Source organism: Rhodococcus sp. 06-221-2, from assembly GCF_002258365.1.
In the GTDB taxonomy this organism is placed as follows: domain Bacteria; phylum Actinomycetota; class Actinomycetes; order Mycobacteriales; family Mycobacteriaceae; genus Rhodococcoides; species Rhodococcoides fascians.
In genome coordinates, this window is the sequence record NZ_NOYJ01000025.1 from 173,014 (window position 1) to 288,356 (window position 115,343).

The 115,343-nt window shown below is 65.5% G+C and carries 101 protein-coding genes and 1 tRNA gene (2 of these 102 only partly in view); 59 read left to right on the forward strand and 43 right to left on the reverse strand.

Annotated elements, in window-relative coordinates; all coding sequences use genetic code 11:
• The 5 genes in view from sufD to CH281_RS13450 are tightly spaced (at most 39 nt apart) and all read left to right on the forward strand, a layout consistent with a single transcriptional unit that may run on beyond the window.
• Nucleotides 1-630, forward strand: partial view of a Fe-S cluster assembly protein SufD gene (sufD, locus tag CH281_RS13430; protein WP_094694594.1) — the 3' portion only. The gene continues 561 nt to the left of window position 1, outside the view; 630 of the gene's 1,191 nt are visible here — the last part of the coding sequence; its start codon lies beyond the left edge, outside the window; it ends in the stop codon at nt 628-630.
• Between the two features lie 39 nt (nt 631-669).
• On the forward strand, nt 670-1,446 hold the full coding sequence (gene sufC / locus CH281_RS13435; RefSeq protein WP_027497023.1) for a Fe-S cluster assembly ATPase SufC: 777 nt from the start codon (nt 670-672) through the stop codon (nt 1,444-1,446).
• 2 nt (nt 1,447-1,448) lie between these two features.
• On the forward strand, nt 1,449-2,741 hold the full coding sequence (locus CH281_RS13440) for a cysteine desulfurase (protein WP_032372457.1): 1,293 nt from the start codon (nt 1,449-1,451) through the stop codon (nt 2,739-2,741).
• Nucleotides 2,741-3,238, forward strand: coding sequence for a Fe-S cluster assembly sulfur transfer protein SufU (gene sufU / locus CH281_RS13445; RefSeq protein WP_032372456.1), 498 nt, complete (start codon nt 2,741-2,743; stop codon nt 3,236-3,238). The genes CH281_RS13440 and sufU overlap by 1 nt, the downstream gene beginning before the upstream one ends.
• Nucleotides 3,235-3,615, forward strand: a complete 381-nt coding sequence (locus CH281_RS13450) for a metal-sulfur cluster assembly factor (RefSeq protein WP_027497026.1) — start codon at nt 3,235-3,237, stop codon at nt 3,613-3,615. The genes sufU and CH281_RS13450 overlap by 4 nt, the downstream gene beginning before the upstream one ends.
• A gap of 21 nt (nt 3,616-3,636) precedes the next feature.
• Here the strand turns inward: CH281_RS13450 and ku are convergent, their stop codons facing one another.
• From ku to CH281_RS13465, 3 genes are read right to left on the reverse strand one after another with little or no spacing between them, the layout of a single operon-like run.
• Nucleotides 3,637-4,608 carry a non-homologous end joining protein Ku gene (gene ku, locus CH281_RS13455; protein ID WP_032365768.1) on the reverse strand — a complete coding sequence of 324 codons (972 nt, stop codon included), beginning with the start codon at nt 4,606-4,608 and terminating at the stop codon, nt 3,637-3,639.
• Between the two features lie 51 nt (nt 4,609-4,659).
• A complete protein-coding gene (locus tag CH281_RS13460) occupies nt 4,660-5,802 on the reverse strand; it encodes a lycopene cyclase family protein (RefSeq protein WP_032372455.1) in 1,143 nt (380 codons plus the stop codon).
• The gene (locus CH281_RS13465; protein ID WP_045841762.1) at nt 5,799-6,587 is read right to left on the reverse strand and encodes an SDR family oxidoreductase; all 789 of its coding nucleotides are present in this window, start codon (nt 6,585-6,587) and stop codon (nt 5,799-5,801) included. Before CH281_RS13465 ends, CH281_RS13460 begins: the two co-directional genes overlap by 4 nt.
• 156 nt (nt 6,588-6,743) lie before the next feature.
• Between CH281_RS13465 and CH281_RS13470 the strand changes: the two genes are divergently transcribed.
• Nucleotides 6,744-8,375, forward strand: a complete 1,632-nt coding sequence (locus CH281_RS13470; protein WP_027497030.1) for an ABC-F family ATP-binding cassette domain-containing protein — start codon at nt 6,744-6,746, stop codon at nt 8,373-8,375.
• On the opposite strand, the gene CH281_RS13475 is transcribed toward CH281_RS13470, so the two are convergent.
• Both CH281_RS13475 and CH281_RS13480 read right to left on the reverse strand, forming a co-directional pair.
• Nucleotides 8,363-8,944 carry a TetR/AcrR family transcriptional regulator gene (locus tag CH281_RS13475; protein ID WP_027497031.1) on the reverse strand — a complete coding sequence of 194 codons (582 nt, stop codon included), beginning with the start codon at nt 8,942-8,944 and terminating at the stop codon, nt 8,363-8,365. The two genes, CH281_RS13470 and CH281_RS13475, sit on opposite strands and share 13 nt — an antisense overlap.
• A 117-nt stretch (nt 8,945-9,061) precedes the next feature.
• Entirely contained in the window at nt 9,062-11,872 is a 2,811-nt protein-coding gene (locus CH281_RS13480; RefSeq protein ID WP_027497032.1) for an aconitate hydratase, read from the reverse strand.
• 347 nt (nt 11,873-12,219) lie between these two features.
• Here CH281_RS13480 and CH281_RS13485 point away from each other — a divergent pair, with 347 nt between their 5' ends.
• The 8 genes from CH281_RS13485 to CH281_RS13520 all read left to right on the forward strand — a co-directional run bounded on the left by CH281_RS13485 (nt 12,220) and on the right by CH281_RS13520 (nt 21,082).
• Nucleotides 12,220-12,762 (forward strand): Rv1476 family membrane protein, encoded by a 543-nt coding sequence (locus tag CH281_RS13485; protein WP_032372454.1) that lies wholly within the window; start codon nt 12,220-12,222, stop codon nt 12,760-12,762.
• Nucleotides 12,763-13,165: 403 nt separating this feature from the next.
• A complete protein-coding gene (locus CH281_RS13490) occupies nt 13,166-14,716 on the forward strand; it encodes an NlpC/P60 family protein (RefSeq protein WP_371129002.1) in 1,551 nt (516 codons plus the stop codon).
• A 221-nt stretch (nt 14,717-14,937) separates the two neighbouring features.
• A complete protein-coding gene (locus CH281_RS13495) occupies nt 14,938-16,248 on the forward strand; it encodes an AAA family ATPase (RefSeq protein ID WP_045841910.1) in 1,311 nt (436 codons plus the stop codon).
• A complete protein-coding gene (locus CH281_RS13500; RefSeq protein ID WP_032365771.1) occupies nt 16,245-17,231 on the forward strand; it encodes a DUF58 domain-containing protein in 987 nt (328 codons plus the stop codon). Before CH281_RS13495 ends, CH281_RS13500 begins: the two co-directional genes overlap by 4 nt.
• The gene (locus CH281_RS13505) at nt 17,228-18,226 is read left to right on the forward strand and encodes a VWA domain-containing protein (protein ID WP_032372452.1); all 999 of its coding nucleotides are present in this window, start codon (nt 17,228-17,230) and stop codon (nt 18,224-18,226) included. The genes CH281_RS13500 and CH281_RS13505 overlap by 4 nt, the downstream gene beginning before the upstream one ends.
• A 66-nt stretch (nt 18,227-18,292) precedes the next feature.
• Nucleotides 18,293-19,015 carry a 3-oxoacyl-ACP reductase FabG1 gene (fabG1, locus tag CH281_RS13510; protein ID WP_032372451.1) on the forward strand — a complete coding sequence of 241 codons (723 nt, stop codon included), beginning with the start codon at nt 18,293-18,295 and terminating at the stop codon, nt 19,013-19,015.
• A gap of 60 nt (nt 19,016-19,075) precedes the next feature.
• The gene (gene inhA / locus CH281_RS13515) at nt 19,076-19,900 is read left to right on the forward strand and encodes an NADH-dependent enoyl-ACP reductase InhA (protein ID WP_027497037.1); all 825 of its coding nucleotides are present in this window, start codon (nt 19,076-19,078) and stop codon (nt 19,898-19,900) included.
• A gap of 102 nt (nt 19,901-20,002) precedes the next feature.
• The gene (locus tag CH281_RS13520; protein ID WP_032372450.1) at nt 20,003-21,082 is read left to right on the forward strand and encodes a ferrochelatase; all 1,080 of its coding nucleotides are present in this window, start codon (nt 20,003-20,005) and stop codon (nt 21,080-21,082) included.
• 83 nt (nt 21,083-21,165) lie between these two features.
• Here the strand turns inward: CH281_RS13520 and CH281_RS13525 are convergent, their stop codons facing one another.
• On the reverse strand, nt 21,166-21,999 hold the full coding sequence (locus tag CH281_RS13525; protein ID WP_027497039.1) for a hypothetical protein: 834 nt from the start codon (nt 21,997-21,999) through the stop codon (nt 21,166-21,168).
• Nucleotides 22,000-22,075: 76 nt separating this feature from the next.
• Between CH281_RS13525 and CH281_RS13530 the strand changes: the two genes are divergently transcribed.
• From CH281_RS13530 to CH281_RS13540, 3 genes are read left to right on the forward strand one after another with little or no spacing between them, the layout of a single operon-like run.
• Entirely contained in the window at nt 22,076-22,882 is an 807-nt protein-coding gene (locus CH281_RS13530; RefSeq protein WP_032365846.1) for a DUF3097 domain-containing protein, read from the forward strand.
• Between the two features lie 56 nt (nt 22,883-22,938).
• Entirely contained in the window at nt 22,939-23,370 is a 432-nt protein-coding gene (locus CH281_RS13535) for an NfeD family protein (protein ID WP_027497041.1), read from the forward strand.
• A gap of 5 nt (nt 23,371-23,375) precedes the next feature.
• Complete coding sequence (locus CH281_RS13540; RefSeq protein WP_027497042.1) at nt 23,376-24,560, forward strand: SPFH domain-containing protein; 1,185 nt, start codon at nt 23,376-23,378, stop codon at nt 24,558-24,560.
• On the opposite strand, the gene CH281_RS13545 is transcribed toward CH281_RS13540, so the two are convergent.
• From CH281_RS13545 to CH281_RS13555, 3 genes are read right to left on the reverse strand one after another with little or no spacing between them, the layout of a single operon-like run.
• Complete coding sequence (locus CH281_RS13545; protein WP_027497043.1) at nt 24,561-25,070, reverse strand: hypothetical protein; 510 nt, start codon at nt 25,068-25,070, stop codon at nt 24,561-24,563.
• Complete coding sequence (locus tag CH281_RS13550) at nt 25,067-25,666, reverse strand: hypothetical protein (protein ID WP_027497044.1); 600 nt, start codon at nt 25,664-25,666, stop codon at nt 25,067-25,069. The genes CH281_RS13545 and CH281_RS13550 overlap by 4 nt, the downstream gene beginning before the upstream one ends.
• 31 nt (nt 25,667-25,697) lie before the next feature.
• The gene (locus CH281_RS13555) at nt 25,698-26,414 is read right to left on the reverse strand and encodes a TVP38/TMEM64 family protein (RefSeq protein ID WP_027497045.1); all 717 of its coding nucleotides are present in this window, start codon (nt 26,412-26,414) and stop codon (nt 25,698-25,700) included.
• A 299-nt stretch (nt 26,415-26,713) separates the two neighbouring features.
• Here CH281_RS13555 and mutA point away from each other — a divergent pair, with 299 nt between their 5' ends.
• From mutA to meaB, 3 genes are read left to right on the forward strand one after another with little or no spacing between them, the layout of a single operon-like run.
• Nucleotides 26,714-28,594 (forward strand): methylmalonyl-CoA mutase small subunit, encoded by a 1,881-nt coding sequence (gene mutA, locus CH281_RS13560; RefSeq protein WP_032408272.1) that lies wholly within the window; start codon nt 26,714-26,716, stop codon nt 28,592-28,594.
• The gene (scpA, locus tag CH281_RS13565; RefSeq protein ID WP_032365779.1) at nt 28,591-30,861 is read left to right on the forward strand and encodes a methylmalonyl-CoA mutase; all 2,271 of its coding nucleotides are present in this window, start codon (nt 28,591-28,593) and stop codon (nt 30,859-30,861) included. Before mutA ends, scpA begins: the two co-directional genes overlap by 4 nt.
• Nucleotides 30,862-30,863: 2 nt before the next feature.
• Nucleotides 30,864-31,862 carry a methylmalonyl Co-A mutase-associated GTPase MeaB gene (gene meaB, locus CH281_RS13570; RefSeq protein ID WP_027497048.1) on the forward strand — a complete coding sequence of 333 codons (999 nt, stop codon included), beginning with the start codon at nt 30,864-30,866 and terminating at the stop codon, nt 31,860-31,862.
• Here meaB and CH281_RS13575 read toward each other — a convergent pair.
• Together CH281_RS13575 and CH281_RS13580 are read right to left on the reverse strand one after the other, a co-directional pair.
• Nucleotides 31,839-32,912, reverse strand: coding sequence for a nucleoside hydrolase (locus CH281_RS13575; RefSeq protein WP_094694479.1), 1,074 nt, complete (start codon nt 32,910-32,912; stop codon nt 31,839-31,841). The two genes, meaB and CH281_RS13575, sit on opposite strands and share 24 nt — an antisense overlap.
• Nucleotides 32,909-33,379, reverse strand: coding sequence for an OsmC family protein (locus tag CH281_RS13580; RefSeq protein ID WP_032370519.1), 471 nt, complete (start codon nt 33,377-33,379; stop codon nt 32,909-32,911). The genes CH281_RS13575 and CH281_RS13580 overlap by 4 nt, the downstream gene beginning before the upstream one ends.
• 306 nt (nt 33,380-33,685) lie before the next feature.
• Here CH281_RS13580 and proP point away from each other — a divergent pair, with 306 nt between their 5' ends.
• On the forward strand, nt 33,686-35,116 hold the full coding sequence (proP, locus tag CH281_RS13585; RefSeq protein ID WP_370878783.1) for a glycine betaine/L-proline transporter ProP: 1,431 nt from the start codon (nt 33,686-33,688) through the stop codon (nt 35,114-35,116).
• Here proP and CH281_RS13590 read toward each other — a convergent pair.
• From CH281_RS13590 to CH281_RS13610, 5 genes are all read right to left on the reverse strand, one after another.
• On the reverse strand, nt 35,105-36,433 hold the full coding sequence (locus CH281_RS13590; RefSeq protein WP_238325181.1) for a CoA transferase: 1,329 nt from the start codon (nt 36,431-36,433) through the stop codon (nt 35,105-35,107). The genes proP and CH281_RS13590 overlap by 12 nt on opposite strands.
• 5 nt (nt 36,434-36,438) lie before the next feature.
• The gene (locus CH281_RS13595; protein WP_032408270.1) at nt 36,439-37,704 is read right to left on the reverse strand and encodes a saccharopine dehydrogenase family protein; all 1,266 of its coding nucleotides are present in this window, start codon (nt 37,702-37,704) and stop codon (nt 36,439-36,441) included.
• Between the two features lie 38 nt (nt 37,705-37,742).
• Entirely contained in the window at nt 37,743-39,239 is a 1,497-nt protein-coding gene (locus CH281_RS13600; protein ID WP_032370522.1) for a glutamate-cysteine ligase family protein, read from the reverse strand.
• Between the two features lie 134 nt (nt 39,240-39,373).
• Nucleotides 39,374-40,837, reverse strand: a complete 1,464-nt coding sequence (locus CH281_RS13605) for an SDR family NAD(P)-dependent oxidoreductase (RefSeq protein WP_032382054.1) — start codon at nt 40,835-40,837, stop codon at nt 39,374-39,376.
• A 142-nt stretch (nt 40,838-40,979) separates the two neighbouring features.
• Nucleotides 40,980-41,065, reverse strand: a tRNA-Leu gene (locus tag CH281_RS13610).
• A gap of 193 nt (nt 41,066-41,258) precedes the next feature.
• On the opposite strand from CH281_RS13610, the gene CH281_RS13615 reads away from it, so the two are divergent.
• Both CH281_RS13615 and CH281_RS13620 read left to right on the forward strand, forming a co-directional pair.
• Entirely contained in the window at nt 41,259-42,617 is a 1,359-nt protein-coding gene (locus tag CH281_RS13615) for a M20/M25/M40 family metallo-hydrolase (protein WP_072692091.1), read from the forward strand.
• A 16-nt stretch (nt 42,618-42,633) separates the two neighbouring features.
• Complete coding sequence (locus tag CH281_RS13620) at nt 42,634-43,161, forward strand: YbhB/YbcL family Raf kinase inhibitor-like protein (protein ID WP_027497057.1); 528 nt, start codon at nt 42,634-42,636, stop codon at nt 43,159-43,161.
• Nucleotides 43,162-43,224: 63 nt separating this feature from the next.
• Here the strand turns inward: CH281_RS13620 and CH281_RS13625 are convergent, their stop codons facing one another.
• The 3 genes from CH281_RS13625 to CH281_RS13635 all read right to left on the reverse strand — a co-directional run bounded on the left by CH281_RS13625 (nt 43,225) and on the right by CH281_RS13635 (nt 45,734).
• Nucleotides 43,225-44,295: a quinone-dependent dihydroorotate dehydrogenase gene (locus CH281_RS13625; RefSeq protein ID WP_032408488.1), complete on the reverse strand. Its 1,071-nt coding sequence runs from the start codon at nt 44,293-44,295 to the stop codon at nt 43,225-43,227.
• Between the two features lie 92 nt (nt 44,296-44,387).
• The gene (locus tag CH281_RS13630; protein ID WP_027497059.1) at nt 44,388-44,627 is read right to left on the reverse strand and encodes a DUF5703 family protein; all 240 of its coding nucleotides are present in this window, start codon (nt 44,625-44,627) and stop codon (nt 44,388-44,390) included.
• Nucleotides 44,628-44,708: 81 nt separating this feature from the next.
• A complete protein-coding gene (locus CH281_RS13635) occupies nt 44,709-45,734 on the reverse strand; it encodes a YncE family protein (protein ID WP_027497060.1) in 1,026 nt (341 codons plus the stop codon).
• Here CH281_RS13635 and CH281_RS13640 point away from each other — a divergent pair.
• A complete protein-coding gene (locus CH281_RS13640; protein ID WP_228139215.1) occupies nt 45,733-46,266 on the forward strand; it encodes a hypothetical protein in 534 nt (177 codons plus the stop codon). The two genes, CH281_RS13635 and CH281_RS13640, sit on opposite strands and share 2 nt — an antisense overlap.
• 21 nt (nt 46,267-46,287) lie before the next feature.
• Here CH281_RS13640 and CH281_RS13645 read toward each other — a convergent pair whose 3' ends face one another.
• From CH281_RS13645 to CH281_RS13660, 4 genes are all read right to left on the reverse strand, one after another.
• The gene (locus tag CH281_RS13645) at nt 46,288-47,121 is read right to left on the reverse strand and encodes a heme ABC transporter ATP-binding protein (protein ID WP_032408268.1); all 834 of its coding nucleotides are present in this window, start codon (nt 47,119-47,121) and stop codon (nt 46,288-46,290) included.
• Nucleotides 47,118-48,185, reverse strand: coding sequence for a FecCD family ABC transporter permease (locus tag CH281_RS13650; RefSeq protein WP_032365790.1), 1,068 nt, complete (start codon nt 48,183-48,185; stop codon nt 47,118-47,120). Before CH281_RS13650 ends, CH281_RS13645 begins: the two co-directional genes overlap by 4 nt.
• Nucleotides 48,182-49,186, reverse strand: a complete 1,005-nt coding sequence (locus CH281_RS13655) for a heme/hemin ABC transporter substrate-binding protein (RefSeq protein ID WP_063216911.1) — start codon at nt 49,184-49,186, stop codon at nt 48,182-48,184. Before CH281_RS13655 ends, CH281_RS13650 begins: the two co-directional genes overlap by 4 nt.
• A gap of 64 nt (nt 49,187-49,250) precedes the next feature.
• Nucleotides 49,251-50,183, reverse strand: a complete 933-nt coding sequence (locus CH281_RS13660; RefSeq protein WP_032365792.1) for an aldo/keto reductase — start codon at nt 50,181-50,183, stop codon at nt 49,251-49,253.
• Between the two features lie 211 nt (nt 50,184-50,394).
• Here CH281_RS13660 and CH281_RS13665 point away from each other — a divergent pair, with 211 nt between their 5' ends.
• The 5 genes from CH281_RS13665 (at nt 50,395) to mshC (ending at nt 54,771) form a co-directional block, all read left to right on the forward strand.
• A complete protein-coding gene (locus tag CH281_RS13665; protein WP_169879437.1) occupies nt 50,395-51,225 on the forward strand; it encodes an undecaprenyl-diphosphate phosphatase in 831 nt (276 codons plus the stop codon).
• Nucleotides 51,226-51,250: 25 nt separating this feature from the next.
• Complete coding sequence (locus CH281_RS13670; protein WP_032408266.1) at nt 51,251-51,970, forward strand: histidine phosphatase family protein; 720 nt, start codon at nt 51,251-51,253, stop codon at nt 51,968-51,970.
• Between the two features lie 135 nt (nt 51,971-52,105).
• Nucleotides 52,106-52,696 (forward strand): DUF3090 domain-containing protein, encoded by a 591-nt coding sequence (locus tag CH281_RS13675; protein ID WP_027497067.1) that lies wholly within the window; start codon nt 52,106-52,108, stop codon nt 52,694-52,696.
• 35 nt (nt 52,697-52,731) lie between these two features.
• Nucleotides 52,732-53,505 (forward strand): SCO1664 family protein, encoded by a 774-nt coding sequence (locus CH281_RS13680; RefSeq protein ID WP_169879440.1) that lies wholly within the window; start codon nt 52,732-52,734, stop codon nt 53,503-53,505.
• 24 nt (nt 53,506-53,529) lie between these two features.
• A complete protein-coding gene (gene mshC, locus CH281_RS13685) occupies nt 53,530-54,771 on the forward strand; it encodes a cysteine--1-D-myo-inosityl 2-amino-2-deoxy-alpha-D-glucopyranoside ligase (protein ID WP_032365793.1) in 1,242 nt (413 codons plus the stop codon).
• On the opposite strand, the gene CH281_RS13690 is transcribed toward mshC, so the two are convergent.
• From CH281_RS13690 to CH281_RS13725, 8 genes are all read right to left on the reverse strand, one after another.
• Nucleotides 54,768-56,006 (reverse strand): DUF2399 domain-containing protein, encoded by a 1,239-nt coding sequence (locus CH281_RS13690; RefSeq protein WP_230593496.1) that lies wholly within the window; start codon nt 56,004-56,006, stop codon nt 54,768-54,770. The two genes, mshC and CH281_RS13690, sit on opposite strands and share 4 nt — an antisense overlap.
• The gene (locus tag CH281_RS13695; protein ID WP_032408265.1) at nt 55,996-60,180 is read right to left on the reverse strand and encodes a TIGR02680 family protein; all 4,185 of its coding nucleotides are present in this window, start codon (nt 60,178-60,180) and stop codon (nt 55,996-55,998) included. The genes CH281_RS13690 and CH281_RS13695 overlap by 11 nt, the downstream gene beginning before the upstream one ends.
• A gap of 4 nt (nt 60,181-60,184) precedes the next feature.
• On the reverse strand, nt 60,185-61,600 hold the full coding sequence (locus CH281_RS13700) for a DUF2398 family protein (protein ID WP_032408264.1): 1,416 nt from the start codon (nt 61,598-61,600) through the stop codon (nt 60,185-60,187).
• Nucleotides 61,597-63,072 carry a TIGR02677 family protein gene (locus tag CH281_RS13705; RefSeq protein ID WP_306427554.1) on the reverse strand — a complete coding sequence of 492 codons (1,476 nt, stop codon included), beginning with the start codon at nt 63,070-63,072 and terminating at the stop codon, nt 61,597-61,599. Before CH281_RS13705 ends, CH281_RS13700 begins: the two co-directional genes overlap by 4 nt.
• A gap of 222 nt (nt 63,073-63,294) precedes the next feature.
• The gene (locus CH281_RS13710) at nt 63,295-63,594 is read right to left on the reverse strand and encodes a Rieske (2Fe-2S) protein (RefSeq protein WP_032365798.1); all 300 of its coding nucleotides are present in this window, start codon (nt 63,592-63,594) and stop codon (nt 63,295-63,297) included.
• Nucleotides 63,591-66,080, reverse strand: coding sequence for a nitrite reductase large subunit NirB (gene nirB, locus CH281_RS13715; protein WP_032408262.1), 2,490 nt, complete (start codon nt 66,078-66,080; stop codon nt 63,591-63,593). The genes CH281_RS13710 and nirB overlap by 4 nt, the downstream gene beginning before the upstream one ends.
• On the reverse strand, nt 66,080-66,427 hold the full coding sequence (locus tag CH281_RS13720) for a hypothetical protein (protein WP_032365800.1): 348 nt from the start codon (nt 66,425-66,427) through the stop codon (nt 66,080-66,082). Before CH281_RS13720 ends, nirB begins: the two co-directional genes overlap by 1 nt.
• A 101-nt stretch (nt 66,428-66,528) precedes the next feature.
• Nucleotides 66,529-67,509, reverse strand: a complete 981-nt coding sequence (locus CH281_RS13725; protein WP_238325198.1) for a PAC2 family protein — start codon at nt 67,507-67,509, stop codon at nt 66,529-66,531.
• 104 nt (nt 67,510-67,613) lie between these two features.
• On the opposite strand from CH281_RS13725, the gene metH reads away from it, so the two are divergent.
• Genes metH through hisG form a run of 4 tightly spaced genes read left to right on the forward strand, consistent with a single transcriptional unit; the run spans nt 67,614 to nt 73,067 of the window.
• Nucleotides 67,614-71,183 (forward strand): methionine synthase, encoded by a 3,570-nt coding sequence (metH, locus tag CH281_RS13730; protein WP_032408260.1) that lies wholly within the window; start codon nt 67,614-67,616, stop codon nt 71,181-71,183.
• Nucleotides 71,176-71,844, forward strand: a complete 669-nt coding sequence (locus CH281_RS13735) for an HAD family hydrolase (RefSeq protein ID WP_032408259.1) — start codon at nt 71,176-71,178, stop codon at nt 71,842-71,844. Before metH ends, CH281_RS13735 begins: the two co-directional genes overlap by 8 nt.
• A 59-nt stretch (nt 71,845-71,903) precedes the next feature.
• Nucleotides 71,904-72,167, forward strand: a complete 264-nt coding sequence (locus tag CH281_RS13740; protein ID WP_027497080.1) for a phosphoribosyl-ATP diphosphatase — start codon at nt 71,904-71,906, stop codon at nt 72,165-72,167.
• Nucleotides 72,168-72,215: 48 nt separating this feature from the next.
• Nucleotides 72,216-73,067 (forward strand): ATP phosphoribosyltransferase, encoded by an 852-nt coding sequence (hisG, locus tag CH281_RS13745; RefSeq protein WP_032372777.1) that lies wholly within the window; start codon nt 72,216-72,218, stop codon nt 73,065-73,067.
• Between the two features lie 33 nt (nt 73,068-73,100).
• Here the strand turns inward: hisG and CH281_RS13750 are convergent, their stop codons facing one another.
• On the reverse strand, nt 73,101-73,913 hold the full coding sequence (locus tag CH281_RS13750; protein ID WP_032365804.1) for a thioesterase family protein: 813 nt from the start codon (nt 73,911-73,913) through the stop codon (nt 73,101-73,103).
• Entirely contained in the window at nt 73,910-74,716 is an 807-nt protein-coding gene (locus CH281_RS13755) for a RecB family exonuclease (RefSeq protein WP_045841904.1), read from the reverse strand. The genes CH281_RS13750 and CH281_RS13755 overlap by 4 nt, the downstream gene beginning before the upstream one ends.
• Nucleotides 74,717-75,175: 459 nt before the next feature.
• Here CH281_RS13755 and CH281_RS13760 point away from each other — a divergent pair, with 459 nt between their 5' ends.
• Entirely contained in the window at nt 75,176-75,991 is an 816-nt protein-coding gene (locus CH281_RS13760; RefSeq protein WP_048318521.1) for a tRNA (adenine-N1)-methyltransferase, read from the forward strand.
• A 22-nt stretch (nt 75,992-76,013) separates the two neighbouring features.
• Here CH281_RS13760 and CH281_RS13765 read toward each other — a convergent pair whose 3' ends face one another.
• Nucleotides 76,014-76,499: a hypothetical protein gene (locus tag CH281_RS13765; RefSeq protein WP_255032336.1), complete on the reverse strand. Its 486-nt coding sequence runs from the start codon at nt 76,497-76,499 to the stop codon at nt 76,014-76,016.
• 184 nt (nt 76,500-76,683) lie between these two features.
• Here CH281_RS13765 and arc point away from each other — a divergent pair, with 184 nt between their 5' ends.
• From arc to prcA, 5 genes are all read left to right on the forward strand, one after another.
• Entirely contained in the window at nt 76,684-78,447 is a 1,764-nt protein-coding gene (arc, locus tag CH281_RS13770; protein WP_032365854.1) for a proteasome ATPase, read from the forward strand.
• A gap of 81 nt (nt 78,448-78,528) precedes the next feature.
• Nucleotides 78,529-80,028 (forward strand): depupylase/deamidase Dop, encoded by a 1,500-nt coding sequence (gene dop, locus CH281_RS13775; protein WP_027497085.1) that lies wholly within the window; start codon nt 78,529-78,531, stop codon nt 80,026-80,028.
• Nucleotides 80,029-80,223: 195 nt separating this feature from the next.
• Complete coding sequence (locus CH281_RS13780) at nt 80,224-80,418, forward strand: ubiquitin-like protein Pup (protein WP_027497086.1); 195 nt, start codon at nt 80,224-80,226, stop codon at nt 80,416-80,418.
• On the forward strand, nt 80,415-81,356 hold the full coding sequence (prcB, locus tag CH281_RS13785) for a proteasome subunit beta (protein WP_027497087.1): 942 nt from the start codon (nt 80,415-80,417) through the stop codon (nt 81,354-81,356). The genes CH281_RS13780 and prcB overlap by 4 nt, the downstream gene beginning before the upstream one ends.
• On the forward strand, nt 81,353-82,126 hold the full coding sequence (gene prcA / locus CH281_RS13790; RefSeq protein WP_027497088.1) for a proteasome subunit alpha: 774 nt from the start codon (nt 81,353-81,355) through the stop codon (nt 82,124-82,126). Before prcB ends, prcA begins: the two co-directional genes overlap by 4 nt.
• 37 nt (nt 82,127-82,163) lie before the next feature.
• On the opposite strand, the gene CH281_RS13795 is transcribed toward prcA, so the two are convergent.
• Nucleotides 82,164-83,633, reverse strand: coding sequence for a bifunctional phosphatase PAP2/diacylglycerol kinase family protein (locus CH281_RS13795; RefSeq protein WP_032391417.1), 1,470 nt, complete (start codon nt 83,631-83,633; stop codon nt 82,164-82,166).
• Nucleotides 83,634-83,709: 76 nt separating this feature from the next.
• Between CH281_RS13795 and pafA the strand changes: the two genes are divergently transcribed.
• The 7 genes from pafA to CH281_RS13830 all read left to right on the forward strand — a co-directional run bounded on the left by pafA (nt 83,710) and on the right by CH281_RS13830 (nt 92,508).
• Nucleotides 83,710-85,068 (forward strand): Pup--protein ligase, encoded by a 1,359-nt coding sequence (gene pafA / locus CH281_RS13800; RefSeq protein WP_174557245.1) that lies wholly within the window; start codon nt 83,710-83,712, stop codon nt 85,066-85,068.
• Nucleotides 85,069-85,161: 93 nt separating this feature from the next.
• Complete coding sequence (locus tag CH281_RS13805) at nt 85,162-86,154, forward strand: helix-turn-helix transcriptional regulator (RefSeq protein ID WP_027497091.1); 993 nt, start codon at nt 85,162-85,164, stop codon at nt 86,152-86,154.
• Nucleotides 86,151-87,146: a helix-turn-helix transcriptional regulator gene (locus tag CH281_RS13810; protein WP_027497092.1), complete on the forward strand. Its 996-nt coding sequence runs from the start codon at nt 86,151-86,153 to the stop codon at nt 87,144-87,146. The genes CH281_RS13805 and CH281_RS13810 overlap by 4 nt, the downstream gene beginning before the upstream one ends.
• Before the next feature lie 85 nt (nt 87,147-87,231).
• On the forward strand, nt 87,232-87,498 hold the full coding sequence (gene tatA, locus CH281_RS13815; RefSeq protein ID WP_027497093.1) for a Sec-independent protein translocase subunit TatA: 267 nt from the start codon (nt 87,232-87,234) through the stop codon (nt 87,496-87,498).
• Between the two features lie 109 nt (nt 87,499-87,607).
• Complete coding sequence (gene tatC / locus CH281_RS13820) at nt 87,608-88,579, forward strand: twin-arginine translocase subunit TatC (protein WP_027497094.1); 972 nt, start codon at nt 87,608-87,610, stop codon at nt 88,577-88,579.
• A gap of 27 nt (nt 88,580-88,606) precedes the next feature.
• On the forward strand, nt 88,607-91,381 hold the full coding sequence (locus tag CH281_RS13825; protein WP_051365148.1) for a DEAD/DEAH box helicase: 2,775 nt from the start codon (nt 88,607-88,609) through the stop codon (nt 91,379-91,381).
• Between the two features lie 122 nt (nt 91,382-91,503).
• The gene (locus CH281_RS13830; RefSeq protein ID WP_057474721.1) at nt 91,504-92,508 is read left to right on the forward strand and encodes a DUF4333 domain-containing protein; all 1,005 of its coding nucleotides are present in this window, start codon (nt 91,504-91,506) and stop codon (nt 92,506-92,508) included.
• 6 nt (nt 92,509-92,514) lie between these two features.
• Here CH281_RS13830 and CH281_RS13835 read toward each other — a convergent pair whose 3' ends face one another.
• Nucleotides 92,515-93,492, reverse strand: coding sequence for a 5'-3' exonuclease (locus CH281_RS13835; RefSeq protein ID WP_027497097.1), 978 nt, complete (start codon nt 93,490-93,492; stop codon nt 92,515-92,517).
• Between the two features lie 27 nt (nt 93,493-93,519).
• On the opposite strand from CH281_RS13835, the gene CH281_RS13840 reads away from it, so the two are divergent.
• Entirely contained in the window at nt 93,520-94,650 is a 1,131-nt protein-coding gene (locus CH281_RS13840; RefSeq protein WP_057474722.1) for a M24 family metallopeptidase, read from the forward strand.
• Entirely contained in the window at nt 94,647-95,234 is a 588-nt protein-coding gene (locus CH281_RS13845; protein ID WP_057474723.1) for a nucleotidyltransferase family protein, read from the forward strand. Before CH281_RS13840 ends, CH281_RS13845 begins: the two co-directional genes overlap by 4 nt.
• On the opposite strand, the gene CH281_RS13850 is transcribed toward CH281_RS13845, so the two are convergent.
• Nucleotides 95,231-95,644, reverse strand: a complete 414-nt coding sequence (locus CH281_RS13850) for a TIGR03618 family F420-dependent PPOX class oxidoreductase (protein WP_032365855.1) — start codon at nt 95,642-95,644, stop codon at nt 95,231-95,233. The two genes, CH281_RS13845 and CH281_RS13850, sit on opposite strands and share 4 nt — an antisense overlap.
• A 64-nt stretch (nt 95,645-95,708) precedes the next feature.
• Here CH281_RS13850 and CH281_RS13855 point away from each other — a divergent pair, with 64 nt between their 5' ends.
• The 3 genes from CH281_RS13855 to CH281_RS13865 are packed head-to-tail and all read left to right on the forward strand — an operon-like array spanning nt 95,709 to nt 98,475.
• Entirely contained in the window at nt 95,709-96,467 is a 759-nt protein-coding gene (locus tag CH281_RS13855) for an SDR family NAD(P)-dependent oxidoreductase (protein ID WP_057474724.1), read from the forward strand.
• Nucleotides 96,440-97,732, forward strand: a complete 1,293-nt coding sequence (gene cbiE / locus CH281_RS13860; protein ID WP_241257591.1) for a precorrin-6y C5,15-methyltransferase (decarboxylating) subunit CbiE — start codon at nt 96,440-96,442, stop codon at nt 97,730-97,732. Before CH281_RS13855 ends, cbiE begins: the two co-directional genes overlap by 28 nt.
• Complete coding sequence (locus CH281_RS13865; protein WP_094694485.1) at nt 97,729-98,475, forward strand: cobalt-precorrin-6A reductase; 747 nt, start codon at nt 97,729-97,731, stop codon at nt 98,473-98,475. The genes cbiE and CH281_RS13865 overlap by 4 nt, the downstream gene beginning before the upstream one ends.
• On the opposite strand, the gene CH281_RS13870 is transcribed toward CH281_RS13865, so the two are convergent.
• Genes CH281_RS13870 through cobG form a run of 3 tightly spaced genes read right to left on the reverse strand, consistent with a single transcriptional unit; the run spans nt 98,458 to nt 101,759 of the window.
• A complete protein-coding gene (locus CH281_RS13870; protein ID WP_094622162.1) occupies nt 98,458-99,951 on the reverse strand; it encodes a precorrin-2 C(20)-methyltransferase in 1,494 nt (497 codons plus the stop codon). The two genes, CH281_RS13865 and CH281_RS13870, sit on opposite strands and share 18 nt — an antisense overlap.
• On the reverse strand, nt 99,948-100,574 hold the full coding sequence (locus CH281_RS13875) for a precorrin-8X methylmutase (RefSeq protein WP_027497104.1): 627 nt from the start codon (nt 100,572-100,574) through the stop codon (nt 99,948-99,950). The genes CH281_RS13870 and CH281_RS13875 overlap by 4 nt, the downstream gene beginning before the upstream one ends.
• Nucleotides 100,575-100,628: 54 nt before the next feature.
• Nucleotides 100,629-101,759: a precorrin-3B synthase gene (cobG, locus tag CH281_RS13880; protein WP_045841901.1), complete on the reverse strand. Its 1,131-nt coding sequence runs from the start codon at nt 101,757-101,759 to the stop codon at nt 100,629-100,631.
• Nucleotides 101,760-102,040: 281 nt separating this feature from the next.
• On the opposite strand from cobG, the gene cobN reads away from it, so the two are divergent.
• The 3 genes from cobN to CH281_RS13895 all read left to right on the forward strand — a co-directional run bounded on the left by cobN (nt 102,041) and on the right by CH281_RS13895 (nt 106,559).
• Nucleotides 102,041-105,646, forward strand: a complete 3,606-nt coding sequence (cobN, locus tag CH281_RS13885) for a cobaltochelatase subunit CobN (protein ID WP_094694487.1) — start codon at nt 102,041-102,043, stop codon at nt 105,644-105,646.
• 18 nt (nt 105,647-105,664) lie between these two features.
• Nucleotides 105,665-106,045 carry a PPOX class F420-dependent oxidoreductase gene (locus CH281_RS13890; RefSeq protein WP_027497107.1) on the forward strand — a complete coding sequence of 127 codons (381 nt, stop codon included), beginning with the start codon at nt 105,665-105,667 and terminating at the stop codon, nt 106,043-106,045.
• An 88-nt stretch (nt 106,046-106,133) separates the two neighbouring features.
• Nucleotides 106,134-106,559 (forward strand): VOC family protein, encoded by a 426-nt coding sequence (locus CH281_RS13895; protein WP_032365857.1) that lies wholly within the window; start codon nt 106,134-106,136, stop codon nt 106,557-106,559.
• Between the two features lie 39 nt (nt 106,560-106,598).
• On the opposite strand, the gene CH281_RS13900 is transcribed toward CH281_RS13895, so the two are convergent.
• Genes CH281_RS13900 through CH281_RS13910 form a run of 3 tightly spaced genes read right to left on the reverse strand, consistent with a single transcriptional unit; the run spans nt 106,599 to nt 110,261 of the window.
• Complete coding sequence (locus CH281_RS13900) at nt 106,599-107,960, reverse strand: metallopeptidase TldD-related protein (protein ID WP_094694489.1); 1,362 nt, start codon at nt 107,958-107,960, stop codon at nt 106,599-106,601.
• Nucleotides 107,957-109,483: a TldD/PmbA family protein gene (locus tag CH281_RS13905; protein ID WP_094694491.1), complete on the reverse strand. Its 1,527-nt coding sequence runs from the start codon at nt 109,481-109,483 to the stop codon at nt 107,957-107,959. The genes CH281_RS13900 and CH281_RS13905 overlap by 4 nt, the downstream gene beginning before the upstream one ends.
• Nucleotides 109,484-109,493: 10 nt before the next feature.
• Nucleotides 109,494-110,261 carry a TSUP family transporter gene (locus CH281_RS13910; RefSeq protein WP_032370548.1) on the reverse strand — a complete coding sequence of 256 codons (768 nt, stop codon included), beginning with the start codon at nt 110,259-110,261 and terminating at the stop codon, nt 109,494-109,496.
• A 17-nt stretch (nt 110,262-110,278) separates the two neighbouring features.
• Between CH281_RS13910 and CH281_RS13915 the strand changes: the two genes are divergently transcribed.
• The 5 genes from CH281_RS13915 to lnt all read left to right on the forward strand — a co-directional run.
• On the forward strand, nt 110,279-111,439 hold the full coding sequence (locus CH281_RS13915; RefSeq protein WP_032365820.1) for a sensor histidine kinase: 1,161 nt from the start codon (nt 110,279-110,281) through the stop codon (nt 111,437-111,439).
• Nucleotides 111,440-111,455: 16 nt separating this feature from the next.
• Nucleotides 111,456-112,112, forward strand: coding sequence for a response regulator (locus tag CH281_RS13920; RefSeq protein ID WP_094694598.1), 657 nt, complete (start codon nt 111,456-111,458; stop codon nt 112,110-112,112).
• Nucleotides 112,113-112,193: 81 nt separating this feature from the next.
• Complete coding sequence (locus tag CH281_RS13925; protein ID WP_032372414.1) at nt 112,194-112,730, forward strand: FxsA family protein; 537 nt, start codon at nt 112,194-112,196, stop codon at nt 112,728-112,730.
• A gap of 17 nt (nt 112,731-112,747) precedes the next feature.
• Nucleotides 112,748-114,343, forward strand: coding sequence for an amidohydrolase (locus CH281_RS13930; RefSeq protein WP_027497114.1), 1,596 nt, complete (start codon nt 112,748-112,750; stop codon nt 114,341-114,343).
• Nucleotides 114,333-115,343: the 5' portion of an apolipoprotein N-acyltransferase gene (gene lnt / locus CH281_RS13935; protein WP_094694493.1), read on the forward strand. It continues 567 nt past the right edge of the window; the window shows 1,011 of its 1,578 coding nt (coding positions 1-1,011); its start codon is at nt 114,333-114,335; the stop codon falls past the right edge of the window. Before CH281_RS13930 ends, lnt begins: the two co-directional genes overlap by 11 nt.

Genomic DNA, 115,343 nt, shown 5'->3' on the forward strand with positions numbered 1-115,343 from the left:
TCGGACGCGGTGCACGTGGCCGCCCACCACGCCCTGCTCGGACGTGACTCGGTGTTGCGCCACTACAACGTCAGCCTCGGCGGCGACTTGGTGCGCATCAGCCCGACCGTGCGCTACAGCGCGCCCGGCGGTGACGCGAACATGCTCGGTGTGTACTTCGCCGACGCCGGTCAGCACCTCGAGCAGCGACTGCTCGTCGACCATTCGGCTCCGCATTGCAAGTCGAACGTGATGTACAAGGGCGCGCTCCAGGGTGAAACCGGACCCGGCACCGTCGACGCACACACCGTATGGATCGGCGACGTTCTCATTCGCGCCGAGGCCGAGGGCACCGAGACGTACGAACTGAACCGAAATCTCGTGCTCACCGACGGCGCTCGCGCCGATTCGGTACCGAACCTGGAAATCGAAACCGGCGAGATCGTCGGAGCAGGGCACGCCAGTGCTACCGGCCGATTCGACGACGAGCAGCTGTTCTACCTGCGTGCTCGCGGCATCTCGGAGGAGGTGGCCCGTCGACTGGTGGTCCGCGGCTTCTTCCACGAAATCATCGACAAGATTCCGGTCCCCGCCGTACGCGAGCGTCTCGATGCTGCCATCGAGACCGAGCTCGCCGTCGTCGGCGCGTAGGCCCAACCGAACCTTTCTCGACTGCACAAAGGAACTTTGATGTCCACACTCGAAATCCGCGATCTGCACGTCAGCGTCGCCAACACCGACTCGTCCGCCGAGCCGATCGACATCCTCAAAGGTGTCGATCTGACCGTGAAGTCCGGCGAGACGCACGCGATCATGGGGCCCAACGGCTCCGGCAAGTCCACCTTGTCGTACGCCATTGCCGGCCACCCGAAGTACACCGTCACCTCCGGCACCATCACCCTCGACGGTGAAGACGTTCTCGAGATGAGCGTCGACGAGCGCGCCCGCGCAGGTCTGTTCCTGGCGATGCAGTACCCGGTGGAGGTGCCCGGAGTGTCGATGTCGAACTTCCTGCGCACCGCCGCCACCGCCGTGCGCGGCGAAGCCCCCAAGCTGCGGCACTGGGTCAAGGAAGCCAAGACCGCCATGAGCGAGCTCGAAATCGAGGCGAACTTCCTCGAGCGCAACGTCAACGAGGGTTTCTCCGGCGGCGAGAAGAAGCGTCACGAGATCCTGCAGCTGGGACTACTCAAGCCGAAGATCGCCATCCTCGACGAGACCGATTCCGGCCTCGACGTCGACGCTTTGCGCGTGGTGTCCGAGGGCGTGAACAAGTACAAGGAGCGTGAAGACGGGGGAGTGCTGCTGATCACGCACTACACCCGCATTCTTCGCTACATCAAGCCCGACTTCGTGCACGTCTTCGTCAACGGTGAGATCGTCAAGTCCGGCGGCGCCGAGCTGGCCGACGAGCTCGAGGCCAACGGCTACGCCGGCTACACGCAGGCCGCGACCACCGGAGCATGAGTATGGCTGCACCGGCAGCTGTGGCGGTAGCGACATCGTTCGATGTCGCTACCGTTCGCCGCGATTTTCCTATCCTCTCGCGCACCGTCCGCGACGGAAAGCCGTTGGTGTATCTGGATTCCGGCGCAACCTCGCAGCGGCCGGTGCAGGTGCTCGACGCCGAACGCGAGTTCCTCACCACCTGTAACGCGGCGGTGCACCGCGGGGCGCACCAGCTGGCCGAGGAAGCCACCGACGCGTACGAGGGAGCCAGGGCGGATATCGCCGCGTTCGTCGGTGCAGACGTCGACGAGATCGTCTTCACCAAGAACGCAACCGAGTCGCTCAACCTCGTGACGTACGTGTTGGCCGATCAGCGCTTCGATCGTCATCTCGGACCCGGTGACGAGATCGTCGTCACCGAACTCGAACACCACGCCAATCTCGTTCCGTGGCAAGAGCTTGCGGCCCGTACCGGCGCAACTCTGCGGTGGTACGGAGTGACCGACGACGGTCGAATCGACCTCGACTCGCTGGAATTGTCGTCCGCGGTGAAGGTCGTCGCGTTCACCCACCAGTCGAACGTGACCGGTGCCGTCGCTCCCGTCGAGGAGTTGGTGCGTCGCGCCCGAGCTGTCGGCGCGCTCGTCGTTCTCGACGCGTGCCAATCCGTGCCCCATATGAAGGTCGATTTCCACGACCTCGATGTCGACTACGCAGCGTTCTCCGGCCACAAGATGCTGGGACCCTCGGGTGTCGGAGTGTTGTACGGCAAGGCCGCGCTGCTCGATGCGATGCCGCCGTTCATCACCGGCGGATCGATGATCGAAACGGTCACGATGGAGAAGACGACGTTCGCTCCTCCGCCGCAACGCTTCGAGGCCGGTGTGCCCATGACGTCGCAGGTCATCGGGCTCGGTGCCGCCGTGCGGTACCTCGACAACATCGGTATCGACGCCGTGGCAGCTCACGAAAAGACCTTGGTCGCAGCGACTCTCGCCGAGTTCGCAAAGATCGACGGCGTTAGAGTCATCGGTCCGACGGAGAACGTCGATCGAGGTTCGGCAGTGTCGTTCGTCGTCGACGGTATCCACGCACACGACCTGGGGCAGATTCTCGACGACGAAGGCGTCGCCATTCGCGTCGGTCATCATTGCGCGTGGCCACTGCATCGGCGCTTCGGAGTGGCAGCGACCGCGCGGGCGTCCTTCGCGTTGTACAACACGGTCGAGGAAGTGCAGGTGCTCGCGAACGCGATTCGTCGCGCGCAATCGTTCTTCGGCACCGACCGCAACGGTGAGGAGGGACACGCCTGATGCGAATGGAACAGATGTACCAGGAAGTGATCCTCGATCACTACAAGCATCCGCACGGTCGTGGACTGCGCGAGCCGTTCGGTGCGGAGGTGCACCACGTCAATCCCACCTGCGGCGACGAGGTGACTCTGCGGGTTCACGTCGACAACGGCACCGTTGCGGACGTCTCGTACGACGGCCAGGGTTGCTCGATCAGCCAAGCCTCCACGTCGGTGCTGACCGATCAGGTGGTCGGCTTGTCAGTTCAGGACGCCCTGAAGACCGTGGATTCGTTCAGCGAGATGGTCGGCAGCAGAGGTACCGTCGAGGGAGACGAAGACGTCATCGGCGACGGCATTGCGTTCGCCGGTGTGGCCAAGTATCCGGCTCGCGTGAAATGCGCCTTGCTGGGTTGGATGGCTTTCAAGGATGCGGTTGTTCAAGTAGTGGACGCAGATACGACAGCTACGACGGGCGGGACCGCCCAGTCGGCACTTTCCGGAGGACAGCAATCATGACCGACGCAACAGAGACCACACCGGCTGTGACGACGACGCCGGTGGAACTCACCGCCGACGAGATCAAGGTACTCGAGGACCTCGAAGAAGCGATGCGCGACGTCGTCGACCCCGAGCTGGGAATCAACGTCGTCGATCTCGGTTTGGTCTACGACATCAAGATCGACGCCGAGGACATCGTCACCGTCGACATGACACTGACATCGGCGGCCTGCCCGTTGACGGACGTCATCGAGGATCAGGCCCGTGGTGCGCTCGTGCGCAGTGGGCTCGCCGCCGACCTCAAGATCAACTGGGTCTGGATGCCGCCGTGGGGACCGGACAAGATCACCGACGACGGACGCGAGCAGCTTCGGGCCCTCGGCTTCACCGTCTGACGGTCCGGTCCGGCTGCCCCGTCACGCACCCTTCGCTTCGTCGGTCGACGGGGCAGCCTTCTTTGCTGCGGCCTTCTTGGCCGGAGCCTTTTTTGCCGGGGTCTTCCGCGCAGTGGTCTTCTTGGCAGCGGTCTTCTTGGCCGGTGTCTTCGACGACGAAGATTTCGACGATGATGATGTCGACGAATCGGACCCCGACTTCGCGTTCTTTCCCGCGGCCTCGACGCTGCGCTGGAGGGCGGCGACCAGATCCACGACCTCCGCGTCCTCGCCGTCGTCCTGTGACTCGGCCTCGGTGTGGATGACCTTCTCGCCACCGTTCGCCAGTGTCTCGTCGATCAGTTTGCGCAGTTCGATCTGGTAGTCGTCGGTGTACTCCGTCGGATCGAATTCCGAGGACATGCTCTCGACGAGCGACGTCGCCATCTTCACTTCTTGCGGGCGCGCCGACGGGGCGTCGTCGAGCGACGGAAATTCTGCGGCTCGTACCTCGTCCGGCCACAGCAGAGTCTGGATGACCAGCACGTTGTCACGGACCCGCAAGGCGGCCAGCCGCGTCTTCTGTCGCAGCGTGAAATGGACCAGCGCGGTGCGTTCGGTTTCTTCCAGCGTCTCTCGCAGCAGTACGTACGCCTTGGGCGACGACGAGTCGGGCTCCAGGAAGTAACTCTTGTCGTAGAGGATCGGATCGATCTGCTCGGTCGGAACGAATTCGAGAACGGGGATCTCGTGCTTCTCGGCAGCGGGGAGTTTGTCGAAGTCGTCGTCGGTGAGGATCACGCGCTCGCCGTCGGGCGAGTCGTACGCCTTGTCGATGTCGGCGAACTGGACCGATTTTCCGCATTCCTGGCAGATGCGGTCGTACTTGATTCGTCCGCCGTCCTTTGCGTGCACTTGATGAAACCGGATGTCGTGTTGCTCGGTGGCCGAGTAGACCTTCACCGGAACGTTGACGAGTCCGAAGGCGATCGAGCCTTTCCAAATGCTGCGCATGTGTTCATGATCGCCGACCGGGCGCCTGTGTGTCGACCGTTGCCGAGAAACTCAGCCGCGTCTCGGAGCGTGGACGACGGTGCGCGCGATAGCGAGCCTGGCCGAGACCGGAAGTGTAGGGAACATTCTCAGCATTGCGGTCATGGTCCCCATGGCGTCGTCGTGGCCGGACAGGTAGGAGCGTTGCAGTTCGACCGGCAGCGAGAAGAAGCTGGCGAAGAACTGCGGAACCATCTCCGGCTCGAGGCTCAACGCAGTGCGCAGACCGAGATTGCGTAGCTTCTGCACCGTCCAGGTGTGGAGTGCACGTCGGCTCCCCGGCTTGCCGGTGCGAAGTCCGTCGACCAGGTGATCGGCAGACGCCAACGACGCGGCGACGCTGTATCCCGTCGCCGGATGCATCAGATTCGACCGCGACCCGAACAAGACGGGACCGCTTCGTGGGGTGTGCAGCCGTGAGCGCGGCGGAGGTTCGACCGAAAAGCGCACCCGCTCGACGTCCTCGGTCCCGGTCGGCACGAGATCGCGTCGGGCGAGACGATGATGCAGACGAGTCCGGAGTACATCGAGGTGGAGGGCAGGCCTGCCGACCAGGCACGTTTCTTCGAGCAGAACGCGGTGGTCGTCGAGTGCGACGGCATAGAGAAAACTCGGAGCGTCACCGGGTCGTACGCCGTTGTCGGTACGCCAATCCATGAACCAGGCGTCGGAGCCTTCCAGAATGGGCTCGGCGCGTTCCCGCTCGACGACGATTCCGTATGCGGTCTGTTGCGCCAGATCACGCGAGTCGAGCGTTCCTCGCGCATCGACGACGTGGCGAGCCGTGACGACCGTCCCGTCGACGGTGGTGACGCGGGTGCCGGTGACGTCGACTGCGGTGCCCGCGTGCACTCGTACGAGGTCGAGAGACAGCGAGGCTTGCAGGGCATGGGTGTCGAGCACGCAGTACGTCCGGTCGATGACGCGATGCCGATCGGTCCACACTGCGGGCCTGCGTGCAGTCGAGGCGATTGCGGACTCCGAGAGCCATGACGGCAATTCGTCCGCCCATGCCGAGTAGGTCGGCGTCCAGGTTCTGGACGGGTGCGGATCGAGTGCGAGAACGTCCATACCCGCGGCCGCGCAGCGGTGGGCGATCGCGCGACCCGCCGGTCCCAGCCCGATCACGGCGACGTCGGCCGACAGGTCGCTCACATTCCGCCGGTGGCGAGCAGGCCACCGTCGACGCGCACCGTCTCGCCGGTGATCCACGAGGACGCGTCCGAGACCAGGAACGCGACGAGCGATGCCACGTCCTCGGGGGTACCGAGTCGCTTCATCGGGTAGCCGGCCGCTGCTGCTTCTTCGCCGCCGGCGAACAACGCCTCGGCGAACTTGGTCTTCACCACGCCCGGCGCCACCGCGTTGACGCGGATCTTCGGACCGAGCTGCCATGCCAGCTCCTCGGTGAGCCGAATCAACGCAGCTTTGGATGCGCCGTACGCGGCAATGACTCCGGTGGAGCGGATGCCTGCGACGCTGGCGATGTTGACGACCGCACCGCCGTGTTCTCCCATCCACGCATGGAACGCGTTCTGCACGAAGCCGAGCGTGCCGACGACGTTGGTGTCGAAGATCTTGCTGACACCGACGAGGTCGGCATCCATCAGCGAGCCGTAGACGGGGTTGATACCGGTGTTGTTGACCAGGATGTCCAGCGAACCGAAGGTCTCGACGGTGCGGTCCACTGCGGTGCGCCGATGTTCCGGGTCGCCCGCGTTACCGTCCAGCGCGAGTACGGAGTCGCCGAGTTCCGCCGCGACGGCCAGCAACGGTTCCCGCTTACGCGCAGTGATGGCCACGTTGGCACCGCGCGCGAGCAGTTCTGCGGCGATCGCGCGGCCGATGCCTCGACTACCCCCGGTGACCAGTGCGGTCCGTCCGGTGAGGTCGAGGGGCAGGGCTGGGCGGGCAGTGGCCGTTTCGGTGACGTCGGTCATCGCTCAGACGTTACCGGGGTCACCTGCGTTCCTGGGTGGAGGCACGTGAATGCTGAGCTAAAATGGGGGTTTGCTGTGCCGACCTACGGCGCTTTCATTGCTCGCTCGTCGGTCGACGAGCACTCATCTTGTTCGGCAATCGCTAGGAGCTCACGCGTGATCACCGCCACCGACCTCGAAGTTCGTGCCGGTGTGCGGACCCTTCTGTCCACCGAGGGGCCCGCGCTCCGCGTGCAGGCAGGTGACCGCATCGGGCTGGTCGGCCGCAACGGTGCCGGAAAAACCACCACGCTGCGCATCCTGGCGGGCGAGGGCGAACCGTATGCCGGCGAGGTCGTACGCACCGGAGATCTCGGCTACCTCCCGCAAGATCCCAAAGAGGGCGACCTGGACGTGCTGGCCAAGGACCGGGTGCTGTCGGCCCGCGGGCTGGACACCCTCCTGCACAGTATGGAGAAGCAGCAGGCTCTGATGGCCGAGGTTGCCGACGAGACATTGCTCGACAAAGCCGTCCGTAAGTACGGCGAGCTGGAAGAGCGGTTCGCGTCCCTCGGCGGCTACGAAGCCGAAAGCGAAGCGGCTCGCATCTGCAACAGCCTCGGCTTGGCCGACCGCATTCTCGGTCAACCGCTGCGAACCCTGTCCGGTGGTCAACGTCGACGCGTCGAACTCGCTCGCATTCTGTTCGCCGCGTCCGACGGCAGTGGCGGACGCTCGAACACCACATTGCTGCTCGACGAGCCCACCAACCACCTCGACGCCGATTCCATCACCTGGTTGCGCAGTTTCCTGCAGAACCACGAGGGCGGACTCATCGTGATCAGTCACGATGTCGAACTGCTCGGTGATGTCGTGAACAGGGTGTGGTTCCTCGATGCAGTGCGCGGTGAGGCCGACATCTACAACATGAACTGGAAGAAGTACCTCGACGCACGCGCCACGGACGAGCAACGGCGCCGTCGCGAACGCGCGAACGCGGAGAAGAAGGCGGGTGCGCTGCGCGTCCAGGCCGCCAAGATGGGTGCCAAGGCAACCAAAGCCGTTGCGGCACAGAACATGGCCAAACGAGCAGACAAGCTGATGGCCAACCTCGATGCGGAGCGCGTATCCGACAAGGTTGCGCACATTCGCTTCCCTGAGCCTGCTCCCTGCGGCAAGACTCCGTTGATGGCCAAGAACCTGACCAAGATGTACGGGTCGCTGGAGATCTTCGCCGGCGTCGATCTGGCGATCGACAGAGGAAGTCGAGTGGTGGTGCTCGGGCTCAACGGTGCGGGCAAGACGACGCTGCTTCGGATCCTCGCGGGAACCGAGAAGGCCGACACCGGCGAGATCGAACCCGGCCACGGCATGCGCGTGGGTTACTTCGCCCAGGAGCACGACACCCTCGACGACATGGCGTCGGTGTGGGAGAACATCCGGCATGCGGCACCCGACACCGGCGAGCAGGAGCTCAGATCGCTACTCGGCGCCTTCATGTTCACCGGACCCCAGCTCGAACAGCCCGCAGGAACGCTGTCCGGCGGCGAGAAGACGCGTCTGGCGCTGGCCGGACTGGTGTCTTCGGCTGCGAACGTGCTGCTGCTCGACGAACCGACCAACAACCTCGATCCGATCTCACGCGAGCAGGTTCTCGACGCACTGCGCAGTTACAAGGGTGCTGTCGTTCTGGTGACTCACGATCCGGGTGCCGCCGAGGCGCTCTCACCAGAACGAGTCATCCTCCTTCCCGACGGCACCGAGGACCACTGGTCGCAGGACTACCTGGAACTGATTCAGCTGGCCTGACCCGGGTCGCGCCTGCGCACCGATTCTTCGACCAGATCCAGAATGGCCGACAGGTTCGACCCGCCGTTGCCCGACGCGATTCTGGCGACCAGACCGTCGAGAACCAGGTCCAGGTAGTCGGCCAGAACGTCGTTGGGAACGTCGTCCCGCAGTTTTCCTGCCGTTTTCTGGCGTTCGAGTCGGCCGAGTGTCGCGTCGGTCAGCTCGGCCGAACGCTCGGCCCAGCTGGTTCGGAAGTCGGCGTCGGTTCGTAGTCGTCGGGTGATCTCGAGCCGCGTTCCGAGCCACTCGAACTGCTCCGGCTGGGCCAGCATGTCTCGCATCACCTGAACCAGACCCTGCGTCGCCGCGACTTCGGCCATACGCCGGGCGTCCTCCTGCGCCAACGCGAGGAAGAGACCGTCCTTGTCCTTGAAGTGGTGGAAGATGGCTCCGCGGGAGAGGCCTGTCGCCTCCTCGAGGCGTCGCACGGTGGCACCCTCGTAGCCGAACTCTCCGAAGCATTTACGCGCACCGTCGAGAATTTCGCTGCGGCGGGCCGCCAGGTGGTCTTCACTGACCTTGGGCACGTGTGAAACTCCTACTTTCCGATGAAGGGGCCCGTACCGATACGGCGATGGGCCCGAAACACGTATCGAGTTCCGGGCCCATCGCTGTGCGTGGCGTTTGTCTACAGCGCCGTGTGACTAGCCTCTGATCATGTTGCGCAGGACGTACTGCAGGATTCCGCCGTTGCGGTAGTAGTCCGCTTCACCGGGGGTATCGATACGGACCACGGCGTCGAACTCGACCTTGGTTCCGTCTTCCTTGGTCGCGGTCACCGCCATCGTCTTCGGGGTGGTGCCCTCGTTCAGCTTCTCGACGCCGATGATGTCGAACGTCTCGGTGCCGTCGAGCTTGAGCGACGCGGCGCTCTCGCCTGCCGGGAACTGCAGCGGAACGACGCCCATGCCGATGAGGTTGGAGCGGTGGATGCGCTCGAACGACTCGGTGATGACCGCCTTGACGCCCAGGAGCGAGGTGCCCTTGGCCGCCCAGTCACGGGAGCTTCCGGAGCCGTACTCCTTGCCGCCCAGCACGACCAGCGGGATGCCGGCCTTCTGGTAGTTCTGCGACGCATCGTAGATGAACGATTGCGGGCCACCGTCCTGGGTGAAGTCGCGGGTGTAGCCACCCGAGACGTCGTCGAGCAGCTGGTTCTTCAGACGGATGTTCGCGAACGTTCCGCGAATCATGACCTCGTGGTTGCCACGACGCGATCCGAGCGAGTTGTAATCCTTGCGCTCCACGCCGTGCGAATCGAGGTACTGAGCGGCAGGCGTACCGGCCTTGATGGGTCCTGCCGGGCTGATGTGGTCGGTGGTGACCGAATCGCCGAGCAGGGCCAGCACGCGGGCACCCTTGATGTCCTCGACCGGAGCCGGGTCCATCGTCATACCGTCGAAGTACGGAGGCTTCCGCACGTACGTCGAGTTGGGATCCCACTCGAACGTGTCGCCCTCGGGGGTCGACAGGTTCTGCCAGCGGCTGTCACCGGCGAAGATCGTCTCGTAGGACTTGCTGAACATGTCCCGGCTGATCGAGGACTTGATCGTGTCCTCGATCTCCTGCGACGACGGCCAGATGTCCTTGAGGTACACCGGGTTGCCCTCGTGGTCGTTACCGAGCGCGTCGGTCTCGAAGTCGAAGTCCATCGTGCCCGCGAGGCCGTAAGCGATGACCAGCGGCGGCGACGCCAGGTAGTTCATCTTGACGTCGGGGGAGATGCGACCCTCGAAGTTGCGGTTGCCCGACAGCACGGCGGTCACCGAAAGATCGTTGTCGTTGATCGCCTTCGAGATCGGCTCGAGCAACGGGCCCGTGTTACCGATGCACGTGGTGCAGCCGTAGCCGCCCAGGAAGTAGCCGAGCTTCTCGAGGTACGGCCACAGGCCGGCCTTCTCGTAGTAGTCGGTCACGACCTGCGAACCGGGTGCCATGTTGGTCTTGACCCACGGCTTGGTGGACAGGCCCTTTTCGACGGCGTTCCGAGCGAGCAGTGCTGCGCCCAGCATGACCGACGGGTTGGAGGTGTTGGTGCAGGAGGTGATACCTGCCACCACGACGGCGCCATGGTCGAGAACGAACTCGCCTGCTTCGTCGGTGATGACACGAACCGGCTTGCTCGGGCGACCTTCGGAGCCGTATGCGGCCGACCGCACATCGACTGCATCGTCTTCCGCGAAGCTCAGCGACGCGGGATCGCTGGCCGGGAACGACTCGTTGAGGGCCTCGTCCAGCTTGCTGTCACCCTCGTGCGCCGGGTGGTTCTCCTCCACGTAGTTGTGGATGTCCTTGCGGAACGCAACCTTGGACTCGGACAACAGGATTCGGTCCTGCGGGCGCTTCGGGCCTGCGATGGACGGGACGACCGTGTTGAGGTCGAGCTCGATGTACTCGGAGTACACGGCTTCGTTCTTCGGGTCGTGCCACATGCCCTGTTCCTTGGCGTACGCCTCGACGAGAGCGAGCTGCTCGTCGCTGCGGCCGGTGAGGCGCAGGTAGTTGATCGTCTCTTCGTCGATCGGGAAAATGGCTGCGGTGGAGCCGAATTCGGGGCTCATGTTGCCGAGGGTGGCGCGGTTGGCGAGGGGAACCTCGGCCACACCTTCGCCGTAGAACTCGACGAACTTTCCGACGACGCCGTGCTTGCGCAGCATCTCGGTGGCGGTCAGAACGACGTCGGTGGCCGTGACTCCCGGCTGGATCTCGCCCGAGAGCTTGAAGCCGACTACACGCGGGATCAGCATCGACACGGGCTGGCCGAGCATGGCAGCTTCGGCTTCGATTCCGCCGACGCCCCAGCCGAGCACGCCGAGGCCGTTGACCATCGTCGTGTGCGAGTCGGTTCCGACGCAGGTGTCGGGGTACGCCTGACCCTTGCGGGTCATGACGGTCGGTGCGAGGTACTCGATGTTGACCTGGTGCACGATGCCCATGCCGGGCGGGACGACCTTGAAGTCGTCGAAGGCGCCCTGGCCCCAACGCAGGAACTGGTAACGCTCGCCGTTGCGCTCGTACTCGAGGTCGACGTTGCGCTCGAGTGCATCGGCGCGGCCGAACACGTCGAGGATGACCGAGTGGTCGATGACCATGTCGGCGGGGGAGAGGGGGTTGACCTTGTTGGGGTCGCCGCCGAGGGTGGTCACGGCCTCACGCATGGTGGCGAGGTCCACGACACACGGAACGCCGGTGAAGTCCTGCATGATGACTCGCGCAGGGGTGAACTGGATTTCGATACTCGGGTCGGCCGAGGGATCCCACGACGCGATCGAGCGAATATGGTCGGCGGTGATGTTGGCACCGTCCTCGGTGCGAAGGAGGTTCTCCGCGAGGACCTTCAGTGCATAGGGCAGTTTCTCGGCACCGGGCAAGGCCGACAGCCGAAAGATCTCGTACGAGTTCTCTCCGACTTCGAGGGTGCCCTTTGCACCGAATGAATTGTTACTTGCGGTCACTTCAGCTCCACTCGTCTATGAGGCACACCGCCGACGGGGCTGTGTCGACGGTTGAAGCGAGGCGCTGACCGTGTGTCTCGGCATGGCATCCGGCGTGCGGATTGCTTGCGGACCCTCGGGCAGTGTCTCGATGGAAGTCTAACAGTACGCTTGTCCTGTGAAAACGTGCGGGTCCGTTTCGCGGTGGACACCGCGAGAACGACCCACGTCACAATCCTCACGTAGTGCTTCGTGCGACGCAATGAAGGGCGGCCTCAGTTGCCGCGTCGGGCATACCTGCCTCCCGAGAATCGACGGCACCGTGACGTAGGGTTCCACGCGACTGGTTCCTACCGACTGGACGAGAGATGACTGAGCCGATCCACGCTGTTTCCCCACTTGCCACCGATATCCCGGCAGGTCTGGACGTCGACAGCATCGTCGCCACGGTCCGCGAGTCAGGAGTCAGTGCTCCTGCGGCAGAGCAGGACGGACTGACTGCCGCCGTGAACCGAGCCGAGGACCACGGAATCGATCTGAGCATCGTGATCGTCCCCGACGAACCGCGCCACGATTCGCAGCTACGCGACCTCGCCACTGCGGTCGGTGCCCGCGAGGGCGGAACGGTGTTGGTGCTGAGCCCGGGGCAGGTCGGAACGTTCAGCGACTCGATCAGCCGAGTGACACTCGAAGCCGGTCAGGATCGCACGTACACCGGAAATCACGTCGTCGCCGCCGACAACTTCGTCGACACACTCGTCGAGGACCAGACTCCGTGGGGCTTGCTGACGGGTGGGTTGGTGGTGATCGTCGCCGCGGTGGCCGCGTTGACAGCCGCTGTGAAGGTCCGGCGATACCGCGCGCGGTCGGCCACTGCCGACCCGCACGAAGCGCAGCCCGTCGAGCGCTGACGTAGCGCGCACATTCGTCATTCGACCGACCGACATCGACGCGCGATTACTCCACCGGACGTCGGTCCGGAAAAAGTCCGAAAAATTGTTTCGGGCAAACACCGAGTTCACGGCATTGTGCCTGGTGGAATTACAAATGTGTCATTTGTGACTGGAGTTTCTTTAGTGTGCGAAGTGTCGTACGGTGCCATTGGCACTGCTGGGGAAGGAGTGTCGCAGAAGGCAGGTGTCATCCGTGGGGAACTCGGGAGGCCACTGCTTCGGGTGTGACTGACGTGGTTCGCACCTGTCGTGTCGCTGCGCGCCACTTTCCCGCCCGGCGAACATGTTCACCGTCACCTGCGATCGGGGTGGGAACGGGGAACGCCTCGACGGCACGACGGTCCTCTCGGGACCCGAGTGAATGCCGGACCCGAGGGAGACATTTGTGAGCCGACGTCCAGTTCGCGGCACGCGCCGCAGAGCGCTCGTCCGTACCCGATTCGTACTGGCAGGTGCCGGTCTGGTTCTCGCGCTGACCGCGACCATGCCCGGAGTCGCCGCCGCGGTACCGCCGCCCCCGCCCAACCCGTCCGATACCGACATCGCCGCGGCCGGCAGCGCCGTCGACTCACGCCTGGGGCAGGTCGGACAGCTGATCGACGCGATCGCATCCGCCAACCAACAACTCGCACAGCTCGACGACGAGGTCGCCGTGAAGCGAGAAGGCGTCAACAAAGCACTGGTCGACCTGCAGAACGCACGGGACGCCGCCGACGTGGCCGCAGCAGTCGTAGGAGCAGCGCAGCAGGCGCTCGCCGATGCAGGCACACAGATTCAGGCAGCCCAGCGCAAGTTCGACGAATTCGCCAAATCGAGCTACACCCAGGGCTCGGGCGTCGCCTCGATGGCGTCGTTCCTCGGTTCGAGCGGACCGGACGACGTTCTCGACCGCGCCCAGGTCCTGAAGGTGCTGTCCAACAGCCAGAATGCCGTGCTCGACAGCCTCCAGCGGGCCCGAACCGAGCAGGCGAACCGGGACTCGGCCGCCCGCGAATCCAAGCAGCAGGCGGACGCGGCAGCGTCCGAAGCCGAATCCAAGAAGGCCGAGGCCGAGCAGGCCATCGCTGCAGCGCAGGCGGCGTTGCAAGCCGAGGCCGATCAGAAAGCCGCTATCGAGTCCCAGCGAGACGCCGCTCAGACCGAGCTCGACGCAGCCCGAAGCAATGTGGCCGGCCTCCAGGGTCAACGAGCCGCATACAGCGACTGGGAGGCGCAGAAGGCAGCAGAGGACGCAGCAATAGCAGCAGCCGCAGCTGCCGCTCGTGAGGCCGCGGTTCAGGCGGCGGCCCGGGTCTCGGCCAACCTGGCCGCACAACAGCGAGCCGCTGCGATCGCCGAGGGCCAACGCTCGCACGTCGATGTCGACGACGACTCGAGTTCGTCCACCGACTCCGACAGTTCGAGCGGAACCACGACTCCGACCCAGCCCACACCCAGCAAGCCCACTCCCAGCAAGCCCAAGCCCTCGACCACACCGTCGGTCACGGGCAGTGCTGCCGTGGAATTGGCGATCGACCGCGGGATGAGCCAGCTCGGTGTTCCGTATTCCTGGGGCGGCGGCGACGAGAACGGGCCGACCAAGGGAATCCGAGACGGCGGAGTCGCAGACAGTTACGGCGACTACAACAAGGTCGGCTTCGACTGCTCCGGCCTCATGATCTACGCATTCGCAGGTCTGGGTATCTCTCTGCCCCACTACACCGGCTACCAGTACACGGCAGGCAAGCAGGTTCCGTCGTCGCAGATGAAGCGTGGCGACATGATCTTCTACGGACCGAACGCCAGTCAGCACGTCGCGCTCTACCTCGGCGACGGGAAGATGCTCGAGGCTCCGCAATCCGGATCGGTGGTCAAGGTCTCCGACGTCAGATACAGCGGTATGACGCCGTACGCCGTGCGCATGGTGTCCTGAGCTCGCTGTCGCTCCCGAGGTCGCTGTTCGGTACTTCTGCGTCGTTCCGCAGGCTCCACTCCGGCGCGCGGGTCAGGGGTGGGTTTCGGCGCGCGCGAGCATCACCTGGAATAGTTGATCTCGGCGGTATGGAACGTGCCCGACGATGATCGACTGAAAGCGGTGAATTCTTGGTGACATCACGTGACGGCCGGATTTCGAACGACGAGGAGCCGACACAGATCGGGTCTTCGAGTCCGAATCCTCGGGGTGGGGAGCCGGAGCGGGTGGACAGTCCCGATCTCGCCGAGGACGTTCGGCTTCTCGAGAAGGCCGTGTACGAGGTCAAAAGGGTGATCGTCGGTCAGGATCGTCTGGTCGAGCGCATTCTAGTCGGCTTGTTGGCCCGTGGGCATGTGCTGCTGGAAGGCGTTCCCGGCGTGGCGAAGACCCTCGCAGTGGAGACGTTCGCCCGCGTGGTCGGTGGCTCGTTCTCCCGCGTCCAGTTCACCCCGGACCTGGTGCCCACCGACCTGGTCGGAACCCGCATCTACCGTCAGGGCCGCGAAGAGTTCGACACCGAACTCGGCCCGGTCGTCGCGAACTTCGTCCTTGCCGACGAGATCAACCGAGCACCGGCGAAGGTCCAGTCGGCGCTGCTCGAAGTCATGGCCGAGCGGCACGTGACCATCGGTGGCAGGACGTTCCCCATGCCCGATCCTTTCCTGGTGATGGCGACGCAGAACCCCATCGAGAACGAAGGCGTGTACCCGCTCCCGGAAGCCCAGCGCGACCGCTTCCTGTTCAAGATCGTCGTCGACTACCCGACGGTGGAGGAAGAACGCGAGATCGTCTACCGCATGGGGATCAAGGCCCCCGAGCCCAAGCAGATACTCGACCCTGTCGAGTTGGTCCGTCTGCAGAACCTGGCCAGTTCGGTGTTCGTGCACCACGCGCTCGTCGACTACGTGGTTCGGGTCATCGCCGCCACCCGCACGCCCGAACAGTTCGGGTTGGACGATGTCGGCAGCTGGATCGCATACGGGGCCTCCCCGCGTGCGACCCTCGGCATCATCGCTGCGTCCCGCGCCCTCGCCCTGCTGCGAGGCCGCGACTACGTCGTTCCTCAGGACGTGCTCGAGGTGATTCCCGACGTGCTCCGGCATCGGCTGGTGCTCTCCTACGATGCCCTCGCCGACGAAGTGACGCCCGAGACCGTGATCTCCCGCATTTTGCAGACCGTCGGACTACCGCAGGTGTCGCCGCAGGCGGTTCCGATGTCGCAGGACAACGGCACCGCACCCGGTCAGCCCTTCGGTGGCCAACAGGGCACACCGCAGTTTCCGGGAGCGGGGCCGCAGTATCCGGCTCAGGTACCGCATCCGGCCCAGGGGCAGTACCCGGGTCAGCCGCAGTTCCCCGGGCAAGGGCCCGGCTCGGCACCCCAGCCCGGACCCGAGCAGCGCCCACCGGGCGGTCCGGCCGGCGAACCCGCTCCGTCGCTGCACAAGCCGTCGGGTGATGCATCGTCGACCGGTTCGCCGGGTCAGTGAGCGCAGCCGACAGAGCCGGCCGAGGTGCGGTCTCACGGCCGCCGTCGTTTCGGTCCGGCGAACTGCGTGATCCGAAGCTGGCCGCTGCGCTGCGCACGCTCGAGATAACGGTACGTAGGCGTCTCGACGGCGTTCTGCACGGCGACCACCTCGGCCTGATACCCGGCCCGGGATCCGAACCGGGGGACGCGCGCGAGTATCAGCCCGGTGACGACGTTCGGCAGATGGACTGGTCGGTCACTGCCCGGACGACACACCCACACGTGCGGCAGTCGGTGGCCGATCGCGAACTGGAAACGTGGCTTGTCGTCGATCTGTCGGCCAGCCTCGACTTCGGAACCGCGGGGTGTGAGAAGCGCGATCTCGCGGTCGCGGCCTCGGCCGCCATCACCCACCTGACCGGCGGCGGTGGTAATCGCATCGGAGCTGTCGTGGCCACCGGCGCGACGACGACGCGAATCCCGGCGCGCGGGGGCCGGGTGCACAGCCAGTCGATGCTGCGGACGATCGCTACGACACCGTCCGCCGCGGACGGCGTCCGAGGAGATCTTCGCGATGCCGTCGAGGCGCTGCGGCGTCCCGAACGCCGTCGCGGTCTGGCCGTGGTGATCAGCGACTTCCTCGGCCCGATCGACTGGGAGCGATCGCTGCGGGCGATCTCTGCCAGACACGACGTACTGGCCGTCGAGGTACTCGATCCGCGAGACCTCGAACTTCCGGATGTGGGAGACGTGGTTCTGCACGACCCGGAGTCCGGCCGCACTCGGGAGTTCGCCGCGACGCCCCGGCTCCGCGCCGACTTCGCGCGAGCAGCCGCAGCACACCGCGACGACGTGGAGAAAGCGTTGCGCCGATGCGGGGCACCGCGTTTGACTCTGCGCACCGACGGTGACTGGATCGCCGATGTCGTCCGCTTCGTCACTGCTCGCAGGCACACCATCGGCTCCGGTTTCACCAATACCGCGAGGGCAGGTTCGCGATGAGCCTCACCGATTTCTCTGCGCCGTGGTGGCTCGCGTTTCTGGTCGTCGTCATCGCCTTGACGGCGGGGTACGTCTGGATTCAACGCCGCAAGCAGAAGCACGTGCTGCGTTTCTCCAACATGGAGTTGCTCGAGTCGATCGCGCCGAACCGGCCCAGTCGTCTGCGTCATCTCCCGACCGCACTGGTACTGGTCGGGCTGATGTTCCTGACCGTCGCGTTGGCCGGCCCCACTGCCGATCAACGTGTTCCACGCAACCGCGCGACGGTCATGCTCGTCATCGATGTGTCGCTGTCCATGGAAGCGACGGACGTCGAACCCACTCGGCTGGCTGCGGCCCAAGAAGCAGCGAAGTCGTTCGCCGATGGCCTAACGCCCGGCATCAACCTCGGTCTCGTCGCGTTCGCCGGCACTGCCTCGGTATTGGTCTCACCCACGGCCAACCGCGACGCCACCAAGTCGGCAATCGACAAACTGCAGCTCAGCGAGCGGACGGCCACCGGTGAAGCAATCTTCACCTCGCTGCAGTCGATCGACACTCTCGGCGCGATCCTCGGGGGTGGCGACGCGGCACCGCCGGCCCGCATCGTGCTGCTCTCGGACGGTAAGCAAACCGTTCCCCAGAACCTCGACGATCCACGGGGCGGCTACACCGCAGCGCGCGCAGCCAAGGACAAGGGAGTGCCGATCTCGACGATCTCGTTCGGCACCAGCTACGGGTCGGTCGAGATCGAAGACGAAGGTGGAGGCGGGGTCGAGCGCGTCCCCGTTCCGGTCGACGACCCGTCGTTGCGCGAGATCGCGACTCTGTCCGGAGGGAGTTTCTTCACGGCCTCCTCGCTCGAGGGCCTCCGAGACGTCTACGACACCCTGGAGGAGCAGATCGGTTTCGAGATCACCCGCGGGGACGCATCGCGACCCTGGTTGATCCTCGGTGTCCTGTGCATCTCCGCCGGGCTCGGTTCGGCGTTGGTGATGCGGCAACGATTGCCGTGATCGCTGTTATTACTCACCAGTAAGTTTCGCTTTGTCATTCCAGGACGAACAGATAGGTTGCTAGGCATGTCCACACCTGACTTCATCGCGCGATCGGTACTCGTCACCGGAGGTAACCGGGGTATCGGTCTGGCCATCGCCCAACGGCTCAGTGACGACGGACACAAGGTGGCCGTCACCCACCGCGGATCCGGGGCTCCCGACGGATTGCTCGGGGTCGTCTGCGACGTCACCGACTCCGATTCGGTCGACGCGGCCTTCAAGGAGGTCGAGGAGAAGCACGGACCTGTCGAGGTACTCGTCGCCAACGCGGGCATCACCGACGACACCCTGCTGATGCGTATGACCGAGGAGCAGTTCCAGCGGGTCATCGATGCGAACCTGACCGGAGCCTTCCGAGTCGCCAAACGCGCCAACCGGGCCATGCTGCGCGCGCGCTGGGGTCGGATGATCTTCCTCAGTTCCGTTGTCGCGATGGCCGGCGGGCCGGGGCAGATCAATTACGCGGCGTCGAAGGCCGGAGTCATCGGCATGGCCCGGTCGATCACGAGGGAGTTGGGTTCGCGGTCCATCACGGCGAACGTCGTCTCACCGGGATTCATCGAAACCGACATGACCGCAGAGTTGTCGGACGACTTGCGCGGCAAGGCGAAGGAATACATTCCACTTCAGCGTCTCGGTCAGCCCGAGGACGTTGCAGCAGTCGTGAGTTTCCTTGCGGGACCGGACTCGTCGTACGTGTCCGGTGCTGTCATTCCCGTCGACGGCGGCATGGGCATGGGGCACTGAGAAACCCTCTCGCACAACGATTTCGATAGATACTCACCTCCGAATTAAGGACGTAGCATTATGGGCGGATTGCTCGAAGGCAAGACCATTCTCATCACCGGCATCATCACCGACGCGTCGATCGCGTTCCACGCCGCGGCCATGGCGCAGGAGCAGGGTGCCAAGGTGATCATCACCGGGTTCGATCGGCTGCGGCTCATCGACCGCATCGCGCAGCGGCTGCCCAAGGAGGTGCCCCCGGCGATCGAGCTCGACGCCACCAACGAGGAGCACCTCGCCGCGCTGGCGGACCGAATTCGTGAAGTAGCGCCGGAGGGTATCGACGGAGTTCTGCACTCCATCGCATTCGCACCTCGCACCCTGATGGGCCCGGATGCCAAGCCGTTCCTCGACGGCCCCGGCCCCGACGCGGCGAGGGCATTCGAGATCTCGGCGTGGAGCTACGCATCTCTCGCGCGTGCCGTGCTGCCGGTCATGAACGAGGGTGGCTCGATCGTCGGAATGGACTTCGATCCGCGGACGTCGATGCCCTACTACAACTGGATGGGCGTAGCCAAGGCTGCTCTCGAGTCGGTGAATCGTTACGTGGCACGGGAAGTGGGCGCAGCCAAGCGTATCCGCTCCAATCTCGTTGCAGCAGGACCGATCAGGACTCTTGCCGCCAAGGCGATTGCGGGCACCGCGACCGGCGATGCGGCCAAGATGGACCAGCTGAACGTGTACTGGGACGGTGCCGCTCCCATCGGATGGGACGTCAACGATCCGACCGTCGTCGCCAAGTCGATCGTCGCGTTGCTGTCGGATTGGCTGCCCGGAACCACCGGGTCGATCGTGTACGTCGACGGCGGAGCGAGCCACAACACGTACCTGCCCGAAAACATGTGACACGTCGGTGAGCGGAGTCCGACGTGGGCTCGCTCACCGTAGGTTTCGTCGACCGATTGTGCCCCTGCCGCAGCCCTGCTGCGACAGGGGCACAATGGATTCATGACCACCCCTGGAGATTTCGACGCACTGTTGGTGCTCTCGTTCGGCGGACCGGAAAAGCCCGCCGACGTTCGCCCGTTTCTTGAGAACGTCACTCGCGGACGTGGTGTGCCGCCCGAGCGTCTCGACGCCGTCGTCGAGCACTACATGCACTTCGGTGGCGTGTCACCGATCAACGAACTCAATCGCGACATCATCGCCGCACTGCAGGCCGAGTTCGATTCGGCCGGAATCGAATTGCCGATCTACTTCGGCAATCGCAATTGGCATCCGATGGTCGAGGACACCGTTGCGACGATGAAGGCGGACGGCGTCCGCTCCGCGCTCGTCTTTCCGACTTCCGCGTGGGGCGGGTATTCCGGGTGCAGGCAGTACCACGAGGACATCGCCAGGGCCCGTGCGTCCGTGGGGGACGACGCCCCGCATTTGCTCAAGATCCGTCAGTACTACGACCACCCGTTGATGGTCGAGGCGTTCGCCGAGGCCGTCGATGCCGCGCGCAGGTCGCTGCCAGAGGAGCATCGGGCAGGAGCGCGGCTGGTGTTCACCGCGCATTCCATTCCGTCGGCAGCCGACGCCAATGCAGGCCCACCCGCGGATGGTGGCCACCTGTACAGCCGGCAGGTTGCGGAGGCGTCGCGTCTGGTCGCGGCCGCATCCGGCAGCACCGAATACGATCTGGTGTGGCAGTCTCGTTCCGGACCACCGCAGGTTCCGTGGCTCGACCCCGACATCTGCGATCATCTCGAAGCACTGTCCGAGAAGTCCGTCGACGCGGTGATCGTGTGCCCGATCGGTTTCGTGTCCGACCACCTCGAAGTGGTGTGGGATCTCGACACCGAAGCCGAGGAGAAGGCCCGTGAACTCGGGATGGCTTTCGCCCGCGTGGGTACGCCCGGTTCCGATGCTCGATTCCCGAAGATGATCAGGGAGCTGGTGGACGAGTATCGCGTCGGCGGGACGTGCCGAGGACTCGGCAGCGTTCCCGGCTACGGATCCACCCTCGACGGCAATCGATGTGCCGTCGGATGTTGCGAGCAGCCGACGCGTCCATCGCGGCCTGCGACGGCACCTGCCTGACTGGCGGCTCCTGCCTGACGGGTGGCCTCTTGCCTGTCTCGCGGCCCAGCCCCGACAGGACCGCTACGTGTCGGTCCTGTCGGTCATCGGGCCGACTGCATCGAGGCACCGATGCTCGTCGCCACGGCGATGGTCCGGGCCGTGCGCACGGCGGCCCACAGCGGCCGGACGAGTTCTTCTCGGGCGGCCGCTGCGGCGGCAGTCGGTGCCTCCGAGGGAGCCGATCCGGCGGCGACGGTGAGGATGGCCGCGACCCGATCGGCCGATTCGAGCACTCGGAAGGCGCGTTCGGACATCTCGGGGGGATAGCGGTGCCGTGCAGCGTCGGCGATCAGCTCGGCGATGCGAGTGCGCGGGTCGGCCTCGAGAGTGCGGGTGGGGAGCGATTGCATCTGTGCGAGTGCATCCGCCGCGCCGCGCACGGCCTCGCGCATCTCGTACTCGGCCTCACCGAGACCTCGATCTCGGTGGGCGTGAGAGGGAACGTCGATCGAATACACGGTCCAGCGCAGCACGTCGGGGCCCTCGACGACGGGTACCACCCCGATTCCGGCGGAGCCCGGGGTACCGATCATCACCGCCTGCTCGGCACCGATCGCTGCACGAGAGAATTCTGTCCGGGCCGGCAGTTCGGCCACCGCACCCGCTGCGGGCAGCACCAGACGTATCCGTTCCTCCCCGGCTGCGGGTGAGGGTCCTGCGTTCGCGGCGGTTCGGACCGCGGCGAGCGCCCCGGCGATGCCCTCTGCGTAGCCCGGAAAGCGCAGCCCGTACGTCGTTGCTGCTTCGTTGTCACCGGCACCGACCAGATGCATCGGTGCCCACTCGGACATCGCGTCGATGACGTCGTCCGGCGAACCGGCACCGGCCAGCCAGGAACCGGCCCACAGGGCAAGACTTGCACTCGGAGAACACACGACTCACGAGCATAGGTCGGCGTGGCGAACCGTGCTCGGGACGCCGGTATCGCTAGCGTTGGTCGCCGTGAACGACATGTACGGCGGAGACATTCTCAAAGGGCACAGTCGCATGCGGAAGGTTCCGGCACCGGAGGTGCCGGCCGAGCGCGGCATGGTGGTCGAGGACGCAGGTTCGGGTTATTGCGGTGCTGTGGTCGGCTTCGAGCGCACATACGACGGAGATTTCGTCCGACTCGAGGACGGCGCCCGAACGACGCGACTGTTCGCCCTGCGCGAGGCCGCATTTCTGATCGACGGCCGCCGGGTGACGCTGGTCCGCCCGAAGCCCGCGACCGCGGCCAAACCGACCAGATCGGCGTCCGGATCCACCAAGGTCGAGGGCCTGCGAGCCCGGACGGCTCGTGCCAGCCGTATCTGGGTCGAGGGTGTGCACGACGCGGCCCTGGTGGAAAGCGTGTGGGGACACGACCTTCGAGTGGAGGGCGTGGTCGTCGAACATCTCGAGGGCCTGGACAATCTGGGGGAGCGGTTGGCCGATTTCGGCCCCGGCCCGGGCCGTCGCGTCGGGGTCCTGGTCGACCACCTGGTCACCGGGTCCAAGGAATCGAAGATGACCAGATCGTTGGGCGAACACGTTCTCGTCACCGGCCATCCGTTCATCGACGTGTGGGAGGCCGTCAAGCCGTCGGCGGTCGGCATTGCGGCGTGGCCGAAGATTCCGCGCGGTCAGGACTGGAAGACCGGAATCTGTCGAGAGCTGGGCTGGGGAACTCCGCAGGAAGGATGGCGGCGGGTGTACTCGTCGGTGTCGAGCTTCCGAGATCTGGAGGCTCCACTGATCGGTGCCGTCGAACAGTTGGTCGATTTCGTCACCGAGTAGCTGTTACGACCAGCTGATCCGTCGGCGGATGTCCGATTCGTGCCAGGATGGAGCTTGTGGCAGCGATCTTGTGGCTCATAGCGGCGGTTGTGCTTGCCGGTGCCGAAGCACTGACGGGGGACTTCTTCCTACTGATGATCGCCGGCGGTGCGCTCGGTACCGCCGGGGTGTCGGCGTTGACCGACTTCCCGGTATGGGCAGACGCAATCGTTTTCGGCGTGTTGTCGTTGGCGTTGGTTCTGGGTCTGCGTCCGATCTTGTTGCGGCGCTTCGCACATCCGCCGGACACCCCGATGGGGGTTGCGGCTCTCACCGGTAAGAGCGCAGTCGTGCTCGAACAGGTCACTGCGCACGAAGGCCAGATCAAACTCGGTGGCGAGGTGTGGACCGCGCGTCCGTTGGACGAGACAGAGGTCTACGCCCCCGGTACCACCGTGACCGTGATGGAAATCGACGGTGCCACCGCCGTCGTATGGAAGGGACCGTAAAGCCAGTGGAAGCACTCATAGCACTGGCCGTCATCGTTGCGTTCGTCGCCGTGTTGATGGCCAAGTCCATCTCGATCGTCCCGCAAGCCGAGGCAGCAGTGATCGAAAGACTCGGTCGGTACACGCGTACCGTGTCCGGTCAGCTCACGTTCCTCGTCCCGTTCGTCGATCGCATCCGTGCGAAAGTCGATCTGCGAGAACGGGTCGTCTCGTTCCCGCCGCAGCCGGTCATCACCAAGGACAACCTGACGGTGTCGATCGACACCGTCGTCTATTTTCAGGTGACCAATCCACAGTCGGCCGTGTACGAGATCAACAACTACATCGTCGGTGTCGAGCAGTTGACCACCACCACGCTGCGTAACGTCGTCGGCGGAATGACGTTGGAAGAGACTCTGACGTCCCGTGATTCGATCAACGGTCAGCTCCGAGTGGTGCTGGACGAGGCCACCGGTCGGTGGGGTCTTCGAGTCGCCCGCGTCGAGCTCAAGAGCATCGACCCGCCACCCTCGATTCAGGAATCGATGGAGAAGCAGATGAAGGCCGACCGCGAGAAGCGCGCGACCATTCTCACGGCCGAGGGGCACCGTGAATCGGCGATCAAGACAGCCGAGGGCGACAAGCAGAGTCGAATCCTCGCTGCCGAAGGCGGTAAGCAGGCGGCCATCCTCACTGCCGAGGGTGAGCGGCAGTCCAGAATTCTGCGGGCTCAGGGTGATCGCGCCGCGAAGTACCTCGAGGCGCAGGGGCAGGCGAAGGCCATCGAGAAGGTCTTCGGTGCCATCAAGGCGGGTAAGCCCACTCCAGAACTGTTGGCCTACCAGTACATGCAGACGTTGCCTCAGATGGCGCAGGGCGACGCGAACAAGGTGTGGATGATCCCGAGCGATTTCGGCGACGCTCTCAAAGGGTTCGCCAAGACCCTCGGAGCCCCAGGCGAGGACGGGGTGTTCCGATACGAGCCCAACGAGTCCGCGGGCAACGAGCCGAAACCCGAGGACGACTCGGACGAGGTTGCGGAGTGGTTCGAGACCAAGACCGATCCGGCTGTCGCCGAAGCCGTCAAGGCCGCCGAGGCGGTGGCCCGTAAGCCGGTGGACACGTCGTTGGCCGCATCTCCGGAGCTGTCCAAGGGTATGGATATCGGTGCCCTGTCGGCATCTCCCGAGGCAGAACCGGAAGCGCGCTGATCACGAATTGATCGCGAATCCCACGCCCGCTGCCGCCAGTGCCCACAGAACGCTGGCGAAGGTGCCGATGATGAACTGTTCGGAGGCGTGGGATTCGCGCAGTTCGGGGTAGCGCGCAAGTCCTTTGACCGCCAGTACGATGGCGATTCCCTCGGGCCAGCCGGTGAGAATGGATACCGCAACCGCTACACGTTCGAGAATTCCTATCGTCAACCCTCCACGCAGCGGCTCGACCGGCTCGTCGTCGGTCGAGTCGTTCTGTCGTCTGGCGACGCGAAAGACGCTCGGCACCACGGCAGTGCCGCCGACGGCGGCCACGGCAACGCTCAGGACGACTCCGACTGCATGACCGACGCCGTGTGCCGGCCCGGCGAGCGTGGCAAGCACAGCGGCTGCGGTGAGCAGAGTCGAGGCAGCCACAGTGGGGACCCACAGCCTGATGCGGTCGCCGGCCGGGACGAGGGCGACACCTGCCGTCAGAGCCAGAAGAACGAGGGCGACGACGATCATGACGTGTGACTTCCTGTCGCGTCAGCCGCGTTCAACAACCTCGCGGCAAGGGTGCGGCCGGCATTTTCGACGTGCCAGCCGGCGACGGAAAGTCGTTGCGACATAGCCTGTTTGCTGATACCGAGCCTTTCGGCCGCGTCGGTCTGCGACATTCCCTCTGCCATGAGCGCAACCGCCTCTCGGCCCTGGTCCGAGCGACGAGCGACGAGTATGGCAACCAAGGTCGATGCGGTTTCGGCGTCCTCGGCCGCTTCCGGCTCGGGTCCGGTGACGGCGAGCGCAGCAGGCGCATTCTTCGCTCTGGTGACGGCGTCTCGGGCAGCCTCGAATGCCTGGCCCCGGCCGGCGCGCGTCGTGTCGGGTAACGGAAGCTCGACCGAACCGACGCCGATTCCCACGCTCCAATGTGGCGTCGCCACCAGGTCGAGGGCGATCGCGACGACGGTTGCTGCGTCCTCACAGACGGCCTGGACCTCGTCGCCTGCGGTGCGTTCGAACGGGCGGATCAGATCGAAATCGCGATACCGGTCCAGTAGATCGGGCACGCGATCGATGTCACGTCTGCTGCGACGCTGGTCGACGGTCATCACGAACATGCGACAAGGCTAGAGCGTTGATTTGATCAAGTCAAGCTTCCAGGCTTGATTGTCCCGAATCAAGGTTCTCGCCCTGACGCCTGTTCTCCGGTGCCGATGCGGCCTCACGAGTCCGCGACAAACGCCAGTCGACGAACAACCCGCTCACGCCGATCGCAATGCAGATCCCGGACAGCACCAGCAGTACCGGATGGGTCTGCCCGCCGATTGCTCCACCGATCACCACGATCCCGAGGGTGCCGGGCAGCATGCCGGCGGCAGTGGCCAGAGCGAAGGGGACAAGCCGAACCGCCGACACACCGCAGGCGTAGTTCACCAGAGAGAAAGGCACCGGGGCGATCAATCGCAGAGAGCCGACCGCGAGCCACCCTCGTCGGCGCAGGCTCTCGTCGACAGAGTCGAGAGCTGAATGCGACATTCGCGCCGCCACGGCTTCTCGCCCGATCGCCCGAACCAACAGCAGGGCGAGGACCGCGCTGACCGTAGAGGCGCCGATCGTCACCGCCAGACCGGTGAATGGCCCGAACAGCACTCCGGCGCTCAATGTGAACAGGGTTCTGGGAATGGGTGCAATGGTCACCAGTGCATGGACGGCGAAGAACACGAGCGGAAACGCAGGACCGACCGAGGTGCCCCACTGGCGCATCTGCTCGACACTCGGATGCGGGGCGAACACCGCAACGACAGCCAGGACGACGATCACCGCCAGTAGCGCGATCAGACGAAGGTCGCGCAGGTGCCGGGTCACGAGAGGCAAGAGTACCGGCGTGAGATGACAGAACGGTTCGGGAGCGGAGCCTGCGGAGTGACCCAGGGGGCGGGAGCGGAGCCTGCGGAGTGACCGAAAGGGGGCGGGAGCGGAGCCTGCGGAGTGATCGAAAGGGGGCGGGAGCGGAGCCTGCGGAGTGACCAGACGGTTCGGGAGCGGAGCCTGCGGCGTGGGTCACCGAACGTGAGGTGATCCTCACGATAGCCTGCATGTAGGTGGGGTTAGCATCACTTCAAGTCGGGTGTAGGACTGCCCGCCGAACCGAGGGAGCAGCACACGTGTCCATCGCGTCGCACGAAGATGCCGCACGCAGTGCCCACGCGGCCTGGCAGCAGGCGGTGGCCGGGGTCCTGGCCAAGTCTCGCCGGGTCGATGTGGCCGATCTGCCTGCCGATCCCGAACATCTTCTCGATTCCACGACGTACGACGGAATCACGGTGTCTCCGCTGTACACCGCGTTCGACGAGCGCCCCGAGGGTCCGTTGCCGGGGCAGTTTCCGTACCTGCGGGGGCGTGATCCGCATCGGGACGTCAACGCGGGCTGGAAGGTGTGCACGCGTCACGGTTCCGACGTTCGTGACGGTGTGCCCGCGCTGAACGGTCAGATCCTCGATTCGCTCGCCAACGGCACCAGTGCGCTCTGGTTGACGGTGGGGTCGCGTGGGTTGGATCCGTCGGATCTGTCGGAGGCTCTCCGTGGCGTACTGCTCGAGCTGGCCCCGTTGACGATCGATGCCCGCAGGGATGTTCGCGCGGCAGCGACGGCACTGTTCGACGTTCTCGATGCGGCAGAAATCGACGATCGCGCCGCCGTCGACGTCAGACTCGGAGTGGACACTCTCACTGCTGCAGTGGCAGGCACGGAATCCATAGAGATGGCCGAGGCGCTCGACCTGGCCCGCGCGTGCATCGACCGCGCCGAGTCGATGCGTGCCATCACCGTCGACGGCACCGTGTTCCATAATCTCGGTGCGTCGGATGCGCAGGAACTGGGTGCGTCGATCGCGGCCGGGCTCGAGTACGTCCGATCGATGACCGAGAACGGTGTGGCCGTCTCGGATGCTTTGCGCCAGATCGAGTTTCGATTCGCAGCAACCGACGACCAGTTCCAGACCATCGCCAAGTTTCGCGCTGCTCGCATTCTGTGGGCACGGATTGCGCAGGTGTGCGGTGCGCCCGACGCCGGTGATGCTCCTCAGCATGCGGTGACGTCGGAAGCGATGATGTCTCAGCGCGATCCGTGGGTGAACATGCTGCGTACCACTCTTGCGTCGTTCGGGGCCGGAGTGGGTGGTGCGGATTCGGTGACGGTGCTGCCGTTCGACGCGGCACTGAACGGTGGCGCCGCCGGAGTGTCCAAGACGTTCGCTGCCCGTATCGCGAGAAACACTCAGTTGCTCCTGCTGGAGGAAGCCCATCTGGGTCGGGTTCTGGATCCGGGTTCGGGCTCGTGGTACATCGAGGAACTCACGGCTGCGGTTGCCGCGACGGCGTGGGAGTTCTTCCGGGGCGTCGAGGCTTCGGGCGGATTCGCTGCAGCAACCGCGGACGGTTCGCTGGTCGCCGACATCGAGAAGACCCGTGCAGAGCGCGATTCCGACATCGCGCATCGCATCACTCCGCTGACCGGTGTCAACGAGTTTCCCAATCTGGCCGAGGCCCCCCTGACTCCCGAGCAGACGCAGCCTGCCGGCTCGGCACCCGTGTATCGGTACGGCCGGGCATTCGAGTCGCTCAGAGATCGATCGGATTCTTATCTGGCCCAACATGATTCGCGGCCCCAGGTGCTACTGGTCCCGTTGGGGACCGTCGCCGAGCACAACGTCCGGACGACCTTCGCGTCCAATCTGTTGGCGTCGGGGGGAATCGAAGCGGTCAACCCCGGCCCCCTGGGCGTGGACGCTGTCGCCGGTGCTGTCGAAGCGTCGGGAGCCTCGATCGCCGTGGTGTGCGGAACCGACAAGCGCTACGGCGACGAGGCCGCTACTGCCGTGGACGCTCTGCGTGCAGCAGGGGTCTCGCGGGTTTTGCTCGCCGGCCCGGAAAAGATCTTCGCCGGCGTCGACGGCCCGTCCCGTCCCGACGGATTCCTGACCGCCAAGGTCGACGCCGTCGCCGTGCTGACCGAACTTCTCGACACGCTGGGAGCCTCGAAGTGAGTACCGACGAGAACCGAATCTCGCACACCATCGGCAGTTTCGCCGACGTACCGCTGGTCGATCCCGACGAGCCGACGCCGTCGCCGCCGTCTGCGGAGGACGTGGCCACACACGTGAAGAACGGTGCCAAGGCGAACTTCTACACCCCCGAGCAGGTGGTGTGGTCCACTCCCGAGGGCATCGACGTCAAGCCGGTGTACACCGAGGCAGACCGGGACGCCGCCGAGGCCGAGGGCTACCCGTTGCACAGCTATCCGGGTGCCCCGCCGTTCCTCCGCGGGCCGTATCCCACGATGTACGTCAACCAACCGTGGACCATTCGCCAGTACGCCGGATTCTCCACCGCAGCCGAGTCCAACGCCTTCTACCGCCGCAACCTCGCGGCCGGGCAGAAAGGCCTGTCGGTGGCGTTCGATCTGGCCACGCACCGGGGCTACGACTCCGATCACCCGCGAGTGCAGGGTGACGTCGGAATGGCCGGTGTGGCAATCGATTCCATCTACGACATGCGACAGCTGTTCGACGGTATCGACCTCGGTAGCGTCTCGGTGTCGATGACGATGAACGGAGCGGTGCTGCCAATTCTGGCGCTGTACGTCGCCGCCGCGGAGGAGCAGGGCGTCGGGCCGGAGAAACTCGCCGGCACCATCCAGAACGACATCCTCAAAGAGTTCATGGTGCGCAACACCTACATCTATCCGCCGAAGCCGTCGATGCGCATCATCTCGGACATCTTTGCGTACACCAGCGAGAAAATGCCGAAGTACAACTCGATCTCCATCTCCGGCTACCACATCCAAGAAGCCGGTGCCACAGCCGATCTCGAACTCGCCTACACCCTCGCGGACGGTGTCGAGTACATCCGAGCCGGCCTGGACGCCGGCATGGACATCGACACGTTCGCGCCGCGACTGTCGTTCTTCTGGGCCATCGGAATGAACTTCTTCATGGAGGTTGCCAAGCTCCGCGCCGGGCGGCTGCTGTGGGCCGAGCTCGTCCAACAATTCGAGCCCAAGAGTGCCAAATCCCGTTCCCTGCGCACTCATTCGCAGACGTCGGGTTGGTCGCTGACCGCACAGGACGTGTTCAACAACGTCGCCCGCACCTGTGTCGAAGCCATGGCCGCGACCCAGGGCCATACGCAGTCCCTGCACACCAACGCGCTCGACGAGGCACTGGCGTTGCCGACCGACTTCTCGGCCCGTATCGCCCGCAACACTCAGCTACTCATCGCGCAGGAATCCAACACCGTTCGGCCGATCGATCCGTGGGGCGGGTCGCACTACGTCGAGTGGCTCACCCATCAGCTGGCGAATCGGGCTCGCGCACACATTGCGGAGGTCGAGGAAGCGGGCGGCATGGCGCAGGCCATCGGCGAAGGCATTCCGAAGTTGCGCATCGAGGAGGCGGCGGCTCGTACCCAGGCGCGCATCGACTCCGGCCGACAGCCGCTGGTGGGCGTCAACAAGTACGTGCCCGACGAGCCCGACACCATCGAGGTACTCAAGGTCGAGAACTCGAAGGTGCGAAAAGAGCAGATCGAGAAGCTCGAGCGTCTTCGTGCCGAGCGGGACACTGCCGAGGTCGAGGCGGCACTGGCGAACCTGACTCGGGCCGCAGCGTCGGACCAGCCGGGCATGGAGAACAATCTGCTGGCTCTCGCCATCGATGCCGCCCGCAAGATGGCCACCGTCGGTGAGATTTCCGACGCCTTGGAGAAGGTCTACGGGCGCCATCAGGCGGAAATCCGGACAATCAGTGGTGTGTACCGCGACGAGGCAGGTAAATCCGAGAACATCACCCGCGCCACCGCGCTGGTCGAACAGTTCGCCGAGGACGAGGGCCGTCGTCCTCGTGTTCTGGTGTGCAAGATGGGGCAGGACGGACACGACCGAGGCCAGAAGGTCATTGCCACGGCGTTCGCCGACATCGGCTTCGACGTCGACGTCGGTCCGTTGTTCCAGACGCCCGAGGAGGTTGCCCGGCAGGCAGCGGACAACGACGTCCATGTCGTCGGAGTGTCGTCACTGGCGGCGGGCCATCTGACGCTGGTGCCCGCCTTGCGACAGGCCTTGGCCGACGTCGGGCGCGAGGACATCATGATCGTCGTCGGTGGCGTCATCCCGCCCGGCGATTTCGACGAGCTCTACGCGGCGGGTGCCGCGGCGATCTTCCCTCCGGGCACCGTCATCGCCGACGCGGCGATCGGCCTGGTGGAGAAGCTGTCCGTTGCGCTCGGGCATGCACCACGCGAGGCCAACGCCTGAATATGAACTCTCCGAACAAGGGCCGCGTCATCGACATCGATGCGGTGGCCGAGTCGGTCCGAGCGAACGAACGATCCGGCCTCGCGCGGGCGATCACGTTGGTCGAGTCGACCCGCGCGGACCATCGCGACTTGGCGCAGCAGTTGCTCCTCCGGGTACTGCCCGACGCCGGCGGATCGCACCGGGTGGGCATCACCGGGGTTCCGGGGGTCGGGAAGTCGACGTTCATCGACGCGCTGGGAATGCGGTTGATCGAACAGGGACATCGGGTCGCGGTGCTGGCCGTCGATCCGTCGTCGACGCGGACCGGTGGTTCCATCCTGGGAGACAAAACCCGGATGTCGCGTCTCGCGGTGCAGGAGAACGCGTACATCAGGCCGTCGCCGACCTCGGGAACGTTGGGCGGAGTCGCACGCGCGACGAGAGAGACCATCGTGTTGCTCGAAGCCGCAGGGTTCGACGTGATCCTGGTCGAGACCGTGGGCGTGGGCCAGTCCGAGGTGACGGTCGCGAACATGGTCGACTGCTTCACGTTCCTCACGCTTGCGCGTACCGGGGATCAGTTGCAGGGCATCAAGAAGGGCGTTCTCGAACTCGCAGATCTGGTGGCCGTCAACAAGGCCGACGGCAAGCACGCGACCGACGCGAAGAACGCGGCGCGAGAGTTGGCGGGTGCACTGCGGCTGATTTATCCGCACGATGCGATCTGGAAGCCCCCGGTGTTGACGATGAGTGCCATCGAAGGCACCGGCCTCGACGAGTACTGGAACACGGTGCTCCGCCACCAGCAGGTGCTCCGTGACGCAGGCGAGTTCGCCGAGAAGCGGCGCAAGCAGCAGGTGGACTGGACGTGGACGATGGTCAACGATCAGCTACTGCGTCGGTTGGCTCAGAGCCCGTCGGTGAAGGCAATTCGAGACGACGTGGAATCTCGCGTGCGCGACGGGTCGCTCACGGCGGCGTTGGCCGCTCAGGAGCTACTCGACGCCTTCGATTCCTGACGCCTGCTGTCCCTGCTGGGTGGGGTACAGAGTCGCCGCCAGCTCGCCGACGCGTTCGACGAGCTGATCGAAGAACGCCTGAGGATCGGCGTGGGTGGCGATGGCTGCGTTCGGAGGCCTGCCCCACATTCCGCGCCAATCCGCCACCGTCGTTCCGCGAGTGAGGGTTCCGACCAGTTCCACGTCCACGGTCGCGTGCCGGTAGGTGGCGATATCCGATTGCACCGCCACTGCTGCGGCGAACGGATCGTGCATGTGGGCCAGGAACCCCTGATCGTGATCGCGATGGAATTCGAAGTAGAAGCGGACCGCGTCCGAGAAATGACGCACGATCGGGTTCGAGGCCGTCGATCGCGCCCCCGGCGCATCGGTCGACGAGATCAGCTCGGCCGGAACGCTTCCGGCGCGTTCACCGAGAAGGCGAATGTGCTCGGGTGTCATCTCTATGGTCTCGGTGATGTCGAGTGCGCAGACGATCGGGCGGCGGTCCTCGGGTAGTCCGGAGAAAGCGGCGAAGACCTCCGCTGCAGCCTCGGGGTCCACCGCGATGTTCCACTCGCTCGTCGGCGTCGTGTTGCCCTGATGCTGAAAAGCACCACCCATCAACACCAATCGCTTCAACAGCCGAGGCAACTCGGGGTCTCGGCGAACCGCCAGCGCGAGATTGGTCAGCGGACCGGTGACGAGACCGGTGATCTCACCCGGTCGCGAGCGAATCAACTCGATCCACATCGTGGTGGCATCGCGTGCGGACAGGTCCCGACTCGACACCGGCAGCTCCGCATATCCGATGCCCTGCGGTCCGTGCGTGTCCTCGGTGGTCATCAAAGGTGCCACCAACGGCACCTGCGCACCGAGCGACACTTCGATATCGGCCGCGCGGCACAGGTCGAGCCAGGCCAGGTTGTTCGCGGCGACCTGGTTCACCGGCACGTTACCGGCGGTGGACGCTATGCCGAGGATCTCGGCCTCGTCGGTGGCCAACAGATACAGCAGTGCGAGCGAGTCGTCGATCCCGGTGTCGACGTCGACGATCATCGGTACGGTCATGCGTTCACCCGAGTCGTCGGGTTGTGGCGGACCGGGAAGTTGACCGATCGGGCGATGAAGCACTTGGCTGCGGCCTCGGCGTGCAGTTCCTCCGCACGGGTCACCATCGAGGAATCGGCGACCGTCACTACCGGAGCCAGGGTCACCTCGACGAACTGCCCCGAGCCGTCGGATTGCTCGGTCATGACCCCGGTGGGGGAGTCGACGTAGTCGGTGACGGTCACGTGCGACGCGGCGGCCAACCCGAGGTACCACAGCATGTGGCAGCTCGACAGCGACGCCACGAGTAGCTCCTCTGGATTCCACCGCTCGGGATCGCCGCGAAAGCTCGGATCGGAACTGGCCGAGAGATCGGGTTTTCCGGGTGCCGTGACCAAATGATCGCGGTCGTATGCGGCTGCATTCGCCGTCCCGTGTCCGCGATTGCCGGTCCAGCTCACGGCCAGGGCGTAGTCATGGGTGGGCATGGGTCCATCGTGCCAGGCCGCCGTCCACCGTCGTCACGCACGCCGGGGAGACCTGTCCGTATTGCGATCAATGCGCCAATTGTCAAGGTAGTGGCCAAGATTCGATCGACCGACCTCTACCTGGGGGAATGCACGCTCGTGCGTGCCGATGTCCGTTTCGGCGTTTGTCTGCTGGTCATTGCGCTCGCTAACGTTGCTGCAATGACGGTTGCGCAAGGTCCAGAATCGCCCGAGTCGTCACCCCAGATCCCGAAATGGGGCCAGCGCCACGTACAGCGTCTGCGGCGTGACGCATTCTTCAAACGTATGCGTCGCAAGCCGGCGATGTCGGAAGAGAGCATCACGGTCGTGGACCAGCCCATGCTCAAGCGGGCCGTGTCTGCTGCGGCACTGGGCAACACGATGGAATGGTTCGACTTCGGTGTGTACGGCTACCTGGCCGCGACACTGGGCAAGGTGTTCTACCCGGACGCGTCACCCGCGGTCCAGTTGCTGTCGACCTTCGCCACGTTCGCGGCCGCGTTCGTAGTACGGCCACTCGGTGGACTCTTCTTCGGCCCTCTCGGCGACCGCATCGGACGCCAGAAGGTCCTGGCCGCCACCATGATCATGATGTCGATCGGTACGTTGGCCGTCGGCCTGATTCCCAGCTACGACTCCATCGGAATCTGGGCTCCCATCCTGCTGCTCGTCGCCCGCCTGGTTCAGGGATTCTCCACCGGTGGTGAATACGGCGGTGCCACGACTTTCATCGCCGAATATTCACCCGACAAAAGACGAGGTTTCCTCGGCAGTTGGCTCGACTTCGGCACTTTCGTCGGATACGCGATGGGGTCCGGATTGGTGACAATTCTGAATGCGGTACTGGGCGACGCCACCATGATCGAATGGGGCTGGCGCATACCGTTCTTCATTGCCGGACCGATGGGCATCATCGGTTTGTACCTGCGCCTCAAGCTGGAGGACACCCCCGCGTTCCGCAAGCAACTCGACGAGCACGACTCGAAGGTCAAGGCGCAGGAGACCGGACGCAGCTCGATCGGAAAGATCTTCACGGTCCATTGGAAAGCACTGCTCATCTGCATGGGAATCGTGTTGCTCTACAACGTCACCAACTACATGGTGACCTCGTACCTGCCCACGTACTTCACCGAGGTCGTCGGTCGCAGCCAGCTCAGCGCCGATCTGTTGGTCCTGTCCGCGATGGTCGTGGTCGTGTCCATCATCGTGGCCGTCGGTCGGCTGACGGACCGAATCGGCCGCAAGCCGGTGTTCGTGTTCGGTGCCATCGGACAGATAGTCCTGGCCATCCCGTGCTTCCTGCTCATCCAACGCAGCGGATGGATCGGACCTCTGATTGCGTGCCTGCTGCTGGGAGTGGTGCTGGCGTGCTTCGCCGCACCCAGCGCCTCCACCTTGCCTGCACTGTTCCCGACGCGCGTGCGCTACGCCGCACTGTCGATCGGATTCAACCTGTCGGTGTCGATCTTCGGCGGCACCACACCGCTGGTCACCTCGGCCCTGGTCAGTTCCACCGGCAGCACCATGATCCCGGCCTACTACCTGATCATCAGCGGCGTCATCGGTCTGATCGCCGTCGGTTTCCTCCGCGAGTCGGCTACTCAGCCGCTCGATGGTTCTCCGCCCCAGGTGGATTCGACCGAAGAGGCCAAGGATCTGTACACCGAGGCGTCTGCGCTGACCGGGAGTAGCTCCGCAGATCGGTCAGCGCGGTAACCAACCGGCCTCGTCGCTACCCCAGGCGTGAGCCGGGTACGCGTAGTCGGAGTAGCAGTCGAACACCGGTCTCGCTGCCGTCACCGAGCCGTGCGTGACCACGCACTCGGGTGGCGGTAGCGCGGCGGGGCCGTGTTCGGGGTCGCGCCCGGGAAGACCGGTCAGCCACGCCGCCGTTGCTGCGAGCGCTACGTCGACCGGTGCCGCAGTGCCCGACCCTTCTACGCGCGCCGCCAGTTCCGAGACGATTCCGGCAGCCAGCAGATAACCGCTCGCATGATCGAGCGCCTGAGCCGGAAGCCGACCGGGCCGACCGTCCCGGCCTTCCAGAACAGAGATACCGCAGGCGGCCTGAACAAGGCTGTCGAAGCCCCGCCGCCGCGACCAGGGACCCTCTGTGCCCCATGCGCTGATGTGCCCGTGGACGAGGTCCGCCCGATGTTCGAGGCCGAAACGATCGAGGGCCCCCGGCCGATACCCGGTGACGAGCACGTCGGCCGAGTCGAGCAGCCCGAGCATCCGATCGAGTCCCTCCGCCGTGTCCAGGTCCAGCAGGGCCGACCGCTTGCCCTGGCCGTTCTCCAGATGCTGCCAGGGCAGTTCCGGGTGCCGGGGCGAATCGACACGGAGCACATCGGCACCGAGAAGTGCGAGAGCGCGCGTAGCGACAGGACCGGCAATCACCCGCGTCAGATCGAGCACCCGGATACCCGCCAACGGGTAATCGGCACCCCGCGGCCGAAGCGACGAAAGCAGCCGGAACGACGGAATGCGCACTCGGGCAGCCGGATCGGCCGCACCTCGTGTAACGACCGGACCGGAGCTCGCGGCAATACCAGCGGGGTGAGCGGACCATTGTTCTTCCGTGCGGACCCGCACGGCCAGAGCGCCCGACGCCGCGCACAGCTCTTCGAGCTCGAACCCGGACATTCCGCGGAGTCGATCGCCGAACACGTCGATCGACTCCGCCGAGCCGGCGCCACCGAGGCCCACCACACCGAGCAATGCCTCTCGGTGGTGTGGGTAGTTGGCGTGGGTTCTCACCCAACCGTCGGACACCGGGAAGAAGCCGGACAGATCGGCGAAACCCTGCACCGGCTCGCCGTCGATCCGCAACACGGTGTCGCCCATGAACGACGCGGCGATACGCGCCAGGGACGCTGTCGGCGTCACCGTCTCGGATTCCGTCGTCACCGATCCCAGCGCGCTTTGCAACTGGGCGACGGCGGTGCCGAGGGCACCGACCGACTCGGCGGCGAGCGCCGCGACCGGAAGCGTCGATGCGAGATATCCAGTGGTGCCCGGCGTTCCCTGCACCGCAATCAGTTCCGCTTGGCCCAGATCTCCATGCCGGCCGCATTCAGACGGTCCACCAGAACGTCGCCCATGGCGGTTGCGGGAGTGAGAACTCCGCTGGCTTTCGGCAGTGCGTCTTTACCGAGAACCAGCGCGAGTGCGGACTCGGCGAGCATGACCGCCGTCGCCTTGTAGCCGGGGTCGCCGGACGCCTTGACCCGGGCCCGGTATCGCGCCCCGGACGTCGTCTGGGTGTACAGATCGACCGTGAAATGGCCCTTCTCTCGGGCCTTTTCACTGGGGCCGCTACCGGGCTTGGGCAGGATGCGATCGAGCACCTTGCCCGGCAGTACCGTCATGGCCGACACTCCGACGAACAGTCCTGCCGACAGTGCACCGGCGAGCACCGGGCTGACGACGGACGAGCCGACGCTCATCACCTCGCTGTACCGGAACTGCTTTCCGTAGGCCCAGTCTCGAAGTGCATTGGTACGCCGCACGACTCGTGTGTTGTACGAGGCCATCACGAACGGAGCCTTCCACCCGCGCAGGCTCGGATCGATCTTCTTTCCGTCGATGAGCACGGTATCGAGTTGGCGGCCGAGCTGGGGCTCGAGGCTTCGATCGGGGCTCAGCGAATACGGACGGGCCGCGATGCGTCTGGCCCGCTTGTCCTTCTTCATGGCCTCGATCTGACCACGGAGCGAGTCGACGGTACCGCCACTGACCCCGCCCGACATCGAGGTGACCACGAGCGTGGTGTCGGTGAGTTCGCCCGCATTGTCGGCCGTGACGGCCTCGTACAAAGCGTGGACACCGATGTCGGACGGAACCGAGTCGAACCCACACGAGTGGACGATCCTGGCACCGGTACGTTGTGCGATCTCGTGGTTGGTATCGATGCTCTCGCGAGCGAAGAGCACCTCGCCGGTGAGGTCGACATAGTCGGTTCCGGCCTCGGCGCACGCAGTCGCCAGTGGCATGCCGTACTTGGCATACGGGCCGACCGTCGTGATGACGACTCGGGACGACTCGGCCATGGATCGCAGCGCAGCGGTGTCGGAAGCGTCGGCTTCGATGACGGGCCAGTTCTGGGCGTTGGGTCCCAGTTCCTTTCGCGCTGCCTCGATGCGTCCGGTGGACCTGCCTGCCAGCGCGATACGGGTGTCGGCAGGCGCGTGTTCGGCGAGGTATTTCGCCGTCAGCTTTCCTACGAATCCGGTGACGCCGTAGACGACGATGTCGTGGGTGCGGTCGGGGCCTGAGGTGAAATCCGAGTCGGACGTAGTCATGGTTACGACACTAACGCGGACGCCGCCGGCAGCGTCGGTTAGTGGGTCCAGGTGTGCACGGGTTCTCCCGTGTCCATCCTGTCCACGTAATCTCCCAACATCCCCGCGAGAGCCTGCTCCCGAGTATCGCCGGCCCGTTCGCGCGCGACGACGGCGGCTCGCTGCCACCCCGAACCCGACTGCTTGGCCAGGCACCGCGCTTCGATAATGCCGAGATAGCGGTCACGTACGGCAGAGTCGACGCCGTACGCGGCGAGACCGGCCTCGGCCATCGGAAGCAATCGGCGCAGTACCAGCTCCTGCGGACTCACCCAGCCGACCTCGGGCCAGTAGAGCATCGAATCGAACCCGCCGCGCGCCGCGGAGTGCACGTTCTCCTCGGCGGCATCGAACGACATCTGCGACCACAGGGGCCGATCGGCATCCGCGAGAGCCCGTACGGTGCCGTAGTAGAACGCGGCATCGGCGAGGGTGTCGACGACTGTCGGTCCGGCAGGCAGAACGCGGTTCTCGAGCCGGATGTGGTGCCCGTCGCCGGATCGATCGTAGATCGGCCGGTTCCACCGGTACACGGTTCCGTTGTGCATCCGCAGTTCCGACAGCGACGGTGTATCACCTCGGGCCAGAGCGGCTTTGGGGTCCTCTTCGCTGCACACCGGGAGCAGGGCGGGGAAGTAGCGCGAGTTCTCCTCGAACAGGTCGAAGATCGAGGTGATCCATCGCTCCCCGAACCACACTCGCGGGCGAACTCCCTGGTTCTTGAGTTCCTGCGGCCTCGTATCGGTGGCCTGCTCGAACAACGGTATGCGGGTCTCGTGCCACAGTGCACGCCCGGCGAGGAACGGCGAATTCGCGGCGAGCGCAACCTGAACACCCGACAACGCCTGTGCGGCATTCCAATACGACGCGAACTCGTCAGGGGCGACTTGCAGATGCAGTTGGACGGACGTGCAGGCCGCTTCGGGCAGAATCGTGTCGGTCACGATATCGAGGTTCTCGGCGGCCGCAGACCCGGGCAGACGCACGCCCGCGATCTTCAGTTCGATGTCCTCACCACGGGCGGCGAAGATCTGCTGGTTCAGTAGGTCGTATCGCGGATTCGCCGACAGCCAGCGGTGTTCGAAGTGTTCCTTCGTCAGAGTCGGGAGCATGCCGATCATGGCAAGTCGACTACCCGAGCCACGGGCCCGCTCGTCGGCAGCATTCAGCGATCGCCGCAGATCCGTCTCCAACTCGGCGATCGACGAGCCCCGCAGCGGTCGAGGATCGACGTTGATCTCGATGTTGAACTGGCCCAGCTCGGTCTGATAATCAGGATCGGCGATGGCGTCGAGTACCTCGGCATTGGCCATCGACGGTGCCATGTCCTCGTCTACGAGGTTGAGCTCGATCTCCATGCCGATCTGGGGTTCGCCGACCTGGAACGTCTCGTCGGCCAACATGATGGCCAACGCGTCTAGACAGTCCTGAACCTTCTGCCGAAACTGGTGTCGGTCCTGTCTGGTGAACTTTCGGCGTTCGACATCCTCGCCCATGGTGACCGCCTCACGCTGTGTCTCGGTGCCGTTCGCTCACGCGAGACGGCGTCGTTTCCGAGTATCGCAGCCCGGGGTTGCTCCGGGGCATCCACGTGCAGAATCGCCCGGAGGAACGACCCCGGGGCCGATCGTCACCAGGGCGAGGGCTGGTAATCCTTGAGGAACGAGCCGTACAGATCGACTCCGAGTTCGCCCTGCACGATGGGGTCGTACACCCGCGCAGCACCGTCGACCAGATCCAGCGGCGCGTGGAAGCCCTCGTCGGCCAGCCGCATCTTGGTGGGGTGCGGGCGCTCGTCGGTGATCCATCCGGTGTCGACGGCGGTCATCAGGATGCCGCTCTCCACCATCTCCTTGGCACTGGTGCGGGTCAGCATGTTCAATGCCGCCTTGGCCATGTTGGTGTGCGGATGCCCCGGGCCCTTGTATGCCCGACCGAACTGACCCTCCATGGCAGAAACGTTGACCACATACTTGCGTCGAGCCTGTGACGCCTCCATCGACGCGCGCAGGCGTGAGACGAGGATGAACGGTGCCACGGAATTGCACAGCTGCACTTCGAGCAACTCGACCGGATCGACCTGCTCGACGGTGTGAATCCAGCTGTTGGTCTCGGCGAGGTCGGGCACCAGGCCGCCCGCGTCGATCGCCAGTCCGTTCTCGATGCGCTCCGCTGTCACCGAACCCGCCACCATCGCCAGAGACGCGACGTCGTCTGCACTCAGAGTCGCCGAGACCTGCTGACCGCCGATCGCCGTGGCCGGCAACGAGCTGGCCAACGACGCAGGGTGGGCGTCGCTGGTCTTGCCGAACGTGATCCGTTGCGGCCCGGCACCGTCGGTCAGTGCCGCGGGCAACGGTTCCGCTTCGGCGTCGGCCAGCGCGCTGTACGAGCCGGGGGAGCGCTTGACCGTCTGCGCAGCATTGTTGATCAGGATGTCGAGCGGTCCCTCGGCGGCGACCGAATCGGCAAGTGCCACAACCTGAGCGGGGTCTCGTAGATCGATACCGACGACGCGCAGGCGGTGCAACCACTGATCGCTGTCGTCCATCGCAGCGAACCGGCGCACGGCATCGTTGGGAAAACGCGTGGTGATCGTCGTGTGTGCGCCGTCGCGGAGCAGCCGAAGGGCGATGTACATGCCGATCTTCGCCCGACCTCCGGTCAGCAGTGCTCGCCGGCCGGACAGGTCGGTTCGTGCGTTGCGTTTGCCGCGGTTGAGCGCCGCGCACTCGGGACACAGCTGGTGGTAGAACGAATCGACATCGGTGTAGCGCTGCTTGCAGATGTAGCACGGGCGCGCCCTGATCAAGGTGCCCGCGATCTCACCCTCGGCGCGCGAGGTGAGGGACAGACCTGCGGTCTCGTCGTCGATACGATCCGGGGATCCGGTCGCCGTGGCCGCCACGACTGCCCGGTCGGCTGCGTTGACGGCGTTGCGTGCGGCAACGCGTCGAGCACGCTTGAGATCTTTGAACATGGCACCGGACGCCCGCTGGACGGCGATGGAATCCGGATGGTTCTTGTCCAGCTCGGCGGCTTGTGCGAGCACCCGCAGACACGTGTCGAGATCGGTGGGGTCGATCGAGTCCATCTTCAGTCTCCTAGCATCGGCCCGGTCGAGCCGTCGACGTGAGAACAACGAAAAAGACCCCGATTCCGAAGAATCAGGGTCAGTTTCGTCTGTCTCAACTCAGATCTTTGAAAATCTTTGTCTGTGAACAACATTCAGACGGTGTCCGAGGGGGGACTTGAACCCCCACGTCCGTTAATAGGACACTAGCACCTCAAGCTAGCGCGTCTGCCATTCCGCCACTCGGACATGTGCGACCGTTGCCGCATATTCTCTTGTTGCTCTCACAGCTGGTCGCTGTGCGCTGCGTAAGATTATCCGACGGGTTCCCGATAACCCAAATCCCCACGTCAGTTCATGCGTCGAGCGGTTTTCGGTGGTGCCCCGACCCCTCGGTGATGGTAGGAACGACGATGTGGCAAACGATTCGAACGATCCCGAAGTGAGCAATGCCCGAAGCCGAGGAGAACGCGCTCCCACCGTCGCTCTCGACGAAGTGGTGGAGCTGGTCAGCTCTCTGATCAGGTTCGACACCTCGAACACCGGCGAACTCGACACCACGGTCGGCGAGAAGGAATGCGCCGAATGGGTGGCGAGCAAGCTCGAAGAGGTGGGGTACGAGACCGAGTACGTCGAATCCGGTGCCCCCGGACGCGGCAACGTCTTCGCCTGGCTGCGCGGTGCCGACTCGTCCCGTGGAGCTCTGCTCGTACACGGACACCTCGACGTCGTCCCGGCCGAGCCGGCCGACTGGAGTGTGCACCCGTTCTCCGGAGCCGTCGAAGACGGCTACGTCTGGGGTCGAGGTGCCGTGGACATGAAGGACATGGTCGGGATGGCACTGGCGCTGGCCCGCCAGTTCAAGTCGAACGGCACGGTTCCGCCCCGCGACATCCTGTTCGCGTTCCTCGCCGACGAGGAGGCAGGCGGCAAGTACGGATCGCACTGGCTGGTCGACAACCGACCGGATCTGTTCGAGGGCGTGACGGAGGCAGTCGGCGAAGTCGGCGGGTTCTCTCTGACGGTCGCTCGACCGGACGGCACCGAGAAGCGGCTGTACATGGTCGAAACCGCCGAGAAGAGTCTGGCGTGGATGCGGCTGACCGCGAAGGCGCGGGCCGGACACGGATCGTTCCTGCACGACGACAACGCCGTGACCTACCTGGCCGAGGCCGTCGCGAAACTGGGCAATCACACATTCCCCCTGGTGCTCACCGAGTCCGTATCGCAGTTCTTGCAGGCGGTCTCCGAGGAATCCGGACTCGACTTCGATCCGACGTCACCGGACATCGACGGGACACTGCTCAAACTCGGCAGCATCGCCCGCATCGTCGGCGCGACCCTGCGCGACACGGCGAACCCCACGATGCTCTCGGCCGGCTACAAGGCCAACGTGATCCCGCAGACCGCGACGGCCGTGGTGGATTGCCGCGTGCTGCCCGGACGCCAGGCGGCCTTCGAGAAGGAGGTCGACGAACTGATCGGCCCGAATGTCGAACGGGAATGGATCACCAAGCTCGAACCGTACGAGACCACGTTCGACGGGGATCTCGTCGACGCGATGAACGACGCGGTCCTCGCGCACGACCCCAACGGCCGCACCGTGCCGTACATGTTGTCCGGCGGCACCGACGCAAAGGCGTTCGCGCGCATCGGAATTCGTTGCTTCGGGTTCGCTCCGCTCAAGCTTCCGCCCGAACTCGATTTCGCGGCGTTGTTTCACGGCATCGACGAACGAGTACCCGTGGAGTCGTTGGAGTTCGGCACACAGGTGCTCGAGCACTTCTTGTTGCACAGCTGATACGAAAGGAACCATCGTGGCGTACAACCCATACGACTCGCTTCCGGACCTACCGTCCTTCGAGTTGACGTCCGAGGATGTGCAGGACGGCAAGCCCCTGAAGGCCCAGCAGGTCAGCGGAATCATGGGAGCCGGTGGACACGACAACTCCCCGCAGCTGTCCTGGTCCGGGTTTCCCGAGGGCACCAAGAGCTTCGCGGTGACGGTCTACGATCCCGACGCACCGACCGCCTCGGGGTTCTGGCATTGGGCCGTGGCGAACATTCCGGTCGAGACGACGTCGCTGGTCTCGGGAGCAGGCGACGACGGTGGAACCGGGGTGCCCAGTACGGCCGTGACGCTGAAGAACGACGCGGGCCTGTTCCGGTACATCGGTGCTGCCCCACCCGCAGGCCACGGCCCACACCGCTACTTCATCGCGGTGCACGCCGTGGACGTCGATCGGCTCGAAGTCGACGAGACGGCGACCCCGGCGTACCTCGGGTTCAACCTGTTCTCGCACGCCATCGGACGTGCCGTGATCACGGGCACCTACGAGGCCTGATCTGGGTCTCGTCGTGCGCGTTTTGCGTACCTCTGGGTACGCAAAACGCGCACGACGGGGGTGTCAGTGCCTGTTCTCCGAACCCACTGCGTCGGCCAGACGAGCGAATCCGTGCTGCTCGAGTCGGGACAGCAGACCACGGTTGATGTTCCTGATCCACAGCGGTCCGCCGTAGATGAACCCGGTGTATCCCTGCACCAGGGACGCACCGGCAACGATACGTTCCCAGGCCTGCTCTTCCGTTTCGATTCCTCCCACCGAGATCAGCGTCAGCTGCGTCCCGACCCGGCGGTAGAGGCGCCGAATGACGTCCAGCGAGCGAGCCTGCAGTGGAGCACCGGACAGCCCGCCTGCACCGATGGCCGCGACCGCCTCCGCGTCGGTACGGAGTCCGTCGCGAGAGACAGTCGTGTTGGTCGCCACGATGCCGTCGAGGCCGAGTTCGACAGCCAGATCAGCGACGGCGTCGATGTCCTCGTCGGACAGGTCCGGCGCAATCTTGACTAGAACCGGCACCGACACCACCGACTGCACAGCAACCAGAATCGGCCGCAACGACTCGACGGCCTGCAGATCCCGTAGACCCGGCGTGTTGGGGGAGCTGACATTGACGACGACAAAATCTGCCAGAGGGCCTAGCAAGCGGGCGCTGGTGGTGTAATCGGCGGCGGCATCCGCCGGCTCGACGATCTTCGTCTTGCCGATGTTCGCACCGATGGGAATCCGCGTTCTGCGCGAACGCAGTTTCGCGGCCGCGTACTCCGCACCGTGGTTGTTGAAGCCCATCCGATTGATGATCGCGCGGTCGAGAGGCAGCCGGAACAGACGAGGCGTCGGATTGCCGGGTTGCCCCTGCGCAGTCACGGTGCCGATCTCGGCGAACCCGAACCCCAGCGGGGCCCACGCATCGATGCCATCGGCGTTCTTGTCGAACCCGGCCGCAAGCCCGAGGGGTGCCGGAAACTCGATGCCGAATGCCGTCGAACGCAACCGCGGATCGTCGACGACGAACAGTGCACTTGCCAGCTTACGAAGCGGAGGAAGCGCCGCAACAGCCCTGAGAACACCGAACGCGAGGTGATGAATCCTCTCCGGCGATACGAGGAACATCAGGCGCAACAGGACGCGGTACAGACGGTCTCCCACGGTCTTCTTTCCGGTCGGTACTTCAGGGTCGGTACTTCAGGGTCGTTGTTCGGAGTCGATCGGTGCTGCCGTCGAGCCGGTCAGATTCCGGGCTCCGGCACATGATGTGCGGTCTTCTTGCGCTTGAGCAACACGCGGCGACTTCCGTCGGTGTACAGACGTACCCGAGACAGCTCCCAGCCGCCGAATTCGGCCTGAATCGCGAGCCGCATCGATGCGGTCACGCGAGTGACGTCCGGTGGCAACCGGAGAGGGACGTACTCCCAGTCGTCGGACGGGGACACCTCCCACCCGACGGGCATCTTCGCTCGGCCCGGCATCGAATTCTCGTGTGCGTTCACGTGCCTCCACCATTCTCGAGGGTCGTTCCTGCGGGTACCGTCTCCTGCCGATTCAGCAGGTCAACGGCCCGCGGCGGGGATGCGCTGCAGCCCGTCCCCGGTCGCCGATCCCACGTACAGATCGCCGGTATCCGCGTCGACGGCAACCGAGTTCGGCTGTCGCACAGTGGGCAACCGTTGCGCCTCGACCGGAATTCCGGTGTCGAGTGTGTACCCGACCACCTCGTTGCGAGCCGGCAAGGTGACCCATGCAATACCGGATTGTTCATCGTAGGCGATCGCCCAGGGCGCGGACCCGACCGGAAACCGTTGCCGCATCAGCAGATCGTGCGAGGTGAAGACCAGCAGCTCGGTGCCGGTCGAGTCGGTGACCAGAAGTCGTCCGTACTCGTCGCTGGTCATCTCGGCGGCGCCTTCGCCCGCGCGCAGGGCCACACCGAGGGTGTCGTCGTCGAGGTTCAGATCGGTGATCGAGGTCTGGCGGCGATCGAGTACCGAGACACCGTCCGGTGTGCTGGCCAACGCGTCGGCCGAGGTCACGCCCGGTCCTGAGACCGTGCTCGTCACCTGTCCGGCGGCGTCGAGAATGCGGATACGCCCGGTGGCGTCACCGACCGCCGTGGTGCCGTCGGGTAGATCGGCAGCCGACAGAGTCCGGCCGTCGACGGGGGTATCGGTGCGCTGAGCGTCTGCCACGGTGATCCTCGAGAGAACTCCGTCCATCGGAACCAAGACACTCGAGTCGCGCCCGGCGACCAGCTCTGCAGCGGATCCGCCCAGATCCACCACGCGGGGCTCGCTCGACGCCTCCCCGTCCACCAGGCTCACGGTGGTCGACGCGTCGGTCAGGGCAACCAGAGTGCGCGTTGCAGAATCGAAAGTCAGTGCGTCCACGGGAGCGAAGGCGCGGACGACTCCGGCCGGAGCCACTGCAGTCGCGGGGGACAAGGCCGGCGGCTGCGGCTCGACGGAGATCTCGTCGGCGTTCTCGTCCTCGCTCGAGCAACCACCCAAACCGACGAGTGTGACGACGGCGAGCGCGGACGCCACTGCCGTCCTGGCCGTACGTGCCGACGGTGTTCGCATGGAACCGAACCTACTTCCTGTGGTGACTGCCCCTGGTAAGGCGCTGCCACATCTGTACCAGCGCGCGTCGACCTCGGCGAAATCGACAGCCCGGGACTCGGTGCCGTTCGTCGGGGGCGCGGAGACGGTAGCGTGTTCGATCGGCATCGAATTCGTGAACGAGCACGACATGGGAGCGGATGTGGGATCCGAAGGAACGCACTTCGTGGTCGAGGAAGTGAATGCGGGTACGCACGCCAACGGCTTCGGCAGAACCGACGACGGACGCGCGTTCGCGTTCAGAGTGCAGCGCAGCACGCTCTACGTGAAGATCTATCGGGCCGATGTCGTGTCGGCCGTGCCGGATCGAACCGAAGTGGACGCCGTCGCCGAGCACTCGGTCACCGAGATCGATCTGACCGACGAACGCAGCATCATCGGGGTGGTTCGTGACGCAGTCGCTCACGCTCAGCAGCTGTCGGATGTGTCACTGCGAGACACGGCAGTCCGGGCCTTCTTCAATCGCGTCAACTCTGCGCTCGAGGGTTTCTGAACCCTGGTCGTTCCGCAGGCTTCACTCCTGACCCCGCTTCGGGATCACCAGTTGCTCACCGGTGACGGGGTGGTCGAAGACATCGACCGGGTGTCGGTAGATCCGGCCGAGCCGCTCGGCGGTGAGAACCTCCCGGGGCGGTCCCGTAGCCACCAGCTCGCCTGCGTCGAGAATCGCGACCCGATCGGCGTAGGCCGCAGCAAGCCCCAGATCGTGCAGTACGACAACCACGGCACGACCGGACGCGGCCAGTGAACGCACCACGGCCATCACCGACTCCTGGTGTCCCACATCGAGCGCCGCGGTGGGTTCGTCGAGCATGATCGTGGCGGTGCGCTGTGCCATGACACGGGCCAACGCGACTCGGGACTGCTCACCGCCGGATAGGAAACCGAACGGACGTCCGGCGAATTCGGACACGTCGCAGGCGGCCATGGCGGCGGCCACCTGCGCGTCGTCCTCGCGTACCGCCGACGTTCCGGTCCACGGAGCTCGGCCCATCCGCACGATCTGCTCGACGGTGAATGCGAACCCGATCGCGTGCTGTTGCGGGAGCACGGCGCGTCGTCGCGCGAGGTCGACCGGCCGGAAGCGGGACAGTGGTCTCTCGCCGAGCAGTACCGATCCGGAACTGGGCTCGGTGTCTCCGGACAGGACCGACAGCAACGTGGACTTACCCGCCCCGTTCGGGCCCACGAGAGCCAGAATCTCTCCGACGACGACCTCGAGATGCACGTCGTTCAGAACGGCCCGGTCACCGCGGTGTGCGCCGACCCCCACGGCGACCAGGGTGCGTGAACCCGGTGTCGGGTCGGCAGGAATGTCGGAACGGTGTCCACCGAACTTCCCGATCATGCCCAGCCGCCCTGACGAGCCCGGGTGCGGCGCAGCAGCCAGAAGAAGAACGGTGCGCCCGCCAACGAGGTCACCATCCCGAGCGGAAGGTCGACGTTCGCCACGAGCGTCCGCGTGACGAGATCGGCCCCGAGGAGGACCACGCCTCCCGCGAGTGCGCTGGCAGGGATGAGTACCCGGTGCGCCGGACCGAGCACCATGCGCATGGCGTGGGGTACCACCAGACCCACGAACAGGATGATCCCGGTGAACGCCACTCCGGACGCGACGAGCACTGCGACGACCACGATGGCGAACTGACGCAGGCGCTCGACGTTCACGCCGAGATGGCGCGCCACGTTCTCACCGAGTGCGAGCAGGTCCAGTCGGCGGGCGATCATCGACGACGCTCCGATCCCGACCAAGGCCAGCGGACCGACCACCGCGACCGACTGCCACGTGGCACCGGCAAGGGATCCCAACTGCCAGAAGACGATCTGGTCGCGAGCGGCCGGGCTGGCGACGAACGTGAAGAACGCGATCACGCCGCCGGCGAACGCATTGACGGCGACTCCGGTGAGGATGAGGGTCACCACCTCGGTTCGGCCGGCATTGCGAGCCAGGAAGTAGACCGCAATCGTGGTGACGAGTCCGCCCACGAAGGCTGCGAGCGCAACGGTCCAGACCCCGGCAAAGCTGCCGCCCAGGACGAAGACCGAGCTCGCACCGACAGCCGCGCCCGACGACACGCCGACGACACCGGGTTCGGCGAGAGGGTTGGCGAACACACCCTGGAGCAGTGCACCCGCGCATCCCAGACAGGCACCGACGAGCATCGCGAGGGTCAGCCGAGGAAACCGGACCTGCCAGAGGGTCACCTCGCCGCTGGGGTGAGCGGGCATCGGGCCGATGTCGAGGCCCACCCGATGCGTCAGACTCCCCAACACTTCCGCCGGAGTCGTCGGTACCTGCCCTACGACAGCCGACACCAAGGCCAGGACCAACAGCGCGACCGCCAGCACGACGAACGTCGAGACCACCCGCGTCGTACCCGACCGCGACCGCGCAGACGACACGTCGCTCATGAGGCAGGTTCGTAGACGGCCTTCGACAATGCAGCCAGCACCTTTCCGGTGTTCGGACCGAAACTGAGAACGGTGCCGTCGTCCATGTCGACCACCCGACGCTGCTGGCCGGCGGGCGTCTGCGCGATACCGGGTATCTGCTCGAGCCCGTCGATCCCGCCGATCGATTGCAGCCCCTTGGTCATCATGAGAATCACGTCGGGTGCCGCAGCGATGAGTGCCTCACTGGTCACCGGGACGAACTGTTCGGTCAGACCCGATTCGACCCCTGCATCCCGAGCACCGATCGCCTCGATGAGAGCGTCCGCTCCGGAACCCGGACCGGCGAGCATCTTGATCGCCGGACCACGCATGTACAAGAACGCAACCTTCAGCGGCTCGTCGGATCGGGGCGCGTTCTGTGTCGCGGCGGCAATCTCTTCGGTTGCCCGTTGCGCCAGTGCGGAACCGGCGTCGGGAACCCCGAGAGCCGCCGCAACAGCGTCGATCTGTCCTGCTACCCCGGCCAGAGTTCGAGCGGGGTCGAAGTAGACGACCGGAATTCCCGCGGCCCGAATCTGATCCTGGACAGCGCGCGGGCCGATACTGGTGTCGGTCAGGACGACCGTCGGCGACAGCGCGAGAATGCCTTCGGCACTGAGCGAGTGGCCGGTAGGGGTGACGTCGGGTACGTCTGCTGCCGCGGGAAACGACGCCGAGGTGTCGCGCCCGACGAGATTGTCGCCGAGTCCGAGCGCGAACACCGTTTCGGCGAGGGTGCCGTACTGGTCGGCCGCCACGATCCTGCTGTTGTCCGAAATCGTGACGGGCACGCCGTCGAAACCGGTGACGGTGACCGGTAGTTCGGCAGCCGGATCGACCGCGATGGGCTCCGGATCGGGGTCGTCGACGACGGCGGTGCGGGGGCCGATCGTGCCGGAGTCCGGTGCCGCGGAGTTGTTCACCGAACACGACACCAGCAGTCCGGCCGTCAGCAGCGCGGCGGCGAGGCGTTTGACGATCACGACCATAGGTTAGCCTGCCCGACCTTCAGGTGACCTCACCCAGGCCGAGCAGCACCTGCGATCAACCGCTGACGTCGTCCAGGGCCGACGTGATGGCCGCCGGCAGTTCGAGCTCCTCGGCCATCAGAGCACCCATCAACTGGGCCAGATCGCGGGCACCGACGATCGCACTGCTCACCCCGGGACGATCACGGGCCCACGCAAGGGCGACGACCAGGGGAGAGGTGGCAAGACCATCGGCGGCCGTGACCGCCGCATCGACGACACCTACCGCCGAGTCGGTCAGGTACGCATTCACCGCGTCGGCGTGTAGCTCGTCGGCCCCGCGCGAATCGGCCGGAATCCCGTTGCGGTACTTACCCGTCAGGACACCACCCGCCAGGGGAACCGCCGCGAGGATGCCTATGCCGTGGTGCAGGGCGGCGGGAACCAGTTCGTCCTCGATCCCACGGGCCAACAGTGAGTACTCCGCCTGCGTCGACACGATCCGTCCGATACCGGCCGCACCGGCAGCCGTGGCCAACTGCCAGCCCAGATACCCGCGGGCACCGGTGTAGCGAACCCGTCCACTCGAGACGGCGTAGTCGAGTGTCGCCGCCACCTCGTCGACCGGGGTCATCGGATCCCACGTGGCTACCTGCCACAGGTCGAGATAGTCGGTACCGAGCTCACGCAGCGTTGCGTCCAACTGACCGAGCAGTCCGCGCCTCGAGCAATCGACGTGATACCGGCCGTACCGCGAACCGACCCCCGCGGCACTGCTGATCACCAAGTCCTGTCGAGGAACCACATCGTCGAGCAACTCCGCGAGTACTCGCTGAGCTCGACCGTCGCCGTACGCCGGAGACGTATCGACCAGGGTGCCGCCCGCCTCGGCGAACGCCGACAACTGCGCCGCAGCGTCGTCCCCATCGGTCCCGCTGCCCCACCCGAGAGTGCCGAGGCCGAGCCTCGACACCCGAAGTCCGCTGGTGCCGACCGATCTCTGCTTCATATGTGCCGAATGTCCTTTTGCCTGTGATCGTCGGGTTCGTACTGGCCTGCCGCCAGTGCACAGTAGTGCGCCGCGCCGCTCGGTGCGCAAGTGCCGCGCCGGGTACGGTCGTCCCCGTGAATCGCGAATCCAGGGGGCGGGCACTCGCCCACGCGCCGGCAACAATCGAATCGTCCACTTCGACGCTGGGACGGGGCGCCGCATGATCGACATGACGTGGCTGCAGGCGATCATCCTCGGCGCAGTCCAGGGACTGACGGAGTTCCTCCCCATTTCCTCTTCCGGGCATCTGCGAATCGTGTCGGGGGTGTTCTGGAACGAGGACGCCGGCGCGTCGTTCACCGCGGTGACGCAGCTGGGTACCGAAGCCGCTGTCCTGCTGTTCTTCTGGCGCGACATCGTCAGAATCATCAAGGCCTGGTTCGTCGGATTGCGCAGGAAAGAAGAACGGGGTCTCGATTACCGTATGGGGTGGTACGTGATCATCGCCACCATCCCGATCGGCATTCTGGGTCTGTTGTTCAAGGATCAGATCCGCACCGGTGCGCGCAATCTGTATCTGATCGCGTTCATGCTGATCGCTTTCGCCGTAGTCATCGCCGTCGCGGAGAAGCTGGGCCGTAAGGAACGGCCGATCGAGGAACTCACCACCAGGGACGGCATCTTCATGGGCCTCGCTCAATGCCTGGCGCTGATTCCCGGAGTGTCCCGCTCCGGAGCCACCACCAGCGCCGGCCTGTTCCTCGGACTCGAACGCGAAGCTGCAGTGCGGTTTTCGTTCCTGCTCGCCATCCCGGCCGTCACGGCGTCCGGCTTGTTCTCGCTGCCCGACGCCTTCGAGCCGGTCGGCTCCGGCCTCGCCGCGTCGGGACCACAGCTGCTGGTGGCCACGATCATCGCGTTCGGCCTGGGTTATGCCTCGATCGCCTGGCTGCTCAAGTTCGTCGCGAACCATTCGCTGTACTGGTTCGTCGGTTACCGCATCGTGCTCGGTGTCGTTGTTCTGGGTCTGCTGGCCGGCGGGGTTGTCTCGGCTACGTGAACCGTTCCTCGTTAGGCTCGGAGCAATGACAGTCATCTTGCTTCGCCATGGACGTTCGACGTCGAACACTGCGGGCACGCTCGCAGGTCGGAGCGAAGGGGTGGAGCTCGACGACCGGGGCCGAGAGCAGGCACAGGCGGTTGCCGAACGGCTGGGGGTCCTCCCGGTCGTGGAGATCGTGCGCTCTCCGTTGTTGCGGTGCGAGCAGACCGTGGAACCGTTGGCCACTCGGTTGGGGCTGACTCCGATGGTCGAGGACAGGATCGTCGAGGTCGACTACGGACAATGGACCGGTCGAACCATCAAGAAGCTGCTGGCCGAGCCGCTGTGGAAGGTCGTTCAGCAGCATCCGTCCGCGGCGGTGTTCCCCGAAGGCGAAGGCTTGGCTACGGTGCAGCAACGCGCGGTCCAGGCGATACGGGAGCACGATGCGCGGCTGGCCGCCCACCACGGCCGGGATGTGCTGTGGGTGGCCTGCTCTCACGGGGATGTGATCAAGTCGGTGCTGTCCGATGCGATGGGTGCCCATCTCGATTCCTTCCAGCGGATCGTTGCCGATCCGGCGTCGATCAGCGTCGTGCGCTACACCTCGACTCGGCCGTTCGTGTTGCGGACCAACGACACCGGATCCGACTTGAGCGTGTTCGTGCCGAAGGCGGAAGAGCCGACGTCCGACGAAGCAGGCGCGAAACCCGACGTTGCAGACTCGTCCGATGCAGTGGTGGGCGGCGGCGCGGGCACCTAGAGATGCCGGTTCGCCGCCGATCTCCCGATCGGTGGCAGGCTGGAGGGCGAGCAATACCGTCCACGGTCGATCTGTGGCCGATAATGGAAGTTCGCGATTCGTTTCGCGGAGCTTTTCGAGTCGTTAGGAGGTGCAATGCCGCGCGCCATACACGTTTTTCGCACCCCTGATCGTTTCGTCGCCGGGACCGTAGGTGAGCCGGGTGACCGAACGTTCTTTCTCCAGGCGGTGCACGATGCCCGAGTGGTCTCGGTCGCGTTGGAGAAGCAGCAGGTACAGGTGCTGGCCGATCGAATGGGACTGCTGCTCGAGGAGGTGCAGCGTCGCTTCGGTACCGATGTGCCGACCGAGGAGGCCGAGACACTCGACACCAGCCCGTTGGTGACCCCGATCGACACCGAATTCAGGGTCGGCACGATGGGGTTGGGTTGGGACGCCGATGCCAATGCCGTCGTGGTGGAGTTGTTGGCCGTCAGTGAGGTCGAGGTCGACGAATCCGTCGTGCTCGACGACACCGACGAGGGCCCCGACGCGGTTCGAGTGTTTCTGACACCCGTTCAGGCTCGCGAGTTCGCAGCGCGGTCCGAGCTGGTCGTGGCGGCCGGCCGAGCGCCGTGCCCGCTGTGCGGCCTGCCGCTCGCCCCCGAGGGACACGTCTGCATCAGGACGAACGGCTACCGCCGCGGTGCCACCTTCGGTCCGGTGACAGAGGTCGACGAGTCTTGACCGTCGAACTACCTCCCTTCGAGGGCCGCGAGACCATGGAGACCGGCGAGCTGACTGTGGTCGGCCGGGTGGTTTCGGCGTCCAACGCCACCCTCGTGTGCGAGGCGGGCGACGGCGACTCGGCAGTGCGGTGCGTGTACAAACCCGTGCGCGGAGAGGTGCCGCTCTGGGACTTTCCCGACGGCACCCTCGCCGGGCGGGAGGTGGCGTCGTACGAGATCTCCGAGGCGCTCGGGTGGGGCGTGATTCCGCCCACGGTGCTGCGCGACGGTCCGTTCGGTCCCGGCATGGTGCAGAAGTGGATAGATACTCCCGAGGAGCGGGTCGAGGGCCGCGTGGACCTGGTCGACATCTGCCGTCCCGATCTCGTTCCGGCGGGCTGGATTCCGGTGTTGCAGGCCTACGACGGCGATGGGGAAGAGATCGCTCTGATCCATGCCGACGATCCACGCCTGCAGCGGATGGCGGTTCTCGACGTCATTCTCAACAATGCAGATCGCAAGGGTGGGCATGCCCTCGAAGGTCTCGACGGTTATGTCTACGGGGTGGATCACGGCATCTGCCTGCACGCCGAGAACAAGCTGCGCACGGTTCTCTGGGGGTGGGCAGGCCAGGCGGTCGACGATGCTCTGATGGCCGACGTCGTGCGGTTCGTCGAGACCTTCGACACCGTCATCGCTCCACGGCTGGTCGACAAGATAACGCTGGCCGAAACCGTTGCGGTGTTGGATCGGGCCCAGCAGCTGATCGCGCGCCCGGTCATGCCGGAACCTCGATCGAGCAGACCGATACCGTGGCCCGCCTTCTGAACGGGCTCGGATAGGCTCGGCTGCATGCATTCTTGGTCCAGCCCGGAGATCCCGACAATCCCAGGACAGGGTCCAGCGCTTCGGTTGTTCGATACCGCAGATCGCCAGGTCCGTCCGGTCACCCCCGGTTCGACCGCTCGCATGTACGTCTGCGGAATCACCCCGTACGACGCCACCCACCTGGGACATGCGGCAACGTATCTGACGTTCGATCTGATCAACCGCTTGTGGCGTGATGCGGGTATCGACGTGCACTACGTGCAGAACGTCACCGATGTCGACGATCCGCTGTTCGAGCGCGCGAATCGTGACGGTGAGGATTGGCGCGATCTCGGTGCGCGCGAGATCGAGCTGTTTCGCGCCGACATGGAGGCTCTGCGGGTCGTGCCTCCGCACGACTACATCGGTGCCGTCGAGTCGGTGGAGGAGGTCGTCGAACTGGTGGAGAAGCTGGTGGCGTCCGGCGCTGCCTACGTCGTCGACGACGCGGAGTACCCCGACGTGTACTTCCGTGCCGACGCAACCGAGCAGTTCGGCTACGAATCCGGCTACGACCGTCCCACCATGGACACGTTCTTCGCCGAACGCGGCGGAGATCCCGATCGTGCGGGCAAGCGCGATTCACTCGATGCGCTGCTGTGGCGCTCGGTACGTCCCGGCGAACCGTCGTGGCCGTCGCCGTGGGGCCCCGGCCGACCGGGCTGGCACATCGAATGCGCTGCCATTGCATTGAACCGCATCGGAACCGGTTTCGACATCCAGGGCGGCGGAAGCGATCTCATCTTCCCGCACCACGAGTTCTCGGCAGCACACGCCGAGGCGGCAACCGGTGACCCTCGGTTCGCCCGGCACTACGTGCACACGGGAATGATCGGTCTCGACGGCGAGAAGATGTCGAAGAGCCGCGGCAACCTGGTGTTCGTCTCGAAGCTCCGCGCAGAGAACGTCGATCCGGCCGCGGTGCGGCTGGGCCTGCTCGCGGGCCACTACCGGCAGGATCGGCCGTGGTCCGACGAGGTCCTCGAGCGAGCCCACACCCGCCTCGCGCTGTGGCGTCGAGCAGCGGCGCTCGAGTCCGCAGCGTCGGCCGACGACGTCGTCAACCGCCTGCGTCAGCATCTGGCCGATGACCTCGACACGCCCAAGGCTCTCGACGCCCTCGACGCGTGGGCGAGTTTCGCAGTCGAGCGCGGTGGATCGGATGCGACCGCACCCGGCACTTTCGCCGATGCGGTCGATGCGCTGCTCGGAGTTCCGCTGCGTTAGTCCGCGGGCCCCAGGCGTAGATCCGCCAGCAGATCCGGGATCAGGCGTTCTTCCATGACCGCTCGTCCCGAATCCCGCAGTGCAGCAGCCAGTTCCGGGTCCCACGGAGTGTCCGTGGGATGCCCCTTCAGTGGTTCCGAGTTGCGCGCGTCCAGTGCGCGGCGGTACGAGTCGACGTCCATTCGCCACGGCACCGCGTCGTACCGGGTGAGTGCGCGGGTCACCATGTGCATTCCGGCCCAGTCGAAGTCGGCACGCCATTCGATCGTGGTGCCGGGGGCGCGCGCAGCCAGCAGCCGATGCACGGCGGCCGAGGGCTGACCGTCGGTGCAGATCAAGCTGGCACAGTTCGAGCCGAGAGAGCGGGCTGCGGCCGCGAGCACAGCGACGTTCTCGCACACGAACACGGTCGACGAGCTGTTGGTGAGAGGGCCGCGCGCGAGCATGTCCACGGTGACGGGAAAGGGCACGCCCTCGTCGGCTGCTTCGTTGAGCCAGCGAGCCACCGTGTGGGTCTCTACGACGCGGTAGCCGAGAACCAGTACCCGGCTCGACACGGCGTCGACCGACACCCCGGCCGTTTCCCACAGCGCTCTGATCCCCACTGGATCGACGGGTCGAGGCACGTTCTCGCGCAACGACAATGCATCGAGGACGAGTTTCGCGGCACCGCCGCCCGTGAGGGCCTTGGTATCACCGGTGGCCAGTTCCGCCAGCTCGGTGAGCGACATCCCGTCCACCGGGAGCAGCGCCAGGACTTGCGTTGCGACCCCGAGCGCGTCGACGGCGACGCGGCCACCGAGGGTGCCGTCCTGATTGAGCAACGACGCGATCCAGTGCTCGATCCACTCGCGATCGGTACCACCGCCGAGCGCCTCACGCGCCCGATCGAGCGCATCGGCGCGCACCTGAGCCTTGTCGGCCGCAATGCGCTTCTTGTCCTGCAGTGGTGCCTGACCGGCAAGGGTGTCGATCAGACCGATACCGCCGTTGAGCGGATGGCTCAACCACGCGTCGAACCGCTCGAGATCGAGCCGGGTGCTCCGTGCCCGAGAGTGCAGGCTGGAGTTGGACTTCGAGATGGCACTGCACAGACGCCACAGTTCCGGCGCATCACTCAGGTCGACGGTGATGTTGCCGCCGACACGAAGCCAGTTGGACTCCAACTTCTTTCGCGCAGCGTCCAACAGCGCCGCCAATTCGACGCTGCCTCGCCACTCACTGTTACCGGCCAAACTCCAGCCCACCTTCGGTTCGGGTCGGCACCCGGCGGGTCAACGGTGATCCGAGGGCGGCTGCGAGGTCGGTGCCGTCGTGTTCGGCGAACAATTCACCGTTCTCCCACACCAGAAGTGCTGCGCTGACGGTGTTCTCGGCGGTCGAGTGCGCCAAATCGTAGTGTGCGCAACCGGGGACGTCCGCGTAGGTGATCCACAGGTCGTAACCGGTCATGAACAGATCCAGGTCGAATTGCACACTCAGTCCGAGCAATTCGCTACGACCGTTGTCGTCGACACCGGCGAACGCCTCGTCCAGCGCCAGCAGCCGCGGTGAATGCGGATCGGCGGACGAGAGCATCACGTGCGCCGCGGCGAACAGCGGCAAATGCAGCGACACCGATTGCTCACCGCCCGAGAGTGCACTGTGACGAGCGACGGTCAGACGATCCTCGTTGCCTTCGCCGCTGATGAGCGTGAACGCGAACACCCGCCAGCGGCGATAGTCCAGTGTCGCGGACAGGATCTCGGGATACGACCGTTCCGGATGTGCCGCACGAGCGATCCTGATCTCCGATGCGAAGTGTGCGCGCATCGCGGCCAGATCGTCCTGGCTCAGCGCCGAGGCATCGCGGTCGAGCAGCTTGGACACTGCCCGCGCCCCGTCGTCGAGGTTGTCCGCGAGCACCCAGTGCACGCCGATCGTGTTGCCCGAGGACATACGGCGTTGCTTCATCTCGGCGGACATCTGGGCGATCAGCTCGCGTGCGTCGACGGTGCGCTCGTGAATCTGCTGCGCCAACCCGGTCAGCAGCGCGTCTTCGAGAATTCGGCGTTCCTGCTCGGTCAAGAGCAGTTCCTGGTCGGCCCTGGCGGCACCGATGCGGTCGGCGAAGTCTCCGACCGAGGAATAGCCCTGCTCGTCCTGCACGCGTACCACCGTCAACCCGTCCGGTGCGTCCCACTGCAGGCGGTAGTCCTGACCGGAAGCGGCCAGTTGCGAGTCGAACTCCTGCAGTGCGCTCGTCAGCGCCGTTCGTGTCGACTTCCGGCTCGAGTCGCTCACTTTCACCGACGCCGTCGCCGTGTCGAGAGCCGAATACAGCGCGAGCACCACCGGTGGAAGTACCGGGACGTCGTCGTCGGGGCCGGCGGCCTGCTGAACCCGATACAGGATCTGTTCGACCGTCAGCCACGCCGAGTCGCTGGCCGGCCACGTGTACGTCTCGTGCACGCCGAGGATATGCAGCAGATCCTTGCGGGCGTACGGTGCCAGTCGGACGGCATCACCCAGGGTCTCGGTCACGGCAGCGCGCAGGCTCTCGAGCGCCGTGTTGCATGCACCCTCGGCCTTGCCGATCGCCTCGCCGGCTTCCTTGTCCGCCTTTCGGGCTGCTCGCTGCTCGGCTCGGCACTTCTCGATGCGATCGCGCGCGTTGTCGAGATCGGTGTTGATCTGTTCGGCCGTGGCACCGAGTTTCTCGCTCAGCAATTCCAGACGCTGCAGCTGTTGCCGATAGCTCTCGTCGGCTATCGCGGCTTCCTCGGCGAGTTCCTCGGCCAGTCCGGTGGCCTCCTCGAGGCGGTTGGTGGCCTCGCGCGCCCGCTCGGTCTCGCGTGCGTGGTCGCTGCGTTTACGGATGACCGCTGCGCCCTGATGCTCGAAATGGCGAATCGCTGCGGCGAGGGCATCGACATCGCGGCCCAGGTATGGGGTGCGATGGGCCACGGCGACGGAGCGCAGTTGTTTCTCTTTCGCGGACAGGTCGGCGATCGCCTGGTCGAATTCTCTGTCTGCCGCTGCAGACGCATCTTTCGAGGTGCGCAGCGCGCCTGCGGCTGCCGTGACGGCACGTTGCGCCTTCACGATGGCCGAGACTCGGGGGAGCTGCTTGGCGGCCGCGTTCAACGCCTGCACCAGCTCGCGTGCCGCCAGCTCGGCGGCGGTCGCGGTCGCGAGTTCGGCTGTCGCGGAATCGATCGCAGCACCGAGCTCGGCGATGCGCTGCTCTCGCCGACGCGCCCGCGCCGTGGCACCGATGTACTCGGCATCCGGTTTTGCGTGGCGACCCTGCTGCACTCCCTGCCAGTACCGACCGTCGACGCCTATCGAGACAGAACTGTCCGAGAGGTCGTTTCGATCCTGCTGCAATGCAATCGAATTCAGTACATCGAGGATTCGCGATTCCTGGACGGCAGTACCGGGCTCGGGTTCCAGCACGGACGCGAGCGTCGAACCGGTCGGCCTCGCGGCCACCGGTAGCGGCGACAGATATTGCTCCGACGTCGCGTCGACGGGGGAGTCTGCGGTCGGATGAATCCACCCGTCGAGCAGGTTCGCGGCCTGCAGTGCGGATTCGATCCCCGCCGCGTCGGCAGAGGAGACCGCATCGGCAAACCGAACCAGTTGCCACAGTGGTGCGCCCGAGAGATCGGCACGGCTGTCGGTGCGCGCTGCGAACGGTGGTGGGGCATCGTCGTGTTCGGCTCGCACCAGGGACAGTTCGCCCCGCAGCGCCTTCACCTCGGCCTCGCGCGCGGCCACGTCGACGCGTGCCTGTGCCTGCCGGGCGCGAATCGCGTCGATACCGTCCGAGGTCTGCTCGGCGAGCACGGATTCCAGGCTCGGGGCGTCGTCGTCGCCGATGCCTGCCAGGGCTGCGTCGAGGGCCTCGAACACAGCGGAGGTGATGCCTGCGGAGGAGTAGAGCGAAGAGTTGCTCGACCACCAGGCCCGCAGACCCGAAGCGAACTGCGCCTTCTCCAGGTCCACCGTCGCCTCGGCCTCGGTGACGGCAGCCGCGGCTGCTTCGAGCAACTCGCGCGCCTTCGTTGCGGCCTTCTCCGCGCGAGCGCGTTCCGTCGACGCCTTCTCGACGGTAGTCAGCGCCTCACGCACTGCACGTACGTCGCCGTCCCGTTCCTCGGCGTGCCCACGAAGCGCGGTACTGATCTGATCACTGCGCGCCGTCCCGGGCAGCGGTGTCCACACGATGCCCGCGTCCTCGGCCGCAGTCTGCAGCTCGTCCTCTGCGCGAGTCACTCCGGCAACGGAGTCCCGGAGTGCCGAATCCGCCCGGGCCGCCTCGGCCGTGCGCTGCTCCAGTTCTGCTTGCGCTTTGCGTGCGCGATCGGCCTGCTGCGCCGTCGAGACCTCCAGCTTCGCAGCGGATTCGGCGAGATCGTCCAGTTGCTGCTTGCCCTCGTACGCGCTCGAGCGCTGCAGGGTTTCTCGGTCTGCGACGGCCTGATCGAGCGCACGCTCGGCCTCGTCGAACCGCGTCTCTGCGGCCGCCCGTTCCAGCAGACGCCGGTCCTTCAGGGCGGCGGCGGCGAAGTGCGCGGTGGTCGCGTGCGTCACGGCTTCGAGCCGACGCGAGACTTGCTCGACATCCGAACGGGTCTGTACGCGAAGGTATTTGGAGTAGACCGACACGAAGTTCCTGGCCGCCTGATCGGCTTGGGCCAGTCCCTCCAGCGCGCGTCCGACTTCCTCCATGTCGCTGAAGGAACGTGCTGCCTCGAGCACCAGTTGCTCGTCGAGGGGACGCAGACCGTCGGTCAGCGCCTGGGACAACCCTTTCGGATCGAGATTCTTGGCCAACTGCGGACGGCGAAGTGTCAGAATCAAATTGATCAACTGGTCGTACCGTTGCGCGCCGAGCCCGAACATCCGGGCGTCGATCGCGGCGCGGTAGTCGACCGGACGATCGGTCAGGGCATCGCTGCCGAGTTGTTCGGCCAATTGTTTCTTCGTCAGCGGCCGGTCGTCGGAGCCCAACAACGAGAAGTCTACTCCCACTCGGCCGTCGGCCACGAAGTACCAGCGGGTCACCTTGTCGTTGTGGCGGCTCGCCCGCATACCGATTCCGACGGTCACCGATTCGGGGTCCTCGCGCGAGCCGCGGCCGAATTCCATCCACACGTACGAATGTGCGCTTTCCTGCCCTCGGTAGAGCAGGTTGGACTTCATCGTTCGCTCTTCACCGGCGAACGGGTTGAGTCGGCGCGGCTCGATCCGGCCGTCGAGGACGAAGGGAAACAGCACTTCGAGCGCTTTGGTCTTGCCGGATCCGTTGGGACCACGCAGCACCAACCGACCGTCGGCGAAGGAGAACTCCTGATCCCGGTAGTCCCACAGGTTGACGATTCCGGCGCGCGTGGGCCTAAAGCGATTCGAGTGTGCGGTCATCTACTCAGGCCTCTACTTCGGATGGATCGGTACTGGGGGCTTGTTCGGTGCCGAAGAGCGAGTCCTGCGGGGCTCGGTCACGCACGCTGACCATCACGTCTCGGTACCGAGCGATCACCGGTAGCACCAACACGCCGCCGGATACGCTGTGTATCAAGCGAAGTCGATGCAACAGCGCAATCGCACGGATGCGTAGACCGTACCGGTCGGTCTGCCACTGCGCCGCGAACGTGCGACCGAATCGGTCCACGAGATCGTCGACGACCGAGACCAGCCAACTGTCCTCGATCAGCGGGTACTGTGTGCGCTCCGCCGAGTTCTCGACCGTCGTCGGATCGGCGGGAAATCCGAAATCGGCCAGGTCGCCGAAGATTCCGCCGCCGGGGATCGCGTCGTCCAGCTGTTCGACGAGTAGGTCGCTCGCAGGTAGCGGATGCGTTGTGAGCGCCGGAGCGTCGGGATCCACGACCCGATCGGAAATTTCTCCCGCGATGAGCAACGCCACCTGAGCGATCGTTCCGGTGCTGGGAAAGCGGTGGTCGGACAACCGTCCCGAGGTGTCGATGAGGGCCACGCCCTCGGCGCGACGCTCGGCAACGAGACCGGTGAGCAACTCGACGTCGGCGACGGTGCGCGAGGCGGTCAGGGCGGTGCGTGCGTCTCCGTCGAGATCGTCGAGATAGACGACGGGGTGTTCGACCAACGCTCGGCGTACCGCACGCAGCGTTTCCTTCGGGTCTGCCTCACGCCCGGACTCGATGTGTCCGAGATCGGAATCCTCGGGATCGATCGGGGCATCCGAGCCGGCCAGCAGGCCACGAATCGAACGCAGGTGCTGCACGGCACGCGGCGGCCGAAACATCGCGACGACCACCGATCGGTCGATGTCGTACAGGGCCTCACCGGCCGTCGGATTGTTCGCCCAGCCCGTGGCGTCGCCGTCGGCCAGCGAGATCGCACCACGCGTGGCCAGCCATCCGATCGCGTCGACGAATGCGTCTCGGTCGCTCGCGCGGTCGGTCGTGAGTTCGACGCCGTCCACCTGACTCGACTCCGTCGCCACGTGATCGGCGAGTTCGGACAGAGTGATCTGGTTTCCGGCCCGACCGAGCGCGGCAAGCGCCAGCGCCAGATACGCGTACCTGCGGCGGTCGAACACCCGCTCGGAAGGCGTTCGCGCGGGTTGACTGTCGTCGAGACGATCGATCACGGGGAACAGACGCGCGGTCGTCTCGGTGACCTCGAAGCGGTAGCCGAACAGCTCCAGGAGATCCTCACGCAGTTCGGTTGCCCACCTGCGCAGCAGCGGTAACGCGATTCGATCGGGGTACGTCGCGGTGACCAGGTGATTGGACAATGCGACTCGGGCAGCCCGCTGGTAGGAATCCAGAGCGAGCGAGGAGATTTCACGTGCTCTCACCGGCGCGCCACCTCACTGACGTCGAGGGCGAGGCGGTCCAGATGCAATCGGCCACGGCTGGTGCGCACGATCGTCGAACGATCGCTGTCGCTCAGCGTCAGGCGCACGCCACTGTCCGATCCGGACGAGTCCGAGGTGCGTCCGCTCACGCGTACCCGGGCAGTCAACGCGGCGTTGAGCAGGCTCAGCAACACGTCGGTTTCCTGCTCGTTCAGAATGCGGTCGTGGATTCCGGCCGAGGCGAGCGACTGCGCGGCGGCACTGCGCGATCGCTGCGACTCGAGTTGCTGCTCGCGCAGTCGTCTGATGCCGCCGTCGTTGCGCTGTACCCGCCCTGGAACGCCGGGGGTCGGAGTACGTCCTGTCTCGGCCAGCGTGCGCGAGATCTCGACCGGCGGTGCCTCCCACCATGATCGGGACATGGGGATGATGTCGGCGTCGGGATGGACCATCGACAGGTGCCGGGTCCGGCCGAGGCCGAACACGGCGTGAAACAGAGCATGTGCGCTGTCCTCGGTGGGGGCAGCAGCGAACCAGCCGGCCAGGTGACGCAGTTGGCTTTCGCGACTCACACCACCCTTACGAGTTTCGGTGACGCGCCGCAGCAGTGACAGCACAGCAGCGATCGCGCTCATGGTGCCCTCGCGGAGGCGCTCGGATTCGCTGAGCTCGGATTCGGCCGCGACGAACCAGTGCGACAACCCGGCCCATCGGTCGGTCCAGTCCGCTCGCCGCTCGTCGACGGAGAGAAAGACTCGTTCGTCGCTGATCGCGGCACGGTCGACGAGTTCCTCGATGCCGGTGCTCTCGACGAGTGCGATCGCTTCCGCCAACTTGGGGGCATAGCGGGTGAGATCGGAGCTGAACTCACGCATGTGCGTGAGCAGTGCATCCTTGTGCGCCAAGAACGATTCGGGCGTGATCTCGGTGGTGCGCACCAGGTCGCCCAGCACCAGATAGAAGTGGGCGGCGCGGGTCGCCATCTCCGACAACGTCGAATCGAGTCTGCTGAGCTTGCGGTAGATGCGGTCGCCGTCGGCCTGACGGTTCGCCTCGGCCAGCTCGTGCATGTCGGCCAGCAGCTCGGGCAACACCAGCCGGGACAGCGAGGCGTCGTCCAGGCGCGCACCGAGCACGTCCTCGACCGCGCGGTAGGCCTTGTAGCCGGCCTGACCGAACTGGTAGACGAAGTGCCGGTTGCGGTATTCGGCGAGGGTCGCGGCGCGGGTGCCGTCGTAGCTGCGTTCGAGCAGACCCCAGGCGTGGAGTTGATCGAGCAGGGGTGCGATGTCCAGTGTGGTCAGCGCGTCGTGACGCCCGGGGCTACGAGCGATGAGGTCGGCGACGTCGCCCGAGTGCAGCAACACCACGTAGTTCGCGCGAGCGGTGTCGAACGCCCGCAGTACTGCCAGGTATTCGGATCTTTTCTCGGCGACGGCGAACGAGAAGAGACCGAGACGGTCTTCCTCCACGAACGCATTCGCGGCACCCAGCCGTGCGTCCTCGCCTGATTCGGTCACTGGAACAGGGTAGGGGGTAGGAGTGGAGCCTGCGGAATGACCCTGGTGGGAGGAGTGGAGCCTGCGGAATGACCCTGGTGGGAGGAGTGGAGCCTGCGGAATGACCCTGGTGGGAGGAGTGGAGCCTGCGGAATGACCCTGGGGGTAGGAGTGCCAATTGTTCGACCGTGCCGGTTACAGCTCCACGGTCACTTTTCCGTCCACCACGGCCGCGGGGTAGGTGCGCACCGGGTCGATGCCGCTCGGGCAGGTGCCGTCGTCGAGAGAGAAGGCGTATTGATGAAGTGGGCAGACGACTACGGACCCGTCGATCTGGCCGTCGGCCAGTGGTCCGCCCCGGTGCGGACAGACGGCGTCCATCGCCCGCACCGAGCCGTCACTTAGCAGGAACACCGCGACCTGTTTGCCATCCACGACGTAGGCCCGTCCCTCGCCGGGAGTCAGGTCTTCCAACGCTCCCACCGGGACGCTCATCGGACCGGCACCTGTGGCAGCGGGAGCAGTGGCAGCGAGGGTGCGAACTGCGCAGGCGATTTGGGTGCCGTGCGGTCCTGCCATGGGTCCACGTAGCCGTCGACCGATGTTTGCAGTCGCTCGTCGAGTCCGGCGACGATGCCGTCACGGTCGTCGATCAGAACGCTCTGCAGTTCCTCCAAGCCGACGCGCGGAACCCAGGCGTACGTCCGTTCGAGCCACTGCGCGTTCTCCCGATAGTGCTGGATGAATCTGCCTGCCACTGTCATCACCTCCTCGGCTCCCGTCACGGTGGCCAACAGATCTCCCTTGCGGATGTGAGCCCCGGCCGCGCCGCCGACGTAGATCTCCCACCTGTCCTCGCCGACCGAGACCACGCCGAAGTCCTTGCACAGCGCCTCCGAGCAGTTGCGCGGGCAGCCGGCGACCGCGAGTTTGAGTTTCGCGGGAGTCTCCAAGCCTTGGAACCGCTCTTCGAGCGCGATGCCGAGAGCCGTCGAGTCGCCGAGACCGAAGCGGCAGAAGTCGCTGCCCACACAGGTTTTCACCGTGCGCATGCTCTTGCCGTAGGCGAAGCCGGAGGGCATGTCCAGATCGCCCCACACCTTGGGTAGGTCTTCCTTCTTGATCCCGAGGAGGTCGATGCGCTGTCCGCCGGTGACCTTGACCAGCGGCACGTTGTACTTGTCGGCGACGTCGGCGATCTTGCGCAGTTGATCCGGGGTAGTGACGCCACCCTTCATCTGCGGTACCACCGAGAACGTGCCGTCCCGCTGAATGTTGGCGTGCACCCGGTCGTTGATGAACAGTGCGCCGCGCTCGTCCACCCAATCCGGACCCCAGACGGTGCGCAGCAGTGACGCCAGCGGCATCTTGGCGGCGGCGTCCTCGACGCCGTCGGTCGCAAGCGCCGTGAACACCTGCGAGACTGCCCGGAGGTCCCGCGATCTGATTGCTTCGATCAGTTCCGGCTTCGTCATCGGGATACACGGCACGTACCGGTCTGCGGTGGGGTCCGCTTCGACCGCGCCACCGGATGCGCACGCGATGATGTCTTTCACCAACCCCTTGCAGGACCCACATCCCTTGCCTGCTCGGGTCTTCGCGGTCACATCGCTCAGATTCTTGGCACCGGCGTGCACGCAGGCCACGATGGCGCCCTTGGTGACGCCGTTGCAGTTGCACACCTGAACGTCGTCTGCCAGTTCGGCGGCTCCTGTTGCCGCAGAGGGCGTTCCCATGTCGAAGAGCATGCTGATGCGCTCCTCGGGCAGCGGCACCCTCTCGTCGAACGCCTGGGTGAGAAAGTTGGCCTTGGAGATGTCGCCCAGCAGAGTGGCACCGACGAGCTTGTTGTTCCGCACGATGACCGATTTGTACGTGCCACTGCGTGGTTCGTAGAACTGAACGAATTCGTCGTCGTCGCGCTCGGGCGCGGTGATCCCCATCGACGCGACGTCGACGCCGGCCACCTTGAGCTTGGTCGTCAAACGCGAACCGTGATATGCGGCAGCGGGATCGGCACCGGTGAGTACATCGGCCAGGACAGCGGCCTGCTCCCAGAGGGGCGCGACGAGGCCGTACACCTCACCGCGGTGCTGACAGCATTCGCCGACGGCATAGATGGAACCTTCGTCCTCGCAGCGCAATTGGTCGTCGACGACGATTCCGCGTTCGATGACCAGGCCGCCGGCGCGGGCGAAATCGACACTGGGCCGAATTCCGGCGGTCACGACGACCATGTCGGCGTCCAGCGAGGTGCCGTCGTTGAAACCGACGCCGATGACGGTACCGTCGTCCGACCGCAACACCGAGGTGGTCCTCTTCGAGGTGTGGACACCGACGCCCAGCGACTCGATCTTGTTGCGCAACACTCGTCCACCGCGCTCGTCGAGCTGCTGGTTCATCAGGTGCCCGGGGGAGTGCACCACGTTCACGTCCAGCCCCTGCGTCCGCAGTCCGTACGCTGCTTCGAGACCGAGCAGTCCGCCGCCGATCACCACCGCCGACACGTCGTCGCCTGACTGCGCCATCTGCAACATGCCGTTGGTGTCGGCGATCGTGCGGAATCCGAACACCCCACGTGCCAGCCTGCCGTCGGACTCGCGCAGACCGTCCATGTTCGGGAAGAACGTGTTGCTACCGGTGGCAATGATCAGTACGTCGTAGTCGACGGACCGACCGCTTTCGCAGACAACCGTTTTGGAGAACCGGTCGAGCGACACCGCTCGATCGCCCACGTGCAACGTCACGCCGTTCTCGCTGTACCAACTCATGGGGTTGAGAACGAGATCCTCGTCGTCGACGGTGGCCTCACCGGACAGCACGTGGGAGAGCATGATGCGGTTGTAATTGCCGTACGGTTCGTCGCCGATCATCGTGATGTCGAACAGCGAGCTGCCGTCTCGCTCGAGGATCTGCTCGACCGTCCGGGCACCGGCCATTCCGTTGCCGATCACCAGCAATCGCTGTTTTCCCGCAGGCATCAGACCAGCACCAGACCGAAGTCGACGACGACCTCTCCGTTGGTTCCGGCGGGGGCCGCGATCACCAGCTCGAGCACGGTATCGGGATCGACGTCCTCGACGACCCGCAACGGAATGTTGACGCCGCTCTTGGCCCCCATCGGGAACATACGCATCGGGCTGCCGTCGCGCAGCAAGGTCACGACCACCAGTTCATCGCTCGAATTACCGCCCCGGAAGTACAGCGGCTGAGCCGTCACCCCCTCGGGGACGACGAAACTCAGGCTGGGATCGATCAACTCGGGCTTGTCCAGACCGTTGCCGGTGAAGGAGAAGACGCCTTGCAGAAATCGCGGTGTGCTGGCCATACCCACGAGGCTCCGGTGTCGGGGTGACGCCACCGCTGCGGTGACGTTACGTCGGCATCAGAAAGACCTCACCGGCTCCCGGCTCCTCGTGTGCGTTCGGGTCAGAGCCCGAAGTTGCCCGGGCCGCGTCGCCGGAGGTACTTCTCGAACTCGGCGGCGATGGCGTCACCGTCGATCTTGGCGATCGCATCGGACATGTCCACCTCGGCGTCACCACGCTCCTCGAGGCTGCGCACGTACTCGCTGATCTCCTCGTCCTCTTTGGTCATCTCGTTGACCGCCTCCTCCCACTCCTCGGCCTGCGTGGGCAGCTCGCCGAGCGGCACCTCGATGTCGAGTACGTCTTCGACCCGCTGCAGCAACGCCACGGTGGCCTTCGGGTTCGGTGGCTGCGACACGTAATGGGGGACGGCAGCCCAGAACGACACGGCCGGCACCCCGGCCTTGACGCATTCGTCCTGCAGAACGCCGGTGATGCCGGTGGGCCCCTCGTAGCGGGTCTGCTCGAGGTTGAACTGTTCGGCCGACTCGGTGCTGTACGCGGTCCCGGTCACCGGGACGGGGCGTGTATGCGGCGTGTCAGCCAGCAGCGCGCCGAGAATGACGACGGTCTCGACGCCCAGCTGCTCGACGAACTCGAGCAGGTCGTCGCAGAAGCTTCGCCACCGCATGTTGGGCTCGATACCACGCAACAAGACCACGTCACGGTCGCTACCGGGCGGTGAACACACCGACAATCGGGTCGACGGCCACTCGATCTCGCGGGTGACCCCGTCGACCTGGCGAACGGTCGGCCTATTGACCTGGTAGTCGTAGTAGTCCTCGGAGTCCAGCTCGGCCAGCGGGCTGGCATCCCAGATGAGCTCCAGATGTTCGACCGCGCCGCTCGCCGCGTCGCCTGCGTCGTTCCAGCCCTCGAAAGCGGCGACCAGTACCGGGGAACGCAGCTCGGGAATGTCGTCGTTCAGATCGTCCTCGTCGTAGTCGGCGTCGACGTCTGTGGCGTTCGCCACAGCATCCTGCACGGCCTCGATCAGCGCGGCGTCCAAGGGGATGTCCGCGTCGGCACCTGATTTGTCCATTTTGTCGGTACCGTCGTCGGGCGGGGACTGATCATCGAGGTTTCGGGGACTCACCACGACAGCCTACGACTCGAGGTATCCGTGGTGCCCACTACTCTGTAGTGATGCCCGATCAACACAAGCCCGGTCTGCTCGATGCGATTTCACGTCGCGTTGTCATCGGCGACGGAGCAATGGGCACGATGCTCCAGGACGCCGACCTCACTCTCGACGACTTCCTCGGCCTCGAGGGATGCAACGAGATTCTGAACCACACCAGGCCCGACGTGCTGCGCGAGATTCACCGCGAGTACTTCGCGGCCGGCGCAGACGCCGTGGAAACGAACACGTTCGGTTGCAACCTGCCCAACCTGGCCGATTACGACATCGAGGATCGAATCCGCGAGTTGGCCGAGAAAGGCACCCGGCTCGCCCGGGAGACTGCGGACGAAATGGGACCCGGCCGCGACGGGATGGATCGGTACGTCCTGGGTTCCATGGGACCCGGAACCAAGCTCCCCACACTCGGCCACGCCCCGTTCGCACGGCTGCGCGACGCGTACACCGAAGCCGCTCTGGGAATGATCGACGGCGGTGCCGACGCCATTCTGGTCGAGACGTGCCAGGACCTGCTGCAGGTCAAAGCCGCGATCATCGGTAGCCAGCACGCCATGGACAAGCTCGGTGTCCGAATCCCGATCATCACCCACGTGACGGTCGAGACGACGGGCGCAATGCTGGTCGGCAGCGAGATCGGTGCAGCCCTCACTGCGCTCGAACCGCTGGGTATCGACATGATCGGGCTCAACTGCGCCACCGGCCCCGCCGAGATGAGCGAACACTTGCGCCACCTGTCCAAGCATTCGCGACTGCCGGTGTCGGTGATGCCCAATGCCGGACTGCCCACGTTGGGCGCGAAGGGTGCCGAATACCCGCTGACCGCCCCCGAATTGGCCGACGCTCTGAGCGGTTTCGTCCGCGAGTACGGGCTGGCACTCGTCGGCGGATGCTGCGGCACCACCCCCGAACACATTCGTCAGGTTGCCGACATGGTGCACGGGGCGACGAAGCTGGAACGGAAGCCGGCACCGGAGCCAGGCGTCTCCTCGCTCTACACCGCCGTGCCGTTCGAGCAGGACGCCAGCATCCTGATGATCGGTGAGCGCACGAACTCCAACGGCTCCAAGGCATTTCGTGACGCGATGCTCGCCGAGGACTACGAGAAGTGCCTCGACATCGCCAAGGATCAGACGCGCGACGGCGCGCACATGTTGGACCTCAACGTGGACTACGTCGGCCGCGACGGTGCCGCCGACATGGCGGCACTGGCAAGCAGATTGGCGACTGCGTCGACGCTGCCGATCATGCTCGACTCCACCGAACCGGCCGTGCTCGAGGCCGGCCTCGAGCACCTCGGTGGACGCAGCGCCGTCAACTCCGTCAATTACGAGGACGGCGACGGACCCGACTCGCGGTTCCAGAAGATCATGCGTCTGGTGAAGGAACACGGTGCCGCCGTCGTCGCTCTCACCATCGACGAGGAGGGGCAGGCGCGTACTGCCGAGTGGAAGGTGCGTGTCGCAGATCGCCTGATCACCGACATCACCGAGAACTGGGGCCTGCGCCACGAGGACATCATCGTCGACACCCTCACCTTCCCGATCTCGACTGGCCAGGAAGAGGTGCGACGCGACGGCATCGAGACCATCGAGGCCATCCGCCAGCTCAAGGAGAAGTACCCCAAGGTGCACACCACCCTGGGGTTGTCGAACATCTCGTTCGGCCTCAATCCTGCTGCGAGGCAGGTGCTGAACTCGGTCTTCCTGCACGAATGCACCCAGGCCGGTCTCGACACCGCCATCGTGCATGCCTCGAAGATCTTGCCTATGAACAAGATTCCCGACGAGCAACGCGAGACCGCTCTGGATCTGGTCTACGACCGCCGCCGCGAAGGCTACGACCCGCTGCAGAAGCTCATGCAGCTCTTCGAAGGCGTGTCCGCGGCATCGGCCAGAGAGTCGCGTGCCGAGGAACTGGGTCGGCTGCCGTTGTTCGAGCGACTCGAACGGCGCATCGTGGACGGCGAGCGTAACGGTCTCGACGCGGACCTCGACTCCGCGATGGCCGAGAAGCCACCTCTCGAGATCATCAACGAGACGCTGTTGTCGGGCATGAAGACCGTCGGCGAGCTGTTCGGTTCCGGCCAGATGCAGTTGCCGTTCGTGCTCGCGTCCGCCGAGGTGATGAAAGCTGCCGTGGCCTATCTCGAGCCACACATGGAGGCCACCGACGACGACGGCAAGGGCCGCATCGTGCTCGGCACCGTCAAGGGCGACGTGCACGACATCGGCAAGAACCTCGTCGACATCATCCTGAGCAACAACGGTTACGAAGTTGTCAATCTCGGTATCAAGCAACCGATTTCGACCATTCTCGAAGCCGCGTTGGACAAACGAGCCGACGTCATCGGAATGTCCGGTCTGCTGGTGAAGTCGACGGTCGTCATGAAGGACAACCTGATCGAGCTCAACTCCCGCGGCGTGGCCGAGAAATTCCCGGTGCTCCTCGGCGGCGCTGCGTTGACGCGGTCGTACGTCGAGAACGATCTGCAGGATGTGTACGAAGGCGACGTTCACTACGCGCGGGACGCGTTCGAAGGCCTGCGTCTGATGGATACCATCATGACCACCAAACGCGGTGGCGGCCCGGCTCCCGACAGTCCCGAGGCACTCGCCGCGAAGGCGAAGGCAGCCGAACGCAAGGAACGCCACGAACGGTCCAAGCGCATCGCCGAGAAGCGCAAGGCCGCCGAGGCTCCGGTCGTGGTACCCGAGCGATCCGACGTCGCTGCGGACATCGACATTCCCGTACCACCGTTCTGGGGAACCCGCATCGTCCGAGGCGTGTCCCTGGCCGATTACTCGGGTCTGCTCGACGAACGTGCACTGTTCCTGGGTCAGTGGGGCCTACGAGGAGCCCGCAAGGGTGAGGGTGCCACCTACGAGGATCTGGTGGAATCGGAAGGCAAACCGCGCCTTCGGTATTGGCTGGACCGCCTGAGCACGGACGGCATTCTCGCGCACGCCGCCCTGGTGTACGGATATTTCCCGGCCGTTTCGGAGGGCGACGACGTCATCGTACTTACCGAGCCCGAACCCGATGCGCCCGAACGCTTTCGGTTCACGTTCCCGCGTCAGCACCGCGACCGCTTCCTCTGCATCGCCGACTTCGTCCGATCACGCACTGCGGCAAAGGAATCCGGGCAAGTCGACGTGCTGCCGATGAACCTGGTGACGATGGGGCAGCCCATCGCGGACTTCGCGAACGAATTGTTCGCAGCCGATGCCTACCGCGACTATCTCGAGGTACACGGAATCGGAGTGCAACTCACCGAGGCTCTCGCCGAGTACTGGCATCGCCGAGTACGCGAGGAACTGAAGCTGTCCGACGGCAACTCGGTCGCCGCGGACGATCCCACCGAGGCCGAGGGGTACTTCAAACTCGAATATCGCGGTGCGCGTTATTCGTTCGGCTACGGGGCATGCCCCGACCTCGAGGACCGCATCAAACTCGCCGCACTGCTCGAACCCGAACGAATCGGCGTCAAGCTCTCCGAGGAATTGCAGCTGCACCCCGAACAGTCGACCGATGCGTTCGTTCTTCACCACCCGGAGGCCAAGTACTTCAATGTCTAGAACCCGCCTGCACGGTGTCCTGTGGGACATGGACGGCACACTGCTCGACTCGGAGAAGATCTGGGACGTCGCCATCGGTGAGTACTCCCGCACGTTGGGAACCGAACTCGGTGCGGAGGTCCGCGAGAGCACCCTCGGCAACTCGATGCACGACGCGTTGCGCAAAGTGCTCGCCAACGCCTCGGTTGCTGTCACCGACGACAACCTGGCCGAAGGCCGTGAATGGCTGACCACGCGCGTCGGCGACATGTTCGCCGACGGTATTCCGTGGCGGCCCGGTGCCAAGGATGCTCTTGCCCTCGTACGCGACATGGGTCTGGCGACCGGGTTGGTCACCAACACCGAACGTGGACTGGTCGAGCGTGCACTGGAGACTCTCGGCCGCGAGTACTTCGACATCACCGTCAGCGGCGACGAGGTCGAGTTCGGGAAGCCGCACCCGGCGCCGTACCTGCGGGGTGCCGCGCTGCTCGGCGTGGACGTCGGTGCCTGCCTTGCAGTGGAGGATTCTCCGACAGGCTCACTGTCGGCACATACAGCCGGCTGCCCGGTGCTGGTCGTCCCGTCGGAGGTGGCGGTTCCGGCAGCGCCGGGTTACACCATCCGCGACGGTCTGGTCGGACTCACCGCCGACGACGTCCAGCGGGCCTGGGCAGCCTGACTCCTCGAATCTCGACCGAATTGATTCCGCTGGACACCGACGTGAAAGAATACGAATCCGTGAAGACTTTCGATTCCCTGTTCGCCGAGCTCACCGACCGCGCGAAGACCCGCCCCGAGGGCTCGGGCACTGTCGCTGCGTTGGACGCAGGAGTTCATTTCCAGGGTAAGAAGGTCCTCGAAGAGGCCGGCGAGGTGTGGATCGCTGCCGAACACGAGAGCGACGCTGCACTCGCCGAAGAAATTTCGCAGCTGCTGTACTGGGTTCAGGTCATGATGGTGGGTAGGGGAATCGAGCTCGAGGACGTCTACCGACATCTGTGAGGTAGGGCCCGAACGTCTCCTGTGAACTCACCGATGAAGGAAAACTCCATGCTGCGTGTAGCCGTACCCAACAAGGGCGCGTTGTCCGAATCCGCCGCCGAGATCCTCAGCGAGGCCGGCTACCGGCGTCGGAGCGACTCCAAGGATCTGACCGTCCTCGACCCGGCCAACGGGGTCGAATTCTTCTTTCTCCGTCCCAAGGACATTGCCATCTACGTCGGGTCGGGCCAGCTCGATCTGGGCATCACCGGACGAGACCTGGCTCTCGATTCCGGGGCAGCGGTCGAAGAGCGCCTGGCGCTCGGATTCGGCCGGTCGACGTTCCGCTACGCGGCACCCGCGGGCAAGGAATGGGCACCCGAGGACTTGGGCGGACTGCGCATCGCCACCTCGTACCCCAATCTCGTGCGTAAGGACCTGGCCGAGCGCGGCTTGGAGGCCACGGTGATCCGTCTCGACGGGGCCGTGGAGATTTCCATTCAACTCGGTGTCGCCGACGCCATCGCGGACGTGGTCGAGTCGGGTCGCTCACTGCGTCAGAACAATCTCGTCGCGTTCGGCGAATCTTTGTGCGATTCCGAGGGTGTTCTCATCGAGCGCGCAGGCACGCCGGGCACCGACTCCGCACGCAAGCAGTTGATCGCTCGCGTACAGGGCGTCGTCTTCGCCCAGCAGTACCTGATGCTCGATTACGACTGCCCCAAGTCGATCCTCGACGAAGCCGTCAAGATCACCCCCGGCATCGAATCACCTACGCTCGCACCGATGGTCGACGACAACTGGGTTGCCGTGCGCGCCATGGTCTCTCGCAAGGTCCACAACAACGTGATGGACGAGCTCGCGGAACTGGGCGCGAAAGCCATTCTCGCCTCCGACATCAGGTCCTGCCGAGCGTTCTGAGTGCGTGGCGGAACGCCCGTCGTTCCGCCACGATCACGCGCGTCGGCGAACCAGCACTGTTTGCGCGATGCGCCCGACCGGCCCCAGTTCGTCACTGAGGGTGCCTGCGCACATGGCGATGCCGTCCGGACCCGTCGACGTCTCGGCCGACACTCCGATCCAGTCACCCTGGGGTTCGCGGAAGACGTGCACCGTCAGATCGGTGTTCAGGAACGTCCACTGCTCGATCGGCAATTTCGCACCCACACCGTTGGCGATGTCGGCAATCGAGAACAGCCGTTCCAGTGGCGTCATCGACTCACCCTGCACCAGAACGGGAGTCGGCTTCGCCCACACTTCACCGGGCCCCGCTGCGCCGAGCTCGGTGAGAAACTTGAACTCGACCGCGTCGAGGTATCCGGAGGTCCAGAGTCCGCCGAAGGTGCTGTCGACGCCGGCGCTCACCGGTCGCATCACCGAATCTCCCACGTGCACGACGTCGTCGGTGGGCTCGGTACGCATACGCCATGCGCTGCCCCGCGCCACCGCTCGCGCCGGCCCCGCTGATCCTCGAGCCCACAGTTCGGCGACGACGAGTTCGACATTAGCGCCCGGCCGCGCCGTCCATGCGCGAATCGTGATGTCCGACACCGGAACAGGTCCGAGAATGTCGACGACCACCCGGCTGATTCGAGTATCGGGTCTGGCATCGACCCGCTCGAGTGCGCGGACCAACAACGCGGACGGCGGAGCGCCGTGCTGCATCGTCGGTGCCCACAGGCTGACGGTGTGCTCGGTCGCGGTGACGATCTCGTAACCGTCGTCGTCGACACCGGCAGGAACGAAGAAGGCGTCAGGACTCGTCACAGCTCCGTCTCCTCCTGCTCCGCAGCCGCCTGCGGCCAACCGGGGTACGGCGGGGGAGTGCCGCCGAACTCGGGGCACAGTGCCCGGTGATCGCACCACTTGCACAGTGCGCCTTTCTTGGCGCGGAAGTCGCCGGTCTCACCGGCCGCCAGAATCGCCTTCCAGATGGCCGAGAGCATGCGCTCGAAGCGCAGCAGCTCACCCTCGTCCGGTGCGTATGTCAGCTCCTGCTTGTCGGCGAGGTACATCAACTTCAGTTGCGCGGGAACGACTCCGCGCATGCGCATGATCATCAGCGCATAGAATTTCATCTGGAACAGAGCCTTGGATTCGGTGAACTCACGCGGCGCACGTCCGGTCTTGTAATCGACGACGCGAATCATTCCGTTGGGTGCGACGTCGATCCGGTCGATGAATCCGCGCAGCGGCGTTCCGTCGTCCAACGCGATCTCGACGCGCTGTTCGCAGGACTCGGGATCGAAGTGCGTGGGATCTTCGAGTTCGTAGTACCCGTCCACCAGGGCACGAGCCCGGTCGAGAAACGCCGGACGGTCGTCCGCCGGAACCAGCGACGCGATGTCGGGTGACTCGGCCACGACCCGATCCCAGGCCGGGTCCACCAGGTCGCGCGCAGTGGTGGGCACTCGATCGCGGGCAGGGAGTGCGTACAGGGCCTCGAGTGCGGCATGCACCACAGTTCCCTTCACCTGTGCCTCGGTGGAGACCTCGGGAAGCCGGTCCACGGCACGGAAGCGATACAACAGTGGGCACTGCTTGAAATCACCTGCGCGAGAAGGAGACAGAGCCGGGGTACTGCGGTTGCCGGACCTCGAACGCGGTACGCCGGCGCTGTCACCGACATCGAGAAGAGGTAAGTCGATGGGGCTCGACACGGAAATACTCACGACTGCGAGACTATGCCGCTGGTCCGACATCTTCGGTGAAGGCCGTAGTCTGGCACGTCGAGTCGTCCCCCGACGCCTGCCGATCGAGGCCGAGCGTCACATCGCAACGAAAGCAGGTCCGCTGTGTCCTCCGGTGATTCCACATCCGCGTCGACCGACGGATTCGAGGCCGACGCCGCGTTCGACGCCACGGTCGACGCATCGCTGCCCAGTGCGGACGACGTGGTCACTGCCACGACCGACGAGATCGAACTCGACCCGAATGTCACGTCCGGCGCGGAGGTCGCTCCAGCTGCCGACGCCACAGCTGCCGACGCACCGGCGGAGACCGGCCCCGCCCGCAGCGGGCCATTTCGAGTGGGCGATCGAGTTCAGCTCACCGACGGCAAGGGTCGTCACTACACGGTGGTACTGGAAGCCGGTAAGGAGTTCCATACTCACCGCGGCGGCATCACTCACGACAAACTGCTCGGTGCCGACGAGGGCAGCGTCGTCACCTCCGTCAACGGCACCCCCTACCTCGCGCTGCGGCCGCTGCTGACCGACTACGTGCTCTCGATGCCCCGCGGCGCCCAGGTGATCTACCCCAAGGACGCGGCGCAGATCGTGCACGAGGGTGACATGTTCCCCGGCGCACGGGTGCTCGAAGCCGGTGCAGGATCCGGCGCTCTGACGTGCTCACTGCTGCGTGCAGTCGGTACAGAAGGAACGGTCATCTCCTACGAGATCCGGCAGGACCACGCCGACTATGCCGTGAAGAACGTCGAGACGTTCTTCGGCGAGCGCCCGTCGAACTGGCACCTGACCGTGGCAGACGTCGACCAGTTCGGTGTCGATCGTCCGGGTGAGCAGGTCGATCGGGTGGTCCTGGACATGCTCGCGCCGTGGGACGCGTTGCCCGCGGTGTCCAAGGCCCTCGTCCCCGGTGGGGTGCTGCTGGTCTACGTGGCCACGGTGACGCAGCTGTCCAAGGTCGTCGAGGCGCTGCGCGCACAGGAGTGCTGGACCGAACCTCGATCGTGGGAGTCGATGGTTCGCGGCTGGCACGTGGTGGGTCTCGCAGTTCGCCCCGAGCACCGCATGCAGGGTCACACGGCATTCCTCGTCAGCGTTCGACGCCTCGCCGAGGGCACCGTGACCCCGAAACCGCAGCGTCGTTCCGGTAAGGGCTGACGCTGCAGGCTCGGCTGCCGACTCAGACGCAGGGTGCCTGGCCCATGGCCAGGATCTGGCACGTGCTGGCGTCCGACAGCTTCCAGGTGCCATCGATCAGCACCCAGGTCTGCGGTGCCGGAGCCGCGGTCCCGCGTGGAGTGGCGATGGCGACGTCCGCGGTGGACGTCTCACCGGCGACGGTCGGTTCCGACACCTCGAAGGTGATCGCTCCGTAGTTCGCCAGTGCGGCGGTCATCGTCTCCAGGTTCGTCAGGCGCGCCTGACCGTTCTCCACTGCCGCAGCCTTGGTCGCTGCGTCCACGTCCGGTGCGACCAGCTGCTGCAGCGAGGTCTGCAACTCGGCGACGGTAGGTGCTGTGACAGCCGGCCCGGCGGTGGTCGTCGGCATGGAGTCGCTGGTCGACGCGGAATTGTGATCGGCGTGATCGGATTCATCGCTCGAACTGCATCCTGTACCCACCAGAGCCACCGCGGCTACTGCGACGCTTGCCGAGAGAATACGCATTTTCACTGGTGAGGCCCCTGATTCCGTCGTCTGTCGATCGTTTGGTCAGGTGAGGCTAACATGAACTGGGATGGCCTTTCGGGGCCGCCGAGCAGAGTGGATGCCGACCCCGTTCGAGGTGTCGGTCCGCATCTCCGCGCCGCTGCCGGTAGCGTTGATAGATCGTCACTGGGAGGAGTCGCTCATGAGCTCAACAGACAATCCGGATGTGGCCGCGGCCAGAGCCGAACTGGACGCCGTGCGAGCCGAAGTCGCGTCGCTACGGCGCCAACTGGGGGAGTCCCCCGAGCAGGTACGCGAGCTCGAGGGCCGGGTCGATTCCTTGTCGCTGCGCAACACGAAGTTGCTCGACACTCTCAAGGAGGCCCGACAACAGCTCATCGCGCTGCGCGAGGAGGTGGACCGTCTCGGTCAGCCGCCGAGCGGATACGGCGTCCTGCTGAGCGTGTTCGAGGACGGCACAGTCGACGTGTTCACGTCCGGTCGGAAGATGCGACTGACGTGCTCACCCAACATCGAGGCCGACACGCTCGCTCCGGGACAGACCGTGCGGTTGAACGAGGCGTTGACCATCGTCGAGGCGTGCACCTTCGATCAGGTCGGCGAGATCAGCACTCTCCGAGAGCTTCTGGGGGATGGATCGCGCGCTCTCGTCGTCGGACATGCCGACGAGGAACGGGTGGTCTGGCTGGCCAAACCGTTGATCGACATGGTCAACGACGACGGACCGGTCGACCCGGACGAGCCGTCACGGAAGCTCCGTCCCGGGGATTCGCTGCTGGTCGACACCAAGGCCGGCTACGCGTTCGAGCGCGTTCCCAAGGCCGAGGTGGAGGATCTCGTTCTCGAGGAGGTTCCGGACGTCGGATACGAGGACATCGGCGGTCTCGGTCGACAGATCGAGCAGATTCGGGACGCCGTAGAGCTGCCGTTCCTGCACAAGGATCTGTTCCGAGAGTACTCACTGCGTCCGCCGAAGGGCGTGCTGCTGTACGGCCCTCCCGGGTGTGGAAAGACGTTGATCGCCAAGGCCGTTGCCAACTCGCTGGCCAAGAAGATCGCCGAGGCACGTGGCCAGGATGCGCGGGAGGCGAAGTCGTTCTTCCTCAACATCAAGGGCCCCGAGCTGCTCAACAAGTTCGTCGGTGAGACCGAGCGTCACATCCGCATGATCTTTCAGCGGGCACGAGAGAAGGCGTCCGAGGGCACCCCGGTCATCGTGTTCTTCGACGAGATGGACTCGATCTTCCGTACCCGCGGCTCCGGCGTCTCGTCCGACGTGGAGACGACGGTCGTTCCGCAGCTGCTCGCCGAGATCGACGGTGTCGAAGGCCTCGAGAACGTCATCGTGATCGGTGCGTCCAATCGCGAGGACATGATCGACCCGGCGATCCTGCGACCCGGCCGACTCGACGTGAAGATCAAGATCGAGCGTCCCGACGCCGAATCGGCACAGGACATCTTCTCGAAGTACCTGACCGATTCGCTTCCGGTCAACGCCGACGACGTCGCCGAGTTCGGCGGCGATCGCGCGGCGTGCATCCGGGGCATGATCGATCGCGTCGTCGAGCGCATGTACGCCGAGAGTGACGACAATCGGTTCCTCGAGGTCACCTACGCCAACGGGGACAAGGAAGTTCTGTATTTCAAGGACTTCAACTCCGGGGCCATGATCCAGAACATCGTCGACCGGGCGAAGAAGTACGCCATCAAGTCGGTTCTCGAAACCGGAAACGCCGGACTGCGGATTCAGCACCTTTTCGATTCCATCGTCGACGAGTTCGCGGAGAACGAAGATCTGCCGAACACCACGAATCCGGACGACTGGGCTCGGATCTCGGGCAAGAAGGGCGAGCGAATCGTCTACATTCGCACGTTGGTCACCGGCAAGAACGCCAGCGCGAGCCGGGCGATCGACACCGAGGCCAATACCGGTCAGTACCTGTAGATCCACCGCTGGGCAGTTTTCGGGGCGCGTCCGCACAGGGCGCGCCCCGAACTGCATCCGTCGGCCGTCTAGGCTCGACTTATGCAGCGCATCATCGGTATCGAGGTCGAGTACGGCATTTCTTCACCGACCGAACCCACCGCCAACCCGATCCTGACGTCCACCCAGGCGGTGTTGGCGTACGCGGCAGCCGCAGGAGTGCCCCGCGCCAAGCGCACCCGCTGGGACTACGAGGTGGAATCACCGCTGCGCGATGCACGAGGCTTCGATCTCGGACGGTTCAGCGGACCGGCTCCGGTCATCGATGCCGACGAGATCGGTGCGGCGAACATGATTCTCACCAACGGTGCCCGCCTGTACGTCGATCACGCGCACCCCGAGTACTCGGCCCCGGAGGTGCGGGACCCACTGGACGCGGTGATCTGGGACAAGGCAGGCGAACGCGTCATGGAAGCGGCCGCACGGCACGCGTCGAGCGTCCCAGGGGCTCCGCGCCTGCAGCTGTACAAGAACAACGTCGACGGCAAGGGCGCGTCGTACGGCACGCACGAGAACTATCTGATGTCGCGTGAGACACCGTTCTCGGCGGTGATCGCGGGGCTCTCGCCGTTCTTCGCCTCCAGGCAAGTCATCACCGGCTCCGGGCGAGTCGGTATCGGCCAGTCGGGCGACGAGGCCGGGTTCCAGCTCTCGCAGCGAGCGGACTACATCGAGGTGGAGGTCGGACTGGAGACCACCCTCAAGCGCGGCATCATCAACACCCGGGACGAACCGCACGCAGACGCAGACAAGTACCGACGTCTGCACTGCATCATCGGCGACGCCAACCTGGCGGAGATGTCGACCTACCTCAAGGTGGGAACCACGGCCCTCGTGCTCGACCTCATCGAGGCGGGCGTCGACCTGTCGGATCTGCAGCTGGCCAGGCCGGTCACGGCTGTCCATCAGATCAGCCACGATCCCACCCTGCGCAAGGCCGTGGCACTCGCCGACGGCCGCGAACTGACGGGCCTTGCGCTGCAGCGGATCTACCACCAGCGGGCGGCGAAGTTCGTGGCTGCCGAGGGCAGCGACGACGCACGAGCACTGGACGTGCTCGACAAGTGGGCGATGGTGCTGGACCTGCTCGAGCGCGATCCCATGGAGTGCGCGCATCTGCTGGACTGGCCGGCGAAATTGCGACTGCTCGAAGGGTTCCGACAGCGTGAGGGCCTCGGCTGGTCCGCTCCGCGGCTGCACCTGGTGGACCTGCAGTATTCCGATGTTCGCCTCGACAAGGGGCTCTACAACAGGTTGGTCGCCCGCGGTTCGATGGATCGTCTCGTCACCGAGCAGCAAGTTCTCGATGCGGTCGGCACACCGCCCGACGACACGAGGGCCTACTTCCGCGGCGAATGCCTGCGCAAATTCGGTGCCGACATCGCCGCGGCGAGCTGGGACTCGGTCATCTTCGATCTCGGTGGCGATTCGTTGGTACGGATTCCGACGCTCGAGCCGTTGCGGGGAACGAAATCCCACGTCGGTGCCCTGCTGGAGTCCGTGGACAGTGCAGCGGAACTGGTCGACCAGCTCACCACCTGATCGTCCATGGCATTCGAATGGGTCGTTCGGCGGTGTCTTGCCAACCGGCGAGGTCGGACTGTCGGTAGGGTAAAGGTCCGTGCACTTTCGGCGGAACGTTCGGTAGCACTTGCACATCCACGCCGGTGCGCCTCGGATGACCCGGCGACCGTGCAGTAGATCTGTTTTCTCGATACACAGAGGAGGTCGGCGACTATGGCTCAGGAGCAGACACGGCGCTCGGGCGGCGGCGGCGACGACGAGGTCCCAGGCGACACGGGGGCCGGTGGCCAGGAACGGCGCGAGAAGTTGGCCGAGGAGACCGACGATCTTCTCGACGAGATCGACGACGTACTCGAGGAGAATGCCGAGGACTTCGTCCGCGCCTACGTTCAGAAGGGCGGCCAGTGACGGTGGATCGTTCGGACCCACGGTCGGCAGGCGACGGACCGGCGATTCCGCTGGGGTCCAGTAGCTCGTCCTTCTCCGACTACCTCCGTCAGCACGCCCCGCACCTGCTGCCGGAGAGCGGCCTCGCCGCGGACCTGGCGTCCCACGCCGCCAACGGCACCACCGACAAGTCCGGCATCGCTCCGCACGGTACGACGATCGTCGCCCTCACCTACGCGGGCGGGGTGCTGATCGCCGGTGATCGGCGCGCCACTCAGGGCAATCTGATCGCCAACCGTGACATGCAGAAGGTCTACGTCACCGACGAGTACTCCGCTGCGGGCATTGCCGGAACTGCGGGTATCGCAATCGAATTGGTTCGTCTGTTCGCTGTCGAACTCGAGCACTACGAGAAGATCGAGGGCGTGCCGCTCACCTTCAACGGCAAGGCCAACAAGTTGTCGTCGATGGTTCGGAGCAATCTGGGTGCGGCGATGCAGGGACTGGCTGCGGTGCCGTTGCTGGTCGGATTCGACATCGACATCTCCGATCCCGACAGAGCCGGACGCATCGTGTCGTACGACGTGGTCGGCGGGCGTTACGAGGAGCGGTCGGGCTATCACGCAGTGGGTTCGGGCTCGTTGTTCGCCAAATCCGCGCTCAAGAAGTTGTACCGCCCCGGAATGTCCGAGGACGAGGCGCTTCGGGCTGCAGTCGAGTCGCTGTACGACGCCGCCGACGACGACTCGGCCACCGGTGGTCCCGATGTCACCCGCGGCATCTACCCGACGGCAGTTGCCATCACGAGCGTCGGTGCGGACGACGTCGCGCACGATCGCATATCGGCTGCGGCCCGATCGGTTCTGGCAGAACGAACCGAGAGCGCAGCACACACCGGCGGCACGGACCACCACACCCGAGCAGGCCAGGAAGTCAGCGAAGGGGGTAGCGCGCTATGACGATGCCGTATTACGCATCTGCCGAACAGATCATGCGCGATCGTTCGGAATTGGCGCGCAAGGGAATCGGCCGCGGCCGCAGCGTCATCGTGCTGGCGTATGCCGACGGGGTCCTGTTCGTCGCCGAGAATCGCTCGACCGCGCTGCACAAGGTCAGTGAGCTCTACGACCGCATCGGTTTCGCTGCCGTCGGCAAGTACAACGAGTTCGAGAACCTACGCAAGGCCGGCATCCAGCACGCAGACATCAAGGGATACACCTACGATCGACGCGATGTCACCGGCCGGTCGTTGGCGAAGACCTACGCCCAGGCACTGGGCACCATCTTCACCGAGCAGCTCAAGCCGTACGAGGTCGAGATCTGCGTCGCCGAGGTGTCCCATCAGGACGAGCCGATGGCCACGCAGCTGTACCGCATCACGTACGACGGCTCCATCGTCGACGAACAGGATTTCGTCGTCATGGGCGGTACCACCGAGCCCATCGTGGCCGCGCTGAAGGATACGTACCGGTCCGGCCTCGGGTTGGCGGACGCAGTTCGTATCGCCGTCGACGCGCTCACCGCCGGTCCGACGTCGCCTGCGACTGCCGGTGCCGAGCCCGAGAAGAAGGTTCTCGAGGTGTCGGCCCTGGAGGTGGCCGTCCTGGATCAGGGGCGACCGCGTCGAGCGTTCCGGCGTATCGCCGGAGCTGCTCTGGCGGATATGTTGCCCGCATCGGCACCGTCCGCGACCGGCGACGGCTCCTCGGAGCCGGAGACTCCGCAGTAGTCCCCACACTTCGGATCGAGGTCGACGGCCTCGTGCTCTATCGCTTCCGGTAGAGCACGAGGCCGTTCTTGTCGCTGCTGAACTGGAATGTCGTGCCGTCTCCGACGACCTCGCCGTCAGCCGCGAGGGCAACCGGGGCACCGTCCACCTCGACGGTCAAGCGTTGCGCCACACTGCGCACGTAGGCAGGCGACGAGCCGAGCGTTCCTGTGATCGTCGCCCACAGCAGTCGTGTTCTCGATGCCTTGGGTTCCGACGGGAGAAAGCGAACATCGAGGGTGCCGGTATGAATGCTGCTGCGCGACATGGGAACTTGATCGATCGGATCGTAGGTACCGTTGCCGACGAAGAGCATCCACACCGAGTGCGGCACCCCGTCGAGTCGAATGTTCAGTGGCTCTGCAGCCGCGAGCACTCGTGTCATCGCAACCGCAGCGGCCGGCCACTTACCGATTCGCTTCTGCAGCTTCTGCCGTAACCGCACCGAGTCGGGGTAACCCCCGAACGTCGCGGTGTTGACGAACGACACACTGCGGCCGTCGACGTCCACCTCGGCGATGTCGACCAGTTCGGCGGTGCCCGCCTCGACGGCGGCGGCGGTGTCCTCGACTGCGGTCAGACCGGTGTCGCGAGCGAAGTGGTTGAGAGTGCCACCCGGAAACGCGGCGAGTGGCAGGCCGTTACGGGCGGCCGAGGCGGCGACGCTGACGACCGTGCCGTCGCCTCCACACACTCCGAGAGCACGCGGCGTCGTGTTCCGAATTCTCTCTTCCAGTTGCTCGTTGAAGTCCCTCTCGGGATCGGGTACGAAGAGGTCGGCGTCGGGGAGCTCGCGACGGATGGCGTCCGGTACCGCCTCCGAACCGTCACCGGATCCGGGATTGACCAGCACCAACAGTCCCCGTCCGCCCGGCAGTGCCTCGACCTCGACCGGCGAGCCGAGATCGGCGGGCTTCGCCGAACGCACGGCCCACCAGCGGCGGGTCGACAGCGCGACCGCCGAACCGAGCGCCGCTCCGGCGACGACATCGGTGGGCCAGTGGACGCCGACGTGAACCCGGGAATAGCAGACTGCTGCGGCGACCGGAGCCAACAGCAATCCTGCCTTCGGTGATTCGATGGCGACCGCGGTGACGAAGGCGGCCGCGGACGCCGAGTGACCGGAGGGAAACGACGAGGACACCGGCGGGGCGAGCACCCGGCGCAGTACGGGAACCAGCTCGGTATCCGGCCTCGACCTCGGGAACACCGGCTTGAGCAGACCGTTCGCCACGGCGCTCGCACCCGCCACGGCGATCAGCCCCCGCACGCCGCCGCGTCGGGCCGAGCCACCGGCCGCGCCGAGAAGTGCGGCAGCTCCGAGCCACAGGCGACTGTGATCGGCGGCCGTGCTCAACGCGCGGAGCCCTGCATCCGCCCTGCTCGAGCGCAATGCCGCGCTTCGTGAAACCAGGGACAGGTCCCACGCGTGAACCGAGGCCGCAACAGACGTTGGCGTGGAAGTCATAGGGCCCAGCCTAGGCATGGACGCCATCGAGGCGCTCCGACACATCCATCGGTGGCTTGCGTTGTAGTGTCGAAGTGTGCAGCGACGAATTATGGGCATCGAGACCGAGTTCGGTGTCACATGTACCTTTCACGGACACCGACGCCTGAGTCCGGACGAGGTGGCCCGCTACCTCTTCCGTCGCGTGGTCTCGTGGGGCCGCAGCTCGAATGTGTTCCTCCGCAACGGCGCTCGCCTCTATCTCGACGTCGGTTCGCATCCCGAGTACGCCACTGCCGAATGCGACAGCCTGCTGCAATTGGTCACCCATGATCGCGCAGGCGAGCGAGTACTCGAGGATTTGCTGATCGACGCCGAGCAGCGTCTCGCCGAGGAGGGCATCGGCGGAGACATATACCTGTTCAAGAACAACACCGATTCGGCGGGCAACTCCTACGGTTGCCACGAGAATTTCCTCGTCCAGCGAGCGGGCGAATTCTCGCGCATCTCGGATGTACTCCTACCGTTCCTGGTCACCCGCCAATTGATCTGTGGCGCAGGCAAGGTGCTGCAGACACCCAAGGCCGCGACGTTCTGCCTCTCGCAGCGCGCCGAGCACATCTGGGAAGGCGTGTCGTCGGCCACCACTCGTTCGCGGCCGATCATCAACACCCGCGACGAACCGCACGCCGATGCCGAGAAGTATCGCCGGCTCCACGTCATCGTCGGCGATTCCAACATGGCCGAGACCTCGACCATGCTCAAGGTGGGGACGGCCGCACTCGTACTCGAGATGATCGAGGCAGGCGTCTCGTTCCGAGACTTCGCGCTGGACAATCCGATTCGAGCCATTCGCGAGGTCAGCCACGATCTGACCGGTCGCAGGCCGGTCCGCCTCGCCGGTGGCCGCCAGGCCAGTGCACTCGAAATCCAGCGTGAGTACTACTCCCGGGCCGTCGAGCATCTCCAGACGCGGGAGCCCAATGCTCAGGTGACCCAGGTGGTGGACCTGTGGGGACGCACACTCGATGCCATCGAGTCGCAGGACTTCGCCAAGGTGGACACCGAAATCGACTGGGTCATCAAACGCAAGCTGTTCGAGCGGTATCAGGACCGCTACTCGATGGAACTTTCCGATCCCAAGATCGCTCAGCTCGATCTTGCGTACCACGACATCAAGCGTGGACGGGGAGTGTTCGACGTGCTGCAGCGCAAGGGTCTGGTCAAGCGAGTCACCGAGGACGAGCAGATCGACGAAGCGGTGAATCTGCCGCCGCAGACGACACGCGCGAAGCTGCGCGGTGAGTTCATCACCGCGGCCCAGGAAGCCGGACGCGACTTCACCGTCGACTGGGTACACCTGAAACTCAACGATCAGGCGCAGCGAACGGTGTTGTGCAAGGACCCGTTCCGTTCGGTCGACGAGCGCGTCGAGCGACTCATCGCATCGATGTAGTCCGGACGCGACTCGGCTGGAGGTCGGGTAGCGATCCAGGCAACTCGGGTCGCTACAGCTCCGGCGGGCGGTGAACAACTAGGCTCGACTGTCGTGGCCACCACCAAAGTCGAACGCCTGATGAACCTGGTCATCTGTCTGTTGTCGACGCGTCAGTTCCTGACCGCGGAGTGGATCCGCGAGAGCGTTGCCGGGTACGACGACTCGACGAGCCTCGAAGCGTTCAGCAGGATGTTCGAGCGTGACAAGAACGAACTGCGCGATCTCGGGGTGCCCCTCGAGACCGGCATCGCCACGCGGTTCGGTGGTGTCGAGGGTTATCGCATCAACCGAGATGCCTACGAGCTGCCGGACATCGATCTCACCAGCGAGGAATCGGCTGCGGTCGCGGTGGCCGTCAAATTGTGGGAATCGCCGGAACTGACGTCTGCGGCCCAGAGTGCGCTGCTGAAGCTCCGCGCCGCAGGTATTCAGGTCGACCAGAACGAGTCGGCCGCTGCCGTCACGGCCGTTCCGGCGCGAACCCGAGGGTCCGAGCCCGCACTGGGTGCCCTGCTCGCGGCGATCGACGAGGGTAAGTCGGTGCGGTTCGAGCATCGACCCTCGTTGACCGAGCCGTTCGTCACCCGAACCGTCCAGCCGTGGGGCGTTGTGACGTTCCGGGGACGGTGGTACCTCGTGGGACACGACGTGGACCGAGACGACACCCGAACCTTCCGACTGTCCCGGATCGGCGACGACGTCAAAGCCTTCGGATCACCTCAGAGTGTCCGCAAGCCCGACGGTATCGATCTTCAGGACATCGTCCGCCGCGTCGCGGGCACGTCCTCGGTATCGGGTACCGCGCGAGTGTGGCTCCAGGACGGTCGGGCGACGGAGCTGCGGAGGATGGGCACCGTGGTGGGGGAGCAGACGGTGGGCTCGCGTACCGGAACGGTCGTCGAGGTTCCGGTACGGTCCTGGGATTGGATTTCGCGGCTCATCGCCGGTCACGGTCCCGACGCGATGGTGTTGGCCCCGGCAGAGCTGCGGGCCGATGTCATCTCGACATTGCAGACTGCTGCCGAACTGGAGAACGAACGATGAGCGCGCGTCTGTCGGTGCGGTTGGCCCGCCTGCTCAACATGGTGCCCTTCTTCATGGCCAATCCGGGCTTGAGCGCCGAGGAGGCCGCTCGGGAACTGGGCGTGACCACCGCGACGCTGATGGCCGATCTCAATCAGCTCTGGATGTGCGGTCTGCCCGGGTACGGACCGGGTGACCTCATCGATCTGTCGTTCTCCGAGGAGAGCATCGACGTCACCTTCTCCGCCGGGATCGACCGGCCGCTGCGGTTGACGTCCACCGAGGCCACCGCACTGTTGGTCGCACTTCGGTCGTTGACCTCGATGCCGGGGATGGTCGATCCGTCGGCCGCTCAGCGAGCGATCGCGAAGATCGAGACCGCGGCCGGGTCGGCGGCGGCGAATGTGCCGCTCTCGTCCGACCACGACACGGCCGACGCGGAGGAGGGTCCGGTGTCGAGCACCGTACGGTCTGCGCTCCGAGCCCGGCACGCACTCGAACTCACCTACTATTCGGCGTCGCGAGACGTGCTCACCGAGCGCATCGTCGATCCGATCAGGACCGTGGTGGTCGACGACAACAGCTATCTGCAGGCATGGTGTCGCGGCGCCGAGGGCGTTCGGCTGTTCAGATTCGATCGCATCGATTCGGCCACCGAACTCGACGAACCGTCGTCTCCGCCGGAGTCGGTGCAGGACGAGGACGCGTTCGAAATATTCAACGACGACCCCTCTCTGTCCCAAGCGCGGTTACGCGTCTCACCTGCGTTCACCTGGATCCTGGACTACTACCCGATGACGCAGGTAGCCGCCGATTCGGACGGGTCCATCGAGGTGACCATGCGTTTCGCGACGCTGCAGTGGATGACCCGGCTGACCCTCGGGTTCGGCGGTGGCGTCACCGTACTGGGACCTGAATCCTTGGTGAATTCCGTCCGCGATCGTGCGCGGTCCGCCCTGAATGCCTACGCGGAGCTCGACGCCACCGACACCGATGGCGGCCTCGCAACATGAACGTGAGGTGAAGCGGTGCGCTCCGTTGCCGAGCGCACCGCCCGCCGTCGGGTACGCTCGATTCATCTGATCTCAGGAGGTTCACATGGGATTCACCAGTCCCTGGCACTGGGCCATCGTTGCGGTGGTCGTCATCATTCTGTTCGGTTCCAAGAAGCTGCCCGAGGCTGCGCGTGGACTCGGACGCTCGTTGCGCATCTTCAAGAGCGAGGTCAAGGAGATGCAGAACGACGGCAAATCCGACACCGATACCGCGACTGCACAGCAGCCGGCCGCACCCGCTCAGCTGCCATCGCCGGCACCCGTGGCGCAGACCGAGACCACACCCCAGCACGACGCGAAGTCTGCCTGAGCGACGCCGCTCAGCACACCTTCGGTGCCGCGTCGGCACCGAAGGTTCACTGCTGTCGGTGACGGCCTCGTGCCGCCTGCCGACCGAAGAAGGCTGACCGTAGAACACCATGCGCATTCCGTTCGATCCACGGCGCAGTAAGCGTCGAGTCAATCCCGACGGCACGATGTCGTTGGTCGATCACCTGTACGAGCTGCGAACCCGGCTGCTCTGGTCGCTGCTGGCCATCGCGGTGACCACTGCATTCGGATTCTTCTGGTACTCACACACGATCTTCGGCGTTGAAAGCCTCGGCGATCTGCTCCGAGGCCCGTACTGCACCCTGGACCCGAGCCTGCGTGCGGATCTGAGCAACGACGATCAGTGCCGCCTGCTCGCCACCGGCCCGTTCGACCAGTTCCTGCTGCGGTTCAAGGTGGCGTTCACCGCAGGCGTCGTGCTCGCCTGCCCCATCTGGCTGTACCAGATCTGGGCGTTCATCACTCCCGGCCTGTACGCCAACGAACGCCGTTACGCAGTCTCCTTCGTCACCGGTGCCGCTGCGCTGTTCGTGACCGGAGCGATTCTGGCGTACTTCGTCGTCGCCAAGGGCTTGCACTTTCTGCTGTCGATCGGTGACAACGTCCAGATCACGGCACTGAGCGGCGATCAGTACTTCGGTTTTCTGATCAATCTTCTGATCATCTTCGGTGTCAGCTTCGAAATACCGCTGCTGGTCGTCGGGTTGAACTTCGTCGGTGTTCTCACCTACGAACGCCTGAAGGCGTGGCGTCGCGGGTTGATCTTCGGACTGTTCGTGTTCGCGGCGATCGCAACGCCCGGACAGGATCCCTTCTCGATGCTGGCCTTGGCGTTGGCTCTGACGGTGCTCTTCGAGATGGCAGTGCAGATTGCGCGGATTCACGACAAGCGTAAGTTGCGCAAGAGAAGAGACGAATGGGGTGATGTGTCAGATGACGAAGCAACACGCATCGAAGGCGCAAGTTCTATCCAGGCCCCACACGCTGTCGCACCGACACCGCCGGTGGGCGGTATCGGCACTGCGACCCGAACACAGGCACAGTACGACGACACGATCTGATGTGAGTCCCAGCGACGGGGAGCGACCATGAGCGAGGCTGTTGTCGACACCCGGTCCAGGCCAGAACCCACGGAACTGCAACGGTTTTCCGCGGAGTTGAGTTTTCCGTTGGACCGCTTCCAAGTGGATGCGTGCACTGCATTGGAGAACGGTCACGGGGTGTTGGTCTGCGCCCCGACCGGCGCGGGCAAGACGGTGATCGGCGAGTTCGCGGTGCACCTGGCCCTCGCTGCCGGTCGCAAATGCTTCTACACCACCCCCATCAAGGCGCTCAGCAACCAGAAGTTCGCCGAGTTGACTGCGCGATACGGACGCGAGACGGTCGGTCTGTTGACCGGTGATTCGTCCATCAATCCGGATGCACCCATCGTCATCATGACGACCGAGGTGCTCCGCAACATGCTCTACGCATCCTCCGACGCACTGCGCGGGCTCTCGCACGTGGTGATGGACGAGGTGCACTACCTGGCGGATCGGTTCCGAGGTGCGGTGTGGGAAGAAGTAATCCTGCACCTGTCCGACGACGTGCGTCTGGTGAGCCTGTCCGCAACGGTCAGCAACGCCGAGGAGTTCGGCGCGTGGATGAGTACCGTTCGCGGCGACACCTCGGTCGTCGTGGACGAGAACCGTCCCGTTCCGCTCTCGCAGCACATCATGGTGGGCCGTCGGTTGTTCGATCTCTTCGACACCCGAGCACAGTCACCGGACGGCCACCAGAAGGTCGTCGTGGACCGAGACCTGGTGCGGCACGTCAAGCAGCGTCAGTCGCTGGACTCCATGGATCGGTGGCACGCACCGCACAGTCGAGGACGCGGAGGTCGAAGCGGGGGCGGCGGACGCGGCGGCCACCAGGGAGGCGGAGGTGCCAACCGTCCGCTGGCTCGTCCCGACGTGATCGCCAAGCTGGACGAGGAAGGTCTGCTCCCGGCCATCACGTTCATCTTCAGTCGTGCAGGCTGTGACGGGGCCCTGACTCAGTGCATGCGTTCGCGGCTGGTTCTGACGACGCCTGAGCAGGCCGAGGAGATCAGGTACATCGTCGAGAAGCACACCTCCGAACTCCCGCGCGAGGATCTGGAAGTGCTCGGCTTCTGGGAATGGCGAGATGCGCTCGAACGCGGGTTCGCCGCGCACCACGCCGGAATGCTGCCGGTCTTCCGCCACACCGTCGAGGAGCTGTTCGTCAAGGGATTGGTCAGAGCGGTGTTCGCCACCGAAACTCTGGCTCTCGGAATCAATATGCCTGCCCGAACCGTGGTGCTCGAAAAGCTGGTCAAGTTCAACGGTGAGACGCACGCGGAGCTGACACCGGGGGAGTACACCCAGCTGACCGGCCGGGCCGGGCGACGCGGCATCGACGTCGAGGGTCACGCGGTTGTGCTGTGGCAGCCCGGTACCGAACCGACCGAGGTGGCCGGACTCGCGTCGACGCGAACGTTTCCCCTCCGGAGCTCTTTCGCGCCCGCCTACAACATGTCGATCAATCTGATCGAACAGTTCGGGGCAGCGGATTCACGGCAGTTGCTCGAGCGGTCCTTCGCTCAGTTCCAGGCCGACCGGTCCGTCGTCGGCATGGTCCGCGGTATCGAGAAGAACATGAAGACGTTGGAGGCGCTCGGCGCAACGCTCGGTGGCCCCGACGGGGAGTACTTCGAGTACGCGCGACTGCGCGAGCGTCTGAAGGATCGAGAGAAGACCCTCGAGCGTCAGAACAGGTCCGATCGGCGGGACAAAGCCGTCGACTCGTTGCGTGCGTTGCGCCGCGGCGACGTGATCTCGGTGCCGTCCGGACGGCGCAGCGGACTGGCAGTGGTACTCGAACCGGACGACGATCGCGGCGATCCGCGGCCGCTCGTGCTGACCGAGGACAAATGGGCCGGCCGTCTGTCCGCTGCCGATTTCCCAACGCCGGCAACGCCTCTCGGCTCCATGCGATTGCCACGGTTCGTCGATCACCGCACCGCCAAGACCCGTCGGGATCTGGCGGCGGCATTGGTCACCCGCGGCATATCCCAGCCCTCCGATCGAGTGGGACGAAAGTCGACCGCCGCCGACGACAAGGAGTTGGCAACCCTGCGGCGGGCCATCCGCTCGCATCCGGTGCACAGCCGGCCGGATCGCGAGGAACTCTCTCGAACCGGCGAACGCTACAACCGGCTGGCCCGGGAGACCGAGTCGATGCGGCAGAAGGTGTCGGCCACGACGAACTCGTTGGCCCGAACGTTCGACCGCATTCTGGCTTTGCTGGCGGACCGCGGTTACGTGACCCCGGGCAAGGATCCCAAGGTGACCGACGACGGTGCGCGATTGAGCCGGATCTATTCCGAATCCGATCTTCTGGTCGCGGAATGCCTCCGCGGCGGACTGTGGCAGGGCTTGTCGGCCGCAGAGTTGGCCGCAGTGGTCTCGGCCGTGGTCTACGAGTCCCGCTCCGAGGGAGACATCACCCCACACGGCCCGACCGGACCCATCAGGCACGCGTTGACGGAGACCGTGCGGGTGTGGCACGAGCTGCGGGCCGACGAGGTTCGGCACAAACTGCCACCGACCAGAGAGCCGGACATGGGCTTCGTCAAAGCGATCTACAAGTGGGCTTCCGACCATTCGCTCGTCGACGCACTGGTCGCGGCAGGCGACAACGGCAAGGCGCTGTCCGGTGGCGACTTCGTCCGTTGGTGTCGGCAGGTCATCGACCTGCTCGACCAGGTCCGGCTCGCCGCTCCCGAACCCGAGCTGTCGCGAACCGCCGCCCGTGCCGTCGCCGCGCTGCGACAAGGAGTGGTGGCCGTCGATGCCGCGTGACAGATGCTGCGTGACGGGCGCTGCGTGACGGGCCGAAACCGGACTGCCGGGTCGGTACAGCGGACGCAGCGACAAGCGGGATACTGTACCCCCGACGGATTCGAGATTTCAGTGGAGGCGAGATGAGCGGCCCATACGGTCCGACCGACCCCGACAACAGTTGGTCACGAACGCCGGACCAGGACGGTGCCGCAAAGGACGGGCAGGAAGCTTCCACCGGCGAAGCTGCGGCGACATCCGAATCGCAGACTCCGACTCCGTCGGCGTGGGGACAGTACGCGCCGCCCACCGGCACCCCGACCACGCAGTACGGCGAACCTTCCGGAGGCGCATACGGCCAGTCTCCGCAGGGGCAAACTCCGCAGGGGCACTACCCACAGGGCGGGTATCCCCAGGGGCAATACCCCCAGGGCGCGTATCCGGCCGGGCCCTACCCGCAGCAGGGTCAGAATCCCCAGGTTCAGGGTCCGCAGGGGCAGTACCCGCAGGGCTACAACCCGCAGAATCCCACCGCACAGAACCCCACCGCACAGAACCCGACCGCGCAATACCCGGCGGGACAGCCGTACGGGGCACCGTATCCGGGGACCGGACAGCAGCCTGCCGGTGACGCCGCCTACCAAAACCCCTACGCACCACAACAATTCGGTGGCAGTGGGCAGTACGGTGCCGGCCAGTACGGTCAGCAGCCTCCCTTCGCGGGCGGGCAGAATCCGAATCAGCAGTATCCCGGTCAGCACTATCCCGGACAGCAGTATCCGGGCCAGTACCCCGGGCAGTACCCGGGCCAGCAGCCAGGTCCCGGTCGCAGTGGCGCGCAGTCCAAGAAGCCGCTGATCATCGCGGGCTCCGTCATCGCCGTCGTGGCCGTGGTCGCGGCAGTGCTGTACTTCGCGTTCGGGCGCACGACCACCCTCGATACGACGGCCGCTCAGGACGGTATTCGCACGGTGTTGACCGAGTCCTACGGTGCCACGAACGTCTCGGGGGTGTCGTGCCCGCAGAACATCGAAGTCAAGGCCGGCACCAGCGTCGATTGCACGCTGACGGTCGACGGGGCGTTCAAGAAGGTGACGTTGACGTTCCTCAACGACGACGCCGACTACGAGGTCTCACTCCCGAAATAGCCCCGGTCAATTCTGCGACGCCGTGGCCGCCATCGCCGAGACGAGGCGGTCCACGGCGTTTCTGATTCCCAGGGTCTCCGCGAGCTTGTCGAGTGCCTCGAGATCTGCCGGTTCCGCCGGAATCTCGTCCGACCTCGACAGAACGACGTCGGCATCGGTGACGACCCGCACCACCGGCAGTGCCGCATCGAGGTAGTCGCTGGCGTTGGCCAGCTTCGCCCGAATTCCCTTGGCCATGTCCGACTCCGGATCTAGTGCCGCTGCACGCAGGGCCGCGACGGACTCGTACTGCAGCATGAGTGTGGAGGCCGTCTTCTCGCCGACACCCTTGACACCCGGTAGCCCGTCCGACGCGTCACCGCGCAGAAGCGCCAATTCCGCGTAGGCCGCTCCCGCGCGGTGCAACGGGACGCCGTACCGCTCGGCCACTTCGACCGGGCCGAAGAGTTCGGCCTTGGCCAAGCCTCGACCCACGTACAGCACCCGTACCTCGTTCGGTTCGTCCGCCGCCACCTGCAACAGATCTCGGTCGCCGCTGACCACGACGACGGGATCGCGTCGTTCCTGTGCAGCCAAGGTTCCGAGCACGTCGTCGGCCTCGAGGCCGTCGGCCCCCGCGGTGGCAATTCCCAACGCCGCCAGAACGTCCATGATCATGTCCACCTGTGGCGTCAGGGTCTCGGGAACCTCTTCGCTCTCGGCCACATCCGGCGCGGCGTCGGCAACCCGGTGAGCCTTGTACGAGGGAACGAGGTCCACTCGGAACTGTGGACGCCAGTCGAGGTCGAGGCATACAGCCAATCGGCTCGGTTCGGTTCGCGTGATCAGGGCCGAGATCATGTCGAGGAAACCTCGCACGGCATTGACGGGACGGCCGTCGGGCGCCGTAATCGACTCGGGCAGAGCGTAGTAGGCCCTGAACCACAGGCTCGCGCCGTCGAGGAGCAGCAACGGCGACTTTCCGGGGGTGGTCATGGGGCTCATCTTGCCGTACGGCACTAGCCTGGAGGTATGAGTGTCGATTCTTCTCGTTTTCCCAGCGATGTCTACGCCTCCAGACTCGCGCGCGCGGCCCGCCTGACGTCGGACGCAGGCTTGGACGCCCTGCTGATCACTCCGGGCCCGGATCTGCAGTATCTGATCGGGTCCACGGCCAGCTCGTTCGAGCGTCTCATCGCGTTGGTGGTGCCGGCCGACGGCAGCACTCCCAGCATCGTCGTGCCGCGGCTCGAACTCGCCGCGCTGGGTGCCTCCGCCGCCGAGGACCTGTCACTGACGCTCGTCGATTGGGTGGACGGCGTCGATCCGTACGCGCTCGTGGCTGCGGCCGTGCCGGCCGGCAGCAAGACCGCTGTCGCCGACGTAATGCCCGCCCTGCACTTCGTGCCGCTGGCGATGATTTTCGGGACCGTGCCGGTACTGGCGACAGACGTTCTGCGCCAGCTGCGGATGATCAAGGACGACGCCGAGATCGATGCTCTGCGTCGAGCCGGTCATGCCATCGACCGGGTTCACGCCCGGATGGGCGAGTGGCTCCGAGTGGGCCGAACCGAAGCCCAGATCGCGGCAGACATCGCGACGGCGATCGTCGAGGAAGGCCATACCGCACCGGAATTCATCATCGTCGGCTCCGGTCCGCACGGTGCCGATCCGCACCACGAGGTCTCCGATCGTGTCGTCGAGGCCGGCGACGTGGTCGTCGTCGACATCGGTGGACCCGTTGCGCCGGGATACAACTCGGACTCCACTCGCACCTACAGTCTCGGCGAGCCTTCGGCCGAGGTCGCTACCCGGTACGCGGTACTGGAGCGAGCTCAGCAGGCAGCAGTCGACGCTGTGTCGCCGGGAGTCAGCGCGGAGTCCATCGACGCAGCCGCACGCGAGGTGTTGGTCGAAGCAGGTCTGGGAGAGGCGTTCCTGCACCGCACCGGACACGGTATCGGCCTGTCGGTGCACGAGGAGCCGTACATCGTGGCGGGCAACGACATCACTCTCACCGAGGGAATGGCGTTCAGCATCGAACCGGGCATCTATTTCCGTGGGCAGTGGGGTGCCAGGATCGAGGACATCGTCGTCGTGACGGCGGACGGGTGCGAATCGGTCAACCTCCGCCCCCACGGTCTCGCCGTGCTGCCGGTGTGACCGACGGCCGCCGAGCCGAGTTCGTCTCCGTCGTCAGGACGAATCCGATTGTGGCCGAGGTACTTCGGCGTGCGCCGCAGCTCGGGCTTTCGAATTGGTACCTGACGGCGGGCGGTCTGTTCCAAACCGTGTGGAATCACCTCGCCGACCGAGATCTCGGGGCCGGAATTCGCGACTACGACTTCTTCTACTTCGACGACACGGATCTGTCGTACGCCGCCGAGAACGACGTGATCGAGACCGCGGCCGACGTGTTCGCCGACCTCGGGGTCGATGTCGAAGTGCGTAATCAAGCGCGTGTACACCTGTGGTACGAGCAGCATTTCGGAGCGACGTTGGCTCCGTACCGAAGCTCCGAGGATGCCATCGACCACTTCGTGTCGACCACGTGCTGTTTCGGGATCGCCGTGGACTCCCACGGTATGGACCGCGTCTATGCCCCACACGGCTTCGACGACCTGTTCGCCGGGATCGTCCGGCCGAATCCGCGATTGCCGATGCGGCACGTCTACGAGGCGAAGGCCGCGCGGTGGACCACCGAATGGCCGAACCTGACCGTTCTACCCTGGCCGACGGACGACTAGCGTCGCAGCAGCGAGCGGCTGCCCAGTACCCGCCGCACCGCTATCTCGACGACGACGCGGGTCGGATTCTCCCGCGGCACGCGATAGCGTCGGGCATAGCGGTTCTCCGCATCGGCGACCGACTCGTGGTCGTCACGAACGGTGGCCGGACCCTCCAACGTCAGCCAGCGGGCACCGTCGATCTGGGTGACGGCGGCGTAGGCACCGCGGCCGGCGTTGATCGCCTTCTGCGACACGTTGTTGGTGATGACACGGGCGACGTGCGCGTCCGCGTCGTAGGTGAACCCGACGGCGACGACATGGGGCGTGCCGTCCGGACGCAACGTTGTCAGCGTGGCGAGGTGCCGTTCGGTGAGGAATTCGATCGCCTCGTCGGTGAGGGCAGTCGCGTCAGCGGGGGTAGCGGCCATGACTCGACTGTAGTGACGTGCCCCGACTGCCACGAGCGGGGCTCGATCGGAGAGACTGTTCGGCGTGAGCAGACGATCTGAACCCGCCTCGGGAACGTTGTTGTTGCTCGGCGGCCGAAGCGAGATCGGTCTCGAGGTCGCCACTCGGCTGGCACCGGGACGAACCGTCGTACTGGCCGCTCGGCGCAGTTCCGACCTGGCGACGCAACGGTCACGTGTGCTGCAGGCAGGCGCGACGACCGTCGATGCGGTCGAGTTTGACGCGAACGCCATGGCCACCCACGAGGAAATCCTGCGCTCCGTCGTGGAACGGCACGGGCCCATCGGGATCGTGGTGTTGGCGTTCGGGATTCTGGGGGATCAGACGCGCGCCGAGGACGACGCCGGGCATGCGCTGGAGGTGATCACGACCGACTTCCTGGCCCAGGCTTCCGTCCTCACCCACGCCGCGAAGGTACTGCGGGCGCAGAAGAGCGGCGATCTGGTGGTCTTCTCGTCCGTCGCGGGTGTCCGGGTGAGGCGGGCCAACTACGTCTACGGCTCGGCCAAAGCGGGTCTGGACGGCTTCGCCAGCGGACTGAGCGATTCCCTGCACGGCACCGGCGTCCATCTGTTGCTCGCGCGCCCAGGGTTCGTCATCGGTTCGATGACCGAGGGCATGGACCCGGCACCGATGTCCAGCACACCCGATCAGGTGGCCGCCGCGGTGGTGGCTGCGCTGCGCAGCCGGAAGTCGACGGTGTGGATCCCCGGCACTCTTCGCCCGGTGTTCTTCGCGATGCGACTGCTTCCGCAATGGCTGTGGCGCAGGATGCCGCGCTGATGGCGGAGCCCGACCCTCACCCCATCGCAGTGGTGGGAATCGGCGCAGACGGTTGGGACGGACTGTCTGCTGTCGCACGTGTCGTGGTCGAGCAGGCAGATGTCGTCTTCGGGTCGGCGAGGCAGCTTGCCGGCGTGGTGGACAGGTGCGCCGACGCTCGGGCGTGGCCCAGTCCGTTGCTACCGAGCCTGCGGCCGATGATCGACTCCTGTGACGGCCGGACCGTGTGTGTGCTGGCCAGTGGCGACCCGATGTTTCACGGTATCGGTGTGAGCCTGGCTCGCGAATTCGGCGCCGAACGTCTGAGGGTGTATCCCGCACCGTCGTCGGTCTCGCTCGCCTGTGCGCGTCTGGGCTGGTCGCTCGCGCACACCACGACGGTGTCGCTGGTGAACAGCCCGGTCGAGACCGTCCTCCCGGAACTGGGCCACGGTCGTCGACTTCTCGTACTGAGCCGAGGCAGCTCGACACCGGGTGACGTGTGTGCGCTCCTGCGTGACAACGGTTTCGGTGCCAGCACGGTGAGTGTGCTCGAACAACTCGGCGGCCCGGCCGAACGAGTCACCCGGGGGACGGCGACGGAATCGACGTTCGCCGACGCCGACCCGCTCAACGTCGTCGCGCTCGAATGCGTTCGAGATCGAGGCGCCACCAGACTCACTCGCGTTCCGGGCCTGCCCGATTCGCAGTACACCGGCGACGGTCAGATGACCAAGCAGGAAGTGCGCGCACTGACGCTGTGTGCGTTGGCGCCCGGACCCGGCGAGGTCCTGTGGGACGTCGGCGGGGGCTCGGGGACGATCGCCATCGAATGGATGCGCACCGATCCATCGTGTCGTGCAGTGACATTCGAGTCGTCTGCGGATCGTCGACACCAGATCACAACCAACGCACAACGGCTCGGGGTGCCCGGGTTGGCCGTGCTCGGCACTGCGCCCGGAGCTTTCGACGAGGTCCCCGGCAGTGCAGGCGTTCCGGACGCGGTGTTCGTCGGCGGCGGGGCGACCGAGCCGGACATGATCGAGCGGTGCTGGGCGGCCGTGCGTCCGGGTGGCCGATTGGTCGCCAATTCGGTGACCGCAGAATCGGATTCACTGCTGCTCTCGGCAGCTGCACGATACGGCGGCAGGCTGCGCCGGTTCCAGATCTACCGGGGTGAGCCGTTGGGCTCCTTCACCACCTGGCGACCACAACTGCCGGTCACCCAGTGGTGCGTGACGAAACCCTGGGGTGCGCCCGACGGGGCGGATGCGGACGAGCAGTGAAGGTCCTACTCCTGGGCGGCACGTCCGAATCCAGGCAACTCGCGGCCGCCGTGGCCGGCGTGCCCGGGATCGAGTTGATCACCTCGCTGGCCGGGCGCGTCGCCGAGCCGGCGCCGGTGTCGGGCCATACCAGGATCGGCGGTTTCGGCGGTGCCGACGCATTGGCACAGTGGATTCGAGACAACGCCGTCGACGCACTGGTCGACGCGACGCATCCGTTTGCCGCCACCATCACCGCGCATGCCGACTACGCTGCTCGGACAACCGGTGTCGCTCATCTCGTGCTGACCCGGCCACCGTGGATCGCGTCGACGGACGACCAGTGGACCACCGTGGCATCCCTACCCCAGGCGGCCGCATCGATAGAACCGGGTAGTCGGGTGTTCCTCACCATCGGCAGGCAAGGCGTTCACCATTTCGCCGGAGTCGCCGATGCGTGGTTCCTGATTCGTTCGATAGATCCACCGACCGGTGCCGTCCCCCCTCACGCCACCCTCGAGCTCGGCCGCGGGCCGTTCGACCTCGCGCACGAGTCGGCAATGCTCGCGGACAACCGAATAGACCTGCTGGTCACCAAGAACAGCGGCGGCACGATGACCCGCGCCAAGCTCGACGCGGCGCGATCGGCCTCGATTCCCGTTCTGATGATCTCGCGACCCACCGTCGACATCTCGGCATCGACGGTCGACGAGGTCGATGCCGCCGCTCGGTGGTTGATCGAACGCCTACGCGTCACTCACTGACGGGTAGCGCCGCGACGTGAACACTTTGGGACCGCTTCCGGTCTCCACCACCGTCGTCATCGAGGAGCCGATGATGAGCAGGCACCGCATGTCGATCGACTCGGGATCGAGTTCCCCGAGGGTCACGGTGCGCACCGATTCCTGCGCACTGCCTACCGCGCGCCCGATCACCACCGGCGTCGCCGGTGAACGATGTTCGAGCAGAACATCTTTCATGGCCGCGACCTGCCAGGTGCGAGTCTTGGACGCCGGGTTGTAGATCGCGATCGCCATGTCGGCTTCGGCCACTGCCGAGAGCCGTCGGGCCACCACGTCCCAGGGCTTGAGTCGATCGGAAAGGGAGATGACGGCGTAGTCGTGTCCGAGCGGCGCGCCGACGCGGCTGGCAACAGCATTGGCTGCCGTCATTCCCGGGACCACCCGTACCGGTACCGAATTCCACTGCTGTTCTGCTGCAACCTCGATGACCGCTGTCGCCATCGCGAACACGCCCGGATCACCCGAGGACACCACAGCGACGCGGCGACCCTGTTTGGCGAGGTCGAGGGCGAATGCCGCGCGCTCGGATTCGACCTTGTTGTCGCTCGCATGCCGAATCTGGCCGGGTCGCTGAGGAACTCGATCGATGTAGGTGATGTATCCGACCAGATCGGTCGCTGCTGCGAGTTCGGCTCGCACTTCGTCCGTCGTCCACACGTCGTCGCCCGGACCGAGACCGACCACGACCACTTCGCCCGTACTGGTGGGAAGTTCGGTTCGATTCGACGGACTCGGCACGACGATCATCGAGAAGTACGGCACGTTGTCCGCGTCGGCGGCATCGAGGACGCGTTGCTCGGCTGTACTGGCCCGCTCGACGTACCGCGCTTCGTCGAGCCTGCCGGATCGTTCCAGTGCATCGAGCACGGTCGGATAGGTTCGACCGAGTTTCATGATGACCGCGGCGTCGGTGCCGCGGAGTCGGCGAGTGAGTTCGTTCACCGGCAAGGTGCCGGGGAGGACGGTGAACACCTCGTCGCGCTCCACCAGTGGAGTCGCCAGCGCGGCCGATGCAGCACTCACCGAGGTCACGCCGGGAACCACCTCGACCTCGAACCGGTGTGCCAGGCGTTTGTGCATGTGCATGTACGAGCTGTAGAACAGCGGATCGCCCTCGGCCAGAAGCACAACCGATCGGCCGGCGTCGAGATGAGCGGCGAGCCGTGCGGCAGCGGACTCGTAGAACTCGTCGATGGCACCCTGGTACCCACCGGGATGAGCCGTCGCCTCGGTGGTCACCGGATACACCAGGTGTTCTTCGATCTGCCCGTCGCGCATGTAACCGGCCGCGAGGGCACGCGAGATGCTGCGACCGTGCCGAGCACTGTGGAACGCGACGACATCGGCCTCGCCGATCACGCGAGCGGCCTTGACGGTCAACAACTCCGGGTCGCCCGGGCCGACGCCCACTCCCCACAACTTTCCGCTGGAGCTCATTCTTGTTCGCTCGCAATGGCATTTACCGCGGCGACGGTGATGGGGCTGCCACCGCGTCTGCCCCGGACGACCAGATATTCCACGCCGAGGTCGGCGGCTATCAGATCTTCCTTCGACTCCGCCGCGCCGATGAATCCGACCGGGCCGCCGACGATGGCTGCGGGCTTCGGAGCTCCGGCCGCGAGCATTTCCATCAGGTGGAACAGGGCGGTCGGCGCGTTTCCGATCGCGACGACGGCACCGCCCAGCTTGTCACCCCACAACTCCAGCGCGGCAGCGGTTCTCGTGGTGCCCATACTCCGAGCCAAATCCGGCACCCGAGGATCGGACAGGGTGCACAGCACCTCGTTGTCGGCCGGCAGACGGCGACGAGTGATACCGGCGGCAACCATGTTGGCGTCGCACAACACGGGTGCCCCTGCGCGCAGGGCAGTTCGGGCGGACTCCACCACGTCGGGCGTGAAGCCGATCGTCTCGGTCAGGTCGATCTCACCGACAGCGTGAATCATGCGCACGACGACCTGGGCGACGTCCGGGGTGAACCGAGACAGATCCGCTTCGGCGCGGATGGTTGCGAAAGACTGGCGGTAGATCTCCGCGCCGTCACGGATGTAGTCGTGCATGCGTGTCACGATAGGGGAGAGGGACCCCTCAGCCGGAAGCCGGTCTCCAGGTGCTCAGGACACCTGGTAGCCGATTCCCGTCGCAATGACGTCGGTCACCTCGCCTTTGGGTCGGCCGCATCGACGCTCGCAACCGGACCAATGCTGCCGCTCGTCCCGTGGCGTCATCCGCGCATCGACCGCGGCCGCGAGGTCGGCTCGGACGTCGGCGAGGGACTTCTCGCAACCGGGCGATCCGGTGCAGGCACTGACTCGGATCCACGGTGACGCGGCGTCGAAGATCAGGCCCATGGGTGCGAGAACTCGAACGACCTGTTCGGCCGGTTCCTCGTCCAGATCACCCACGATCAGCGATCGCCACGGCGTCACGATCAGCGGACGATCGACGGCAGCGAGGAATTCGGCCAACCGCGCGCCGAGGACGCCGTTGGCCAGACCTGCGCCGAGCGCAACGTGGCCGTCGTCCTGATCGAGCCAGCCGATCGGTGGCACCTCGACCGGCGCGGGCATGGCCAGTACCGGTCCGGCCTGCAACCCGAGCACGTCGACGATGCGCGCGGCACCGCCGTCCAGTTCCGCCAGTCGCCATTCCTTGTGGCGCAACCGGACGAAGGCATCCGCGCAGTCGAGCAGAGTCGAGACCACGTGCTCGCGGTCGACGCGTACACCGCTGTCGCGTCCTGCCAACAGCACTGCAAACGACCCGTCGGCCTGGGCGTACACCCCGAAGTCGGGTTCGAGTCCGCACAGATCCCCACGGCCGTCGTCCAGGGCGAACAATGTTCGGCCGGGTAGTTCGGCGAGCTCGGGGCGAGCGCACACGGCAGCGTCGAGCTCGCCGACGAGACTGCGGACGTCGGTGAGTCCGCCGACCCGGCCCGACAGCGGCGAGGCGAGGATGTTGCGCACGCGCTCGTGCGTCGGAGACGGCAGCAACCCGGCCGCGGCCAACCTGTTCGCGAGCTCGTCCGGGTCCGAGACCGCACGAACCTGGATGTTGCCCCTCGACGTGAGTTCGAGCGAGCCGTCACCGAGCTCGGCCGCGGCCTCGGCCAGGACCTGCATCTGCTCCGGCAGCACGAGGCCGCCCGGGAGCCGGATTCTGGCCAACGGACCGTCCGCCGCTCGGTGCGTCGACAGAGCTCCGGGGCAGCCGTCGGGCACGGACCTACTGGGCGAACTCATGTTCACCAGGCTACAAGTGCCACGGGTGGCCCGATCTCGTCCCGGCACCGGTAGCATTCGATGTTCACGGCTCCGGCCGAGAGGAAACCGGTGAAATCCCGGTACGGTCGCGCCACCGTGACCGCCCTGTAGTTCGTCGAGAGCAGCCCGTCGGGAATGGTTCATGGGACCTGTTCTCGAGGATCGTGCCTTCGGGACGGGGCGGGAGTCGGACCCTCTCACCGACGAGCTCGGACGATTCACCGATCCAGGGGCGCGAAACCCCGAGGAGGGCGTTACCCGTGTTTCTGTTGCTGTCCACATCGGACACCGATCTGCTCAGTGCCCGCGCCAGTGGGGCCGATTTCACGTGGGGCAACCCGTCCCGCCTGCTGGCGGAAGACATCCCGTCGATGGCCGAATCGGCCGAGCTGATCATCGTCCGCATTCTCGGATCGCGTCGCTCGTGGGAGTCGGGAATCGAGGCCGTCCTGGCCACCGGTTTGCCCGTGGTCGTGCTGGGCGGCGAGCAGGCCCCGGATGCGGATCTGATGGAGATCTCCACGGTGCCCGCCAACGTCGCCGCCCAAGCGCACAACTATCTGGCCGAGGGCGGCTCGGGCAATCTGCGGCAGCTGTACAACTTTCTGTCCGACACAGTGCTGCTCACCGGTCACGGTTTCGACGCACCTCGACACCTGCCGACGTGGGGCCACCTCGAGCGGAACTCCGCCCAGCACTCCGACGGCCCGACCGTGGCGATTCTGTACTACCGCGCTCAGCATCTCGCCGGAAATACCACCTACATCGATGCCCTCGCCGCCGCAGTCGAGAACGCCGGGGCGAACGCACTGCCGATCTACTGTGCGTCACTGCGCACGGCGGAAGCCGACTTGCTGGAAACGCTGAAGTCGGCGGATGCCTTGATCGTGACCGTGCTGGCTGCAGGCGGCACCAAACCCGCCGGTGCTTCGGCAGGCGGCGACGACGAAGCCTGGGATGTCGCCGAACTCGCCGCCCTCGACGTTCCGATCCTGCAGGGTCTGTGCCTGACGAGTTCCCGCGCGACGTGGTCCGAGAACGACGACGGACTCTCCCCACTCGACGTGGCCACGCAGGTCGCGGTCCCGGAATTCGACGGCCGCCTCATCACGGTTCCGTTCTCGTTCAAGGAGATCGACGACGACGGCCTGACCACCTACGTTCCGGACCACGAGCGAGCAGCACGCGTTGCCGGCATCGCCGTCCGCCATGCGCGGCTCCGACACATCCCGGCCGCCGACCGCCGAATCGCCCTGATGTTCTCGGCGTATCCCACCAAACATGCCCGCATCGGCAATGCCGTCGGCCTCGACACTCCCGCCAGCGCGATCGCGTTGATGTCGGACATGCGTGAGGCAGGCTACGACCTCGGACCGCTCGAGGGCCCGGATTCGGTGCCCGGTCTGGCGGCCCGAGACGGCGACGCACTGATCCACGCCCTGATCGCCCGTGGCGGTCAGGACCCCAACTGGCTCACCGACGCCCAGCTCGAGGGCAATCCCATTCGTATTTCGGCGGCCCGGTATCGAACCTGGTTCGAGCAGCTTCCCGACGACCTTCGCGAGGGTGTGATCGAACATTGGGGACCGGCACCGGGTGATCTCTACGTCGATCGTTCCGCTGATCCCGACGGTGAGATCGTCATCGCAGCAATGCAATTCGGCAATGTGGTCATCATGGTTCAGCCGCCGCGCGGATTCGGTGAGAAGCCCGTTGCGATCTATCACGACCCGGATCTGCCGCCGAGCCATCACTATTTGGCCGCCTACCGGTGGATCTCCGCAGCCCGCGAGGACGGCGGCTTCGGGGCCGACGCGATGGTTCATCTCGGTAAGCACGGAAACCTGGAATGGCTCCCCGGCAAGACCCTCGGCATGTCCGCCTCCTGCGGCACCGACGCTGCATTGGGCGACTTGCCGCTGATCTATCCCTTCCTGGTCAACGATCCGGGGGAGGGCACACAGGCCAAGCGGCGAGCCCACGCCACTCTCGTCGATCACCTCATCCCGCCGATGGCGCGAGCGGAGAGCTACGGAGACATCTCTCGGCTCGAACAGCTGCTGGACGAACACGCGAACATTTCGGCTCTCGATCCGGCCAAGCTACCGGCCATTCGCCAGCAGATCTGGACACTGATGACCGCGGCACAGATGCACAAGGACCTCGGACTCGACGAGCGTCCCGACGAGGAAGTGTTCGACGACATGCTGCTGCACGTCGACGGATGGCTGTGCGAGATCAAGGACGTGCAGATCCGCGACGGGCTGCACATCCTGGGCCAGGAGCCCGTCGGCGATGCCGAGGTCGAGTTGGTGCTGGCGATGCTGCGCGCTCGGCAGATGTGGGGCGGCGAGCAGACGGTGCCCGGTCTACGCGAAGCTCTCGGGCTCAGCGAGGACGGCGACGAGGAACGCACGCGCGTCGACAGCATCGAGGCCGTCGCGCACGGACTGGTCGCGGCAATGCAAGCGACGCAGTGGAAACCGGCCGAGGCCGAGCGGGTTGCGGGCGAACACGGTGACGTGGTCGCAGAGATTCTGAGGTTCGCCGCCGCCGAGGTGGTACCGCGTCTACGCGGAACTTCCCGCGAGATCGAGCAGGTGTTGCATGCTCTCGACGGCGGGTTCATCGCGGCGGGTCCGAGCGGTTCACCGCTGCGCGGCCTGATCAACGTGCTTCCTACCGGCCGCAATTTCTACTCGGTCGACCCGAAGGCCGTGCCGTCGAAATTGGCGTGGGAGACCGGTCAGGCGATGGCAGAATCCCTGCTCGCTCGCTACCGCCAGGATCACGGAGAGTGGCCGAAGTCGGTCGGTCTCTCGGTGTGGGGCACCTCGGCCATGCGGACCTCGGGCGACGACATCGCCGAGGTGTTCGCTCTGCTCGGAGTCTCCCCGGTGTGGGACGAGGCCTCGCGCCGGGTGACGCGCCTCGAGGTGATCGACCTGGACGAGCTCGGCCGCCCTCGCATCGATGTGACGGTTCGGATCAGTGGATTTTTCCGTGACGCGTTTCCGCACGTGCTCGCCCTTCTCGACGACGCGGTTCGGATGGTGGCTGCGTTGGACGAGGAGCCCGAGCAGAACTACGTCCGTGCACACGCGCAGGCCGATCTGGCCGAACACGGTGACGAACGACGTTCTACGACACGCATTTTCGGGTCGAAGCCAGGAACGTACGGTGCCGGGTTGCTTCAGCTGATCGACAGCAAGACGTGGCGCAGCGACGACGACCTCGCTCAGGTGTACACCACCTGGGGCGGCTTCGCCTACGGCCGCGGACTCGACGGAGTACCCGCGTCGGACGACATGCGCACTGCGTACAAGCGTATTACCGTGGCCGCCAAGAACACCGATACACGTGAGCACGACATCGCCGATTCCGACGACTACTTCCAGTACCACGGAGGCATGGTCGCGACGGTGCGCGCGCTGACCGGAAAGTCGCCCGAGGCATACATCGGTGACAGCACGCGGCCGGAATCGGTTCGCACGCGCACACTCTCGGAAGAAACCGCCCGCGTCTTCCGCGCTCGGGTCGTCAACCCTCGGTGGCTCGAAGCCATGCGCAGGCACGGCTACAAGGGTGCGTTCGAGATGGCGGCGACCGTGGACTACCTGTTCGGTTACGACGCCACCACCGATGTGGTGCAGGACTGGATGTACGAGAAGTTGGCCGAGACCTATGTGCTCGACGAGCAGAACCAGAAGTTCATGCAACAGTCCAATCCCTGGGCACTGCACGGTATTGCCGAACGACTGCTCGAGGCCGCGGAGCGCAAGATGTGGGCCGAGCCGGACAAGCAGGTTCTCGACGGCTTGCGCCAGGTGTACCTGGAAACCGAAGGTGAGCTCGAGGGGGAGTAGCGACGTACCCTTCTCGGTATGACTGCCACCTTCGAGGACATTGCCAAGGGCAAGTACGTACTGCTGACGACGTTCAAGAAGGACGGCACCGCCGTACCGACCCCGCTCTGGGGTGCGCTCGACGGTGATCGTCTGCTCGTGTGGACGGTGTCGGATTCGTGGAAGGTCAAGCGCATTCGCCGTAACTCGAAGGTTCTGCTCGCACCGTGCGACATGCGCGGCAAACCCCAGGGCGACGCAGTCGACGCGACAGCCGAGATCCTCGATGCAGCCGGCACCGAGAAAGCGCGCGCGGCGATAGTGTCGAAGTACGGCATCCTGGGCTGGCTCACCGTGAAGGGCAGCGTTCTTCGAAGGGGCAAGAGCGGCTCGGTCGGGCTCGCGATCACTCCCGCGTAACCGGTCTGCACGACGACACCATCGTTGGTATGCGCAGTTCCGAATGCTTCATGAGGCGGCTTCCCCTGCTGCCGGAACGGAGCACCACGTGCCTATTGCAGTGACCGATTACAACCATGTCCGACTCACCGTCAGTGACATCGACCGATCCCGATCGTTCTACGACTCGGTGTTCGGCTTCGAGGTGGCCTACGCCTGGGATCCCGACGCGGACGAGGAGACCAAACAAGCCCTGTGGTTCCTCTTCGGCGGCGTGATCTACAAGTTCGGCGGGGGTTTGCTCGGTCTGCGCCCGGTCGCGCCGAGCGACGACACCTTCGCCGAAGATCGTTGTGGGCTGGACCACCTCAGCTTCACCGTCGATACCCGTGCCGCGCTCGAGGATGCAGTCAAGACGCTCGATGAGCTCGGCATCGCGCACGAGGGCATCAAGGACGCAGGGCCCGGACTGTCCATCGTGGAGTTCCGCGACCCCGACAACATTGCTCTCGAGTTGTCCGGACCCGACAAGTAACGGTCGGACGCAGGGCCTGCGGGAACGACCCCGCAGACCCTATTGCGCGGCGCTGACCGAGGACATGTGAAAGTCCGGAATGCGCAGCGGCGGCATTGCCGTGCGAGTGAACCAGTCCTTCCACTCGCGCGGCAGTGTCGCCTCGGTCCGTCCGGCCTCGGTGACACGTCGCAACAGATCCAGAGGACTCTCGTTGAAGCGGAAGTTGTTGACGGCTCCGATGATCCGGCCGTCCTCGATGGCGTAGACGCCGTCGCGGGTCAGACCCGTGAGCAGCAACGAGGTCGGATCGACCTCTCGGATGTACCACAGTGTCGTCAGTAACAGCCCGCGCTCGGTCGACGCGACCATCGCGTCGATCCCGGTGTCGCTGCCGCCGGTGAGGATCAGATTCTCCCCGGGGACGGCAACGGGTTCGTCGAACTTCCGAGCTCCGGCGCGGGTATAGGCCAGTGCTGCGATCGCGCCGTCCCGGATCCAATCGACCCGGTCGATGCCGAGACCGTTGTCGAACACCGACACCGCATCACTGGAGGAGCCCGCCGCAACGAACGGCGCGTACCCGAGACCAGGCTCGCGCGGGTCAGAGTGCAGCGTCAGCGGCAGCTCGGTGAGCTTCTCACCGACTCGGGTGCCACCGGCCCGCGAGAGTGCGGTGCGCCCCTCCTGGGCCCCGCGCCCCTCCATGGTCCACATCAGGTAGATCATCAGATCGGCCACGGCGGAGGGCGGCAACACCGTGTCGTACCGACCGGCGGGACGCTCCACGGTGTTCTGCGCCCAGCCCAGCCTGGTGGACAATTCTCCGAGCATCGATGCCACCGACACGTCGCGGAAATCGGCCGTACCTTTTCCCACCCAGGCACTCGCCCCGGACCGCTTTCCGTTGATCTCGATCGACCCGGTCGGCTGTGTGAACGTGCGTCGCACTCCGGTCGAGGTTCCGAGCCACACGTTGTCGACGCGATGCTCGGCGAATCCGTACAACGTGTCTCGGCCGTCGAATCCGACGTTCAGTTCCGTTGCCAGCGAACCGAACACGTCGATGGACGTGGCCTGCGCGTGTCGATCCCAGCCGTCCGGCTCGGAATCGGGGGTCAGCAGCGGCATCGCGTCGTCCGCAGGCTCGGCGGCGCGGGCCGCTGCTTCACTGGCACGCACGACGTCCGCGATCTCGTTCGGATCGACACTGGTGGACGACACCGAGCCCACCCGCGCCACGTCCCCGTTCCGGACGATGGACACCACCACCCACTGCCTCGAAGTGGAGACGCCGTTCGTGGTCATCGAATTGCCCGCCCACCGAAGCGTCGCGTCGCTGGAGTCGGTGACGAGGACGACGGTGTCGTCGACGCTCGCACACGCCAACGCACGTTCGATCACCTGCTGCGGCTCGATCATCGACCTGCCTCCGATCGGGTGTTGAGGACGTTGACCCCGCGGAACAGTGCGACCGGGCAACCGTGACTGACCGCGGCGACCTGACCGGGTTGGGCCTTGCCGCAGTTGAATGCCCCACCGAGTTTCCAGGTGGAGCGACCTCCGAGCAGTTCCATCGAACCCCAGAAATCCGTCGTCGTCGCTTGATAGGCGACGTCGCGCACCTGGCCGTCGAGCACACCGTCTCGAATCCGGTAGAAGCGTTGTCCGGTGAACTGGAAGTTGTACCGCTGCATATCGATCGACCACGATTTGTCGCCGACCACGTAAATACCGTCCTCGACCGCGGCGATGACCTCCTCGGTCGACCGGTCGGTGTCGGGATCGGGCTGCAACGACACGTTCGCCATGCGTTGGATCGGAACGTGATGTGCGGAGTCGGCGTAGGAGCATCCGTTGGACCGTTCCAGTCCGAGCCTCGGGGCGAAGACCCGATCGAGTTGGTAGCCGACGAGTGTTCCGTCGCGAACCAGATCCCACTTCTGCGCGGCCACGCCGTCGTCGTCGTAGCCGATACTGGCGAGACCGTTCACCTCGGTCCGGTCTGCGGTGACGTGCATGATGGGTGAGCCGTAACGCAAGGTTCCGAGCTGATCGGGTGTGGCGAAGGACGTCCCGGCGTAGGCGGCCTCGTACCCGATCGCTCGGTCGTATTCCGTTGCGTGTCCGATGGATTCGTGGATGGTGAGCCACAGGTTGGTGGGATCGATGACGAGATCCGTCGGGCCTGCCACCACCGAAGGGGCCTTGACCTTCTCGGCCAGCCACTCCGGGATGCGCGCGAGTTCGTCCGCCCAGTCCCACGTGCTGTGTTCACCGAGGTATTCCCAGCCGCGTCCGACGGGCGGTGCCAATGTCCGCATCGAATCGAACGCACCGGCCGCTCGGTCCACGGCAGTGGCCTCGAACTGCGGGTGTAGTCGTACCCGTTGCTGAGTGATCGAGCTGCCCGCCGAATCGGCATAGAACGACTGTTCCTTGACCTGCAGCACCGACGCCGTGACGTGGTCGACGCCGTCGGAGGCGGACAACCTGGCCGAGTACTCGGCCAGCAGCGCCACTTTGTCGGTGGTGGGAACGTCGAACGGGTCGATCTCGTACTGCGAGACCCAGACCGCGTCCGAGTACACCGGTTCGGGCGCGAGTTCGACCCGTTCGCGGTTGAGAACGCGTAACGCCGTCGCCACCTCGGCCGCACGCCGCGCCGTGGTGGCAGCCGCGTCGGTACTCAGCTCGGCGTGAGAGGCGAAACCCCAGGTGCCGTCGACGACCACCCGCACCGCCAACCCGATTTCCCCGGCGTCGACGGCGGATTGCACCGAGCCGTCGCGCAGTGAAATCGACTGGGTCGTCAGCCGCTGCACCCGGAAGTCCGCATGCGAGGCTCCGGCCGTGCGCGCCGCGCTCAGGGCCGCGGCGGCCAGTTCTCGCAGGGGGAGGGCGAGGAAGTCGGCGTCGACCGACCGGTCCGATGGTGTCGTCACGACTGTGACGCTAGCCGAATTGTTGCCAGCCGAGGCGTAGGACCATGCCGATCACGACGACGAGCAACACGATCCTGACGAAGCCTGCGCCCCTGGCGACCGCCGTCCTCGAACCGAGTACCGCACCGACGACATTGCAGGCGGCCATCGCAGCACCGAGTTGCCAGTACACACTGCCGGTGAATGCGAAGTAGGTCAGCGCACCGACATTGGAGCCGACGTTGATCACCTTTGCCATCGCGGCGCTGCGGACGAATTCGGTGCCCAGCATCGTCGCGAAGACGATGATGAGGAAGGTGCCGGTGCCGGGTCCGAGAATGCCGTCGTAGAACCCGATGCCGGCTGCGGCGAGGCCGATCACGATCAGAACTTTGCGGTGGGTCGGGGGCGACGGTGCCGCGGTACGACCGATGGTCGGTCGGCAGGTCACCAGTACCGCAACGCCGACCAGCACGACCATGATGATCGGCACGAAGAGGTCGCGGTCGATCAACGACACCGCGGCAGCGCCCGCCGCCGAGGTCGTCGCCGCGATCGCGCCGGCAGGAACGAGCACCTTCCAGTCGAGCGAGACCTTGCGGGCGAACGTGACGACGGCGGCGACTGTTCCGAAGACTGCGGTCGCCTTGTTGGTCGCGAGGGCTGCCTGCTGTGTCAGTTGCGGTGCCACGAGCAAGATCGCCGGCAACAGAATGAGACCGCCGCCGCCGACCACGGCGTCGACCCATCCTGCTGCCGTCGCGGCGGCCATCAACAATCCCCAGTCCGCGACAGTCATACGGCAAACTCAATCACATGCGTCGATTCAGCCTGTGGCTCCGTGGCCAACCGTTCGTGGCCGACGCACTGCTCGCCGGTGGGCTTTTCGTCATCGAGATTCTCGTTTTCGTGAGTTCGGCCGACGGCCTGAACGGGCCGTTGTTTCTGGCCTTCTCGGTGGTCCTGACCGTTCCCGTCGCGTGGCGGCGTCGGTTCCCCAGGTCCGTGGCGGCCGTGGCGCTCGTGTCGACGTTCGTCGCCGACGTGTGGGGAGCCATGGTCGGGGATACCTCCAACGGCCATCCGGCCGCACTGGCGTTGCCGATCATGCTCTACACCCTGGTGGCCTACGTCGGCCGCGCGCAGGGGGCCGTCTACGCCGCCGGTGTGGCGGCCTACTCGGTGTCGTCGTTGTTGCTCTTCCACCAGCCGTTGTTCACGACGCTGCTGTTCAGCGCTCTGCTGTACGCACTGTCGTGGGTCGCTGCCGAATTCCTCGGTGCCCGACGCGCATACGACGAGGCGATGGAAGCCCGACTGATCGTGGCCGAGTACGACCGGGATCGCCGCGCCGAGGAGGCCGTGCTCATGGAAAGAACACGTATCGCGCGCGAGCTGCACGATGTCGTCGCCCACGGGGTGAGCGTGATGGTGGTCCAGGCCGACGGGGCGTCGTATGCCATCCGGCGCAACCCCGAACGTGCCGAGCAGGCGGTGGCCAACATCTCGGCGACGGGCCGACAGGCGCTGGCCGAACTGCGTAGGACGGTCGCGCTGCTGCGGACGACCCCCGACGCGGACGACATGCCCGAGTACGGCACGGCCGGTCTGGCCCGCGTCGTGGAAATGATGAGTCGAGCGGGCCTGAACGTCGAGTTGGAACAGACGGGCAATCTCGACGACATCAGCCCGGCGATCAGTCTCGGCGTACACCGACTCGTCCAGGAATCGCTGACGAACGTTCTTCGGCACGCCGGCCATGCCCCGCGAGCCGTCGTACGGGTCGCACGCGAAGCAGACACCGTCACCGTCGAAATTTCCGACAACGGCACCGGCAGTGCGGCGCCACCGACCGGTGGCGGAGGACACGGACTGGTGGGGATGCGGGAACGAGTCGCGGTGTTGCAGGGCACGTTGCAGGTCGGTCGTACAGCCCAGGGCTCCTGGCTCGTGCGGGCGAGACTGCCGATCGAGTAGGCGTTAGGTTGTGTCGGTGCCGATCACCATTGTCGTCGTGGACGACCAGGAACTGATGCGAATGGGCCTGAACATGGTGCTCGAAGCCCAGGACGACATCGAGGTGATCGGCGAAGCGTCCGACGGCTCCGGTGCCATCGAAGCCGTGGCACGGTTGACGCCCGCTGTGGTCTTGATGGACGTCCGCATGCCCGGGATCGACGGGGTCTCCGCCACTCGAGCGATCACCGAATCGGGATCGGACACCAGGGTTCTGGTCATGACGACGTTCGATCTCGACGAGCACGTACTCGGTGCGCTCAGGGCAGGAGCCAGTGGATTTCTGCTCAAGGACACACCGCCCGAGGATCTGGTATCCGCGATTCGGAGCGTGGCTGCGGGTGACGCCGTCGTATCACCGAAAGTCACCAAGAGGCTGCTGTCGCGGTTCGTCGAGCGCACCGAGCCGGCCGTCGACCCATCGGTACTGGACGGCCTGACCGGGCGTGAGCGAGAGGTCATGGCGCACCTGGCAACCGGGCTGTCCAATGCCGAGATCGCGACGGTGTTGCACCTGTCCGAGGCGACCATCAAGACCCACATCGGCCGAATACTGACCAAGCTGGGAGTACGTGACCGAGTGCAAGCCGTCGTACTCGCCTACGAATCCGGCCTCGTCAGACCTGGATCCTGAGAATCTCCCGGCAAACAGGACGCATCGGGAGAAAAACGACTGTGCCGGACGTTGTACGGACCAAGCGAAGAAAGGACCGTCATGCTCGCTCTGTTCGTGCTCTACGTCGTGGTCGAGGTCACAGCCCTGGTCGCTGTGGGCAGTGCACTCGGTGTGCTGTGGACCGTGGTGCTGCTCATCGCCGGATCGTTGGTCGGTTCGTTGCTGGTCCGTTCGCAAGGCCGGCGGGTACTGGACGGCCTGCGACGCGCATCGCAGGGTGAACGCTCGGCCGAGGGAGCCGTGGCCGACGGCGCACTCTTCGCTGCAGGGTCGGTGGCCATGTTCGTGCCCGGCCTGGTGACCACGGTGGTAGGCCTGTTGCTGTTGATCCCACCGACTCGCTGGCTGCTCCGGCCTGCCGTGCTGTGGGCGGCCGCGCGGTGGCTGCCCCGAGTCGCGGCGTCCACTCGGCGCATGCGCCCCACGGTCATCGACGGAGAGGTACTCGACGACCGTACGGCCGGTGAGAATCGCGGACCACGAACCACCGGACCGTCGCTCGTTCTCGAGGGTGAGGTGATCGACCCGGGCCGCGTCGATCCCGCTGCCGGGGATTTCCCCAAGTCCCACCGGTAGGGGCAGACTGGTCGCTCGTGACCACCGAATTGTTCTGCGGCGGACGGATCTACAGTCCTTCGGCTCCCGATGCCACCGCCATGGCCGTGACCGACGGAATCATCAGCTGGATCGGTGAGGATCGCACCGGACGAGCCTTGCATCCCGGCGTTCCCGTCATCGATCTGGCCGGTTCTTTCGTCGCTCCGGCCTTCGTGGACACGCACGTTCACGTGACCGACCTCGGACTGTCGTTGATCGGCCTGGACCTGAGCCGGTCCACGTCGGTCGAGGACTGCGTACGCATGGTGCGAGAACATGCGGCATCCTCGGAAGACGACCTGATCTGGGGTCACGGTTGGGACGAGTCCACCTGGTCCGAACAACGTCCTCCCACCACCGCCGAACTCGATGCGGCTGCTCCCGGACGAGCGGTGTACCTCACCCGAGTCGACTCGCACTCGGCCGCCGTATCCACCCGATTGCGGTTCGCCGCGTCCGCTGCCGACGCCACCTCCGGCTACTCCGAACAGTCTCCACTGACCGCAGACGCGCACCATCGTGCTCGGCAGACCGCTCGCTCGCTGCTCACCGCCGACACCCGACGCCGAGCAAGGGCTGCTGCGCTGGACGACGCCGCGGCGCACGGAATCGTCGCGGTCCACGAATGTGCAGGACCGGTGGTGTCGGGCATCGTCGATTTCCGCGAACTCATGAACACCGAGCACGGCGTCGAAGTACGCGGCTACTGGGGCGAGCTGGCAGATACCGCCGAACGCGCCCGCGAATTGCTCGAAGAGACCGGTGCCCACGGATTGGCAGGCGATATCTTCGTCGACGGATCCCTCGGGTCGCACACCGCATGGTTGAGCTCGCCGTACGCCGATGGTCCCGGAACCGGGGTGTCGTACGCAGATGTCGACGCGATAGCTGCACACATCGCCGCCTGCACGACGGCCGGAACTCAGGCCGGCTTCCACGTCATCGGCGACGCCGCGGTGTCGGCCGCCGTCACTGCATTCGGCCGGGTGGTCGCCGATCTGGGCACACCCGCCGTCGCGTCGTGCGGACACCGGCTCGAGCACGTGGCGATGGTGTCCGCGCAGCAAGCCGACCTGTTGGCGTCGTGGGGCGTCATCGCCAGCATGCAGCCGGCGTTCGACGCGGCGTGGGGCGGAGCCGACGGCCTCTACGCCGCGCGTCTGGGTGCCGAGCGCGCTGCCGAACTCCACCCGTTCGCGCGCCTGGCGTCTGCGGGAGTCTCGCTGGCGTTCGGCTCCGATGCGCCGGTGACGTCCCTCGATCCGTGGGCGACGGTCCGGGCTGCGGCGAACCACCGCACTCCGGGGAGCTCGGTGTCGCCGCGTGCGGCGTTCTCGGCTGCGACGCGCGGTGCATGGCGGGCGGGGGGAGTGCGCGACGGTTTGGCCGGAACACTGGTGCCGGGCGCCCCCGCGTCCTTTGCGGTGTGGGACGTGGACGAGCTCGTCGTGCGAGCACCGAAGGACAGCGTTCAACGGTGGTCGACCGACCCCCGTGCGGGCGTGGCACCGCTGCCCAGCCTCGAGGCGTCGTCCGTCGGTCCCCGCTGCTCGATGACGGTGCACCGTGGACGGGTCGTTCATGAGCAGTGAGAACCCCTCGACCGCGCGACTGACCCGGCTGTACGGACCCGTGCTGTCGACCGTCCTGGCTGCCGTTGCCGGCGCGCTCGTCTTCGCCAGTTTTCCGCCGCGAACGCTCTGGTTTCTGGCACCCATCGGCATCGCAGTACTGGCACTGGTTCTGACGGGGTTCGGCGGTCGCCGATCGGTGTCGCTGAAAGGCGGATTCGGATACGGCTACGTGGCCGGCCTCGCCTTCTTCGTTCCTCTGCTCCCGTGGATCGGCGTCTACGTCGGCCCGGTGCCGTGGCTCGCGCTGGCCGCAGCCGAATCGGTATTCCTCGGTCTGTTCGGTTTGACGGCCGTGCTGGTTGCGCGGAGCGCGTGGTGGCCGCTGTCGATGGCCCTGATGTGGAGCGCCGCCGAGTGGCTTCGGTCGAGCGTTCCTTTCGGAGGGTTTCCATGGGGCCGGCTGGCGTTCGGACAACCCGAGGGCTGGTTGCTTCCGTTGGCGAGCATCGGAGGCGCACCGCTGCTCAGTTTCGGGGTCGCGCTCACCGGTACCGGACTGGCCGCGCTGGTGCTGACACTCACGCGTCGCGTCACCGCCCGATCGCTCGTCGGACCGGTCGTGACCACGGCGATCGCATCGATCACTGCGGTGTCGCTGATCCCGACTCTGCACACGAACGAGACCGGGGACGGCGATCGCACGGCGACGATCGCTGCCATTCAGGGCAGTGTTCCTCGCCTGGGGCTGGACTTCAACGCGCAGCGACGCGCGGTACTGGACAACCACGTGCGCGAGACGATGGCGCTGGCCGCCGATGTCGACGCGGGCAGGCAACCCGCGCCGGATCTCGTCGTGTGGCCGGAGAACGCATCGGATATCGACCCGCTGCGCAACTCCGACGCTGCGACGCTCATCACGCAGGCGTCGGTTGCCGTCGGTGCGCCGATCCTCGTGGGCACCGTCCTGGTCAACGCGAACAACACGAACACCAATTCCGTCATCGCGTGGAACGGTGCC

Excerpts from the sequence above, each read along its gene's own strand:
- sufC (WP_027497023.1), top strand. The coding sequence starts at position 670 with ATGTCCACACTCGAAATCCGCGATCTGCACGTCAGCGTCGCCAACACC.
- CH281_RS13440 (WP_032372457.1), top strand. The coding sequence starts at position 1,449 with ATGGCTGCACCGGCAGCTGTGGCGGTAGCGACATCGTTCGATGTCGCT.
- sufU (WP_032372456.1), top strand. The coding sequence starts at position 2,741 with ATGCGAATGGAACAGATGTACCAGGAAGTGATCCTCGATCACTACAAG.
- CH281_RS13450 (WP_027497026.1), top strand. The coding sequence starts at position 3,235 with ATGACCGACGCAACAGAGACCACACCGGCTGTGACGACGACGCCGGTG.
- ku (WP_032365768.1), bottom strand. The coding sequence starts at position 4,608 with ATGCGCAGCATTTGGAAAGGCTCGATCGCCTTCGGACTCGTCAACGTT.
- CH281_RS13465 (WP_045841762.1), bottom strand. The coding sequence starts at position 6,587 with ATGACCGACGTCACCGAAACGGCCACTGCCCGCCCAGCCCTGCCCCTC.
- CH281_RS13485 (WP_032372454.1), top strand. The coding sequence starts at position 12,220 with ATGACTGAGCCGATCCACGCTGTTTCCCCACTTGCCACCGATATCCCG.
- CH281_RS13490 (WP_371129002.1), top strand. The coding sequence starts at position 13,166 with ATGCCGGACCCGAGGGAGACATTTGTGAGCCGACGTCCAGTTCGCGGC.
- CH281_RS13505 (WP_032372452.1), top strand. The coding sequence starts at position 17,228 with ATGAGCCTCACCGATTTCTCTGCGCCGTGGTGGCTCGCGTTTCTGGTC.
- fabG1 (WP_032372451.1), top strand. The coding sequence starts at position 18,293 with ATGTCCACACCTGACTTCATCGCGCGATCGGTACTCGTCACCGGAGGT.
- inhA (WP_027497037.1), top strand. The coding sequence starts at position 19,076 with ATGGGCGGATTGCTCGAAGGCAAGACCATTCTCATCACCGGCATCATC.
- CH281_RS13520 (WP_032372450.1), top strand. The coding sequence starts at position 20,003 with ATGACCACCCCTGGAGATTTCGACGCACTGTTGGTGCTCTCGTTCGGC.
- CH281_RS13530 (WP_032365846.1), top strand. The coding sequence starts at position 22,076 with ATGTACGGCGGAGACATTCTCAAAGGGCACAGTCGCATGCGGAAGGTT.
- CH281_RS13545 (WP_027497043.1), bottom strand. The coding sequence starts at position 25,070 with ATGATCGTCGTCGCCCTCGTTCTTCTGGCTCTGACGGCAGGTGTCGCC.
- CH281_RS13550 (WP_027497044.1), bottom strand. The coding sequence starts at position 25,666 with ATGTTCGTGATGACCGTCGACCAGCGTCGCAGCAGACGTGACATCGAT.
- meaB (WP_027497048.1), top strand. The coding sequence starts at position 30,864 with ATGAACTCTCCGAACAAGGGCCGCGTCATCGACATCGATGCGGTGGCC.
- CH281_RS13575 (WP_094694479.1), bottom strand. The coding sequence starts at position 32,912 with ATGACCGTACCGATGATCGTCGACGTCGACACCGGGATCGACGACTCG.
- CH281_RS13580 (WP_032370519.1), bottom strand. The coding sequence starts at position 33,379 with ATGCCCACCCATGACTACGCCCTGGCCGTGAGCTGGACCGGCAATCGC.
- proP (WP_370878783.1), top strand. The coding sequence starts at position 33,686 with ATGCGTCGCAAGCCGGCGATGTCGGAAGAGAGCATCACGGTCGTGGAC.
- CH281_RS13595 (WP_032408270.1), bottom strand. The coding sequence starts at position 37,704 with ATGACTACGTCCGACTCGGATTTCACCTCAGGCCCCGACCGCACCCAC.
- CH281_RS13600 (WP_032370522.1), bottom strand. The coding sequence starts at position 39,239 with ATGGGCGAGGATGTCGAACGCCGAAAGTTCACCAGACAGGACCGACAC.
- CH281_RS13605 (WP_032382054.1), bottom strand. The coding sequence starts at position 40,837 with ATGGACTCGATCGACCCCACCGATCTCGACACGTGTCTGCGGGTGCTC.
- CH281_RS13630 (WP_027497059.1), bottom strand. The coding sequence starts at position 44,627 with ATGCCGGGCCGAGCGAAGATGCCCGTCGGGTGGGAGGTGTCCCCGTCC.
- CH281_RS13640 (WP_228139215.1), top strand. The coding sequence starts at position 45,733 with ATGGAACCGAACCTACTTCCTGTGGTGACTGCCCCTGGTAAGGCGCTG.
- CH281_RS13635 (WP_027497060.1), bottom strand. The coding sequence starts at position 45,734 with ATGCGAACACCGTCGGCACGTACGGCCAGGACGGCAGTGGCGTCCGCG.
- CH281_RS13645 (WP_032408268.1), bottom strand. The coding sequence starts at position 47,121 with ATGATCGGGAAGTTCGGTGGACACCGTTCCGACATTCCTGCCGACCCG.
- CH281_RS13650 (WP_032365790.1), bottom strand. The coding sequence starts at position 48,185 with ATGAGCGACGTGTCGTCTGCGCGGTCGCGGTCGGGTACGACGCGGGTG.
- CH281_RS13660 (WP_032365792.1), bottom strand. The coding sequence starts at position 50,183 with ATGAAGCAGAGATCGGTCGGCACCAGCGGACTTCGGGTGTCGAGGCTC.
- CH281_RS13665 (WP_169879437.1), top strand. The coding sequence starts at position 50,395 with ATGACGTGGCTGCAGGCGATCATCCTCGGCGCAGTCCAGGGACTGACG.
- CH281_RS13670 (WP_032408266.1), top strand. The coding sequence starts at position 51,251 with ATGACAGTCATCTTGCTTCGCCATGGACGTTCGACGTCGAACACTGCG.
- CH281_RS13675 (WP_027497067.1), top strand. The coding sequence starts at position 52,106 with ATGCCGCGCGCCATACACGTTTTTCGCACCCCTGATCGTTTCGTCGCC.
- CH281_RS13680 (WP_169879440.1), top strand. The coding sequence starts at position 52,732 with ATGGAGACCGGCGAGCTGACTGTGGTCGGCCGGGTGGTTTCGGCGTCC.
- mshC (WP_032365793.1), top strand. The coding sequence starts at position 53,530 with ATGCATTCTTGGTCCAGCCCGGAGATCCCGACAATCCCAGGACAGGGT.
- CH281_RS13695 (WP_032408265.1), bottom strand. The coding sequence starts at position 60,180 with ATGACCGCACACTCGAATCGCTTTAGGCCCACGCGCGCCGGAATCGTC.
- CH281_RS13710 (WP_032365798.1), bottom strand. The coding sequence starts at position 63,594 with ATGAGCGTCCCGGTGGGAGCGTTGGAAGACCTGACTCCCGGCGAGGGA.
- nirB (WP_032408262.1), bottom strand. The coding sequence starts at position 66,080 with ATGCCTGCGGGAAAACAGCGATTGCTGGTGATCGGCAACGGAATGGCC.
- CH281_RS13720 (WP_032365800.1), bottom strand. The coding sequence starts at position 66,427 with ATGGCCAGCACACCGCGATTTCTGCAAGGCGTCTTCTCCTTCACCGGC.
- CH281_RS13725 (WP_238325198.1), bottom strand. The coding sequence starts at position 67,509 with ATGGACAAATCAGGTGCCGACGCGGACATCCCCTTGGACGCCGCGCTG.
- metH (WP_032408260.1), top strand. The coding sequence starts at position 67,614 with ATGCCCGATCAACACAAGCCCGGTCTGCTCGATGCGATTTCACGTCGC.
- CH281_RS13735 (WP_032408259.1), top strand. The coding sequence starts at position 71,176 with ATGTCTAGAACCCGCCTGCACGGTGTCCTGTGGGACATGGACGGCACA.
- hisG (WP_032372777.1), top strand. The coding sequence starts at position 72,216 with ATGCTGCGTGTAGCCGTACCCAACAAGGGCGCGTTGTCCGAATCCGCC.
- CH281_RS13765 (WP_255032336.1), bottom strand. The coding sequence starts at position 76,499 with ATGCGTATTCTCTCGGCAAGCGTCGCAGTAGCCGCGGTGGCTCTGGTG.
- arc (WP_032365854.1), top strand. The coding sequence starts at position 76,684 with ATGAGCTCAACAGACAATCCGGATGTGGCCGCGGCCAGAGCCGAACTG.
- dop (WP_027497085.1), top strand. The coding sequence starts at position 78,529 with ATGCAGCGCATCATCGGTATCGAGGTCGAGTACGGCATTTCTTCACCG.
- CH281_RS13780 (WP_027497086.1), top strand. The coding sequence starts at position 80,224 with ATGGCTCAGGAGCAGACACGGCGCTCGGGCGGCGGCGGCGACGACGAG.
- prcA (WP_027497088.1), top strand. The coding sequence starts at position 81,353 with ATGACGATGCCGTATTACGCATCTGCCGAACAGATCATGCGCGATCGT.
- CH281_RS13795 (WP_032391417.1), bottom strand. The coding sequence starts at position 83,633 with ATGACTTCCACGCCAACGTCTGTTGCGGCCTCGGTTCACGCGTGGGAC.
- CH281_RS13810 (WP_027497092.1), top strand. The coding sequence starts at position 86,151 with ATGAGCGCGCGTCTGTCGGTGCGGTTGGCCCGCCTGCTCAACATGGTG.
- tatA (WP_027497093.1), top strand. The coding sequence starts at position 87,232 with ATGGGATTCACCAGTCCCTGGCACTGGGCCATCGTTGCGGTGGTCGTC.
- tatC (WP_027497094.1), top strand. The coding sequence starts at position 87,608 with ATGCGCATTCCGTTCGATCCACGGCGCAGTAAGCGTCGAGTCAATCCC.
- CH281_RS13825 (WP_051365148.1), top strand. The coding sequence starts at position 88,607 with ATGAGCGAGGCTGTTGTCGACACCCGGTCCAGGCCAGAACCCACGGAA.
- CH281_RS13830 (WP_057474721.1), top strand. The coding sequence starts at position 91,504 with ATGAGCGGCCCATACGGTCCGACCGACCCCGACAACAGTTGGTCACGA.
- CH281_RS13835 (WP_027497097.1), bottom strand. The coding sequence starts at position 93,492 with ATGAGCCCCATGACCACCCCCGGAAAGTCGCCGTTGCTGCTCCTCGAC.
- CH281_RS13840 (WP_057474722.1), top strand. The coding sequence starts at position 93,520 with ATGAGTGTCGATTCTTCTCGTTTTCCCAGCGATGTCTACGCCTCCAGA.
- CH281_RS13850 (WP_032365855.1), bottom strand. The coding sequence starts at position 95,644 with ATGGCCGCTACCCCCGCTGACGCGACTGCCCTCACCGACGAGGCGATC.
- cbiE (WP_241257591.1), top strand. The coding sequence starts at position 96,440 with ATGGCTGTGGCGCAGGATGCCGCGCTGATGGCGGAGCCCGACCCTCAC.
- CH281_RS13870 (WP_094622162.1), bottom strand. The coding sequence starts at position 99,951 with ATGAGCTCCAGCGGAAAGTTGTGGGGAGTGGGCGTCGGCCCGGGCGAC.
- CH281_RS13875 (WP_027497104.1), bottom strand. The coding sequence starts at position 100,574 with ATGCACGACTACATCCGTGACGGCGCGGAGATCTACCGCCAGTCTTTC.
- cobG (WP_045841901.1), bottom strand. The coding sequence starts at position 101,759 with ATGAGTTCGCCCAGTAGGTCCGTGCCCGACGGCTGCCCCGGAGCTCTG.
- CH281_RS13890 (WP_027497107.1), top strand. The coding sequence starts at position 105,665 with ATGACTGCCACCTTCGAGGACATTGCCAAGGGCAAGTACGTACTGCTG.
- CH281_RS13900 (WP_094694489.1), bottom strand. The coding sequence starts at position 107,960 with ATGATCGAGCCGCAGCAGGTGATCGAACGTGCGTTGGCGTGTGCGAGC.
- CH281_RS13910 (WP_032370548.1), bottom strand. The coding sequence starts at position 110,261 with ATGACTGTCGCGGACTGGGGATTGTTGATGGCCGCCGCGACGGCAGCA.
- CH281_RS13915 (WP_032365820.1), top strand. The coding sequence starts at position 110,279 with ATGCGTCGATTCAGCCTGTGGCTCCGTGGCCAACCGTTCGTGGCCGAC.
- CH281_RS13925 (WP_032372414.1), top strand. The coding sequence starts at position 112,194 with ATGCTCGCTCTGTTCGTGCTCTACGTCGTGGTCGAGGTCACAGCCCTG.